110 protein-coding genes, 5 pseudogenes and 2 riboswitches (2 of these 117 only partly in view) are annotated in these 112,612 nt (G+C 61.0%); of the genes and pseudogenes, 75 read left to right on the top strand and 40 right to left on the bottom strand.

The genetic code is table 11. The features are described from left to right. The 6 genes from cysP to BG841_RS01870 form a co-directional block, all read left to right on the top strand. Window positions 1-368, top strand: partial view of a thiosulfate ABC transporter substrate-binding protein CysP gene (gene cysP, locus BG841_RS01895; RefSeq protein ID WP_070056112.1) — the end only. The gene continues 610 nt to the left of window position 1, outside the view; only the last 368 of its 978 coding nucleotides appear in the window; its start codon lies beyond the left edge, outside the window; its stop codon occupies window positions 366-368. 15 nt (window positions 369-383) lie between these two features. Beyond that, window positions 384-1,259, top strand: coding sequence for a sulfate ABC transporter permease subunit CysT (gene cysT, locus BG841_RS01890; protein ID WP_070056111.1), 876 nt, complete (start codon window positions 384-386; stop codon window positions 1,257-1,259). A gap of 2 nt (window positions 1,260-1,261) precedes the next feature. Next, window positions 1,262-2,092 carry a sulfate ABC transporter permease subunit CysW gene (gene cysW, locus BG841_RS01885; protein WP_070056110.1) on the top strand — a complete coding sequence of 277 codons (831 nt, stop codon included), beginning with the start codon at window positions 1,262-1,264 and terminating at the stop codon, window positions 2,090-2,092. Window positions 2,093-2,121: 29 nt separating this feature from the next. Further along, window positions 2,122-3,261 (top strand): sulfate/molybdate ABC transporter ATP-binding protein, encoded by a 1,140-nt coding sequence (locus tag BG841_RS01880; RefSeq protein ID WP_070056109.1) that lies wholly within the window; start codon window positions 2,122-2,124, stop codon window positions 3,259-3,261. Window positions 3,262-3,368: 107 nt separating this feature from the next. After that, the gene (gene mtgA, locus BG841_RS01875; protein ID WP_070056108.1) at window positions 3,369-4,076 is read left to right on the top strand and encodes a monofunctional biosynthetic peptidoglycan transglycosylase; all 708 of its coding nucleotides are present in this window, start codon (window positions 3,369-3,371) and stop codon (window positions 4,074-4,076) included. Window positions 4,077-4,104: 28 nt separating this feature from the next. Continuing rightward, the gene (locus tag BG841_RS01870; RefSeq protein ID WP_070056107.1) at window positions 4,105-4,650 is read left to right on the top strand and encodes a DUF1415 domain-containing protein; all 546 of its coding nucleotides are present in this window, start codon (window positions 4,105-4,107) and stop codon (window positions 4,648-4,650) included. Window positions 4,651-4,654: 4 nt separating this feature from the next. Here the strand turns inward: BG841_RS01870 and BG841_RS01865 are convergent, their stop codons facing one another. Next, a complete protein-coding gene (locus BG841_RS01865; RefSeq protein WP_070056106.1) occupies window positions 4,655-4,831 on the bottom strand; it encodes a DUF1328 domain-containing protein in 177 nt (58 codons plus the stop codon). 317 nt (window positions 4,832-5,148) lie between these two features. After that, a riboswitch (glycine riboswitch) is annotated at window positions 5,149-5,242 on the top strand. 117 nt (window positions 5,243-5,359) lie between these two features. Between BG841_RS01865 and BG841_RS01860 the strand changes: the two genes are divergently transcribed. Then, entirely contained in the window at window positions 5,360-5,980 is a 621-nt protein-coding gene (locus BG841_RS01860; protein ID WP_070056105.1) for a trimeric intracellular cation channel family protein, read from the top strand. Here BG841_RS01860 and BG841_RS01855 read toward each other — a convergent pair. The 6 genes and pseudogenes from BG841_RS01855 to BG841_RS01835 form a co-directional block, all read right to left on the bottom strand. Further along, entirely contained in the window at window positions 5,977-6,474 is a 498-nt protein-coding gene (locus tag BG841_RS01855) for a hypothetical protein (protein WP_070056104.1), read from the bottom strand. The two genes, BG841_RS01860 and BG841_RS01855, sit on opposite strands and share 4 nt — an antisense overlap. Further along, on the bottom strand, window positions 6,474-6,800 hold the full coding sequence (locus tag BG841_RS01850; RefSeq protein WP_198929147.1) for a DUF883 family protein: 327 nt from the start codon (window positions 6,798-6,800) through the stop codon (window positions 6,474-6,476). Before BG841_RS01850 ends, BG841_RS01855 begins: the two co-directional genes overlap by 1 nt. A gap of 202 nt (window positions 6,801-7,002) precedes the next feature. Further along, window positions 7,003-7,377: pseudogene (locus BG841_RS17255) on the bottom strand (outer membrane protein); the annotation flags it as partial. A gap of 12 nt (window positions 7,378-7,389) precedes the next feature. Continuing rightward, window positions 7,390-7,578, bottom strand: a complete 189-nt coding sequence (locus BG841_RS17250) for a hypothetical protein (RefSeq protein ID WP_228141566.1) — start codon at window positions 7,576-7,578, stop codon at window positions 7,390-7,392. Window positions 7,579-7,747: 169 nt separating this feature from the next. Next, window positions 7,748-9,334, bottom strand: a complete 1,587-nt coding sequence (locus tag BG841_RS01840; protein WP_070056102.1) for a phospholipase D family protein — start codon at window positions 9,332-9,334, stop codon at window positions 7,748-7,750. Window positions 9,335-9,350: 16 nt separating this feature from the next. Continuing rightward, the gene (locus BG841_RS01835; protein WP_070056101.1) at window positions 9,351-10,934 is read right to left on the bottom strand and encodes a L,D-transpeptidase family protein; all 1,584 of its coding nucleotides are present in this window, start codon (window positions 10,932-10,934) and stop codon (window positions 9,351-9,353) included. A gap of 77 nt (window positions 10,935-11,011) precedes the next feature. On the opposite strand from BG841_RS01835, the gene BG841_RS01830 reads away from it, so the two are divergent. After that, window positions 11,012-11,740 (top strand): murein L,D-transpeptidase catalytic domain family protein, encoded by a 729-nt coding sequence (locus BG841_RS01830; protein WP_070056100.1) that lies wholly within the window; start codon window positions 11,012-11,014, stop codon window positions 11,738-11,740. Between the two features lie 8 nt (window positions 11,741-11,748). Here the strand turns inward: BG841_RS01830 and BG841_RS01825 are convergent, their stop codons facing one another. After that, window positions 11,749-13,155 carry a sodium-dependent transporter gene (locus BG841_RS01825; RefSeq protein WP_070056099.1) on the bottom strand — a complete coding sequence of 469 codons (1,407 nt, stop codon included), beginning with the start codon at window positions 13,153-13,155 and terminating at the stop codon, window positions 11,749-11,751. An 81-nt stretch (window positions 13,156-13,236) separates the two neighbouring features. After that, on the bottom strand, window positions 13,237-14,337 hold the full coding sequence (locus BG841_RS01820; protein ID WP_070056098.1) for a Leu/Phe/Val dehydrogenase: 1,101 nt from the start codon (window positions 14,335-14,337) through the stop codon (window positions 13,237-13,239). 386 nt (window positions 14,338-14,723) lie between these two features. On the opposite strand from BG841_RS01820, the gene BG841_RS16795 reads away from it, so the two are divergent. From BG841_RS16795 to BG841_RS01795, 6 genes and pseudogenes are all read left to right on the top strand, one after another. Beyond that, window positions 14,724-15,029, top strand: a complete 306-nt coding sequence (locus tag BG841_RS16795; protein ID WP_141737046.1) for a hypothetical protein — start codon at window positions 14,724-14,726, stop codon at window positions 15,027-15,029. Continuing rightward, window positions 15,026-15,801 (top strand): annotated as a pseudogene (locus tag BG841_RS01815) (TSUP family transporter). The gene BG841_RS16795 and the pseudogene BG841_RS01815 overlap by 4 nt, the downstream one beginning before the upstream one ends. Before the next feature lie 24 nt (window positions 15,802-15,825). Further along, window positions 15,826-16,575: a ZIP family metal transporter gene (locus BG841_RS01810; protein ID WP_070056097.1), complete on the top strand. Its 750-nt coding sequence runs from the start codon at window positions 15,826-15,828 to the stop codon at window positions 16,573-16,575. 76 nt (window positions 16,576-16,651) lie between these two features. Beyond that, window positions 16,652-17,365, top strand: coding sequence for an AzlC family ABC transporter permease (locus BG841_RS01805; RefSeq protein WP_070056096.1), 714 nt, complete (start codon window positions 16,652-16,654; stop codon window positions 17,363-17,365). Beyond that, window positions 17,359-17,670 (top strand): AzlD family protein, encoded by a 312-nt coding sequence (locus BG841_RS01800; protein ID WP_070058639.1) that lies wholly within the window; start codon window positions 17,359-17,361, stop codon window positions 17,668-17,670. The genes BG841_RS01805 and BG841_RS01800 overlap by 7 nt, the downstream gene beginning before the upstream one ends. Before the next feature lie 64 nt (window positions 17,671-17,734). Further along, a complete protein-coding gene (locus BG841_RS01795) occupies window positions 17,735-17,950 on the top strand; it encodes a dodecin (RefSeq protein WP_070056095.1) in 216 nt (71 codons plus the stop codon). A gap of 13 nt (window positions 17,951-17,963) precedes the next feature. Here the strand turns inward: BG841_RS01795 and BG841_RS01790 are convergent, their stop codons facing one another. Continuing rightward, complete coding sequence (locus BG841_RS01790) at window positions 17,964-18,629, bottom strand: hypothetical protein (RefSeq protein WP_070056094.1); 666 nt, start codon at window positions 18,627-18,629, stop codon at window positions 17,964-17,966. 313 nt (window positions 18,630-18,942) lie between these two features. On the opposite strand from BG841_RS01790, the gene BG841_RS01785 reads away from it, so the two are divergent. The 6 genes from BG841_RS01785 to BG841_RS01760 all read left to right on the top strand — a co-directional run bounded on the left by BG841_RS01785 (window position 18,943) and on the right by BG841_RS01760 (window position 26,502). Next, entirely contained in the window at window positions 18,943-21,042 is a 2,100-nt protein-coding gene (locus tag BG841_RS01785; protein WP_070056093.1) for an acetate--CoA ligase family protein, read from the top strand. Next, window positions 21,042-21,824, top strand: a complete 783-nt coding sequence (locus BG841_RS01780) for an enoyl-CoA hydratase-related protein (RefSeq protein ID WP_070056092.1) — start codon at window positions 21,042-21,044, stop codon at window positions 21,822-21,824. The genes BG841_RS01785 and BG841_RS01780 overlap by 1 nt, the downstream gene beginning before the upstream one ends. A gap of 39 nt (window positions 21,825-21,863) precedes the next feature. Further along, on the top strand, window positions 21,864-22,646 hold the full coding sequence (locus tag BG841_RS01775; protein WP_070056091.1) for an enoyl-CoA hydratase-related protein: 783 nt from the start codon (window positions 21,864-21,866) through the stop codon (window positions 22,644-22,646). A gap of 24 nt (window positions 22,647-22,670) precedes the next feature. Further along, window positions 22,671-23,828: an acyl-CoA dehydrogenase family protein gene (locus BG841_RS01770; RefSeq protein WP_070056090.1), complete on the top strand. Its 1,158-nt coding sequence runs from the start codon at window positions 22,671-22,673 to the stop codon at window positions 23,826-23,828. A gap of 69 nt (window positions 23,829-23,897) precedes the next feature. Further along, window positions 23,898-25,532, top strand: coding sequence for a BCCT family transporter (locus tag BG841_RS01765; RefSeq protein ID WP_070056089.1), 1,635 nt, complete (start codon window positions 23,898-23,900; stop codon window positions 25,530-25,532). Next, window positions 25,525-26,502: an NAD(P)H-dependent flavin oxidoreductase gene (locus BG841_RS01760; RefSeq protein WP_070056088.1), complete on the top strand. Its 978-nt coding sequence runs from the start codon at window positions 25,525-25,527 to the stop codon at window positions 26,500-26,502. The genes BG841_RS01765 and BG841_RS01760 overlap by 8 nt, the downstream gene beginning before the upstream one ends. Window positions 26,503-26,562: 60 nt before the next feature. On the opposite strand, the gene BG841_RS01755 is transcribed toward BG841_RS01760, so the two are convergent. From BG841_RS01755 to BG841_RS01745, 3 genes are all read right to left on the bottom strand, one after another. After that, a complete protein-coding gene (locus BG841_RS01755) occupies window positions 26,563-27,543 on the bottom strand; it encodes a GlxA family transcriptional regulator (protein WP_070058638.1) in 981 nt (326 codons plus the stop codon). Between the two features lie 97 nt (window positions 27,544-27,640). Next, window positions 27,641-28,789, bottom strand: coding sequence for a GNAT family N-acetyltransferase (locus tag BG841_RS01750; protein WP_070056087.1), 1,149 nt, complete (start codon window positions 28,787-28,789; stop codon window positions 27,641-27,643). A 74-nt stretch (window positions 28,790-28,863) separates the two neighbouring features. Continuing rightward, entirely contained in the window at window positions 28,864-29,211 is a 348-nt protein-coding gene (locus BG841_RS01745) for a hypothetical protein (RefSeq protein WP_070056086.1), read from the bottom strand. Between the two features lie 162 nt (window positions 29,212-29,373). Here BG841_RS01745 and BG841_RS01740 point away from each other — a divergent pair, with 162 nt between their 5' ends. The 6 genes from BG841_RS01740 (at window position 29,374) to BG841_RS01715 (ending at window position 34,344) form a co-directional block, all read left to right on the top strand. Further along, window positions 29,374-30,060 (top strand): response regulator transcription factor, encoded by a 687-nt coding sequence (locus tag BG841_RS01740; protein ID WP_070056085.1) that lies wholly within the window; start codon window positions 29,374-29,376, stop codon window positions 30,058-30,060. Further along, window positions 30,057-31,397 carry a sensor histidine kinase gene (locus BG841_RS01735; protein ID WP_070056084.1) on the top strand — a complete coding sequence of 447 codons (1,341 nt, stop codon included), beginning with the start codon at window positions 30,057-30,059 and terminating at the stop codon, window positions 31,395-31,397. Before BG841_RS01740 ends, BG841_RS01735 begins: the two co-directional genes overlap by 4 nt. Beyond that, window positions 31,394-32,014, top strand: coding sequence for a YigZ family protein (locus tag BG841_RS01730; RefSeq protein ID WP_070056083.1), 621 nt, complete (start codon window positions 31,394-31,396; stop codon window positions 32,012-32,014). Before BG841_RS01735 ends, BG841_RS01730 begins: the two co-directional genes overlap by 4 nt. Window positions 32,015-32,076: 62 nt before the next feature. After that, window positions 32,077-32,601: a DUF4136 domain-containing protein gene (locus tag BG841_RS01725; RefSeq protein WP_070056082.1), complete on the top strand. Its 525-nt coding sequence runs from the start codon at window positions 32,077-32,079 to the stop codon at window positions 32,599-32,601. Between the two features lie 45 nt (window positions 32,602-32,646). After that, a complete protein-coding gene (locus BG841_RS01720) occupies window positions 32,647-33,003 on the top strand; it encodes a translation initiation factor Sui1 (protein ID WP_070056081.1) in 357 nt (118 codons plus the stop codon). A gap of 75 nt (window positions 33,004-33,078) precedes the next feature. Next, window positions 33,079-34,344: a D-amino acid dehydrogenase gene (locus BG841_RS01715; RefSeq protein WP_070056080.1), complete on the top strand. Its 1,266-nt coding sequence runs from the start codon at window positions 33,079-33,081 to the stop codon at window positions 34,342-34,344. On the opposite strand, the gene BG841_RS01710 is transcribed toward BG841_RS01715, so the two are convergent. Beyond that, window positions 34,319-34,798, bottom strand: coding sequence for a DUF4442 domain-containing protein (locus BG841_RS01710; protein ID WP_070056079.1), 480 nt, complete (start codon window positions 34,796-34,798; stop codon window positions 34,319-34,321). The genes BG841_RS01715 and BG841_RS01710 overlap by 26 nt on opposite strands. 66 nt (window positions 34,799-34,864) lie before the next feature. Continuing rightward, on the bottom strand, window positions 34,865-36,508 hold the full coding sequence (locus tag BG841_RS01705) for a fatty acid--CoA ligase (RefSeq protein WP_070056078.1): 1,644 nt from the start codon (window positions 36,506-36,508) through the stop codon (window positions 34,865-34,867). Between the two features lie 288 nt (window positions 36,509-36,796). Between BG841_RS01705 and BG841_RS01700 the strand changes: the two genes are divergently transcribed. Further along, window positions 36,797-37,297, top strand: coding sequence for a DUF4112 domain-containing protein (locus BG841_RS01700; protein WP_070056077.1), 501 nt, complete (start codon window positions 36,797-36,799; stop codon window positions 37,295-37,297). Between the two features lie 7 nt (window positions 37,298-37,304). On the opposite strand, the gene BG841_RS01695 is transcribed toward BG841_RS01700, so the two are convergent. The 6 genes from BG841_RS01695 to BG841_RS01670 are packed head-to-tail and all read right to left on the bottom strand — an operon-like array spanning window position 37,305 to window position 43,092. Beyond that, window positions 37,305-37,637, bottom strand: a complete 333-nt coding sequence (locus tag BG841_RS01695) for a Na+/H+ antiporter subunit G (protein WP_070056076.1) — start codon at window positions 37,635-37,637, stop codon at window positions 37,305-37,307. 17 nt (window positions 37,638-37,654) lie between these two features. After that, window positions 37,655-37,924 carry a K+/H+ antiporter subunit F gene (locus tag BG841_RS01690; protein ID WP_070056075.1) on the bottom strand — a complete coding sequence of 90 codons (270 nt, stop codon included), beginning with the start codon at window positions 37,922-37,924 and terminating at the stop codon, window positions 37,655-37,657. Then, window positions 37,921-38,409: a Na+/H+ antiporter subunit E gene (locus BG841_RS01685; protein WP_070056074.1), complete on the bottom strand. Its 489-nt coding sequence runs from the start codon at window positions 38,407-38,409 to the stop codon at window positions 37,921-37,923. Before BG841_RS01685 ends, BG841_RS01690 begins: the two co-directional genes overlap by 4 nt. Further along, window positions 38,406-39,926 (bottom strand): monovalent cation/H+ antiporter subunit D, encoded by a 1,521-nt coding sequence (locus tag BG841_RS01680; RefSeq protein ID WP_070056073.1) that lies wholly within the window; start codon window positions 39,924-39,926, stop codon window positions 38,406-38,408. Before BG841_RS01680 ends, BG841_RS01685 begins: the two co-directional genes overlap by 4 nt. Beyond that, a complete protein-coding gene (locus BG841_RS01675; RefSeq protein ID WP_070056072.1) occupies window positions 39,923-40,288 on the bottom strand; it encodes a Na+/H+ antiporter subunit C in 366 nt (121 codons plus the stop codon). The genes BG841_RS01680 and BG841_RS01675 overlap by 4 nt, the downstream gene beginning before the upstream one ends. Next, window positions 40,279-43,092 carry a monovalent cation/H+ antiporter subunit A gene (locus BG841_RS01670; RefSeq protein WP_070056071.1) on the bottom strand — a complete coding sequence of 938 codons (2,814 nt, stop codon included), beginning with the start codon at window positions 43,090-43,092 and terminating at the stop codon, window positions 40,279-40,281. The genes BG841_RS01675 and BG841_RS01670 overlap by 10 nt, the downstream gene beginning before the upstream one ends. Window positions 43,093-43,586: 494 nt before the next feature. Between BG841_RS01670 and BG841_RS01665 the strand changes: the two genes are divergently transcribed. Next, a complete protein-coding gene (locus BG841_RS01665) occupies window positions 43,587-43,946 on the top strand; it encodes an EF-hand domain-containing protein (RefSeq protein WP_070056070.1) in 360 nt (119 codons plus the stop codon). 72 nt (window positions 43,947-44,018) lie between these two features. Here the strand turns inward: BG841_RS01665 and BG841_RS17125 are convergent, their stop codons facing one another. Next, window positions 44,019-44,183, bottom strand: coding sequence for a hypothetical protein (locus BG841_RS17125; protein ID WP_198929146.1), 165 nt, complete (start codon window positions 44,181-44,183; stop codon window positions 44,019-44,021). Between the two features lie 138 nt (window positions 44,184-44,321). Between BG841_RS17125 and BG841_RS01660 the strand changes: the two genes are divergently transcribed. The 3 genes from BG841_RS01660 (at window position 44,322) to BG841_RS01650 (ending at window position 46,972) form a co-directional block, all read left to right on the top strand. Beyond that, window positions 44,322-46,124, top strand: a complete 1,803-nt coding sequence (locus BG841_RS01660) for an acyl-CoA dehydrogenase (RefSeq protein ID WP_070056069.1) — start codon at window positions 44,322-44,324, stop codon at window positions 46,122-46,124. 163 nt (window positions 46,125-46,287) lie between these two features. Next, window positions 46,288-46,533, top strand: a complete 246-nt coding sequence (locus tag BG841_RS01655; protein WP_070056068.1) for a hypothetical protein — start codon at window positions 46,288-46,290, stop codon at window positions 46,531-46,533. Window positions 46,534-46,675: 142 nt separating this feature from the next. Further along, window positions 46,676-46,972, top strand: coding sequence for a hypothetical protein (locus BG841_RS01650; protein WP_070056067.1), 297 nt, complete (start codon window positions 46,676-46,678; stop codon window positions 46,970-46,972). Window positions 46,973-46,979: 7 nt separating this feature from the next. Here BG841_RS01650 and BG841_RS01645 read toward each other — a convergent pair whose 3' ends face one another. After that, window positions 46,980-47,876, bottom strand: a complete 897-nt coding sequence (locus tag BG841_RS01645) for a LysR family transcriptional regulator ArgP (protein ID WP_070056066.1) — start codon at window positions 47,874-47,876, stop codon at window positions 46,980-46,982. 87 nt (window positions 47,877-47,963) lie between these two features. Between BG841_RS01645 and BG841_RS01640 the strand changes: the two genes are divergently transcribed. Continuing rightward, window positions 47,964-48,584 carry a LysE/ArgO family amino acid transporter gene (locus BG841_RS01640; RefSeq protein WP_070056065.1) on the top strand — a complete coding sequence of 207 codons (621 nt, stop codon included), beginning with the start codon at window positions 47,964-47,966 and terminating at the stop codon, window positions 48,582-48,584. A gap of 21 nt (window positions 48,585-48,605) precedes the next feature. Here BG841_RS01640 and BG841_RS01635 read toward each other — a convergent pair whose 3' ends face one another. Further along, window positions 48,606-49,913 carry an MFS transporter gene (locus BG841_RS01635; protein ID WP_070056064.1) on the bottom strand — a complete coding sequence of 436 codons (1,308 nt, stop codon included), beginning with the start codon at window positions 49,911-49,913 and terminating at the stop codon, window positions 48,606-48,608. Between the two features lie 141 nt (window positions 49,914-50,054). Between BG841_RS01635 and BG841_RS01630 the strand changes: the two genes are divergently transcribed. The 4 genes from BG841_RS01630 to BG841_RS01615 all read left to right on the top strand — a co-directional run bounded on the left by BG841_RS01630 (window position 50,055) and on the right by BG841_RS01615 (window position 53,614). Then, a complete protein-coding gene (locus BG841_RS01630; RefSeq protein WP_070056063.1) occupies window positions 50,055-50,423 on the top strand; it encodes a DUF4870 family protein in 369 nt (122 codons plus the stop codon). Between the two features lie 124 nt (window positions 50,424-50,547). Continuing rightward, on the top strand, window positions 50,548-51,387 hold the full coding sequence (locus tag BG841_RS01625; protein ID WP_070056062.1) for a 23S rRNA (adenine(2030)-N(6))-methyltransferase RlmJ: 840 nt from the start codon (window positions 50,548-50,550) through the stop codon (window positions 51,385-51,387). Window positions 51,388-51,459: 72 nt separating this feature from the next. After that, window positions 51,460-52,701 carry a hypothetical protein gene (locus tag BG841_RS01620; protein ID WP_141737045.1) on the top strand — a complete coding sequence of 414 codons (1,242 nt, stop codon included), beginning with the start codon at window positions 51,460-51,462 and terminating at the stop codon, window positions 52,699-52,701. A gap of 73 nt (window positions 52,702-52,774) precedes the next feature. Next, window positions 52,775-53,614 carry a mechanosensitive ion channel family protein gene (locus BG841_RS01615; protein ID WP_070056061.1) on the top strand — a complete coding sequence of 280 codons (840 nt, stop codon included), beginning with the start codon at window positions 52,775-52,777 and terminating at the stop codon, window positions 53,612-53,614. A gap of 44 nt (window positions 53,615-53,658) precedes the next feature. Here the strand turns inward: BG841_RS01615 and dctP are convergent, their stop codons facing one another. Next, complete coding sequence (gene dctP / locus BG841_RS01610; protein ID WP_070056060.1) at window positions 53,659-54,777, bottom strand: TRAP transporter substrate-binding protein DctP; 1,119 nt, start codon at window positions 54,775-54,777, stop codon at window positions 53,659-53,661. A gap of 145 nt (window positions 54,778-54,922) precedes the next feature. Here dctP and BG841_RS01605 point away from each other — a divergent pair, with 145 nt between their 5' ends. From BG841_RS01605 to BG841_RS01580, 6 genes are all read left to right on the top strand, one after another. Continuing rightward, the gene (locus tag BG841_RS01605) at window positions 54,923-55,585 is read left to right on the top strand and encodes a TRAP transporter small permease (RefSeq protein WP_070056059.1); all 663 of its coding nucleotides are present in this window, start codon (window positions 54,923-54,925) and stop codon (window positions 55,583-55,585) included. 43 nt (window positions 55,586-55,628) lie between these two features. Further along, entirely contained in the window at window positions 55,629-56,909 is a 1,281-nt protein-coding gene (locus BG841_RS01600; protein WP_070058636.1) for a TRAP transporter large permease, read from the top strand. A gap of 34 nt (window positions 56,910-56,943) precedes the next feature. Continuing rightward, window positions 56,944-57,849 (top strand): DMT family transporter, encoded by a 906-nt coding sequence (locus BG841_RS01595; protein ID WP_070058635.1) that lies wholly within the window; start codon window positions 56,944-56,946, stop codon window positions 57,847-57,849. Continuing rightward, complete coding sequence (locus BG841_RS01590; protein ID WP_070056058.1) at window positions 57,846-58,121, top strand: GIY-YIG nuclease family protein; 276 nt, start codon at window positions 57,846-57,848, stop codon at window positions 58,119-58,121. The genes BG841_RS01595 and BG841_RS01590 overlap by 4 nt, the downstream gene beginning before the upstream one ends. A gap of 81 nt (window positions 58,122-58,202) precedes the next feature. After that, complete coding sequence (locus BG841_RS01585; protein ID WP_070056057.1) at window positions 58,203-59,222, top strand: alpha/beta hydrolase; 1,020 nt, start codon at window positions 58,203-58,205, stop codon at window positions 59,220-59,222. Window positions 59,223-59,259: 37 nt separating this feature from the next. Beyond that, complete coding sequence (locus BG841_RS01580; RefSeq protein ID WP_070056056.1) at window positions 59,260-59,916, top strand: OmpA family protein; 657 nt, start codon at window positions 59,260-59,262, stop codon at window positions 59,914-59,916. Window positions 59,917-60,011: 95 nt separating this feature from the next. Here the strand turns inward: BG841_RS01580 and serA are convergent, their stop codons facing one another. Next, a complete protein-coding gene (serA, locus tag BG841_RS01575; RefSeq protein ID WP_070056055.1) occupies window positions 60,012-61,241 on the bottom strand; it encodes a phosphoglycerate dehydrogenase in 1,230 nt (409 codons plus the stop codon). 203 nt (window positions 61,242-61,444) lie between these two features. On the opposite strand from serA, the gene BG841_RS01570 reads away from it, so the two are divergent. Beyond that, window positions 61,445-62,836 carry an FAD-binding oxidoreductase gene (locus BG841_RS01570; protein WP_070056054.1) on the top strand — a complete coding sequence of 464 codons (1,392 nt, stop codon included), beginning with the start codon at window positions 61,445-61,447 and terminating at the stop codon, window positions 62,834-62,836. Next, window positions 62,836-63,513 (top strand): SIR2 family NAD-dependent protein deacylase, encoded by a 678-nt coding sequence (locus tag BG841_RS01565; protein WP_070056053.1) that lies wholly within the window; start codon window positions 62,836-62,838, stop codon window positions 63,511-63,513. Before BG841_RS01570 ends, BG841_RS01565 begins: the two co-directional genes overlap by 1 nt. 30 nt (window positions 63,514-63,543) lie before the next feature. Here the strand turns inward: BG841_RS01565 and BG841_RS01560 are convergent, their stop codons facing one another. The 5 genes from BG841_RS01560 to BG841_RS01540 all read right to left on the bottom strand — a co-directional run bounded on the left by BG841_RS01560 (window position 63,544) and on the right by BG841_RS01540 (window position 68,019). Next, entirely contained in the window at window positions 63,544-63,975 is a 432-nt protein-coding gene (locus tag BG841_RS01560) for a MaoC family dehydratase (RefSeq protein ID WP_070056052.1), read from the bottom strand. Between the two features lie 187 nt (window positions 63,976-64,162). Then, window positions 64,163-65,467 (bottom strand): ABC1 kinase family protein, encoded by a 1,305-nt coding sequence (locus BG841_RS01555; RefSeq protein ID WP_070056051.1) that lies wholly within the window; start codon window positions 65,465-65,467, stop codon window positions 64,163-64,165. 9 nt (window positions 65,468-65,476) lie between these two features. Continuing rightward, complete coding sequence (locus tag BG841_RS01550; protein ID WP_070056050.1) at window positions 65,477-66,139, bottom strand: fumarylacetoacetate hydrolase family protein; 663 nt, start codon at window positions 66,137-66,139, stop codon at window positions 65,477-65,479. 36 nt (window positions 66,140-66,175) lie between these two features. Next, on the bottom strand, window positions 66,176-66,718 hold the full coding sequence (locus BG841_RS01545) for an adenine phosphoribosyltransferase (RefSeq protein WP_070056049.1): 543 nt from the start codon (window positions 66,716-66,718) through the stop codon (window positions 66,176-66,178). Then, complete coding sequence (locus BG841_RS01540; RefSeq protein WP_070056048.1) at window positions 66,715-68,019, bottom strand: NCS2 family permease; 1,305 nt, start codon at window positions 68,017-68,019, stop codon at window positions 66,715-66,717. Before BG841_RS01540 ends, BG841_RS01545 begins: the two co-directional genes overlap by 4 nt. Window positions 68,020-68,276: 257 nt before the next feature. Between BG841_RS01540 and BG841_RS01535 the strand changes: the two genes are divergently transcribed. The 13 genes and pseudogenes from BG841_RS01535 (at window position 68,277) to BG841_RS01475 (ending at window position 81,464) form a co-directional block, all read left to right on the top strand. Continuing rightward, window positions 68,277-68,891 carry a TetR/AcrR family transcriptional regulator gene (locus tag BG841_RS01535; protein WP_070056047.1) on the top strand — a complete coding sequence of 205 codons (615 nt, stop codon included), beginning with the start codon at window positions 68,277-68,279 and terminating at the stop codon, window positions 68,889-68,891. A gap of 80 nt (window positions 68,892-68,971) precedes the next feature. After that, the gene (locus BG841_RS01530) at window positions 68,972-71,629 is read left to right on the top strand and encodes a S8 family serine peptidase (RefSeq protein WP_158007586.1); all 2,658 of its coding nucleotides are present in this window, start codon (window positions 68,972-68,974) and stop codon (window positions 71,627-71,629) included. Between the two features lie 14 nt (window positions 71,630-71,643). Next, window positions 71,644-72,126, top strand: a complete 483-nt coding sequence (locus BG841_RS01525) for a protease complex subunit PrcB family protein (RefSeq protein WP_070056045.1) — start codon at window positions 71,644-71,646, stop codon at window positions 72,124-72,126. A 39-nt stretch (window positions 72,127-72,165) separates the two neighbouring features. Further along, window positions 72,166-74,061 (top strand): DNA topoisomerase IV subunit B, encoded by a 1,896-nt coding sequence (gene parE / locus BG841_RS01520; protein WP_070056044.1) that lies wholly within the window; start codon window positions 72,166-72,168, stop codon window positions 74,059-74,061. A 50-nt stretch (window positions 74,062-74,111) separates the two neighbouring features. Beyond that, a riboswitch (cyclic di-GMP riboswitch) is annotated at window positions 74,112-74,199 on the top strand. 191 nt (window positions 74,200-74,390) lie between these two features. Then, window positions 74,391-74,942 carry a DUF4402 domain-containing protein gene (locus BG841_RS01515; protein WP_070056043.1) on the top strand — a complete coding sequence of 184 codons (552 nt, stop codon included), beginning with the start codon at window positions 74,391-74,393 and terminating at the stop codon, window positions 74,940-74,942. Between the two features lie 40 nt (window positions 74,943-74,982). Continuing rightward, window positions 74,983-75,345 (top strand): hypothetical protein, encoded by a 363-nt coding sequence (locus tag BG841_RS01510; RefSeq protein WP_141737043.1) that lies wholly within the window; start codon window positions 74,983-74,985, stop codon window positions 75,343-75,345. A 23-nt stretch (window positions 75,346-75,368) separates the two neighbouring features. After that, window positions 75,369-75,875 (top strand): DUF4402 domain-containing protein, encoded by a 507-nt coding sequence (locus tag BG841_RS01505; RefSeq protein WP_083260144.1) that lies wholly within the window; start codon window positions 75,369-75,371, stop codon window positions 75,873-75,875. Between the two features lie 52 nt (window positions 75,876-75,927). Beyond that, the gene (locus BG841_RS01500) at window positions 75,928-76,812 is read left to right on the top strand and encodes a molecular chaperone (RefSeq protein ID WP_070056040.1); all 885 of its coding nucleotides are present in this window, start codon (window positions 75,928-75,930) and stop codon (window positions 76,810-76,812) included. Window positions 76,813-76,824: 12 nt separating this feature from the next. Continuing rightward, the gene (locus BG841_RS01495; protein ID WP_070056039.1) at window positions 76,825-79,452 is read left to right on the top strand and encodes a carboxypeptidase-like regulatory domain-containing protein; all 2,628 of its coding nucleotides are present in this window, start codon (window positions 76,825-76,827) and stop codon (window positions 79,450-79,452) included. 69 nt (window positions 79,453-79,521) lie between these two features. Further along, window positions 79,522-79,788 carry a DksA/TraR family C4-type zinc finger protein gene (locus BG841_RS01490; protein ID WP_070056038.1) on the top strand — a complete coding sequence of 89 codons (267 nt, stop codon included), beginning with the start codon at window positions 79,522-79,524 and terminating at the stop codon, window positions 79,786-79,788. Window positions 79,789-79,837: 49 nt separating this feature from the next. Then, a complete protein-coding gene (locus tag BG841_RS01485) occupies window positions 79,838-80,029 on the top strand; it encodes a hypothetical protein (RefSeq protein WP_070056037.1) in 192 nt (63 codons plus the stop codon). A gap of 221 nt (window positions 80,030-80,250) precedes the next feature. Further along, window positions 80,251-80,810 (top strand): annotated as a pseudogene (locus tag BG841_RS01480) (cytochrome b). A gap of 69 nt (window positions 80,811-80,879) precedes the next feature. Then, window positions 80,880-81,464, top strand: a complete 585-nt coding sequence (locus tag BG841_RS01475) for a YceI family protein (protein WP_070058634.1) — start codon at window positions 80,880-80,882, stop codon at window positions 81,462-81,464. Window positions 81,465-81,484: 20 nt separating this feature from the next. Here the strand turns inward: BG841_RS01475 and BG841_RS01470 are convergent, their stop codons facing one another. Continuing rightward, window positions 81,485-81,715 carry a hypothetical protein gene (locus BG841_RS01470; RefSeq protein WP_070056036.1) on the bottom strand — a complete coding sequence of 77 codons (231 nt, stop codon included), beginning with the start codon at window positions 81,713-81,715 and terminating at the stop codon, window positions 81,485-81,487. A 332-nt stretch (window positions 81,716-82,047) separates the two neighbouring features. On the opposite strand from BG841_RS01470, the gene parC reads away from it, so the two are divergent. Both parC and serB read left to right on the top strand, forming a co-directional pair. Further along, complete coding sequence (gene parC / locus BG841_RS01465) at window positions 82,048-84,333, top strand: DNA topoisomerase IV subunit A (RefSeq protein WP_070056035.1); 2,286 nt, start codon at window positions 82,048-82,050, stop codon at window positions 84,331-84,333. After that, window positions 84,326-85,534: a phosphoserine phosphatase SerB gene (gene serB / locus BG841_RS01460; protein ID WP_070056034.1), complete on the top strand. Its 1,209-nt coding sequence runs from the start codon at window positions 84,326-84,328 to the stop codon at window positions 85,532-85,534. The genes parC and serB overlap by 8 nt, the downstream gene beginning before the upstream one ends. Before the next feature lie 77 nt (window positions 85,535-85,611). Here the strand turns inward: serB and BG841_RS01455 are convergent, their stop codons facing one another. The 3 genes from BG841_RS01455 to epmB all read right to left on the bottom strand — a co-directional run bounded on the left by BG841_RS01455 (window position 85,612) and on the right by epmB (window position 90,884). After that, window positions 85,612-87,696, bottom strand: coding sequence for an EAL domain-containing protein (locus BG841_RS01455; RefSeq protein WP_070056033.1), 2,085 nt, complete (start codon window positions 87,694-87,696; stop codon window positions 85,612-85,614). Between the two features lie 147 nt (window positions 87,697-87,843). After that, window positions 87,844-89,652, bottom strand: a complete 1,809-nt coding sequence (locus BG841_RS01450; protein ID WP_070056032.1) for a GTPase — start codon at window positions 89,650-89,652, stop codon at window positions 87,844-87,846. A 176-nt stretch (window positions 89,653-89,828) separates the two neighbouring features. Further along, window positions 89,829-90,884, bottom strand: a complete 1,056-nt coding sequence (gene epmB / locus BG841_RS01445; protein ID WP_070056031.1) for an EF-P beta-lysylation protein EpmB — start codon at window positions 90,882-90,884, stop codon at window positions 89,829-89,831. A gap of 45 nt (window positions 90,885-90,929) precedes the next feature. Between epmB and efp the strand changes: the two genes are divergently transcribed. Both efp and epmA read left to right on the top strand, forming a co-directional pair. Then, window positions 90,930-91,505: an elongation factor P gene (efp, locus tag BG841_RS01440; RefSeq protein WP_070056030.1), complete on the top strand. Its 576-nt coding sequence runs from the start codon at window positions 90,930-90,932 to the stop codon at window positions 91,503-91,505. A 1-nt stretch (window position 91,506) separates the two neighbouring features. After that, complete coding sequence (gene epmA, locus BG841_RS01435; RefSeq protein ID WP_070056029.1) at window positions 91,507-92,514, top strand: EF-P lysine aminoacylase EpmA; 1,008 nt, start codon at window positions 91,507-91,509, stop codon at window positions 92,512-92,514. Between the two features lie 24 nt (window positions 92,515-92,538). Here epmA and asd read toward each other — a convergent pair whose 3' ends face one another. Beyond that, complete coding sequence (gene asd, locus BG841_RS01430) at window positions 92,539-93,396, bottom strand: archaetidylserine decarboxylase (protein WP_070056028.1); 858 nt, start codon at window positions 93,394-93,396, stop codon at window positions 92,539-92,541. 234 nt (window positions 93,397-93,630) lie between these two features. On the opposite strand from asd, the gene motA reads away from it, so the two are divergent. Both motA and motB read left to right on the top strand, forming a co-directional pair. Beyond that, window positions 93,631-94,482, top strand: coding sequence for a flagellar motor stator protein MotA (gene motA, locus BG841_RS01425; RefSeq protein ID WP_070058633.1), 852 nt, complete (start codon window positions 93,631-93,633; stop codon window positions 94,480-94,482). A 36-nt stretch (window positions 94,483-94,518) separates the two neighbouring features. After that, window positions 94,519-95,340 (top strand): flagellar motor protein MotB, encoded by an 822-nt coding sequence (gene motB, locus BG841_RS01420; protein ID WP_228141565.1) that lies wholly within the window; start codon window positions 94,519-94,521, stop codon window positions 95,338-95,340. Between the two features lie 171 nt (window positions 95,341-95,511). On the opposite strand, the gene rsgA is transcribed toward motB, so the two are convergent. Further along, window positions 95,512-96,570 carry a small ribosomal subunit biogenesis GTPase RsgA gene (gene rsgA, locus BG841_RS01415; RefSeq protein ID WP_070056027.1) on the bottom strand — a complete coding sequence of 353 codons (1,059 nt, stop codon included), beginning with the start codon at window positions 96,568-96,570 and terminating at the stop codon, window positions 95,512-95,514. Window positions 96,571-96,699: 129 nt separating this feature from the next. On the opposite strand from rsgA, the gene orn reads away from it, so the two are divergent. Next, entirely contained in the window at window positions 96,700-97,245 is a 546-nt protein-coding gene (gene orn, locus BG841_RS01410; RefSeq protein ID WP_070056026.1) for an oligoribonuclease, read from the top strand. Here orn and queG read toward each other — a convergent pair. Continuing rightward, window positions 97,232-98,293, bottom strand: a complete 1,062-nt coding sequence (gene queG / locus BG841_RS01405; RefSeq protein WP_070056025.1) for a tRNA epoxyqueuosine(34) reductase QueG — start codon at window positions 98,291-98,293, stop codon at window positions 97,232-97,234. The genes orn and queG overlap by 14 nt on opposite strands. A gap of 128 nt (window positions 98,294-98,421) precedes the next feature. Between queG and BG841_RS17680 the strand changes: the two are divergent. From BG841_RS17680 to BG841_RS01350, 11 genes and pseudogenes are all read left to right on the top strand, one after another. Further along, window positions 98,422-100,006, top strand: a pseudogene (locus BG841_RS17680) (NAD(P)H-hydrate dehydratase). Continuing rightward, the gene (gene tsaE / locus BG841_RS01395) at window positions 99,990-100,478 is read left to right on the top strand and encodes a tRNA (adenosine(37)-N6)-threonylcarbamoyltransferase complex ATPase subunit type 1 TsaE (protein ID WP_228141564.1); all 489 of its coding nucleotides are present in this window, start codon (window positions 99,990-99,992) and stop codon (window positions 100,476-100,478) included. Before BG841_RS17680 ends, tsaE begins: the two are co-directional and overlap by 17 nt. A gap of 1 nt (window position 100,479) precedes the next feature. Further along, complete coding sequence (locus BG841_RS01390; protein ID WP_228141563.1) at window positions 100,480-101,856, top strand: N-acetylmuramoyl-L-alanine amidase; 1,377 nt, start codon at window positions 100,480-100,482, stop codon at window positions 101,854-101,856. A gap of 70 nt (window positions 101,857-101,926) precedes the next feature. Beyond that, window positions 101,927-103,830 (top strand): annotated as a pseudogene (gene mutL, locus BG841_RS01385) (DNA mismatch repair endonuclease MutL). Then, window positions 103,827-104,849 (top strand): tRNA (adenosine(37)-N6)-dimethylallyltransferase MiaA, encoded by a 1,023-nt coding sequence (gene miaA, locus BG841_RS01380; protein ID WP_228141698.1) that lies wholly within the window; start codon window positions 103,827-103,829, stop codon window positions 104,847-104,849. The pseudogene mutL and the gene miaA overlap by 4 nt, the downstream one beginning before the upstream one ends. A 60-nt stretch (window positions 104,850-104,909) precedes the next feature. Next, on the top strand, window positions 104,910-105,158 hold the full coding sequence (gene hfq, locus BG841_RS01375) for an RNA chaperone Hfq (RefSeq protein WP_070056023.1): 249 nt from the start codon (window positions 104,910-104,912) through the stop codon (window positions 105,156-105,158). 131 nt (window positions 105,159-105,289) lie between these two features. Continuing rightward, window positions 105,290-106,600: a ribosome rescue GTPase HflX gene (gene hflX, locus BG841_RS01370; RefSeq protein WP_070056022.1), complete on the top strand. Its 1,311-nt coding sequence runs from the start codon at window positions 105,290-105,292 to the stop codon at window positions 106,598-106,600. A 79-nt stretch (window positions 106,601-106,679) separates the two neighbouring features. Continuing rightward, entirely contained in the window at window positions 106,680-107,870 is a 1,191-nt protein-coding gene (hflK, locus tag BG841_RS01365) for an FtsH protease activity modulator HflK (RefSeq protein ID WP_070056021.1), read from the top strand. A gap of 2 nt (window positions 107,871-107,872) precedes the next feature. Further along, on the top strand, window positions 107,873-108,748 hold the full coding sequence (gene hflC, locus BG841_RS01360) for a protease modulator HflC (RefSeq protein WP_070056020.1): 876 nt from the start codon (window positions 107,873-107,875) through the stop codon (window positions 108,746-108,748). 126 nt (window positions 108,749-108,874) lie between these two features. After that, window positions 108,875-110,056 carry an ATP phosphoribosyltransferase regulatory subunit gene (locus BG841_RS01355; RefSeq protein WP_070058630.1) on the top strand — a complete coding sequence of 394 codons (1,182 nt, stop codon included), beginning with the start codon at window positions 108,875-108,877 and terminating at the stop codon, window positions 110,054-110,056. 57 nt (window positions 110,057-110,113) lie between these two features. After that, window positions 110,114-111,415: an adenylosuccinate synthase gene (locus BG841_RS01350; protein ID WP_070056019.1), complete on the top strand. Its 1,302-nt coding sequence runs from the start codon at window positions 110,114-110,116 to the stop codon at window positions 111,413-111,415. Window positions 111,416-111,496: 81 nt separating this feature from the next. Here BG841_RS01350 and cmoB read toward each other — a convergent pair whose 3' ends face one another. Both cmoB and cmoA read right to left on the bottom strand, forming a co-directional pair. Continuing rightward, the gene (gene cmoB, locus BG841_RS01345; protein ID WP_228141697.1) at window positions 111,497-112,450 is read right to left on the bottom strand and encodes a tRNA 5-methoxyuridine(34)/uridine 5-oxyacetic acid(34) synthase CmoB; all 954 of its coding nucleotides are present in this window, start codon (window positions 112,448-112,450) and stop codon (window positions 111,497-111,499) included. 52 nt (window positions 112,451-112,502) lie between these two features. After that, window positions 112,503-112,612 carry the end of a carboxy-S-adenosyl-L-methionine synthase CmoA gene (gene cmoA, locus BG841_RS01340; protein ID WP_070056017.1) on the bottom strand. Its footprint extends 643 nt past the window's final position, so the window shows 110 of its 753 coding nt (coding positions 644-753); its start codon lies beyond the right edge, outside the window; the stop codon is at window positions 112,503-112,505.

Below are 112,612 nucleotides of genomic sequence, written 5' to 3'. Positions count from 1 at the left end.
TGCTGACCTTTGAGTCGGAAGTCAATAACATCCCCGAGCTGAACCCGGACAAAGGCCTGCAGGTGGTGGTACCCAAAGTCAGCTTTCTGGCGGAGTTTCCGGTCACCTGGATTGACGCCAACGTGAAACGCAACGGCACCGAAGAGTTGGCCAAAGCCTATCTCGAGCACCTGTATTCGGAAGAGGGCCAACGCTTGCTGGCCAGTTTCAACTACCGGGTGCACAACGAGGTGGTCAAGGCCGAGACCAGTGAGCGTTTTCCCGAGCTGAAACTGCTGCCGATCGAAGACATCGTGGGCGACTGGGAGACCGCTAACAAAGAACATTTCGCCAGTGGCGCCAAGCTTGATCAGCTGCAGCGCCGGTAAGCTACGGGTCAACCTATGACGCAAACCCTCGCGGCCGGCTCACTGCCGCGTAAAAAAGTGAGATCGGTCACTGCACGTGTTTTACCGGGGTTCGGACTGAGCCTCGGTATTTCCCTGTTTTTCATCAGCCTGGTGTTGTTGCTGCCGATGACCGGACTGGTGATGCACACCGCCGGTATGGGGTGGGACAACTTCTGGTTTGTGGTGACCGACCCCCGTGTTGTTGCTTCTTATAAAGTAACCCTGTGGACCGCGCTGGCGGCGTCGGTCTTCAATTGCTTTTTCGGTTTGTTGCTGGCGTGGGTACTGGTGCGCTACGACTTTGTCGGCAAGCGTTTGCTCGACGCCATAATGGACTTGCCTTTTGCCTTGCCCACGGCGGTGGCGGGCATCACTTTGGCGACCCTGTTTGCCGACAATGGCTTGTACGGACAGATGCTGACCGCCATCGGCGTCAAGGTGGCCTATACCCCCCTTGGTATCGTAGTCGCCATGGCGTTCACCAGTGTGCCCTTTGTGGTGCGCACGGTGCAGCCGGTACTGGAAGAGCTGTCACCGGAAGACGAAGAGGCCGCCGTGAGTATGGGGGCTTCGGATTTCACGGTGTTTCGCCGTATTTTGTTTCCGGCGCTCTGGCCCGCCATCGTGACCGGTGGCGCCTTGTCGTTTACCCGCAGCCTGGGCGAGTTCGGCGCCATAATCTTCATCGCCGGTAACATGCCTTATGTCAGTGAGGTGACCAGCCTGATGATCTTCATCCGCCTGCAGGAGTACGACTTCCCGGCGGCCAGTGCCATCGCGGCCGTGGTGATGGCGGTGTCGCTGTTGTTGTTGTTGCTGATCAACGTCTGGCAGGGCCGCTATCTGAAACGCCTGCACGGGGGAGCTTGACCATGAATGCAGCCCATTACCGTCGGGTGGGGGATACCGCGCTGGTGCGCCGCTGGCTGATTGGCACCGCCGTGGTGCTCACCGTGGCGCTGCTGGCCATGCCGTTGCTGATGATCTTTGTGCAGGCGTTCAGCCAGGGCTGGAGCACCTATGTGGCCAATGTGCTGGATGAGTTTACCCTGTCCGCCATCGGTCTGACCCTGCTGGTGGCCGTGTTAACCGTGCCCCTGAATCTGGTGTTCGGGGTGTTCTTTGCCTGGGCGGTTACCCGGTTTACGTTTCCGGGACGCAAGTTACTGACCACCCTGATTGACATTCCCTTTGCGGTGTCCCCGGTGGTGGCCGGTCTGTTGTATCTGCTGCTGTACGGCAACAACGGCTGGGTGGGACAGTGGCTGGGTGAATACGACGTGCAATTGATGTTCTCCTGGCCCGGCATTGTCATGGTCACCCTGTTTGTGACCTGTCCGTTTGTGGCGCGGGAACTGATTCCGCTGATGCAGCAACAAGGCCGCGAGGAAGAAGAGGCGGCGGTGGTGCTGGGGGCTTCCGGCTGGCAGTTGTTCCGCCGGGTGACCTTGCCGAACATTCGTTGGGCATTGATTTACGGCATTATTCTGACCAATGCCCGGGCCGTCGGTGAATTCGGCGCGGTTTCGGTCGTGTCGGGCAACATCCGCGGCGAGACCAACACCCTGTCCCTGCATGTGGAGTTGTTGTACCAGGATTACAACGTGGTCGGCGCATTTGCGGCAGCGTCTTTATTGGCGGCGCTGGCATTGCTGACGCTGATCGCGAAATCATTTGTGGAATGGCGACAGTCCAAGGACTGATCGTTCGGGCCTGTCAGGAGGCGCCTGTTATGGGCATAGATATTAACGGCATCAACAAATTTTTCGGGTCCTTCCAGGCTCTGCACGACATCAACCTGTCGCTGCCCGACGGGCAGATTACCGGCCTGCTGGGGCCTTCCGGGTCGGGGAAAACCACCCTGTTGCGCATCATCGCCGGGCTGGAGACAGCGGAGCAGGGCAGCATCTGGTTTCAGGGCCGCGACGTCACCCGGTTGCACGTGCGCGATCGGCGGGTGGGTTTTGTGTTCCAGCATTATGCACTGTTCCGCCACATGACCGTGGCCCGCAACATTGCATTCGGGTTGGAGGTGCTGCCGCGCAAGCAGCGGCCCGGCAAGGCCGAGATCAAACAACGGGTGGGGAATCTGCTGGAAATGGTGCAGTTGAGTCATCTGGCCGACCGTTATCCGTCCCAGTTGTCCGGTGGCCAGAAACAGCGCATTGCGTTGGCGCGGGCCATGGCCATGGAACCGGAAATCCTGTTGCTGGATGAACCTTTTGGTGCGCTGGATGCCCAGGTACGCAAAGACCTGCGTCGCTGGTTGCGCAATTTGCACGACGAACTGAACTTCACCAGCGTGTTTGTGACCCACGATCAGGAAGAAGCGCTGGAACTGTCCGACCAGGTGGTGGTAATGAGTCATGGCCGGGTGGAACAGGTCAACTCGCCGCTGGATCTGTACGCCAGCCCGGACAGTCGATTTGTGTTTGATTTCCTCGGTCAGGTGAATGTGCTCAGTGGCACCATCAGCAATAACCGGCTGCGCCAGGGTAAGGCCCACCTGACCTTGCCGGAGGCGGTGGCCAACGGTAACGGGCAGATTTACTTGCGACCCCATGAGGTACGTCTGGCTCAGGCACCCACCGCCGACGCCCACCTGCCGGTGTGTATTGAGTCCATCAGCGTGATCGGTGCCGAGGTGCGCATCGAGCTCAAGCCGCAAGGCTGGCTGGCGGATGAAGTCTGGGAGGTGGGCATCAGTCACGGCGAGTTCAACGCCTGGCAACCCCAGCGCGGCGATGTCTGCTACGCCGTCCCGGATGTAGGGCACTTTTTCCTCGGTGACGAGGATTCTCCGCGTACCTTGTCCTGGCTCAACCGGATGCCACCCACCGGTGTCGACAGCCCCCGTGCCAGCGGTATGTAAGTGGGCCAGGTGACATAAAAATAAGAAGGCAGCCGGCGGGTTTTTTGCTACCGTGCGTTGGGAAATAGCAAGCAACGGCGTGAGCAACAAGGGCAGCAGTGTAATCGGTGACTAAGAAAATTCTTTTGGCGCGCCTGCGGCGCGGCGCGCTCTGGCTGCTGGGCAGTCTGACGTTGGGCGTGGTGCTCGTCATTGGACTGCTGCGGTTTGTTGACCCGCCAACGTCCGCGTTCATGGTGCGGGATCATTGGCAAAACCCGGATCGTGAGATCCTGCACCAATGGGTGGATTTCGAGCAGATATCGCCCTGGATGCCATTGGCGGTGATCGCCAGTGAAGAGCAGCGTTTCATGACCCACCGGGGTGTGGATACCGATGCCATGGCCGAGGCGATCGCCCGGTACCGGCAGGGATACGGGCTGCGGGGGGCCAGCACCATTACCCAGCAAACCGCCAAGAACCTGTTCTTGTGGAGCGGCCGTCACTTCACCCGCAAAGCTCTGGAGGCCGGTTTGGCCCTGGGCCTGGAAGCACTCTGGCCCAAGCGCCGGATCATGGAGGTGTACCTCAACGTGACCGAGTTCGGTGAAGGCATTTTCGGCGTGGAAATGGCCAGCCGCCATTTTTTTAATCGTTCCGCCCGGGAGCTCACCGCCACCCAGGCGGCACGGCTGGCAGCGGTGTTGCCCAGTCCCAAACGCTTCAGCGTCCGGCACCCCTCCGACTACCTCTGGCAACGGGTTGACTGGATACGCAACCAGATGGTCCAGCTGGGTGGCCGGGCCCACATCCGCCCTCTTATCGAGTCGCGCTGACCGCGACCCCATCCATGTGGAGCAGCTATTGAATCAGGCGACAATTGTGCAAGCGGTAAAAAACTGGCTGGAAACGGTGGTGGTCGGACTGAATTTGTGTCCGTTTGCCAAACGGGAACTGGTGAAAGACCGGATTCGGTTTGTGGTGTCCACGGCCACCACCGAAGCAGGCTTATTGGCGGACCTGCATGAAGAGCTGGAACGTCTGAATGCGGATGCGGGTATCGAGACGACGCTGCTGATCCACCCGAGGGTGTTGCAGAAGTTCGGGGCCTACGTCGAGTTTCTGGCGGAGGCGGATGGGTTGATCGAGCATTTTGATTTAGACGGTGTTTACCAGATTGCCAGCTTCCACCCTGAGTATCAGTTTGCCGGAACCAGGGCCGGGGATGTGGAAAACATGACCAATCGCTCGCCCTACCCACTGTTGCACCTGTTGCGGGAACACAGTCTGGACAAAGCGATTGCCGACTACCCGGACGTGGAGCGTATCCCGGAGCGCAACATCGCGCGAATGGAGCAAATGGGGACGGTAACGATGCAAGCCTTGTTGCAGGCTTGCATCGTTAAGTGACCGGCTAAATTTTGGGACCACGGCCTTTCATAAAATTAACGACAAGGGAAATAACCAACAAGATCAGAAAGATGAAAAACAGCACCTTGGCAAAGCCGGCGGCGGTTCCAGCAATGCCACCGAATCCCAGCACACCCGCGACTATAGCGATAACGAGACAGACTAGAGCCCAATAAAGCATAAGTTCGTCCTCCGTAAACACGTTGAAGGCGGTGTTCGACGGGCTGACCAACGAACACCGGCCCGTGACCGGAAAAAACCGCTAATCCATGAGGTTAGTGTTCCCATAAATCGCTTCCCGTGTGTTTTTAAAGTGGCACAAGGTTTGGGGAACAACAAGTGAGGGGCGGGCATCGACCATGTGACGGGGCTGTTTTTTTCTCTATTGCTCTGAAAGGAAACATCTTTTTGTACATGAGCAAAACTTTAAATATTCCGGGTGTCGGTGCGCGCTTCATTCACGGGTTTTTTACAACCGCAGAAAAATTCGTATAATGCGCCCCTCCTGCAGGAGAGTGGAAGTTTTCCGAAAACTTCCCACCGAAGGCGCAACCTCCCATAAACGCTCAGGTTCATGTACTGCGGAAGTATTTTCAGCCAACTGGAGAGAGGTTGCCCGGAGCAGCCCACCGAAGGAGCAAGCAGCCCGGCTGCATAAACTCTCAGGTAAGCAGGACAGGGGGAGAGGCACTACCAAAAGGGGTTCTGCTTGCTCACCTATATCTTCATGATTGCCATCACTGCCGAAGCGATGTCGGGCGCACTGGCCGCCGGACGGCGCAATATGGACATGTTCGGGGTGGCTCTGATCGCATTTATCACCGCGTTGGGTGGTGGCACGGTGCGGGACGTTGTGCTCGGCAACTTCCCCGTGACCTGGACCCAACACCCCTCGTATATCTACCTTACCATTGGCGCCGGATTGGCGACCATGCTGGTGGCGCGGTTCATGAAACATCTGCACCAGTTGTTTCTGATCGTTGACGGCATGGGATTGATCGCGTTTACCATCATTGGCTGTAATGTGGCCCTGAACCTCGATTACGACACGCCGGTGGTGGTCATGGCGGGCATTACCACTGGAATCTTTGGGGGGATATTGCGGGATCTTATGTGCAACCGCACCCCGCAGGTGCTGCGCCACGAACTTTATGCCAGTATTTCCTTGTTGGTAGCGCTGCTGTATTTGTGCTTGCTGGAGCGTGGCGTCGACCACGATATCAATTTGCTGGCGTCATTCAGCGTGGGGGTGGGGCTGCGTATGGTCGCGATTCGCTGGCACCTGTCACTGCCCGTCTTTACTTATGCGCTGGGGAGTTGGGACGATTAGCCGTCAGCGCCTGGCGGGGTGCTGCTGGCCGGCTCGCTGGCGTGCTCGCCGGCGGCACCGTCGGACTGCCGCATCAGTACCATGCCGCCTTGTAATAACAGCGACCGCAACCGGGTGTCGCCATGTTCGACAAAACCTATGGCAAAAGCGGCCAGTACCGCCTCCCAGGGGTGTGTCCGGATGAGTCGTCGCAACCTCGCCACCGGGGAGTTGTGCTCACCCTCCCCATCGCCGGCGTCGGTGTTGCCGGGTGCTGTTGCCGGACGGGTCAGGCGGTAGAAAAACAGCGCCAGCAGCACAAAGCAGCCGAGGCCGGTAATACCCAATGCACCGGCTTCGCCTACCCAGGGCGACAGCGCCAGGGTGGCCGCTTGCACCAGCAAAACAAAACCGGCAATCAGCAGGGCGGTCAGCAGTACCAGCGCCAGCATCAGCCCAATGATGGCGGCTGCCACCTTGCGGAGGACACCCTTGATAACGGAAGAATCAATCATTATTGCCGGTCAAGCAATTTGCCCACGATTACACCTGCCAGGAACATAATGAGAATGCTCAGGAAGGGCCGCTCTCCAATGGTATCCTCCATATCGTGAATGGCCTTGTCCCCCTTGTCTTTGGCTTTATGAAGGGCTTCTTCACCGCGCTTGCGGGCCTTGGTCAGCGCCTCCTGAGTTTCCCTGCGGATTTCTTCACGAATACTGCTGATGTTGTTTTTGTGGCCCTCGGCAACCGTTTTGGTCAGCGCGCTCAAATCCTCCTTCAGCAGTTGCAGATCTTCTTTTACCCGGCGGTAATCGTCTTGCGTTGTTTTTGCTTCCATCATGAGCCTCCTGTTGCAGAAAAACTCCCGTGTGGACGGCCGAAGATTTCGACTCGGACCACTTCAATGTAGCACAGCTCTCAGGGCTGTGAAGTTGATCGCTTTTTAAACTCCAATCGGTGGCTAGCGTCAAACGGCGAGGATAATGCAGAGGGAGCGGCAGTGGACGCTGCCGCTCCTGCGGGTCGGATCACCGCCTGGTTCAGAACAGGTAACTCAAGCCTACCCGTGCGGTATCGAAGTCGGGCCCGTCGTTGGTGATCTGGTTGTTGAAGTCGCGCTCATCAATGTCGACGTTGAACCGGTTGTATTCGGCAAAAGCGGTCAGACTCTCGGTGACCCGAAAATCGACCCCGGCCCCGACAAACGGGCTGACCTTGTCGTAAGTTTCGCTTTCGTCGAACGCATCGACATCGAAGGAGTACACAAAAGCGCCTGCTTTGCCGTAAACGCCGAAGCTTCCGGTGACGGGAAGTCGCCCCCGGGCCGCCAGTGAAAAGGCTTTCAGCTCACTGCTTACGTTGTCATCCTTGCCGAACTTGTCGAAATCCAGGTATTCGGATTCCAACGCAAAGAAGTCGTTGAACTGCTAGCCCAGACGTGCCGCCAGCAGATCGTTGTCGTCATCGAACTCACCACCGTGAGCCTTGAAACCACCGTAGCTTGCCCCGATGTAGACGCCCGCACTGTCGCGGGCGTCCTGGGCCGTGGCGGCGGGGGCCACAACTGTAGTAGCGGAAAATAGCGTTGCACAGATCAAACTGGTTCTGAGATTCATTCTTAAACCTCCTGACTGTGTTAGGCGTAAGGTTTCGTTGAGCCCATGGGCTCAATCGTCACGTTGCCAACCATACACCAGCGGAAACGCCTTTCCGCGTTAACATCCCGCTACGTTTTGTTAACGATCAATGGCGCAAATCCGTCGAGCCCACCTCGATTGCAGGGGGTCAGAGCAACCCTTCGATCGGCAGAAGGCCAAACAGCCACATCTGGAAACGGCTCCAGGCACTGGCTTCCGGCTCCGAATCCTTGCTGACCGGGGTGGCTGGCCAGGTCGACTCGTCAAGCCAGACCAGGGCGTCTGCCTGGCCCCACCAGCGGTGCGAGGTTTCGATGTCCAGACGCCAGGCGTGGCGCGGCAACTCCGCCATGAACACGTCACTGGCATGGGTGGCCAGGCCTTCATGGAATATAAGTACACCGATTTCAGTATTGAGATTAATCGATCGGGGGTCCAGATTCATGGAACCGACGAAAAGCACGGACCGGTCAAACACCATGGTTTTGGCGTGCAGACTGGCACGGGAAGAGCCCGCCAGGTCACTGGGCCGCTTGCGACCGCCGGCCCGGCGGATCGAGGGGTCGGGCTGGGGGCGGAGTTCCCACAGCTGGACCCCGGCCCGGATCAGTGGCTTGCGATAGGCTGCGTAACCTGCGTGCACCATGGGGACATCGTTTGCCGCCAATGAATTGGTCAGCACCACGACGCGGGCGCCCGCATTTACCCAGTCTGAAAAGGTGATGACCCCGGTATTGCCCGGAATGAAATATGGAGAGATGATCAGCGCTTCGCTGTGCCGGGCGGCCAGCAGCGCCTTGAGAGCAGGTTCCAGGTGACCGCTGTTATCGGCCACCGCGTTGATGATCTTGTCGGGCTGGTCATAAATCAGCACGGACTCGGCCCAGGAGAACTCCAGCTGGCCTTCCAGCAATTCTTCCAGCAACCCCAAAGATTGCAGCCGTGCCAGATAATTGCGACTGCGTTCGCCGGTGCGCGCGGCGTCCAGTTGGGTGCGCACCGCGGTGAGGCCATCCGCATCCGCCTCGGGGGCCAGGTAGCGGATCGGTACCGCCAAGCGGTGATTCCAGTATAAATCGAAGGCCTCGGAGACCTCGCTCGCAAAGCCACCGATGCCCAGCACATCAAGATCGGAGAAATTGGTGTAAATATCGGCGGAAAAGTAGGTGTCACCGATGTTGCGCCCACCGATGATGGCTGCCTGATTGTCAGCAATGAAGGATTTGTTGTGCATGCGTCGGTGGGCCACCGAAAACCGGGTCACAAAGTCGAGATACGGCAGCACCCGGTTCGAGAAGGGGTTGAACAACCTGACGGCGATGTTCGGATGCTCAGCGAGGGCACTGAGCATCGCCTCCTGCCCGCCGTGACCGAAGTCGTCCAGCAGCAGCCGTACCCGCACCCCCCGATCTGCCGCACGCAGCAAATAATGGGTAAACAGGCGGGCGGTGGTGTCATCGTGGTAGAGGTAATACTGGACGTCCAGCGAAACCTCGGCGGCCTCCATCAGCAGCAGACGGGTGGCGAAGGCGTCGAGCCCGTTCCCCAGTAACCGAAACCCCGAGGGTGCGTCGTGTTTGTGGGTTTCGGCGGTAATTCCCCGTCCCAGCCGGGTGTCCCGGGTATCGGCGATGGCGTAACTGGGCTCCGATTGCACCGCAGAGAAGCTGGCACAGCCCGAGAGCGTGCCGGAGATCAGTGCGAATACGACGACAACAACGGACAGGTATCCCATATCCCTGATTCTGCTCTTAGGGGGCGAAATGACTCAACAAGCCCAATACGCGCTTATCATCCTGATAGGTATCAGGATGATAATAGACCGTCCCGTCGCTGTCCGCATCCGCCGTCCAGTAGGACATTACCAGGGGGACGCCCCGGGCCAGATGGACATTCAGCGATTCCCCCGACGCCAGTGCCTGTTCGAAGATCTGCTGGCGGCGGGGCGCGTTGGTCTCCAACAGGATGCGGGTCAGCGTCAGGGCGTCTTCGACCCGCACGCAGCCGGAGCTGTAAAAACGACTCGGGGTGTTGAACAGCGATGCGCTCGGCGTGTCGTGCAGGTAGACCGCGAACGGGTTGGCAAACCGCAGGACCACCTTACCCAGCGCGTTGCCCGGCCCGGGATCCTGTTTCAGTGAGACCCGCCACGGCTGGCTCCAGTCCACGTCGGCGGTGTTCTGTTCCTGTCCCTGCCGGTCGAACACCCGGATGTTGTGCTGTTGCAGGTAGGCAGGGTTTTTCAAGATGTGGGGCAGTTGGTCTTTAATAAAGATGGACGTGGGGACGGTCCAGGACGGATTGACGGTGACGTGGGTGATGATGGATTTCAGTTGCGGGGTCGCCCGCTCGGGCTGGCCCACCTGGGCGCGGCCGGACCAGACCCGCTCACCGTTGGTGTAATAGGCGATGGTCGCAGCGGCGATGTTGACCAGCAGGAGGTGCTGGTGAGTGTCGGCAGGGAGCCAGCGCAGGCGCTCCAGGTTGCTGCGGATCTGGGCCAGCCGTTCCGCGGGCGTTACATTGAGCTCGTGCAGGGTGGCGGGCCCGGCCCTGCCGTCAATCTGCAGACCGTGGCGGCGCTGAAAGTGCTTGAGCGCAACGGTCAGCTGTTCATTAAACCCAGGATCACTCAAGTCTTCCGGCCCGGTGCCGGAATAATAGCCCTCGCTCGCCAGTCGCAGCTTGAGGATGGCGACTCGGGCGTCCCGGTCCCCTTGGGACAAAGTGGGGCCCGCCGGCATGTAGGGCCAGGTCGCGGGCAGGGTGTGCAAGGCTTTCTGGTAGGCAAGACGCAGCTTGCGATAGTGCATCAGTTCGGGGCGCGCCTGTGCAAACGCGTCGGCAATACCGGTCTCGCCGACGGCGGCCAGTTTGAGCAGTTCAGCAGGTTCCGCCTGGGGGCGCAGACGGGCGGCGTACCACACCGGGTCGACCCCCAGCGTGCGCGCGCGGCCGAATCGTAAATCGGCGAGTGCCAGCAGGTAGGCGTGGCTGGCAATCTGAGCATCACAGTCGAGAATGATGCCCCAGGTCGCGAGGTACTTCGCACTTTGTTTTATGGAATCAAGGTGGTAGTCAGCCGGGTTCAGGCCGTCAAACTGCAGGGCTTGCAGTTCCGCCGCCAAGGTGCCGAGACGGCCGGCTTGCAGCCAGTACGACCGGCCGTAGGTTTCGGTAAACGCCTGCCGGGCCTGGGTGTGGAGACTGGAAACATTGGCAAGCGGGGGACAGTGGGCGAGGGCGGCCGGGCTTATGGCGGCCGTCAGCAGAATCAGCCCGCTCAGTAACGGGGACTGCCAGGCAACAGTTAATTTTGTGTGAATTTTGTACATTTCGCCGCCTTTCGTCGAGAAGCCTGCTAAAATGCCGCCCACTTTTTCAGATTAGCTTATGAACTCGAGGCCTTACCATGATTCAGTGGTATCACCGGCGAGCGCGGGCAGTATTGCTGAGCGTGCTTGTGTGTACTCCTTTGTCCGTTGCCAGTGCTGCTGGCTTTGACAGGGGGTTGCAGCAAAAGTTGTTCCAGTCCGCCCCGGGACTCGATGCGGAGGTATTAATCAGTGCGCTCGACGCCTCCCGGTGTGCCATCCGCAATGGTCTGAACCGGCCGGAGCGGTTGGCAGTCATCGATTTTTCACTGCCGTCGAGTGCCAAACGATTGTGGATCTTTGACCTCAACAGCGGTGAACTCCTCCTCAATGATCTGGTCGCCCATGGCAAAAAGTCCGGTGCCGATAACGCCACGGCTTTTTCCAACCGTAACGGCAGCCATCAATCCAGTATCGGTCTGTTTCAGGCCAATGAAACCTACCACGGCAAGCACGGATATTCATTGCGGCTCGATGGACTGGAACCGGGTATCAACGACCGGGCCCGGGAGCGCGCCATCGTGATTCACGGGGCGGATTATGTGGATCCCTCCTGGGTTGCAACCTACGGTCGCATCGGGCGCAGTTTGGGGTGTCCGGCGGTCAGCCAGCAAGTGATCACCGAGGTCGTCGATAATCTGAAAGGCGGTCAGTTTGTATTCAGCTATTACCCCGACCGGGACTGGCTGGGATCGTCCAGCTATCTGAATTGTGAGGTTTCGCAGGTTGCCGGCTCCAAGGTGCAAGCCGGCAACGAGCGAATCTGAAGGCAGGGTCAGATCAGGTTGTAGACAAACACAATCATTACCGCAACCGGAGCCAGGTAGCGCAGCGTGGCGTACCAGATGTTGAAGCCCGTTGCGGACATCGACAGTTCGCTCTGCAGGGCATCCTTGGCCATAAACCAGCCGGTGAACACCGCAACCAGCAAGCCTCCCAGGGGCAACAGAATGTTGGAGGTCAGGTAGTCGAGCAGGTCAAACACGGTTTTGCCTTCGAACATGGCGAACATGCCCAGCGGTGCCACGTCCGACCACAGATTCAGTGACAGTATAGAGGCAATGCCCAGCAACCAGCAGGCGATACCGGCACCCAGGGTGCTGCGCACCCGGTTCATGCCTTTTTGCTCTTCCAGCCACTCAACCAATGGCTCCAGCAGGGAGATTCCTGAAGTCCAGGCGGCAAAGATCAGCAGGATGAAAAACAGGCTGCCAAACAGACTGCCCATGGGCATGTGACCAAAGGCGAGGGGCAGCGTCTGGAAGATCAGGCCAGGTCCGGCGCCGGCTTCGAGACCGTTGGCAAACACGATCGGGAAGATGGCCAGACCGGCCAGCAGCGCAACCACCGTGTCCATCAACGAAACCGTGATGGAGGTTTTGGCGATGGATATGTCTTTGGGCAGGTAGGAACCGTAGGCCATCATGATGGCCATGCCCAGACTCAGCGTGAAGAACGCGTGCCCGAGCGCCACCAGCACGCCCGAGGTGGACAACTGGGAGAAGTCGGGCTTGAACAGGAAGCTGACCCCCGCGCCAAAGTGTCCGGTGGTCATGGCGTAGCCGACGACGGTCAGCAACAGCACGAACAGGGCGGGCATCAGAATGCTGACCGCCCGCTCCAGTCCGGCGCGCACGCCCTTGACCACCACCGCCATGACCAGCGCCATGAAGACCGTGTGCCATAACAGCAAGGTGCCCGGATCCGCAAGCAGGTTGGAGAACAGGGCGCCAATGGCTTCCGCGGATTGCCCGGTGAGCTGGCCGCTGGCGGTGGTGCCCACATAGGATACGGCCCAGCCCCCGATCACGGAGTAGAAGGACAGAATCAGAAACGCCGCCAGCACCCCGATGATGCCGACAATGCTCCAGCGGGAGGATAAAACGTCCCGCTGGGTGATATGCCGTATGCTGTTGACCGGACTGCGACCACCGCGCCGGCCGATCACCACCTCTGCCATCATGATCGGCAGGCCGACGGCGGCGATACACAGCATATACACCAGAACAAAGGCACCACCGCCATTTTCGCCGGTGATGTAGGGGAATTTCCAGACGTTGCCCAGGCCAACGGCGGAACCGGTGGCGGCCAGAATAAAGGCCATGCGCGAGGACCAGAGACCACGCTTCTCGTTGGCGCCGTCCAGCGCGCCCGTCGCGGTGGTGGGTGAACTTGCAGACATAACTGTCTCCTGCTTACTGTTGTTGTTGTCGAGGAACAGAGGTCAGTGGCACCTGACCTCCTGGATCATCCAAGCCGCCGCTCAGCCGACGCTTGCGACTTTGTTGGCCGTGGCAGTGCTCCGGCGGGGAGCGCGGCGGAACCGTTCTTCCGCCAGCTCGTCGGCAATTTCGCCGGTTGGCCGCTGGTCCCGCTGGGAGCGGGTGAATATTTCGCCCAGAGTGTCGGCAATGGCGTCGACATGGGCACGCACCTTGGTTGGGTCCTGATCGGTGCGTTCGTGGGCAACATCGATGATGCCGCCGGCGTTGAGGACAAAATCCGGGGCGTACAGAATGCCCCGTTGTTGCAGGGCACGGTCGTGGCGGGCTTCAGCCAGCTGGTTGTTGGCGGCGCCGGCAATCACCCGGGCCTGCAGTTTGGGGATGGATTCATCGTTGAGAATCGCCCCCATGGCGCAGGGAGCGACCACGTCGACCGGCAGCAGCAAAATTTCTTCTGCGGTAGCCGGGGTGGCGCCGAGTTCGGCCACTGCCCGGTCCATCTGCTCCTGATGAATATCGTACACCCACAATTCTGCACCGGCGTCTTTCAGATGGCGGGCGAGGCGGTAACCCACGTTGCCAATGCCCTGAATGGCCACTTTCAGACCGGTGAGATCGGTGCGCCCCAACCCATGCTGAACCGCTGCCTTCAGGCCCACAAAGACGCCGTATGCGGTAACCGGTGAGGGGTCGCCGTCGCTGGGGGCGCCATCGAAGCCCGGCCGGCTGGTGATCCCGGCGACGTGGCGGGTGTGCCGTGCCATGACTTGCAGGTCGGCGACGCTGGTGCCGGAGTCTTCGGCGGCAATGTAATGGCCGCCCAGCTTTTCCAGGCAGCGGCCCATGGCTTCCAGCATGGCTTCGGTTTTGTGCTGGCGCGGGTCGCCGATGATGACCGACTTGCCACCACCCAGGTCCAGATTGGCGAGGGCGGATTTGTAGGTCATGCCCCGTGACAGGCGCAGCACATCGCGCAGGGCTTCCTCATCGCTGGCGTAGGGAAACATGCGGCAGCCGCCCAGGGCAGGCCCGCGGGAGGTGTTGTGAATGGCAATGATGGCACGAAGTCCGGTTTCGGGGTCACTGACGAACGACACCTGTTCGTGATTGTCAAATTCGGGATGGCTGAAAACGTTCATGTTCTTTCACCTGTATCATACTTGCCGCCACGTTCCTTGCCGGAACATGGAGTTCTGTTTAATCGTTAGACCGGGGCAGGGGCGATTGGTTGGCTTTGCGTTGCCTCCGTGCTGGCTCGGCGCCGCATCCGGAGTGGTCAGAAGGTGCAAGTGTAACCAAATCAATCGCGCAGTGTCCCGAAGAAAGCCTGGCTGACAATCAGCACCGGCTCAGGGCGCGGAATTAACGACCGGCTCGACCCAGGGGAGTGCATCTCCGGACAAGGTGCGGGCTGGTGTCCGCGAATTCCTCAGGGGCGGAACAGCATGCAGGTTTGCAAAGGGGAAACAGGGGGCGGGTATTGCAAGGGGTGCTCATGCGGGATAACGGCCCTGTCAGGGGCGCTATGGCAAATAACATGTTGAAATCCTCTTCCATCTGGCCGGATCGCGGCAGCAGTGGTTGTTTTGTTGTTGTAACTCTGGCTTATGGCCAGTCGATCGATTTCAGGCGTTCGCACCCTTGTGGGGGCAGAACTGGAAAACAAGCTAATGGGTTCGGCGCACTTCGTCAACGGTTATTATTGGGCTGCCGCGCTGATTTTTTCGCAGCATCACTGAAATACGGTTATGAAACGGAGGCTTACGCCGTTACACTCAAAGCACAGTTTTATCCTGTGAATTGCCTTGCCGAGTTGAATGGAACGCCATGACCGATCTTCCGCTGTATCAGTACGCCCTTATTGGCCTCGTGTTTGTCTGGAGCGGGTTTGTGCGCTCGGGGCTCGGCTTTGGCGGCGCGGTCCTGTCGTTACCGTTTCTGCTGCTGATCCACGAAGACCCGCTGGTGTTTTTGCCGATCATTTCCATCCACCTGCTGTTTTTTCGTCACTGACCATTGCGCTGAACAACCGTCGGAGTCAGGCTGCGAACAAGCCGGAAGGCGGTACCGTCGACTGGGTGTACCTGCGCCGCATTCTGGCCATTATGATCATCCCCAAACTGATTGGGGTGTTTGGTCTGCTGACTCTGCCGCCCCAGGTCATGAGCGTCATCATTTTCACCATTGTGGCGCTCTATTCGGTGTCCTACATTCTCGATCGGCCGTTCCGCAGTAACAGCAAAATTGTTGATGCCATATTTCTGATGCTGGGCGCCTACATCAGTGGCACCTCGTTGATCGGTGCACCCCTGGTCATTGCCGTGGTGGCGCAGCATTTGCCGAAAGAGCGGCTGCGGGACACCCTGTTTGCGCTCTGGTTCATTCTGGTGACCATCAAACTGGGAGCGTTTATCTATGCCGGGGTGGATCTGCAGCTGATTCATCACCTCTGGTTGCTTCCCAGCGCCGCCATTGGGCATGTTATCGGTCTATGGTTTCACGACCGGATGCTCAAAACGGAAGGGTCGGTGTTTTTCCGTTTGCTCGGCTGGATCCTGTTGGTGGTCAGTTGCGTGGGGTTGTGGAAGGGAATTGCCAGTTAGTTACGGACCAAGGGAGCGGGCGACATGGGTGAGTTGATGACCATGCTGGTGCTGGCGTCACTGGCGGGACTGGCCATACCTGCGGGGGCGCTGTTGGCGCGGGTGCCCCTGCTGGGGCCGCAATGGTTACAAACCGAGTTTCGCCACAGTGTGATTGCATTTGGGGGCGGGGCCTTGCTGGCGGCGGTGGCGTTGGTGCTGGTCCCGGAAGGCAGCAAAGGCCTGTCGATCCCCCTGACGGTTGCCACCATGCTGGGCGGCGGGGTGTTCTTCTGCATTCTCGATGCGCTCCTGGCACGCACCAAGGGGGCCGTGTCCCAGTTGGTTGCGATGCTGGCGGACTTTGTGCCCGAGGCACTGGCGTTGGGGGCGATGTTTGCCGCAGGGGCCAGTGGCGCGGTGCTATTGGCGCTGCTGATCGCCCTGCAGAATCTGCCGGAAGGATTCAACGCCTATCGGGAAATGACCGGGGTGGATCAGCCCAGGCATGAACACCGGCGGCGCTCCGCTCAGGGTTTGCCCGGCGCCCGAGTGCTGGTCTTGTTTGCCTTGTTGGTGCCTCTGGGACCACTGGCGGGAGTCGTCGGGCACCTCTGGCTGGCCGACGTGCCGGCGGTGTTGGCGGGCATCATGCTGTTTGCGGCCGGCGGCATCCTTTACCTTGTGTTTCAGGATATTGCGCCCCAGGCCCGGCTGGACAAACACTGGGTGCCGACCCTGGGGGCCGTACTGGGATTCCTGCTGGGGCTGGTGGGGCACATGCTGGTGCATTGAGGCGTTGCGCCAGGGCGGGTAAGGCTTGTGGTATCTACCTATACGCAGGCTGGCAAGAAATACGTAGCTTGCGCTGATGACCACCCCCGACACCCCCTATCAACTCCAGCCGGCAAAGATTCGTGCGGAAGTTTTCCACCTGTTGCCCATTTCCCTGTTCGTTGTGGCCTTCGGTGCTGCCTTCGGTCTGGCGGCGGTGCAGGCCGGGTTGACGCCCTTTGAAGCGGCCTTGATGAGCGCCGCGGTCTTTGCCGGAGCATCCCAGTTTGCCGCCATTGATATGTGGGGGCCGGAGGTGGCGGTGCTCCCCATGATGCTGGTGGTGTTTGCCATAAATGCACGGCATCTGTTGATGGGGGCCTCGCTGTACCCCCTGTTCAATCGTCTGCCCGCGAAACAGAGGTACGGGGTTTTGCTTGTGCTCACCGACGCCAACTGGGCGGTGGCCGCCCAGGATTACCAGAACGGCCGTCATAATCTGGAGGTCATTCTCGGTGGTGGTCTGGTGTTGTGGCTGGCGTGGATCATCGGCACCTTGCTGGGCGCCTATTTCGGTGGGTTGATAGCGGATCCGAAACATCTGGGTATGGATATGGTGCTGGGTTGTTTTTTGTTCGCCATGGCACTGGGCGGCAAGAAGACTCCGCGCACCCTGGTGGCCTGGGTCGTCGGCGGGAGTGCCGCGATGATGGCCTATTGGTGGCTGCCGCCCCATTCCCACGTGGTGGTCGGTGCGTTGGCGGGGGGCTGTGTGGGTTATTGTTGGCTGGAAAAGCCGGCTTCATCATGATCGACACCACGGCGGGGGGCATTGCGGCTCTCATTGCGATTATGGCTCTGGTCACTCTGGCAACCCGGTTTGGCGGGGTGTTCCTGATGTCCTTCGTACGCATCAGTCCCAGGGTGGAAGGGTTCATCAATGCGATGGCCAGTACGGTACTGATCGCCATCGTCGTGCCTTTGGCCTTCGACGGCGACCTGGCCGCCCGCATGGCGCTGCTGGTCACCGCCGGAGTCATGCTGACCACCCAAAAACCATTGCCGGCCATTGCCTCCGGCGTGCTGGTTACTGCGCTGATACGCTATATTCTTTGACAGTTTTCCGGAACCGAGTCTAGGCTCAAGTAAATCCAATACCTATTGGTAAACGGAGGTTCCAGTGTCTGATCATCACGTCTACAAAAAAGTTGAGGTGGTTGGGTCGTCAAAGACCAGTATCGAAGATGCGATTGAAGTCGCGTTGGACGAATGCAGCAAAACCCTGCGCAATATTGAATGGTTTGAGGTCAAGGAAACCCGCGGCCACGTGGTGGATGGCAAGGTGGGCCATTATCAGGTGGTGCTGGCGCTGGGTTTTCGGATTGAAAACAGCTGACCAACCGGTCGAATCAGTCCAGCGGGTGACGCACCATCCGCCGGCGTATGGTATCCACCAACTGGTTCAGCAACTCTCTGGCGTCCACATCGTAGAGCATGCGGAATTTCTGCCGCAGTTGATCGGGCTCGTCGAGGTTGCCCGAACTTGAGCCCTCCTTGGCCAGATCCAGGTACTGGCACCCCGTCAGGTGCGCCTTGATGTCGGTGTCAATCAACTGCGTGGCCAGGGCGTCTACCCGGGAATGGCAGAACGGGCGTACCCGGTTCAGGGTATGGCGGGCATCCAGCGCCGCATTGCGTGCAGCCACGCGACTCTCGGCGGCAGTGTCCCCCGATTCCACCGCTCGTAAAAAACTGCCCAGCTTTTCATGCAGACTCCAGACCTGCGGCCACAAGGCCTCATAGGCTGTCTTTTCGGTCGCCTGTTGAGCAGCAACCAGCTTGCTTTCAATCCCGCCGCCCGGTGCCGCGTCGTTAAACTGCTCCACCAGGTGTTCGTCCATTTCCTTCCTCAACACCTCGACCCGTGCCTGTAAGGCTGCGTGGGCCGATTGGTTGTGCTGCCAGTGCTTACGTTGGGCAAGCGCCAGCACGAGCACCAGCAGCAAAATAACCCCACCCAGCAGCACCGGTAGAAAGGGAACGGAGACAAGCTTGAGGAGTGTGTCGGTAGGCATCAGCGGTTCCGGAAACGTCCATGACTCTGTGTATGCAGTGTAGCCTACCTGCGCAGGCATTCCCCACCAATTACCCGATCGTCAGTGGTCCTCCATGGCCGCGCATGGCGAATCCCCCCCAAGGAACGGTCAACATGGCGTATTGTCGCCATATCCTGTCGGTTTTTGGGAATTGGGCGGGCTGGATTGTGGGCGACACTAAGTCCCATGCCGGATCAGCCTGTCAGGAAGGAGACGCTCTTCACAGGAGGCAAACGGCAGCCAGGCGAAACAGAGAAAAAAACAATAGTCCAAAGCCGGAGTGACCTTATCCATGTTATCTGCACGATTCCTGCACCCCAAGTCGATTGCTGTCTTTGGCGGGCGCGAAGCCAGAAAGGTAATTGAGCAATGTGAAGCCGTCGGCTTTACCGGTGAAATCTGGCCGGTTCATCCCAGGCACGCCCGGATTGCCGGTCGCCAAGCCTATCGGTCGGTGGCTGAGCTGCCGGGCAGCCCGGATGCCGCTTACATTGCTGTGAACCGTGATCTGAGCATTCAGATTGTTGCGGAGCTGGCGGCCCGGGACGCAGGTGGGGCGGTGTGTTACGCCACCGGGTTTTCGGAAGCGGGTGAGGAAGGGAAGGCCCTCGAACAGGCCTTGTTGCGGGCCGCCGGCGATATGTCGGTGTTGGGGCCCAATTGTTACGGTTTTCTGAACTACATCCAGGGCGCGATGATGTGGCCCGACCAGCAAGGCGGCCGGCGGGTAGAGCGGGGGGTGGCGTTGGTGACCATGTCCAGCAACATCGCCTTCAACCTCACCATGCAGCGCCGCGGTCTGCCCGTATCCTATGTGGTGTCTCTGGGGAACCGCCTCAAGTTTGATCTTCACGATGCCATCGCCACCTTTGCGCAACAGGATGAAGTGTCGGCGATCGGACTCTACGTCGAGGGCATTACCGATCCGCGGGCGTTTCAGCAGGCCGCCGAGATCGCCCGCCAGTATGGCAAGCCGATTGTGGCGCTCAAGTCCGGTCATTCCGAAATTGCCAGTCAGGTGGTGATGTCCCACACCGCAGCCTTGAGTGGCTCCGACAGCCTCATCGACGCTTTGTTCGAGCGCTCCGGGGTGGCCCGGGTGAACTCCCTGGAAACCCTGATTGAAGCCCTGAAGCTGCTGCATGTACACGGCCCCCTCGGCGGCGTTCGAGTCGGCGCCATGAGCACCTCCGGCGGCGACATGTCCGTGCTGGCCGACGCCATCAGCGAAACGTCACTGATGCTGCCCCCCCTGTCGGACAGCGGGGTGATGGCACTGAAACGGGTGGTGCATGAACGCATGGTGGTCGCCAACCCGCTGGATTACCAGTTGTTCGATTGGGGCAGCCGGGAGGGCTTGAGGCGCACCTACGAAACCTACATGAACGAGGGTTTCGATCTGACCATCAGCATGCTGGATTTGCCCCGGGAAGATCGCTGTGACAGTGCCGATTGGGACAGCGCCGAGCAGGCCCTGGTGGACGCCTCCGAAACTCTCAATTACCCGACCGCGGTGATGTCCACCCTGTCGGACAATCTGCCGGAAGCATTGGCGCTAAGGCTGCTGGAGCGCGGTATAGCGCCACTGAGTGGCGTGCAGGCAGCGGTTCCCGCGGTCGAGGCGGCGGCCCGCATCGGCCAGCTGTGGGCACGACCGGGGCCCAGCCAGCCGATTCTGTCCGGTCCCCGGGTCGACATGGTCGGTGAGCACATCATTGACGAAGCCAGTGCCAAAAAAGCCCTGGCGGCCTTCGGTTTGAGTGTGCCCCGCTCGCGGGTGGTGGCGTCTGCCGCCGCCGGGGTGGCTGCAGCCGAAGAGTTGGGCTACCCGGTGGTGGTGAAAGCCCTGGGGGTGGCCCATAAAACCGATGTGGGTGGCGTCCGCCTGAATCTGACGCGACCCGCCGACGTCGAAGCGGCGGTGGCGCATATGCTGACCCTGGGCCGCGACGTGCTGATCGAGACTATGGTGGCCGGCAGTGTCGCCGAATTGATTGTCGGGGTCAGTCGGGACGAGCAGTTTGGCCTGCATCTGGTGGTGGGCGCGGGCGGCATCCTGGTGGAGCTGCTCAAGGACAGCCGGCCGTTACTGTTACCAACCAACCGCACCGAGGTGGAACAGGCGCTGCGCTCATTGCAGACCGCCAGTCTGCTGTTCGGTTTCCGGGGGCGCCCGGAGGCGGATCTGGAGGCGGTAATCGATGCGGTGATGGCCATCGCAGACTACGCCGAACGCCATCAGGACTCGTTGATTGAACTTGACGTGAACCCCTTGCTGGTGTTGCCGGAAGGGCAGGGGGTGGTGGCTGCAGACGCGCTGATCCGGTTCGCCCCCGGGCACCACGGGACCACTCGGTCCGACAGTCTGGCGACTGAGCAGGAGCCGGCGTAATGAGCGAGTTTCTGTTGATAGAACGCCGTGGGGCGGTACTGGAAATAACCCTCGACCGCCCTAAGGCCAACACCATTGATATTCCCCTGAGCCGGGAACTGGGGCGGGTGTTTGTCCAATTCCGTGACGACCCGGAATTGCGGGTCGCCATTATGACCGGCGCCGGCGATCGGTTTTATTCTGCCGGCTGGGATCTGAACGCGGTGGCCGACGGCGAAGAATACATTGGAGAATTTGGCGAAGGTGGTTTCGCCGGCTTCCCCGAGTTGCAAGACCTCAACAAGCCCGTGATTTGCGCAGTGAATGGCATGGCCGTCGGCGCCGGATTCGAAATGTTGATGCGCGCCGACTTCGTCGTCGCCTCTGAACACGCCGAGTTTTTGCTGCCGGAAGTGCGCATCGGCATTGCCCCGGACATTGGCACCTTCATGTTGCCCAGGCTGCTGACGCGTCAGCGGGCAATGGAGGTGCTCATGACCGGTCGCCGGTTCTCGGCGCAGCGCATGGCGGATTGGGGACTGGTGAATCAGGTTGTGCCGCAAACCGAATTGATGGCCACGGCCCGGGCACTGGCCGACACGCTGCTCAAGGCCGCCCCCCTGTCACTGGCCGCGATCAAGGAAGCGGTCAACGCCACCGAAACCAGCACCTTCGCGGAATGCTATGAGCGTCTGCGCACCGACACCTGGCCGGCGTTCAAAACCATGCTGGAGAGCGACGATTCGATGGAAGGGGCGAAAGCATTTGGTGAAGGACGTGCCCCCCAGTGGGTCGGTACATAATTCACGTTTTTTCAAGACACAACAAAAAGGAATATTTCAATGTCCGAGTATCTGCACGCAGTTCGTAACGGTGATATCTTCGAAATCACCCTGGATAAACCCAAAGGCAATGCCGTCAGTGCCGCCCTGAGCCGTGAAATGGGCAAGCTGTTTGCGGAGTTCCGTGACGACTCATCGTTGCGGGTGGCCATCCTGACCGGCGCCGGGGAGAAGTTTTTTTGCGGCGGCTGGGACCTCAATGCGGTGGCCGACGGGGAGGAGTTCACCGGTGATTTCGGTGAAGGTGGTTTCGGGGGCTTTATCGAATTACCGGATCTGTACAAACCGGTGATCTGCGCGGTTAATGGTTATGCCATAGGCGCAGGCTTCGAAATGCTGCTGCGCGCCGATTTTGTCATTGCCGCTGAAAACGCCCAGTTCTGGCTGCCCGAGGCGCAACTGGGGGTGGCTCCGGATGTGGCCACTTTCCTGCTGCCCAAACTGTTACCGCGGCAAATAGCGTTTGAGATTCTGATGACCGGGCGCCGCTTGACGGGACAGGAGCTGATGGATTTCGGGCTGGTGAACGCCGTGGTCGGCGAGGGCCAGGCCATGGCCGCCGCCAGGGATCTGGCGCAAGAACTGATCAAGGCAGCCCCGCTGTCGCTGGCCGCCATCAAAGAGGCGGCGGAGCTTACCGAAGGGCTGACCTTCGCAGAAAGCTACGCAGCGCTGCGCTCAAAAGAATGGCCTGCCTTCATGGCCATGCTTGAAAGCAGCGACGCTCAAGAAGGTGCCAAAGCTTTTCTCGAAGGCCGTCTGCCTGAGTGGACCGGACAATAACAACATTCTGATTGGGAGAACACCATGGATTTTCAGTTGAGCGAAGAACAAAACATGCTGGTGCGTACCGCTGCTGCCTTTGTCGAAAAGGAGCTGCTGCCCCATGAAGACGCCGTCGAGGCCAGCGGCGAGGTCAGCCCGGAGCTGGCTGACACCATCAGACAGAAGGCGCTGGACGCCGGTCTGTACGCCTTCAATATGCCTGAGTCGGTGGGCGGGTTGGGGATTGACCACGTCTCCCAGGCGCTGATTGAGCGGGAACTGGCCAAAGTGTCCTGGGCGTTGCAGGTGTTTGTGGCGCGCCCCAGTAATATCCTGATGGCCTGCCGGGACGATCAGATCAATGACTATCTGCTGCCGTGTGTGCGGGGCGAAAAGACCGACTGCTTTGCCCTGACCGAGCCCGGCGCCGGGTCCGATGCCTCGGGCATCACCACCCGGGCGCGCCAGGACGGCGACAGCTTTGTGATCAACGGCGGAAAGCACTTTATCAGTCACGCCGGTGAGGCCGATTTTGCGATAGTGTTTGCGGTGACCGGCGTCGACGAGTCCTCCGGACGTCCCCGCAATCAGGTGACCGCGTTTCTGGTGGACAAGGGTACCCCGGGCTTTACCGTGCGCCGGGGGCCCATCTGCGTCAGTAACCGCGGTTACCACCAGTATGAAATGTTCTTTGACGACTGCCGGGTGCACGCGTCCAAGGTGTTGGGGGAAGTGGGCAAGGGCTGGGATGTGGCCAACGCCTGGTTAACCGCGGGCCGGGTGATGGTGGCGGCTCACTGCGTAGGGCAGGCACAGCGTGCGCAGGCACTGGCCACCCAGTGGGCCGCCGAACGAAAGCAGTTTGGCAAACCCATCGGCGCCAATCAGGGGGTGTCCTTCAAACTGGCGGACATGGTCACCGAAATTCACGCGGCCGAACTGATGACCCTGCACGCCGCCTGGAAAATGGACCAGGGCACCATGACCGACGGCGACGCGGGTATGGCCAAACTGTTTGCCAGCGAAGTGCTGGGACGGGTGACCGACGAGGCGGTGCAGATCTTTGGCGGGATGGGGTTGATGAACGAAACGGTGGTTGAGCGCCTGTGGCGGAATGCGCGCATCGAGCGGATCTGGGAAGGCACCTCGGAAATCCAGCGCCACATTATCTCCAAGGAATTGTTGCGGGCTCAGGGGTAGCCGCAGGCGTTACCCCACTAAGGTTCTGGATCGTCCAATAACAACTAGATCGTATGCAGGAATCGGGACATGAGACAAACAATAACAACGGGCGTGAACAAGCCGGAAGCCCAGGTAGACAAGCACATCTTCTGGCCGGCTTGCATCATCGTGACCGCCGTCATTATCGTCATGATAGTGTTCGAAAGTCAGACTCTCGCGGCTATCAAGGTTGCGTTTGAGTTTGTTACCAACCAGCTCGGTTTTGCCTACATATGGGCAGGTGCATTTTTTTTCGGCGCAGTACTGTGGCTGTCTCTGGGTCGTTACAGTCAGGTCCGGCTCGGAGGGCCGGACGCCCGGCCGGAATTCTCCAGACTTAGCTGGGTTACGATGTTCTTTTGCTCCGGCATTGGTACGTCGCTGATATTCTGGTCGTCCATCGAGTGGACCTACTATTTCACTGCGCCACCGTTTGGCCTGGAACCGAAAAGTGACCGGGCGGCCGACTACGCAGCGATGTATGGGATGTTCCACTGGGGGCCATTAGCCTGGGCATTTTATTGCCTGACGGCATTTCCCATCGGCTATGCCTTTTATAATCGCAAGCAAAAGCAGTTGCGGTTGAGCATTGCCTGCGCGGGGTTGATCGGTGAAAAGCACGCCAATGGCCATATCGGCAAGGTGATTGATGTGTTGATGGTGTTCGGCCTGGTGGGCGGGGTGGGTACCGCTCTGGCTTCCGGGACACCGATGCTGGCCGAAGCCATCAGCCGGCTGTTGGGCATAGAGCACACCTTCAACGTTGATATTGTGGTGGTGTTGATCTGGAGTGTCATTTTTGTCACCTCGGTCGTGCTGGGCTTGAAGCGCGGCATTCAGCGCCTGAGCCAGTTCAATCTCTACGCACTGAGTGTGCTCTGCGTCATCATTTTCATCGGTGGACCTACCTTTTTCATGCTGAACAGCTTTACCAACAGCATGGGTCTGATGATCACCGAGTTTGCCCACATGGCCTTCTACACCGACCCGGTGGCCAACAGCATGTTCCCACAGTGGTGGACGATTTTTTACTGGGCCTGGTGGGTGGCTATGGGACCCTATATGGGTATTTTCATTGCCCGCATTTCCCGTGGCCGCACCTTTCGCGACATGGGGTTGACGGTGCTGGGCGCGGGCAGCGCGGGTTGCATTCTGTTCTTCATCCTGTTTGGCAGCACCTCCATGCATGCTGAGCTGAGTGGCACTTTCCCGGTGCTGGAGACCATGGCCAACGAGAGCCCGTCGGCTGCCATTCTGGGCACTCTGGAGCAGTTACCCCTCTACAGCGTAATTCTGGTGCTGTTTATCGTGGTGGGCTTTGTCTACTCCGGTACAACCGTGGATTCGTCCGCGTACGTATTGGCATCGGTGACGTCGCGCAATCTTGGGGAGGGTGTTGAACCCCACGTTGCCAACCGGTTTTTTTGGGCTGTGGCGCTGGGCGCTGCGGGGCTGGTGCTGATGAACGCCGGTGGACTGGAACCGCTGAAAACCGCCAGTCTGGTGGTTGGCGTCCCCTTATTGGTGGTGATGTGTCTATCGTTTTTCTCGTTGCTGCGGTGGTTGCGAGCAGATTTTCCGGAGCGGCAACGGTCGTCGGCTGACGTCGGCACGGCAGAAGCAACCGCATCAGCAACACCCAGTACGAACGAATCTATAACAGGAGTGCAAGGATATGTTTAACACGCGGATTACCGAATTGTTCGGAGTGGAGCACCCGGTGTTGCAAGGCGGCATGCAGCGGGTGTCCACCGCAGAGTTGGTCTCGGCCGTGGCCAATGCGGGGGCCATGGGGTTTCTGACCGCGCTGACCCAGCCGACCCCCGACGCGCTGGCGCGGGAGATTGCCCGGACCCAGGGCATGACGGACAAGCCCTTCGGCGTCAACCTGACGATCTTGCCCACGCTGACCCCGCCTCCCTATGCGGAATACGCCCAGGTGATCATCGATTCGGGGGTCAAATTCGTCGAAACCGCCGGGCGCAGCCCCGAGCCGTTTATGGCGGCGTTCAAGGCCGCCGGCATCAAAGTGGTGCACAAGTGCACCTCGGTGCGCCACGCCCTGAAGGCGCAAGCGGTGGGGTGCGATGCGGTGATCATCGACGGGTTTGAAGCCGCGGGTCATCCCGGGGAAGATGACATCCCGTCGCTGGTGCTGGTGCCCAGGGCGGTGGATGCACTGGACATCCCGGTGGTCGCCTGTGGCGGTTTCAGCGACGCCCGTGGTCTGGTCGCGGCCCTGAGTATGGGCGCCGAGGGCATGAGCATGGGTACCCGTTTCCTGTGCACGGTGGAAGCCCCGGTGCATCAGAACCTGAAGAACCAGCTGGTAGCCAGCAGCGAGCTGGATACCCAGCTGATCTTCCGCAAGTTCCGTAATACTGCGCGGGTACACCGCAACTCGGTGGCCAAAGAAGTGGCCAGTATCGAACAACGGGAAGGCAGCGAGTTCGCCGATGTGGCGGAGCTGGTGTCCGGCAAGCGCGGGGCGACGGTGCTGGAAACCGGCGATCTGGAGCATGGGATCTGGTGGGCGGGCATGTCCCAGGGGCTGATCCACGACATTCCCACTGTGGACGCACTGGTGCAACGGATTGTCACCGAAGCCACTGAGATTGTGCGTGGCCGCCTGGCCGGGTTGACGGTTGCCTGACCCCGGGTAAGCGTTGTTGGGTTGTTGTGCCATGATCCTGGCCCCTTCGGGGGCCTTTTTTTATGGATCTTCGACGGGGGATCTGCGCAATCTGTGCAGCTTGCGATCGGCCGATGGTGTGCAGTGATACGTGGCCCGGTAATTGCGGATCAGCGCAGCCGACGAATTGAAGCCGCTGCGTACCGCCACCTGGGTAATGCTGAAATTGGTTTCCCGGATCAGGCGGCGGGCGGCGGCGACCCTCAGCAAGACGTAGTAGCGTCCCGGAGTGGCGTCCAGCACCTCGCGAAACTCCCGCTCCAGCTGTCGCTGGGAGGTTCCGACCTGTTGCGCCAGATCCGAGATGGCCAGGGGCGTTTCGATGTTGGCTTCCATGAGCTTGACGGCTTTCGCCAGACGCGGGGCGCGCACGCTGAGGCGGGCGGAAGCGAATTCCCGTTGCTGGCTGCTGCCGGGGCGCTCGATATCGAATATCAGAAATTCGGCCACCGCGATTGCCAGTTGCTCGCCATGGTGCTGGCGAATCACCTCCAGAATCAGATCCATGGAGGTGCTGGCCCCCCCGGTGGTGATCCGGTCCCGGTCGATCACGTAGCGGTCGGCACACACCTTGATGTCGGGGAAGGTTTCCTGGAACACGTCCAGCTCGGCCCAGTGAATGGTGGCACGGTAGCCACTCAGCAGACCGGCTCTGGCCAGCGCAAACGGGCCGGCATCCAGACCGGCAATCTGTTTGGCATAGGGTTTCAGTCTGCGCAGCTGCTGAACCAGCGGTGGGGTGATGTACGACTCGTAATTGTAACTGGCCATCACAAAGAGAATATCCAGCGGCGCGGTATCGGGAATGTCGGCCACGCTCTTGTGCACCGGAAAGGTCAGCCCGCTGGTGCTGGACACACTTTTGCCATCGACCGAAAACAGATGCCACTTGGCGACCGGTTGATCGGACAAGTCGTTGGCCGCCCGCAATGGCTCGATCAGGTTGGAAAAGCACAGGTTGCTGAATTCCGGTAACAACAGAATGCCGTAGTTTTTGATCATGACGCTGTCGGCCTGCCCCATGTCGTTGCTGGAGTGGTGTGGTGACGTGCCCCCAGTTTACGCCATTGCATGGATAAACTCAGATCTGACCATGGTCTTACGCCGTGTCCTGCCGGTAGGGCAGCACCGTGAGCGCATCCGCTTGATACGCGCGTACCTGCTCGGCTTCATCGGCGGTGTAGTGGGTCAGGGCGTGGTGAAACCCCGGGTGCGCAACCCAGTGCCAGGAATGGGTGAGCACCGGTTCAAAGCCGCGAATCAGTTTGTGCTCGCCCTGGGCACCGGCATCGAAGCGGTTCAGTTTGCGGGCAATGGCCAGCTCAATGCCCTGGTAATAGCAGGTTTCAAAGTGCAGATGGTCGTATTCGGCCAGGCAACCCCAGTAGCGACCGTACAGGGTGTCGTCGCCGAGCAAAAACAGGGCACCGGCAATCAGCTCACCCGCCTTTTCGGCCATCACCAGATGCAGATGCTCCGGTTGCCGGGTACGCAGCTCCCGGAAAAACTCCAGGTTCAGGTAAGGGCGTTGCCCGCGCTTCAGGTAAGTGGCCTGATAAAAGGTGTAAAACGCCGCCAGTACGGCATCGGGGGTCTGGGCCCCCCGGTAATGGGTGAAACCAATGCCCTGTTCGCTCACCTGACGGCGCTCCCGGCGAATGGATTTGCGCCTGCGGGAGGTGAGGGTCGCGAGGAAATCCTCAAAGCTGGCGTAGCCCCGATTGTGCCAGTGAAACTGACAGCCGATCCGGTGCAGGCGATCCGGGTGGTGCAGCAGGCGCTGGTCATCCCGGTTGGGGAACAGCAGGTGCCACGAGTGCGCCCCCAGACGGGTGGTGCACCGATCCAGTGCCCGGTGGACGGTGTCGGCGCCAAGCTGCGCACGAAGCTCCGGAGCGAGCAACAGGCGGCCACCTACGGACGGCGTAAATGGCACGGCGATCAACAGCTTGGGATAATACGCAAGATCATGGCGCCGATAGGCATCGGCCCAGGCCCAGTCAAACACATACTCGCCCATGGAGTGGGATTTCAAATACGCCGGGGCGACGCCGACCAGCCGGTTGCGGCGGTAAAACAGCAGGTGGCTGGGTTGCCAGCCGGTGGCGCGGGTGGTGCAACCGGTGGTTTCCAGGGCGGCCAAAAAGCGGTGACACAGAAACGGGTTGCCGGAACCGCTGAAACGGTCCCAGCTATCCGCATCGATGTCGTGGATGGACCTCAGGGTGCGAATTTCAATGTCGGTCATGGGGTTCTGCTATGGCTCAACGTGATAGAGGGCGTCGTCATACCTGCCACCATACGCCAGAACCCCGGTCAGAATCACTCGTCCATTTTACCGTTGCAACGTTTTTCCATCCTTTCCTGCATTTGCTGCATGCGCTTTTCCCATGCGGCCTGGCGTTCCTGATGGATCTCGTCCCAGATGTTACGTTGCTCGCTGGTCAGGCTGAGGCGCTCGGCTATTTCATTGTGGCGGGCTTCCATTTTTGCACGCATTGCATCGCGATCAAACTTGCCTTTACCCTCTTTCATGTGTGCACAGACGTCACCGTGGTGGCGTTTGCCTTTGTAGCCACCATGATGATCCGCCAGAGCGAGAGAGCTGGAGAGCAAGGCCGCAGTCACTAAAGAAGGTAACAGCCAGCGAGACAGGGTTGATGTCGTCATGTTGATTCTCCTGTTGGGTGTGAGTCATGCACGGCAACCAGAATACCCCGGGAACTGTCAGCCATCGTCAGTGGGGTGTAAAGGTTGTGTAAACCGCTGAAGTGGAGAAAGTGTGTTACCACCGCATGTTAACATAGCTCCATAACCAGACAGAGGTGGCTGATGTCAGAGCGGGTATTGTTGATTGAGGACGATGATGAATTGCGCAGCCTGCTGGCCCGCTATCTGACCGGGCAGGGGTTTGTTATCCGGGAAGCTGCCAATGGCACCGATGGCCTCGCCCTGGCGGTGGAGCATCATTGTGACATTGTGGTCCTGGATCTCATGCTGCCGGATATCAATGGCCTTGAAGTGTTGCGTAAAATCCGTGCGCGAACCCATTTGCCGGTTATGCTGCTCACCGCCCGGGGTGACGAAACCGACCGCATTGTCGGCTTCGAAGTGGGTGCCGACGACTATATTCCCAAACCCTGTAACCCACGGGAGCTGGTGGCACGCTTGCAGGCGTTGTTGCGCCGTATTGCCTGGGATCAGCAGGCCGAAACCGGGGACGCGCGTATCGTTGGCGACCTGACCCTGGAGCCGGCCCAGCGGCGTATTCTGCAAGATGGCACACCGTTAGATCTGACCGCGACCGAGTACGAGGTCCTGCAGGTGTTGCTTGCCCATGCGGGCAGTGTGGTGCGCAAAACCGATCTGATGATGTGGGCGCTGGGCCGCCGCCTCGCCGTCTATGACCGCACTCTGGACATGCACATCAGCAACCTCCGCCGCAAACTGGGGGGCGAAGCAACGTACCGCATCGAAACCGTACGCGGCCTGGGCTACAGCTATCGGGTAACACCATGAACCAGCGTTTTGCGGTACCTCTGTTCTGGCGCATTTTTGTGCTGATCTGGCTCGCGATGGCGGCCACCGTGATCATCAGCAATGCTGCCACCCGTCAACTGCAGGAGCGGGAACGCACCGGTATTGAACGTCAGATAGGTCTGCGGAATATAGGTATGGACGCCATACGTATTCAGCAACAGCAAGGGCGAGCGGTGGCCTGGCGTTATCTTAAGCAGCAGGGGCGCGAGCTGGAGTTGCGGCTGGTGCTGCTGGATGCCCGGCAGCGCGAGGCAGGCAGTGACAGCCACCTGCCGCGATCCGTGAGGGAACGTTTGGGGGCAGGCTGGTACCGCCACCGTCCGGCCGTTATTGCGTTGACTCCTGATTACTCACTGGTGGCGTGGCCGCAGGCAAACGGCGCGGGGTGGCTGGATTTCCGGGTGACCCGGTGGCTGGAAATGCTGGTGGGGTTTGTGCTGATCAGCCTGGCCTGCTGGTGGATCGCCCGCTGGCTGTCCCGTCCGTTGCAACATGTCGAACACACCGCCCGGGCCATCGCCGACGGGACTACCTCGTTGCGGGTGAGTCCCCGGATTGCAGCGCGCCGGGATGAAATTGGTGCGCTGGCCCGTGCGTTTAATGATATGACCGATCAGCTGTGCCAGTTGCTGGCGCGGCAAAAACACCTGTTGCGGGATATTTCCCACGATCTGCGCACCCCCCTCACGCGCCAGCGGATCGCCATTGAATTGCTGAGCGAGTCCGGCAGTGATGCGGAGTTGACCGACAGCGTCCTGCGCCAGAATGAGCGACTGGAGACGATGACCGCGCAGATCCTGACCCTCTACCGGGTCACCGAGCAGGGCCAGAGCCTGCCCCGGGAACCGGTGCGGCCGGTTGACGTATTGCAGCGGGTGCTGGAGGATGCAGCCGGTTATGCCGCCCATCAGAATGTGGCCTGTCGGCTGACCTTCAGTCCGGCCAGCCACGGAATGACGGTGCTGGGGAACGACGGCTTGTTGCAGCGGGCGTTTGAAAACGTCCTGCAGAATGCGATCGATTACACGCCGCCAGGTCAGGACGTGGAAGTAACCGTGACCGACCGGGAGCAGCAGCTGTATTGTGAAATCCGCGACCATGGGCCCGGGCTTCCCGAGACCGCCCTTGAGCAGGTGTTTGAACCCTTTTATCGCGGTGATCAGTCCCGGTCCGGGAAGGGCTGGGGGTTAGGACTCGCCATCGCCAAAGACATTGCCCGGTTGCACGACGGGGACATCACCGCCCGCAATGGCGCGGGCGGTGGTCTGGTGGTGGCGTTGATACTGCCTGTGTTTACCAGTGTGGAACCATCATGAGCAAAGACTACCCCGTACCTGCAGGTTCGCTCGAATGCGAGACCGAAATCAAAAAGAGCCGCTTTATTGCCCGGGTGGCCCCGGTGGCCTCACGGGAAGACGTGCGGGCGGTGGTGGAGCAGGCCCACCGGGACCACCCCGACGCCCGCCATGTCTGCTGGGCTTACCAGATCGGTCGTCCGGGTGCGGCGGCGGAAGCCGCCATGAACGATGATGGCGAGCCGTCGGGCACCGCCGGCAAACCCATTCTCAATGTGATCCAGCACAAAGACATGGGGGATGTGCTGGTGGTGGTAATCCGCTATTTTGGCGGCATCAAGCTGGGTGCCGGTGGCCTGGTGAGGGCTTATGCCAGTGCGGCCGAAAGCGTGTTGTCGCAGGTGGAGCGAGTGGTGCAGCCGGTCATGACCCGGGTGGATATTGAATTGCCCTTTGCCAGCGAGCAGCCGGTGCGTCACTGGTGCGAACACAACGGCGCGGAGATTGGCGCGGTCCATTACGGCGCCGGTCTGGACGGCGCGGGTCTGACCATGGCGGTGCAGGTGAGTGACACCCGGCTGGCGGACTTCCTCGGTTTTTGTGCGGCCGAGAAAATTGATTGCCGAACGGACAGCTGAGTGCCTGGTTGCGGGTTTCAATCGTATACTGAAGGAAATACTGCACGGGGAGTACATCAGCTATGCGTATCCTAATGGCGGTTTTGGTTGCCTTGAGTTTGACGGGCTGTGCCGGCAAGGTAGTGACGGACTACGACTCGACCATCGAATTCACCCGCTACACCAGCTGGGCATTTGCCCCGGAGAACGCCAATCCGGACTTTCTGTCGCTCGACGGCGCCCGGGTTCAGGCAGCCGTGGAACGCGAAATGAGACAGGAGGGGTTGCAGCAAACCGCTGACACCGAAGCCGATTTGCTGGTGACCTGGCGAGTGGCGGAAGAGGAGCGGCTGGACAGCAGGGGGTTCAGTTACGGCCTGGGTCTGGGGCACAATCGCTTTGGTTTTGGGCTTGCCACCGTACCCCCGGTGCAGCAAGTGAAAGAAGGCAAACTGGTGCTCGAATTCGTTGATACCGACACCAAACGGGTGGTCTGGCGGGCGGCCAGTCGCCGCTACCTGAACGAAAGCCAGTCGCCGGCCACCCGGGAAAAACTGATCGACGAAGTGGTCACCGAAATGTTTAAACAGTACCCACCCGCGCGTTGACAGCAGTTGCTACTGCCGTCAGCCGCGGGTGTGCAAGGAGTAGTAATGAGCAAGAACCGAACAGGCGGACTGGTGTTTTCTACGGAACAGGGGCGCATGTGCCCGGGCTGTCGCGAGCCGGTCAGTGAGTGCCGCTGTGCCGCAGTCGCCCGGTCTGCCGGCGACGGGGTGGTTCGCTTGAGGCGCGAAACCAAGGGGCGCAAGGGCCGGGGCGTCACCCTGATTACCGGCGTGCCGCTGGACGACAAAGAGCTGGCGGCACTGGCCAAAACGCTGAAAGCGCGGTGTGGTACCGGCGGCACGGTCAGGGACGGGGTGATTGAAATCCAGGGTGACCAGCGCGATCTGCTCATGCCCCTGCTGCAAGCAAAAGGCTGGACCGTCAAGCGCGCCGGTGGCTGATGGTCTAACCCGCAAATCGTGCGTTCGGGCGTTACAATAGCCAGACAGCGAATCCACACGGTACGGAGCGGGTGAATGCACATTACGGTAATGGGGGCCGGGGTTGTCGGAGTCACCACAGCGTGGTTTCTGCGCCAGGCAGGCCATGAGGTAAGGGTCATCGAGCGTCAGAGTCAGGCGGCGCTGGAAACCAGTTTTGCCAACGGCGGTCAGATCTCGGTCTCCCACGCCCAGCCCTGGGCTAACCCCACTGCCCCCTGGAAGGTGCTCAAGTGGCTGTTGCAGGCCGACGCGCCCCTATTGTTCCGGCCGCGTCTGGACCCGGCGCAGTGGCGCTGGGCCTTGGGTTTTTTGCGCGAGTGCGGGCCGGCCCGGGCCGCCCACAACATTCGCCAGATTGTAAATCTGGGCACCTACAGCCGTCAGGCCCTGCAAACCCTGCGACAAGAGCTGGAGTTGGAGTACGACCAGGAGACCAAAGGCATCCTGCACTTTTACACCAACCCCCGGGAGTTTGAGGCGGCCCGCACACCGGCCCGGTTGATGCGCGAGTTGGGCTGCGACCGGCAGGTCATCAGCGCCGATCGGGCGGTGGAATTGGAACCGGCCCTGGCCCCGGCCCGCAGTCGTATTGCGGGCGCCACCTACACCGCCGAAGACGAATCCGGTGACGCCCGCAAGTTCACCCAGCAGCTCGCGGCGCACGCGGCCGCCGCGGGGGTCGAGTTTCTTTACAACACCGAGATCCTCGGACTGGAATACAGCCGTGAGCAGATACTGGGCGTCCATACCCTGGCGGAGGGGCGGCATCGCACCCTGCGGGCGGACGCGTATGTATTGAGTCTCGGCTGCGAAAGTGCGGTGCTGGCGCGGCAACTGGGCCTGCGGCTGAATATATACCCGGCGAAAGGTTACTCGATCACGGTGCCGGTCAACAGGGAAGCCGCAGCCTACCATGTGAGTCTGACGGATGATGAGTACAAGCTGGTGTATTCCCGCCTGGGGAGCCGGCTGCGCGTTGCCGGTACCGCCGAAATCAACGGCCGCAACCGGGTTCTCAATCGCCGGCGCTGCCGGGCCATCGTGCGTCGGGCGGCGGCGGTGATGCCGGAGGCCGGCCGCTGGGAGCAGGCAGAGTTCTGGACCGGTCTGCGCCCGTCGACGCCGTCCAATGTACCCTACATCGGCCGGAGCCACTTCCGTAATCTGTACCTCAACACCGGCCACGGCACCCTGGGGTGGACCCATAGCTGCGGCTCGGCCACGGCCTTGGCGGATATTATTGACGGCCGGCAGCCGGCGGTCGATTTCGCATTTACCGGTATTCAGGCTTTTTCCTGACGTACAGTACCTTATTGACCCGCGCCACCAGCTCGTCTTGTTGGTCAACGATATCCACATCCCACTGGGGCAGCATTTTGTCGCCGTTGGCGGTGGCGGTGCGGATTTCGTCAAGTTTGTTATCGGTCAGTTCGAAATGGGCCGACACCCGACCGGTGCCGGGGCGGATAAAATCGATGCAGGCGGATTTGTCCCACACGATGTATTCCTTGCCCAGCCGATTCATCAGCAACAACATGTACATGGGGTCGACCATGCTGTATAGCGAACCTCCAAAGTGGGTACCCACGTAATTGGTGTTGTACCAGCGCAGATTCATCTCCACCGTCGCCGCGCTGTAGTCAGGGGCAATGTGGGTCACTTTGACGCCCGCGCCCACATAAGGTCCGTAAATGTTGATTATTTTGCGTACACCGCTCGGGCTGCTGATCCAGCTCCGGAATTTGGACATCATGGCAAAGGCTCCACCGCTAACCCGCAGGCCCAACCGGCGGGTTAACGGAGTAATGGCTGGGTTGGCTTACACGAGTTGATCGCGGATCAGCTTCTTGTTGATTTTGCCCACACTGGTTTTCGGAATATCGTCCACGAAATCAATGCGTTCGGGGATGGCCCATTGATTGATTTCGCCGGCCTCAACAAATTGTTGCAGGTGGTGCTGCAAACCGGCTTTGTCCAGCGCCTGACCGGCGGCCAGCACCACCAGGGCATGGGGGCGCTCGCCCCACTCGTCATCGGGCACCCCCACAACGGCGGTCGCCGCCACCGCGGGGTGCTGACTGATCAGATTTTCGAGCGCGAGTGACGATAACCACTCCCCCCCGGTTTTAATGACGTCTTTGATACGGTCTTTGATGACCAGGGTGTGATCGGGCTCAAGGCAGCCCACATCGCCGGTATGCAGCCAGCCATGTTGCCACAGCTCACGACCTTTGTCGGGCTCTTTGAAGTAGTCCTGGGTGAGCCAGGGGGCCCGGGTAACCACTTCGCCCTGGGTGACGCCGTCGTGGGGCAGGGGATTGCCCTCGGTGTCAACAATGCGCACCTCCACCAGGGGCACGGCAATACCGGTTTTGATGCGTTTGCCAACCTGCTGCTCCAGGGGCAACTCCAGGTCCTCCGGGGTCAGGTGGGTGGCGGTCAATAACGGACAGGTTTCCGACATGCCGTAACCGGTATACATACGGACTCCCAGCCTGGAGGCGGCCTGGCACAGGCCTTCGGTCATGGCACTGCCACCGATGAGTACGTGCCAGTGGCTGAGGTCGGCGGTCTTGATGGACTCGGTGGCCAGCATCATTTGCATGATGGTGGGAACGCAGTGGGAAAAGGTCACCTGGTGCTTTTTGAGCAAGTCGACCAGTAGCTCCGGTTCGTAGCGTCCCGGGTATACCTGTTTGATGCCCATCATGGTGGCAGCGTAGGGCACCCCCCAGGCGTGAACGTGAAACATGGGGGTGATCGGCATGTACACCGATGACGAGCGCAACAGGGGCAGTTCATCGTAAGCCGACAGGGAACCGACCATGCCCAGGGTGTGCAACACCAGTTGCCGGTGGCTGAAGAACACCCCTTTGGGGTTACCGGTGGTGCCGGTGGTGTAAAACATGGTGGCGACGCTGTTTTCGTCGAAGTCCGGGAACTCAAATTGTTCCTCGGCCGCCGCCAGCAGGGCTTCATACTCGCCGATGGTTTCCAGTGAGGTGGGTTGCGGCTGCTCATTGTCACTGAGTTGAATGTAGCCTTTCACTGTGTGGATATCGTCCCGCAGCCCCTCCAGAATCGGGAGGAAATCGTCGTGCACCAACACCAGATCGTCTTCGGCGTGGTTCATGGTGTAGACGATCTGTTCCGGAGACAAGCGCACATTGACCGTATGCAGCACGGCGCCGATCATTGGAATGGCGAAGAAGCACTCCAGGTAGCGGGGCGTGTCCCAGTCGAGGACGGCCACCGTATCCCCGGGTTTGACCCCGGCGTCGGTCAACGCATTGGCGAGACGGTGGATGCGTGCAATCAGATCCCTGTAGGTGTAGCTGCTGCGGTTGGCGTATACAATTTCCTGATGCGGAGAGTAACGGTCGGCAGAAAGCAGCAATTGTTTGATAAGTAGCGGGTATTGATGGGCATTGTCAGCCGCGGGAAGAATCTTTGTGGCCACCATGAGTGGGCTCCTTGGCTCTCGGTTGTTGATGTTGTAACGAGATGTGCAGCTAATCTGACACAGTTGGGCGCAAACCGGAAGCGTTCGAAAGGATGAAAACGAGTCCCGCATTCAGTGGCTAACAAGCTGATTTCTTGAGTTATTTGTGAGTTTGGTCACGTCTTGTGCCCTGGTTGACGGAGGCTTGCCCGGTCTTCACCCTGTTAGTTAATGTACCCTGCAGGGTGTTGCACACCCCGCAAGGGCGCATACTATGGCGAACAATCCGCTGGAGAGCACACCAACCTTATGACCGCTACCAAACGCAACTCAGTCGCTGCGGGGGCAGGGGAGCAGGCCAGATACGCGCAGGCTCTGGCGAGGCTGGAGCAGCGTGCCCGGCTTTTGGACAGCCAGTTCCGCATTCCCTTTACCCGGATACGCTTCGGGCTGGATCCGCTGATCGGGCTGCTGCCGGGTATCGGCGATCTGGCGGGGTTGCTGTTGTCCCTGCATCTGGTGGTGGAGGCGGTTCGCCTCGGCGCCGGGACGGGCACGGTGATGCGCATGCTGGCGAATGTGCTGCTGGAAAGTGTGGTGGGCCTGATCCCGGTGGCCGGAGATGCGTTTGATGTCTACTGGAAGGCGAACAGCCGCAACGCGGCCCTGCTGCGCACTTATCTGCACCAGCAACTAACGCCCGCACCGCCCCGGCGGCGCTGGCTGACCCGGGGCTTGCTGGTGGTGCTGGCGGGGCTGGTTGTGGTGTTGCTCGGGCTGGCGGGCTATTCGCTGTGGGGGCAAGGTTAACCCCCTGTCATTGCTCCCAGGGGTTGCCTTTGGTTCCCGCCACCGGCTTCTCGTCCAGGTGCATGGCCGCTTTGGCAATAATATTGGCGCTTACCGGGGCGGTCAGCAACAGGAATACGGTAATCAGTATCTCGGACGCACCCGGCCCCGCGCCGGTGGAACTGAAATAGCCTACGGACGCCAGCATGATGGCTCCCACACCAAGGGTGGTGGCTTTGGTAGGCGCGTGCAGCCGGGTGTAAAAATCCGGCAGCCGCACCAGCCCGATCGCGCCCACCAGGGTGAAGAAACCGCCAATCAGCAGCAAGGCAGAGAGGGCGTACTCGGTCACAACACTCATCAGTCTATCCTCGTTGATTATTCAATCACACTGCCGCGTTTCAGATACTTCGACATGGCCACGGTGCCCACAAACCCCATCACGGCGATGAGCAGACCGGCCTCCATATACAGGTGCGTACCCAGAGCTATGCCGAACAGAATAATCAGGGCAATGGCGTTGATGTACAGGGTATCGAGGGCCAGCACCCGGTCAGCCGCGTCCGGGCCCCTGAACAACCGGTAAGTGTTCAGCGCCACCGCCAGAGTAACCATGCCGATGGTGATGTAGAGGGCTGCGGTAATCATTTGAACATCTCCAGCAGGGGGGCTTCATAGCGTCGCCGGATATCCGCAATCACCTGGTCCGGATCCTGGGTATCCAGGGCGTGGATCAGCAAGACCTGATAATCATCGCTGATGTCGGCGCTGACGGTTCCCGGTGTCAGCGATACCGTACTGGCCAGAATGGTGATCGCCAGGGGGTTCTCCAGCGTAACCGGATAGTTGATAAACGCCGGCTCCGGCTGGCGCGGATTGAGCACCAGGCGGGCTACCGAGATGCTCGCCATGACGATGTCCACCAGCACCCGCAGCACGTAAACGGGCATCAGCCACAGCTTCCTGGTTGCCGGCCGCTCCGGCCAGAAGCCGCGGGTGAGTTGCGGCAACAGCCAGGCCAGCACCAGGCCGACGATGATGCTGGCGCCCGACACGCCGTCACCGAGCAGCTGCCAGACGCAAAACAGAATGACGCTGAGAAAAGGTTGCGGAAAACCCAGACGTGTACTCATGGTGTGTCACTCCCGATGGTCGGTGTGTGCAGAATCTCAAGGTACTGGCCGGTGTCAAACAGTTGCCGGGCGGTGGCTTCGGCGTAGGCACTGAACGGGCCCGCCAGCACGACGATGGCGGCACTCATGGCAATCAGCACCCCGGTGCTGACGGTGACCGGAACCGTGAGGCGCTCGATTTGGGCCACATGGCCTTCACTGTTACGCCAGAACACGATGGAGCCGGCGCGACTGTAGGCGATCAGTGTAAAGAATCCACCGATCAACAGTACGGCCCACAGCCAGACCATCTGCGGGCCGGGCGTGGCTGCTTTCAAAATCAGCAGCTTGCCGAAAAAACCGCTGAGAGGCGGCAGCCCGACCGCAGCGACCGCACCCAGCAGAAACAGGACGCTGAGCAGGGTTCGGTTGTGCATCCGCGGGGCGGTGACAATCTTGTCACCCACGCAACCGCGTTGCCCGGCAACCAGATCGCACACCAGAAACAGGCCGGCGGTTACCCAGGTGGTGTTGACCATATAGAACAAGGCACCGGAAACCCCTGCAACGTTCCCCAGACCAATAGCCGCAAACAGGGTGCCCACCGAAATCAGCACCTGCCAGGTGACCAGGGTCTTGAGGTTGTTGGCTCCGAGGGCGCCGATCACCCCCATCACCAGCGTGGCCAGCGCCAGCGGGAACAGCCAGTCCAGTCCCAGGTTGGCGAGGGCGCCGGCCTCGGCGCCGAAGATCAGGATATAAACCCGCAGGATGGCATAGACACCCACCTTGGTCATCACCACGAAAATGGCGGAGACGGGGGCCGTGGCACTGGCGTAGGCCTTTGGCAGCCAGAAACACAGCGGCAAGATGGCGGATTTCAAGGCGAATACCACCAGCAGCAACATGCCCCCGGCCTGCAGAATGGGGACGTCGGCCGGGTTGACCCGGGCCACCTTGATGGCAAGGTCAGCCATGTTGAGGGTGCCGGTGACGCTGTAGATCATGCCGACGCTGATCAGAAACAGCGCCGAACCGGCCAGATTCAGGACCACGTAATGCAATCCGGGCACAGTCCGCTGTGTGCCTTTGCCGTGCATGAGCAGGCCGTAGGAAGCGATCAGCAGGACTTCAAACGCCACGAACAGATTGAACAGATCCCCGGTCAGAAACGCGATGTTCAGTCCCATCAGCAAAAACAGATACAAGGAGTGAAACTGGCGGCTGGTTTCATCCACCCGGTTGATCGCATACAAATGTGAACAGAACGCGAGCACTGCGGTCATCACCAGCATCAGTGCCGCCAGCCGGTCGAGCACCAGGACGATGCCAAACGGCGGTGCCCAGTTGCCCAGCGTATAGGCGCGGTAACTGCCGTCGTTGGCCAGGGCCAGCAGCGCTATGGCGGAGGCCAGCAGAATGGCCGTAGTGGCCAGCGCCAGGGTGCGCCGCAAGGGGAGCGGCGCGTAGCCGACAAACACCTGCAGGATACCACCCAGCAACGGAATCAGGATGGGAGCGGTCAACCAATGATTCATCGGCTCTGCTCCTGGCTTACCGTCGAATTCTGGTGGCCGTTATGGTTGGCACCGTCGACATGGTCGTCCTGGTGATCGGCCTGGCTGCGCAACGCCAGCACCACCACAAAGGCGGTCATGGCAAAGCCGATGACGATGGCGGTGAGCACCAGCGCTTGTGGCAGTGGGTCCGAGTAGGTCTCGGTGCTGCCCAGAATCGGTTGCCCACCGGTCATCAGGCGACCGGTGGCAAACAGGAACAGATTGACGCCATAGGACAACAGGGTCAGACCGAGCACCACCGGGAAGGTGCGGGCACGCAGCAGCAGATACACACCGGACGCCGTCAGTGCGCCGATAACCAGAGCAACGGTCAGTTCCATCGTGAACCCCTTGTTTTCAGACTTTTGGTTGCGGAGTGAGGTGACAGGCGTCCGATGCTGACCAATGCCAGCAAGGTCGCCCCGACGACCGCCAGGTACACCCCCAGATCGAACACGAGCGCGGAGGCCACTTCAAACTTGCCCACCACCGGCCAGGTGATATAGCCAAAGGCGGAGGTGAGGAACGGGTAGCCGTAGGCGTAACTGCCCGCGCCGGCCACGGTCGCGAACAGCAGACCGAGGGCGATCACATTGTGGTAGCGGAATGGTATGCGCTCCTGGGTCCAGACGATGCCACTGGCGACGTATTGCAGAATCAACGCCACCGAGGTGATCAGCCCCGCCACAAAACCGCCTCCGGGCATGTTGTGACCGCGCAGGAACACGTAAGCGGAGATCATCAGAGCCAGGGGCAGCATGGGCCGGGCGATCTGGCGCAACATCACCGGATGGTTGTCGCGGGCCCAAGGGTGTCCGAAGCCGTCCCCGGGGGGGACCGGCAGGGTCGTGCCTTTCAGCACGGCGTAGATCCCCAGAGCCGCGATCGCCAGTACGGTGATTTCGCCCAGGGTATCGAAGCCGCGGAAATCCACCAGGATGACATTGACCACGTTGGTGCCACCGCCGCCGACCTTGCTGTTGGCCAGGAAGAAACTGGAGATGGAGTCAAACGGCTGGGTCAGCATGGCCAGGGTGACCAGGGTCATGCCGGCACCGGCGGTGAGGGCCAGCGCCCCATCGCGAAGCCGGCGCGACAGAGGCGTTTCCACGGGCGTCCAGGAGGGCATGTAATACAGGGCCAGCATGAGCAGCACAATCGTGACCACCTCCACAGAGAGCTGGGTCATGGCCAGGTCGGGCGATGAGAACCGTACGAATCCGAGGGACACCATCAAGCCCACGACACTGAGCAGGATCAGCGCGAAAAAGCGGCTGCGGTGCATGTACACGGTGCCAAACGCGCACACCACCAGAATCAGTGCGCCCAGGGCTGTCGGCCAGTCCAGCGGGGTCAGGCCATTGGCACCAATGGAAATGCCCAGCTCGCTCAGGGGCATGACGGCGACCACAATGGCGCTGACCACCAAGAGCGTGGCATAGCGTTGCAGCGAGCCATTCTCAATGCGCGCCGTAAATTGATGGGCGCGATCCACCAGACGTGCGACCAGCGCTTCGAACACGGCCTTTTCATCGATTTCCTTGAAACGGGCGTGGAAATCGAACAGGCGCTGGCGCTGGGTGTACAGCAGCAAACCGCCGAAGAAAGCCAGAAAGCTCATTAATAACGGCAGGTTGAATCCGTGCAGCACCGCCAGTTCGTAGTCGGGCACCGGGCCGCCAAGGGTGGCCGCGGCCGCCGCATACAGCAGCGGGCCGACCGAAATGGCCGGAAACATGCCCACCATGATGCAAGCAAACACCAGAATTTCCACCGGGATCTTCATGTATCGCGGGGGTTCCTGGGGCGGGTAAATGGGCAGATTCAGCGGTTTGCCGTTGAAAAAGACATCGTGAATAAACCGTGCCGAGTAGGCCACCCCGAAGATACCCGCCAGAGTGGCAATGACCGGCGGCAGATACACCCAGATGCCGGGAAGGTTGATCTGCAGTGCCTCGGCAAAAAACATCTCTTTGCTGATGAACCCGTTCAGCAGGGGCACCCCGGCCATGGACGCGGCGGAGACCATCGCCAGCGTGGCGGTGTGGGGCATGAACCGCCACAGCCCGTTGATGTGGCGCATGTCGCGGGTGCCGGTCTCATGGTCGATAATGCCGGCGGCCATAAACAGCGACGCCTTGAAGGTGGCGTGGTTGACCACATGGAACAGTCCCGCGACGGCTGCCAGCGGCGTCCCCATGCCAAACAGCAGGGTGATCAGACCCAGATGGCTGACGGTGGAATACGCCAGCAAGCCTTTGAGGTCATGCTTGAATAACGCCACATAGGCGCCGATCAGCAGGGTGAGCATGCCGGTAAAACTGACCATGAAGAACCACTGCTCGGTGCCCGCCAGCGCCGGGTACAAACGTGCCAGCAGGAACACGCCCGCTTTGACCATGGTGGCCGAATGCAGGTAAGCGGACACTGGCGTGGGCGCCTGCATGGCGTGGGGCAGCCAGAAATGAAACGGGAACTGGGCGGATTTGGTAAACGCGCCGAGTAACACCAGCGCCAGTGCAAACGGGTACAGCGGGTGGGCCTTGATCAGCGCTCCGGCGGCCAGTACCTGATCCAGCTCGAAGCTGCCCACGATGTGGCCCAGCAGCAGAATGCCGGCGAGCAACGCCAGACCGCCGCCACCGGTGATCGCCAGTGCCATGCGGGCGCCCCGGCGGGCGTCTTTTTTGTGACTCCAGTAACCGATCAGCAGGAACGACACCACGCTGGTCAATTCCCAGAAAATCAGCATCAGCAACAGGTTGCTGGACAAGACAATGCCCAGCATGGCACCCATGAAGCACAGCAGAAGCGCGTAAAACTTGCCAATGTTCTCCTGTGGTTTCAAATAGTAGCGGGCGTAAACAATCACCAGCAGACCAATCACCAGGATCAGCAGGGCGAACAGCATCGACAGCCCGTCCAGGCGGAAGCTGAGCGAGACACCCAGCGATGGCAACCACTGGTAGGTTTCCAGAAACACGTTGCCTGAGGCCAGGGTTTTCCAGTGAGGAAACAGGATGCTCAGGGCCACCACCGCCGGAACCGACGATGCAATGGCGATGGCCGTGCGTCCGGCTTGAGCAAACAGTGGTGCGGCAATGGCGCCCAGAAAAGGCAGTAATACGACCAGCGATAGGGTCATGCCAACCTCATAATTGAATCCGGACTAGGGCATCCGGGTCATTGTATTGACAAAGTGGATTTCGAAGAAGTTAGCAAAGTCTAGACGCCGGTACAGGCATCTGCACGGATTGGACGCCTGACCCGCTATTGCAATCAGCAGTGGCAGGGCGGATCGGGCAGGTAAGGAAGTCTTCCCCGGCGCATGCGAGAGAGGAGATCTCTTTGGTCGTTACTGGATGAAGGCTGAACAGCCATGAATACTCCGCAGTTAAATCTTGAAGGCAGATAATACGTGCCAAGTGCGGCAGGTCAAGCAAATCACCCTGATTCAGATAGCATAGCGACATAATCGGGGCCCCCAACCAGGCGCCTGAGCGCCGGGATTAAGGAAGTTTCACTGGAAATACGGCGGCTTTGGGTTCTAACTGAATGGGTCGGGTGGCCCCACGAAACGTGTCGGCAACCCGATGGTCAACGACAGATCCAAAAGGGCACCTATACAGGAGACACCTTATGAAGATCAAAATGATGACCCTTGTTACCGCCGTTTCTCTGGCCATGATGTCGCCGCTGACGATGGCGGCCAGCCACGGCGATCACGCGTCTGATGCGATGGATTCCGGCAAAGACCATGGCAAAATGATGGATTCCACCGCCAGTCACATGGGCGCAGCCCGATTTGACGAACTCGACACCGACGGCGACGGCATGCTCAGTGAAGAAGAGTTGAACGTGCACGGCAGTACCGCCGCCGGTCAGGCAGGTGAAAGCAATGCGGAACGCCGGAATTTGCGCATGGACGAACTGGACAAAGATGGCGACGGTGCAGTCGGCCGTGAGGAGTACGAAGAGTACCAAATGAACATGGAGTAACTTGTTACTCCCCGCTTGATACGTGCCCCAGGCCGCAAGACCTGGGGTTTTTTGTATCTGCCCGGCGCGCGATCAGGGTGACGCTTTCAACGCGTCACTGATGGCCCGGGCTTCGGCCACGAGCACACGATACTGCAGGCTGTCGGTGTGCTGACTGGCCTGACGCAACTGTTTTTGCTTCAGGGCATACAGCCGGGTCAGGCGGTCATGCGTGCTGGCATTGATGGGTGTGTTCATGGTAATACCTCCCCACGCGTTACACCTGTCGAAATTATTTACGTTCTTGGCGGCCAACCGGCCTGTCACTCAAATAGATGCATAAGCCGCGCCATGGCGGGGGCATACGGCCGCGCCCGGTTACCAGCAGGAGAAGTTATGACGGACACACTGATAGATCGTCAGGATCTGGCCTTTCAGCTCTACGAGGTGCTCGACACCGCAAGCCTGGTCACCCGGGAGCGGTTCAAGGAACACAGTCGTGAGAGCTACGATGGGGTTCTTGACACGGCAGAGTGTCTCGCGCGGGACAAGTTCGCCAATCACAACCGCGCGGCCGACAGAGACGAACCCACACTCATTGACAACGAGATCAGCCTGCTGCCCGAGGTGAAGGAAGCGGTAGATGCTTACGCACAGGCGGGCTTTCTGGCGGGCGGTTTCGATTATCAGCTGGGCGGGATGCAATTGCCCGAGTCCGTCATGGCCGCCTGTAACGGACTGTTTACTGCGGCCAACCCGGCGACGGCCGGCTACCCGCTGCTGACCGCTGCGGCGGCCAACCTGATCCGGGCGTTTGGTAACGCCCAGCAACGGGAGGTCTATCTGCCCCACCTGCTGTCGGGCCGCTTCGCAGGCACCATGGCGATGACCGAACCCCATGCCGGCTCCTCGTTGGCGGATATCCGCACTTCCGCCACGCCGGCAGACGACGGCAGCTATCTGATCAAGGGGGCGAAGATTTACATTTCCGGTGGCGAACAGTCGTTGACGGACAATATCATCCACCTGGTCCTGGCCCGAATCAAGGGCGCGCCCGCCGGGGTCAAGGGTCTCAGCTTGTTCATCGTGCCGAAGTTTCTGGTGACCCCACAGGGTGAACCGCAGACCCGCAATGGGGTTGCCCTGGCAGGATTGATTCGCAAACTGGGGTACCGCGGCACCACCTCCACCGCCCTCAGCTTTGGCGACCAGCAGCCCTGTCTGGGGTTCCTTGTCGGCGAGCCCCAGCAAGGGCTCAGCTATATGTTCCAGATGATGAATGAAGCGCGCCTTGGCGTGGGTTTGGGGGCGGCCGCGATCGGCTATCGGGGCTATATGCACAGCCTGGACTATGCCCGGGGCCGGGTGCAGGGGCGCACAGCGGCGAACCGGGACCCCGCATCCCCACAGATTCCGATCATTGAACACACCGATGTCCGGCGCATGCTGCTGGCGCAGAAGGCCTACTCGGAAGGGGCCCTGGCGTTATGCCTGTACGGTGCCCGACTGATGGACGATCAGCGCACCCACCCTGACTCCGGACAGCGTCAGGAAGCCGGCCGGTTGCTGGACCTGTTAACCCCCATCATCAAGGCCTGGCCCTCGCAATACGGTCCCAAGGCCAACGATCTGGCCATTCAGGTGTATGGGGGCGCAGGTTACACCCGGGAGTACCCGGTCGAGCAGTGTTGGCGGGATAACCGCCTGAATGCGATTCATGAAGGCACCAACGGTATTCAGGCCCTGGATTTGCTGGGCCGGAAAATCTGGCAGGATCAGAGTCACGGTCTGCAGTTGCTGATGCAGGCCATGCAGAACGATCTCGAGGCGGCCCGGCCCGGGCGCTGCCAGCAATGGGCACTGTCCCTGAGTGAAACCCTGCAGCAGGCGGTCAAAGTGACCCAGACCCTGGGGCAGACTCTGGCGCGGGGGGACTCGGAAGCCGCTCTGGCCAACGCCTCCTGCTACCTGCATATGTTCGGTCACATAGTGGTGGCCTGGATGTGGCTGCGCCAGGCCAATGCGGCGGTTCGGGGCCTGGCGGCGCTCAGTGCCGGGCAAGAGCGCAACTTCTACCAGGGCAAACTGCAGGCCGCGCAATACTTCTTCCACTGGGAGTTGCCCCGGGTGGCGCAGGATCTGGTGTTGCTGCGCAATCAGGACGATACCTGCCTGAACATGGCGCCTGACTGGTTCTGATGACGTCCGGGCAGCGCTGCGCGCACCTAACTTTTTTTAACCATCCGTCCGGGTGTTAACCGCGGTTGGCGCCCGCCTGGGTACTGGGCCACACTGTTCGGGTACCCAGGCAGATCTGGCTGTCCTGTACTGGCAATCGCAGACAATAAAAAGGCTGCCTTCAATGCGAAACCATGCCTATCGGCCGGTTAGCGGTCGTGTACATACGCTCCTGACCCGATTACGCGCCAGCGGTGCGATCACTGAAGTGGTGTACCGTGACAGCACCAACCGGATCCAGTCGGTCCATGACTGTGTCAAAGATCTGTTTCACCGGGCCGGGGAAGATTTTGTGTTGCTGGGGCGGGGGGAGTTGGTGCGACTTGATCAGGTGATGATGGTGGACGGGTTGGTGGTGTCACCCGGCTGAGAGCTTACCGGAAGTTAAGGAGCAGGCGGCGCCTGTGGCGGTGAACTGTGGATAAAGTGTAACGGCGCCGTGGTTGTGCCCGGGTTTTGGACACGACTAAACTTTGTAGCGAACCCACCGCATACCAACGAAAGGAACGGACATGAACAAGTTAACGCTGAGTGCATTGGCACTGATGATGGCTCTTGGTCTGGCAGCCTGTGGTCAGGAAGACTCAAATCAGGGTATGGATCTGGAGCGCGCCGCGGACAACGCTGGCGATATTGCCGAAGATGCTGTGGATAATACCGGCGATGCCATTCAGGATGCCACGGGCGAAACCGACAGCGCCTGGGAAAAAACCAAAGACACCGCTGAAGAAGTCGGTGAGGACCTCAGTGATGCGGCCAAAGATGCCGGTGATGCAGTCGAAGACGGCTACAGGGACATGACCGAATAAGCCGGGGCTACCGGCCACTCTGCACCGGACCCAGATATTGCGTGGCCATGCGGCTTAGGGTATCGGTGAGTCGCTCCATAAAGCCGCCACTGTGGCGCCAGTAATGCCAATACAGGTTTACGTTGAGGGCGTGGTGCGGGGCCAGATCCCGCAACACACCGCTGTCTGTCAACGGCCGCCCCTGCTGGTCCGGGATCATGCCGTATCCCATCCCCGTCCGGGCCAGCTGCACGAATCCTTGCGACGACGGGCACAGGTGATACGGAAAACGCCCGTGGTAGTCGTAGCGGGCCAGAAACCGATGCTGCAGTTGATCGTGCGGGCCATAGACAATTGCCGGCGCAGTGCGAAAAGCATCGCTGTGCAAGCCGCTCGCAAAGTGGCGTTCGATGTAGGCGGGCGTGGCCAGCGCCCGATAGGTCATGGTACCCAGTTGCACACAACGGCCCCCGGCAATGGCCTGAGCGCTGCTGCACAGACAGGCCGCCACATCGCCTTCCCGCATCCGCCGCAAGGCAACATCCTGATCTTCCACCACCAGATCCAGCAGCAACCCCTCCCGCTGGCAAAAGTCGCCAATGGCGGCCGCCCACCAGGTGGACAGGCTGTCCGCATTCAGGGCAATGCGCAACCGGGTGTGATCCGCGGTCAGCGCCGGCAGGGTGCGCCGCAACCCCCGCTCCAGCAGTTGCACCTGCTGGACGTGGTTGAGCAGACTCTGGCCGACCGGAGTAGCCTGCAGGGCCGGGCTGCGGATCAGCACCGGTTGCCCAAGGCGTGCCTCCAGCAGCTTGATGCGTTGCGAGACCGCGGACTGTGACAGCCCCAGTTCCGCACCGGCCCGTTCAAAGCCGCCACACTCGATCACCGCGGCCAGCGCCTCCAGCAGTTTGTAATCCAGCATAAGCAAAACTGATGCAATATTATCAATATGAATTTTTAGTATAGCTATGGTGAGGTATGCTTGTCCCGTATTCAGACGGAGGCGGGCGTGTTGGAAAGTTATTTGACCGGGTTGGTTGTGTGCGGCGGCCTGATCGTGGCCATTGGGGCCCAGAATGCCTATGTGCTGGGGCAGGCGATTCGGCGCGAGCATCATTGGTGGGCGGCGTGTTTGTGCATGAGCACCGACGCGATGTTATTTACCGCCGGTATGTTCGGGGTCAGCGCAGCCTTGCTGGCCTACCCCGAGGCCTTGCAGGTGTTACGCTGGCTCGGGGTGGTGTTTTTGGGCTGGCTGGCAGCACAGGCCTTCTGGCGCTCGTGGAAGGGGCGGGCGGCGCTCAACAGCGGTACCGCCACCGACCGCAGCCTCAAAGCCGTGGTGTTGACCACCCTGGCGGTGACCCTGCTTAACCCCCAGGTTTATCTGGACACCTTGTTGCTGATACCGGCCATCGGTGCGCAACAAACCGCTCCGCTGCCGTTTCTGGCCGGCGCCAGCAGCGCGTCAGTGTTGTGGTTCGGTGTGCTGGCCTGGGGCGGGGCGACCCTGGCGCCGGTGCTGGCGCGGCCCGCTGCCTGGCGGGTCATCGACGGCCTGATTGCGCTGATGATGGCCGCCATTGCCATTCAGATTGCCGGCAGCGGGCTGAGCGTGCCGGCGGTGTGAACCACCCGGCGTGGTGCCGGCTTACTCCAGCTCACGCAGGCGCAGGCCGCTCACGGTACCAGCGGCGCCCATCAGTCCCAGCATGATGATCACCGCACCGGGTGAAATCAGGGATGCCAGCGCACTCAGCCCGCCGGTCACCAGCAGCAGTACACCGATGACCGTGTTGCTGACCGAGGTGTAATCGGTGCGCTTGTTGCCGCCGGCCATATCCACCAAATAGGTTTTTCGCCCCAGACGGACCCCGGCGTGGGCGATGCTGAGGATAAAAAAGGCCAGCGGGTAAAACCAGGGGGAGGTGAGCGCGGCACCGGCCCCTACATTCAGGCCGCCGACCAGCAAGCAAACGGCGCTGGCGATGGCGGCCCCCAAAATGATCACCTGGCGGCTGGAGCGGTCGGCCATCCACCCCCAGACCGTGGCACTCACCGAACTGGCCAGACTGCTGGCCAACAGAAAGCTGCCCAGCAACCAGCCGGTGCTGTCGTTTTGCTGCGCGAGCACTACCAGATAAGGGGACGCCAGCGCAGAGCACAACAGCAGCGCCCGGGTGACCACAAAATGGCGGAAGTGGGCGTCGGTTTTCAGCAGCGCCAGATTCTCCACGGCGGTGGCCAGGGCGTTACCACCCCCTCCGGTTTCACCCGGCAACTCTTCAATACCGGAAAACAGCACCCCGGCCACCACCCATAAGCCCGCGGCCAGCAACAGCAGGATGCCGTAGAACAGCATGGTGGGGTCGTCCTGCCCCTGAAACAGCACGATCGCCAGTACGGCAGTAACCGCACCCCCCAGGGTCGTGGCCAGACCGGACAGACGCCCGCGCCGGGTTCTGGGAATGCATTTGCCCTGCACATCTTTCATGGCCACGGAACAAAACCCCCGGGCCAGAGAAAACGTCACCAGCGCGGCCAGCACCCCGAGCCCGGCCGGCGTGCCTTCGAGAAACCACACGCTGGCCGCCATACCGGCCACGCTGACCGCCTGGCCGAAACTGCCGCCCACCCAGAACCATTTGCGCACCGGTTTTCGGCGCACCCAGGCACCAATGATCATTTGCGGGATCAGCGAGCCCGCTTCCCGGATGGGCACCAGCCAGGCCACCAGATGGGACGCGCCCACCGCACCGAGCAGCCAGGCGAGTACCGTTTTCGGGCTGATGAGCAGATCGCCCAGCTTGGTCAGGAACAGGCTGCCCAGGATCAGAAAAAAATTACGGGGAACTTCGTGACACGCGTCTTCCGCAATATCGGTGCAGACACGGGCGTCTTCTTCATTGGCGATCAGTCGGTAGAGATCGTCGGCCGTGGATTTTGCCGGGTGCGTCACATTCGCCTCCAGAACAGCGCTTGAATCGTCCGAGCCGGCGTGCCGTTCCGGGCGGCACCGGTCCTCAACATCCTATCACCCTACCAGCGAACGGAAACAGCTGTGTTATGCTCACACGGTCATCAATCAAGGAGTGCCCAGGTGTCTGAGCAAGAGTACATTCCCGCTGATCCTGACGGTCCGGATCGCAATTCCGGTTCCGGTCGCAACCTGGCGGTGGTGGTTTATATTTTACAGGCCCTGTCGTTTTTTGTCGGCGGCATCAGCGGGCTGGCTGGCGTCATTGTGAATTACGTCAAACTGGAAGACGTGGCCAATACCTGGATTGAACCGCATTTTCGCTGGCAAATCCGTACCTTCTGGATCGGCTTGCTGTGGACGGTGATCGGGGTGGTGACGGTGCCCCTGCTGATCGGCTGGTTTATTCTGCTGGGGGTGTCCATCTGGGTGATTTACCGCATCGTCAAAGGCGCGCTGGCGCTCAACGATGGCCGCCCGCCGGAAGCCTGATGGGTTAAGTGCCATGCACCACCACACCGTTGGCAATGAACTTTGCGGGCTTTGTTGCCGGTTGGGTATTGATAGGGCCTAATGTGGCCCTGTCACCCCTGATCCATTCTGCGCAGAGATTGATATGCTCAGTTATCTACACGCCTTTCATGCCGGTAATTTTGCCGATGTGCAAAAACACGCCGCGTTAACCTTAATCCTGCAGATGCTGCACGCTAAAAACAGCGCCATTGCCTGCTTTGACACCCATGCAGGCAGTGCGATATACGACCTGGCCTCTGAGCGGGCGCGTAAAACCGCGGAGGCCGATGGCGGTATCCAGCGGATCTGGGCCAAGCGCAACCAACTCAGCTCCGCCGACTGGTCGGCCATGCTGGGTTACCTTGAGCGCAAGAATACTGGTCGCCAATTGCTGGCCCGTTATCCCGGGTCGCCCGCCTGGCTGGCCGAACTGGCCCGTCCTCAGGATTCGGTTACCGCTTACGAGTTGCACCCCTCGGAAGGCAATCTGCTGGCGCAGTGGGGCCGTCGTCAGGGCGTGACTGTCCGTTGTGAAGACGGTCTGAAAGGGCTGCTGAAAGCCTTGCCGCCGAAGGCGCCGCGCTTGCTGGCGCTGATCGACCCATCCTATGAAGTAAAGTCCGAGTATCAGCAAGTTGCGCAAACTCTGGTAAACGCCTGGCGCAAATGCCGTCATGGCACGTTTCTGATCTGGTACCCCATCTTGCCCGCCGCTCAGCACGAGGCCCTGTTCGACGGACTGCGGGCCAGTCCGGTGCGCAAAGTGCTGCGCCATGAACTGCGGCTGCAGCAGGCGCCGGAGCGTGGCATGCAGGGGTCCGGCGTGCTGGTGGTGAATCCGCCGTGGGGCTTTGCCGAGCGGTTCGAGCACATGCTGGCCGAAGTGGTGGCTCCGGATTGTCTCGATGCTCGCACCAGCGGCGACTGGTTGATCCCCGAATAACGGGTCACACCCCCGACGCGGCTGAGCTATGATTAGTGCAGCCGTGGTGGCGAATAATTGGGGGGCTGGCCGTTGGCGGAGCCGAGCAAGGGTAAAGAGTCAGAGGGTGCGGTGGCACTGCCGGGTGGACTGATCCCCTGTGGCGAGTGGAAGCCGCCGGCCGGATCGGTCCAGCGGACCCTGAAAGAAGCCGCCCGTAACGGCTGGCGATTCCTGCAAAAGGGGTTCCGGCCGGATGAACAACCGCTGGAAAAACCTAAAGATACCGCCTCACTGTCGGAGCGTCAGCGGGCCCGTTACGCCCCTCTGCCGGATTGGACGCAGCGCGGTCGGGAACTTGGTGCAGCACTGGATGAGCTTGAGGACGATGGGGCGATCAAGGTCATCGTCGCGCCGCCTTTTGCGGGATTGGGTACGCCGCTGGAACTGCTGGCAAAGATCCGTGGCTGGCGCATCATCGAACCTCCCGAAGATTTGTTCATGAGCCCGCAGGACGCCGCCAGCTGGTGGCGTGAGCGGAGCACAGAAAGCCCCTGGCTGGTACCGGATCTTGCCCAATTCTGGTTGCGCCACCGCTCGGGGCTGGCGTTGATACGCGAGTTTCTCATCCGGGTCGCCCGCGACGAGCAGGGCCAGGGTGTTGTCGGTTGCAGTAGCTGGTGCTGGGAGTTCTGGGCTCATTACATGCCCGAGGTGCCGATTTACCCATACACGCTGGCCCCTCTGGATGGCGCAGGGCTTGCTGACTGGTTTACCGCCTTGGCGCGGAACCCGCACGGGCGCGCGTTGCGGGTGCGTATGGCCAACAACGATCGATGGGCGCTGTTGCCCGACGGTGCCTGTGACGATGCGGACAAACGCAGCACCTTTTTACAGGATCTGGCCGCTAAGGCGCGGGGCAATTCCGGGGTTGCCCTGGCCATCTGGCGTCAGGCATTACAGACTGAGCCCGAGGGTGACGAGGACGACGAAGATGACCCCGCCCCCGACCCGGCCGAGACGCCCGAGACCTCGAAACCCTGTGATTGCTGGGTGTTACCGCTGGATCGTATCACCCTGCCGGGGATGCCCGGCAACTCCTCCCGGAAACTGACGCACCTCCTGCACGCCATGTTGCTGCACTCCGGGTTAAGCGAGGAGCGGCTGGCGCTGACGACCGGCTTGAACGACCAGGAGGTGAGCGTCAGTCTGGCCGCCCTCCGGCGGGCCGAGCTGGTGGTGCAGGAAGGCGGCGGCTGGCGGGTGACCGTGCTGGGATACCCGGCGGTGCGCCGGCGTTTGCAAAGCGACGGCTACCCGCTGGACCGGTTCTGATGGCCCGACGGGTGCATGGCTTGGGACAGACCATGGACTTACCCATTAACCGGTGGGAACACCAGGAGGCACCATGGGCAATCTGGGATTGAAAGACGCCTTGGCGTCGCTGTCATCCGAAGCGGTGTTGCACGCTATACTGCTGGTGGTGGTGGCCTCACTGTTTGTGATGCTGGCGCAAAGTCTGCTGGCAAAGCTGGCGGCGCGAATCGGCGGCAAAACCCGGTTCTACATCCTCGCATCGGTGCCGCTGCTGCGCTTGATGGTCATCATTACGGTGGTCATTCTGATCGTACCCATTCTGGTGAAACCCACCTTCGAGAACATGTTTGCGGTGTTCGGAGCGCTCGCGCTCGCGTTGGGTTTTGCATTTAAGGATTACGCCAACAGCCTGATCGCCGGAATTGTAACCCTGTATGAAATGCCCTATCGGCCGGGGGACTGGATCGAGATCGACGGCCGCTACGGCGAAGTGCGCAGCATAGGAACACGCGCCGCCAAACTGGTGACCCCGGACGATACGGTGATTGTGGTTCCCCATGGCAAACTCTGGGACTCGCTCATTGCCAATGGCAACGACGGCACCAATTGCCTGATGTGTGTGACCGAATTCCATCTCCAGCCCGGTCACGACGTCAGCAGCATTATGGCGGTGTTGCGGGATGTGGCGTTCACCAGTCCGCTGGTAAAAACCTGGCTGCCGGTGGTGGTGACAGTGGTTAATGAGCCCTACGGCATGCGTTATAACCTGAAAGCCTACCCGGTGGACCCCCATGACCAGTTCGCCTTTCGCAGTGAACTGACGGCGCGGGGGACCGAGGCTCTGGTGGACGAAGGGGTGCGCTTTGTGGCGGTGCCCCCGGCGGCGGAATGGGGCCGCAGTGCCAGTAATACGGAAAAAGGCACGGGCTGAATGCCCGTGCCTTCCCGGTCACCAGACCGCGCTGAAACCGCTGCTCAGTTGGCGGACTCGGCTTCTTGTACCATCCCGGTGATCGTGTCCAGAATCTCCTTGCCCCGTTCGCCGGCGGCCTCCAGGTAGATATCCCGTACCCCCATGCTGGCTTCACGGAAGGCAGCACGTTCTTCATCGGTCAGGGTGACCACTTCGATGTCGCTGCTGTTCTTGATTTTCTCCAGGCGTTCCTGGTTGAACTCGGCTTGCTTCTGGTAAATATAGTCCACCAGCTGGGCGCGGGTATCATCGAGCCAGCCACGCTGGTCTTCAGGCAAGGCTTCATACCACTCCTTGTTGGCAATCACCGTGGCGATGAACTGGGCGTGATTGGCAAGCGTCATGGCCTCCTGCACTTCGTAGAAACTCATTTCCTCAATGGCGAATATCGGGTTGACCTGGCCGTCGATCTGTTTCAGCTGCAGGCCGCTGTAGACCTCGGAGTACGGCAGAGGTGACGGGTTGGCCCCGTAGGCTTTGTAGGATTCCGTCAGAATCGGTGAGGTCATGGTGCGGATCTTGAATTCCTCAAAATCCGCCAGGGAGCGCAGCGGCTTGTCGCCGGTCCACACCATCCAGCCTTCCGGAACTATGCCCAGCAACACCATGTTCTGGGACGCATAAGGTTCTTCAAACAGCTGATGAACCTCGTCGCTGGACAGCACCTGTTTGTTGATGTCGTTGTCATCGGAGAGCACAAAGTGCAGGGTAAATACCCCCACTTCCGGGATCACCGAGGCCAGATGCCCCGGGGACGCAAACGCCAGCTGGATGGACCCGTCCTGAACCAGTTCGGTTAATTGTGACGAGGTGCCCAGCGCCCCGTAAGGGTAGATTTCGATGGATATCTGACCATCCGACATGGCTTCAATCTGAGTCTTGAATTCCTGGGCGTAAGCATCCTGAACACTGCCTTCAATCTCTTCCAGAGCGAAACGCCAGGTGACCGGATCGGCGTTGGCCGGTGGCGCGGCATCGGATGCCGATTCAGCGGTTGTGCCGGTGGTGGCACTTTGCTCAGACATGCTGGAGCCGGCTTCGTCGCTGCTGTCCGAACAGCCGGCCAGAGCCAGCGATAACGCAATAATGAGACTGCCCAGCAACCGGGTGAGTGTTGCCATTGTGTGAACTCCTTGTGTGGCACCTTCGTGTACCAGCGCTTAATGTGTTTTAGGTAACACACTATTAGATAGACACATTTGTTGATGTTTGCCACCTTTTAGCCCCTATACTGTGTTAACGGTAATTGGAAACGGAGCTCTGATCATGACCCAGCCGACCGCTAAACCCTCGATCAAGGGGGTCGGTAGCCTCGTCAATAAACCCTTCCGATGGTTGGATTTAGTGCTGAATTTCGTCGAAAAGGCGATCTTGATCGTTGGTATCCTGGCGATGGCCGCGGTCAGTGTGGTCAATGTATTTGCGCGTAATTTGGGGGCCAGCCTGTCGTTCGCCGATGAGGTGGCCCAGCTGCTGGTAGTGGTGGTGACGTTTGTCGGTGTCGGACACGGGGTCCGCAATGCCCGCCATATCCGGGTGTCGGCGCTGCATGATTTATTGCCGCCCGTGGGCCAGAAAATCCTGTTGATGATCGTCAGCTTCGCCTCCTGTGCCTTGTTGGCATTGTTGACCGTATACGCCTGGGAGTACGTGATGAAGCTGCAGGAAACCGGTCGCCGCATGCCGTCGTTGGGGCTGCCGCTGTGGACCATTTATATGATCGCCCCGATCGGTCTGGCGGTGGGTTCGGCCCAGTTCCTGCTCGCCGGGGTGCGCAACGTGATCAGCCCCGGCGCCTGGCTGTCCTGGCACCACGCGGATGAATACGAAGAAGGACTGGAAGAGATGACCCCCGAGGTCGATCTTCACGAAGCCACTCACCCGGAAACAGCCGGATCGGGCAGCGACAAGGAGCGTCACGGTGGATAAATTGGTCGATTTGCTGGGCCTGGGCGGGCTGAGTACGCCGGATATGGCCATAGTGACAGCGGTGTTGATGATCATTCTGTTGCTGATGGGGTTCCCGATGATGGTTCCGCTGCTGGTGGGGGCCATGTTGTTGTTGTTCACCCAGTTTCCGTTTATGGACGGCCCGGTGATGATCCAGCAGATGATCGGCGGCATCTCCCAGAGTGTGTTGGTGGCGGTGCCCATGTTCATTCTGGCGGCGGACATCATGATCAAGGGCCACACCGCCGACCGTCTGCTGGACCTGGTGTCCAAGTTCGTCGGTCACCTGCGGGGTGGCCTGCCCATGACCACCGCCGTCTCCTGCACCCTCTTCGGGGCGGTGTCCGGGTCGACCCAGGCCACGGTGGTGGCCATGGGGCAGCCGTTGCGCCCCAAACTGATCGAAGCGGGCTATTCCGACAAGTTCACCATGGCGCTCATCATCAACGCCAGTGATATTGCCTTGCTGATACCGCCCTCCATCGGCATGATCATTTACGGCGTGGTGTCGGGCACCTCGGTGGGCGATTTGTTTATCGCCGGCATCGGGCCGGGTTTGATGATCCTGCTGCTGTTCTCGGTGTACTGTTATTTCAAATCCATCAAGCTGAAAATTCCTCGCAGGGCGAAAGCGTCCCGGGAAGAGCGCCTGACGGCGCTGAAGCGGGCGATGTTGCCCATGGGGTTCCCGGTGATCATCATTGGCGGCATCTATTCAGGGCTGTTCAGCCCGACCGAAGCCGCGTCTGTGTCGGTGGCCTACGCGCTGGTGCTGGAAATGTTCATTTTCCGCCAGGTGCGCCTCGGCGACCTGCCCGCCATAGCCTTGTCCACGGGCCTGATTACCGCGGTGGTATTCATCCTGGTCGCTGCCGGTACCGCGTTTTCCTGGGTAATCTCCTTTGCGCGTCTGCCCGAACTGATGCTGGGCGGGGTGATTGAAAATGCAGCGGGCAACCCTTACATGGTGCTGGGGCTCATCGCGGTGGCGTACTTTATCGGCTGCATGTTTGTCGACCCGATTGTGGTTATTTTGATTCTGACGCCCATTTTTGCGCCGGTGGTAACGGTCGCGGGGATTGATCCGGTGCTGGTGGGCACCCTGGTCACCCTGCAGGCGGCCATAGGGTCAGCCACACCACCTTTCGGGTGTGATATCTTTACCGCGGTGGCGATATTCCGACGACCGTATCTGGATGTGATCGCTGGCACCCCACCGTTCATCTTGTTGCTGTTGCTGTCGACGGTGTTGCTCATTGTGTTTCCACAGATCGCGCTGTTCCTGCCGGGGCTGATGGATTAGTAACAACGGCGGATTATTGGTGGAAAGCGGTGCCATGAAAAATCAACAACAGGCCATGCTGTTCGGTTTGGGGGCCGTGTTGCTCTGGTCGACCGTGGCGACGGCGTTCAAGCTGGCGCTGCGCCAGCTGTCGCCGGTGCAGATGCTGTTCATCGCTTGCAGCGCCTCGGTGCTGGTGCTGGCGGCTATTCTGGTCGTGCAGCGCCGCTGGCATCTGGTGACCTCATTGAGTCGCCGGCAGTACCTGCAGTCGGTGGCCATGGGGCTGATCAATCCCTGTCTGTATTATTTTCTGTTGTTTGGTGCCTTCGACCGGTTGCCGGCCCAGGAGGCCCAGCCGCTCAACTACACGTGGGCGCTGGTGCTGGCCTACTTGTCGGTGCCCTTCCTGGGGCAGCGGCTGCGGACGCTGGACATAGCCGCGGGTCTGGTGTGTTACAGCGGCGTGGTGGTGATCGCCACCCGCGGTGATGTGCTGGGATTACGTTTTTCGGACCCCGTGGGGGTGGCGCTGGCGCTGGGTAGTACGCTGGTGTGGGCATCCTACTGGATTCTGGCCACCCGTGACCGCCGCGATCCGGTGGTTGGCCTGTTTCTGAATTTCCTGTGCGGCCTGCCGGTCATCGCCACGGCGGTCGCGCTGACCGACGGATTCGCCTTTGCGGCATCGGTGGGTGTGGCCAGTGCGGTCTATGTGGGTGTGTTTGAAATGGGGGTGGCCTTCGTGCTCTGGTCGCACGCCTTGAAACGGGCCGAGCATACCGCCCGAGTGAGCAATCTGATTTTTATATCGCCTTTTTTGTCGCTGGTGTTGATCGCGGTAATTCTTGGCGAAGTGATCCGGCAGTCAACCTATGTGGGGCTGGGGTTGATCATCGCCGGTCTGTGGTTGCAGCAGTTGCGGCAGCGGCGGGTGCGACAGAAGGCGGGGGTGCTGTGAGCGACTGGCATTTGTATCTGGTGAGAACCGCCCGGGGTACCTTGTACACGGGTATTACCACCGATGTGGCGCGGCGTTTTGCCGAACATCAGGCGGGCGCGCCCAAAGGCGCGCGCAGCTTGCGTGGCAAAGGCCCCTTGACCCTGGAGTATTATACCCGGGTTGCCAACCGGCGGGTGGCCGCGCAAGTCGAATGGCGCATCAAACAGTGGCCCCGGGCACGCAAGGAAGCGCTGATCCGCGGCGAGCAGCCCTTGCCCTCCACCGACTGACACGCCGGGGGTCCTCCGGTCGCGCTGGTATGCTAATCTGCTGGTTCGTTGTTAATCACCATGACAGGCGTGTAACTCTACGTGTACTGGAAAACCGATACCATAGACATTCCCCAGTGGGACCGTGAGTCACTGCTGGCCCGGATCAGTGCGTTTGATCCGCAGGGTCAGCCCGGACTGGAGGCCGAGTCGGAGGAATATTGTCGTTACTACGGGCTGGATTTGTGGGTAGAGCACCCCGAGGTGGCTTACCACCAGGGGTATGTCGATGCCAGTGGACACCGGATTGTTGTGCATTATTATCGCTTGCCTGCGCACCAGAAGCCCAAGGGTACCGTCTTCATCCTGCACGGTTATTTTGATCACGTAGGTCTGTACAGCCAGTTGATTGACTGGTGTCTGGGGGCGGGGTACGACGTACTCGCCTACGACCAGCCCGGGCATGGCCTGTCCAGTGGCACCCCGGCGGCGATCAGCAGTTTCATCGAGTACCAGACGGTATTGGCGGATGTGATGGCCCAGGTGGCCCAGGGCATACGCCAGCCCTGGTACGCGGTCGGGCAGAGTACCGGTGGCGCCATATTGATGGACTATCTGCTCTCGAATCACCACGATACGGACAGTTCTGCGTTCCGCAAAGTGGTGCTGCTGGCACCCCTGATCCGGCCCGCGGGCTGGGTCGGCGCACGGATGCTGCACAGCATGCTGCGGTTGTTTATCAAACGCTGGCGGCGTCTTTTTTCCCAGAACAGTGGCAACATGCGTTTTTTGCGGTTTCTGAAAGAACGGGACCCGCTGCAGGCGCGGGCGATTCATGTGGACTGGGTCTCAGCATTGCGGCAATGGGTGCCGCATATTGAAGGCGCCCGGCCGGTGAGTTTTCCGGTCACCGTGGTTCAGGGGGAAAAAGATCTCACCGTGGACTGGCAACACAACCTGCGGATTATCCGCAATAAATTTTCGGCTGTGGATGAGTTGAAACTGCCCGACGGGCGTCACCATCTGGTGAACGAAGCCCCGGGCTTGCAACGGGTGGTGTTCAGCACCATCACGGACACATTTGACCGTGATCACGATGCGGCGCCCGAAAGGCGCAGCTGAAGGGGTCACGCACTTCAACATGTATTAGGGGTATGCAGTGAAAAAGACAGTTCTGGCTTTTGCGGTAGCGGCTACAGCGTTGAGTGGGTGCATGACCTACGACCCATACAGCGGCGAGCAGAAAACCTCCCACGCCACCAAAGGCAGCATCATTGGGGCAATCGGCGGTGCCGCCGTGGGTGCCGCAACCTCCAGCAGAAGCGATCGTGGCAAGGGTGCACTGATCGGTGCCGCCGGCGGCGCGGCCGTCGGTGGCGGCATAGGTTATTACATGGATCGCCAGGAAGCCGAGTTGCGCCATAAGCTGGAGGGCACCGGGGTGCGGGTGGTGCGTAACGGCGACCAGATCGATCTGGTCATGCCCGGCAACATCACCTTCGATGTTAACCAGTCGTCTATCCGGCCCTCGTTTACCGGGGTGTTGGAGTCGGTCGCGCTGGTGTTGGCCAAATTCGATAAGACCACCATCCAGATTGAAGGTCACACCGACAGCACGGGCGCCCAGAGCTACAATCAGCTGCTGAGCGAGCGTCGTGCCGGTTCCGTACGGGATTTCCTGCTCAATCAGGGCGTTGCTCCGCAGCGTACCCGGGCAGTGGGTTACGGGCCACGCTATCCGATTGCCTCCAACGACAGCGCGGCTGGTCGGGAGCAGAACCGTCGGGTTGAGCTGAGCCTGATCCCAACCCGGTAAGGGCGGGGCTTTCAGCCAGGCATAAAAAAAGACCTCCGCGGAGGTCTTTTTTTGTCCGCTGATAACAGCGGGTCATACCCAGCCGGGGACAGGGCTCAGAACAGTACGCGGCAGCGGATAGTCCCTTTGACCGATTTGAGTTTGGCCAGCGCCAGCTCGCCGTATTCCTTGTCGACGTCAATCACCACATAACCGATGTCTTCCTTGGTTTGCAGGTACTGACCGCAAATGTTGATGCCACTGTCTGAAAACACCTGGTTGATCTCTGACAGCACCCCGGGCACGTTTTCGTGGATGTGCAGCAGACGATGCTGGTTCGGGTGAGACGGCAGCGCCACTTCCGGGAAATTGACCGACGACACGGAGGTGCCGTTGTCACTGTACATGGCCAGTTTTTCGGCCACTTCACGGCCGATGTTTTCCTGCGCCTCGATGGTGGACCCGCCCACGTGGGGCGTGAGGATGACGTTGTCGAATTCACGCAGGGGCGAGACGAACTCTTCGTCGTTGGATTTGGGCTCCACCGGGAATACGTCAATGGCGGCACCCAGCAGCTTACCGCTGCGGAGCGTGTCCGCGAGGGCATCGATATCCACCACGGTACCGCGGGAAGCGTTGATCAGAATGCTGCCCGGCTTCATCTGGGCAAACTGCTCGGCACCCATCATGTCCTTGGTGGCCGGCGTTTCCGGCACGTGCAGACTGACCACATCGGCAATGTTCAGCAGCTCCTGCAAGGTGCCCACCTGAGTGGCGTTTCCGATGCTCAGTTTGGAAACCACGTCGTAGAAGTACACGTCCATGCCCAGGGATTCGGCCAGCACGCTGAATTGGGTACCGATGTTGCCGTAGCCAATGATGCCCAGCTTTTTGCCGCGAATTTCGTAACTGTCCTTGGCGGACTTGTACCAGTCACCCCGGTGCGCCCGGGCGCTTTTCTCGGGGACGCCGCGCAGCAGCAAAATGGCCTGCGCCAGCACCAGCTCGGCAACGCTGCGGGTGTTGGAGAAAGGCGCATTGAATACCGCGATGCCGCGGCGGGTAGCGGCCTGGAGGTCTACCTGGTTGGTCCCGATACAGAAGCAGCCGACCGCCACCAGCTTCCTGGCCGCGGCAAAGATTTCCTCGGTCAGCTGGGTTCTCGAGCGGATTCCCACGAAGTGAGCGTCGGAGATCTTCTCGATCAGCTCGTCTTCAGCCAATGAATGGGTGAGGTACTCGATGTTGGTGTAACCAGCGGCATTCAGGGTATCAATTGCGGATTGATGCACACCCTCAAGCAGCAGAATGCGGATTTTGCTCTTTTCGAGAGACGTATTTGACATGGGCTTGCTTCCAGACCTTTCGTCGCGTCGTATGACTGTGAGGAGACCCCTGCAAGGCAGCTGCGCCAGCCGACAGGGCGGGCAGGCTCGCAGAACAGGAGCGATATGATACCATAATCCGAAACTTTCGCAGTGTGTCATATCACCTGAATCAACTGTTTGGCCTGATTGAGCCCCACAATTACGATGAGACCTGAAAATTCATGAATGATGAACAGATCATAGCCACACTGAAAACCCTGGTAGACGAGGGCAAGGTACTGACCGACCCGTCTGATCTGGATACCTACGGCAAGGACTGGACCAAAATCTATGCGCCCAGGCCCCTGGCCATCGTCTTTCCAAAAACCACGGAGCAGGTCCAGGCGCTGGTCAGATTTGCCAATGAGCATCAGGTGGCGCTGGTACCTTCCGGCGGGCGCACCGGGCTGAGCGCCGGCGCTGTGGCGGCCAACGGCGAGGTGGTGGTGGCGTTCGATTACATGAACCAGATCCTCGATTTCAATGCCAGCGACCGTCTGGTCCGCTGTCAGGCGGGGGTGGTAACCGAGCAGCTGCAGACCTTCGCCGACGACAACGGCCTGTATTACCCGGTCGATTTTGCCTCAGCCGGGTCCAGTCAGCTGGGTGGCAACCTGTCCACCAACGCCGGCGGTATCAAGGTGATCCGCTATGGCATGAGCCGTGACTGGGTGGCGGGGCTGAAAGTGGTGACCGGTAACGGCGACATCCTGGAGCTGAACAAGGATCTGGCCAAAAACAACACCGGCTACGATCTGCGGCATTTGTTTATCGGTGCCGAGGGAACCCTGGGCTTTATTACCGAAGCCACCATGAGGCTGACCCGCAAACCCGACAATCTGACCGTGCTGGTGCTGGGCCTCAATGACCTGACCAACACCATGGACGTGTTGCAGAGTTTCCAGCAGCAGCTGGATCTGACCGCCTATGAGTTTTTCTCCCATGCGGCCATGCAGTACGTACTCGACCACGGCCAGGTGCAGGAGCCGTTTGCAACCGAAGCGCCTTATTACGCCCTGCTGGAATTTGAAGCCGTGTCCGACGAGGTGATGGACAGCGCCATGGCAACGTTTGAGCGGTGTGTGGACAACGGCTGGGTGCTGGACGGGGTGATCAGCCAGAGTGAAACCCAGGCCTACAACCTGTGGCAGTTGCGTGAACGCATCTCCGAATCCATCGCCCCGCGGACCCCCTACAAGAACGATATTTCGGTGGTGGTGTCCAAGGTGCCGGCGTTTTTGCGGGAAATCGACGCTCTGGTGGCGGAGCAGTATCCGGACTTTGAGATCATCTGGTTCGGCCACATCGGTGATGGCAACCTGCATCTGAATATCCTCAAACCCGAGGACATGGCCAACGAGGACTTCTTCGAGAAGTGCCAGCAGGTCAACACGTGGGTGTTCGAAATCGTGGCGCGCTATAACGGCAGCGTGTCGGCGGAACACGGTGTGGGCATGACCAAAAAAGATTACCTGCAATACACCCGCAGTCCGGCAGAGATTGCCTACCTGCGCGGCATCAAGCAGGTGTTCGACCCCAACGGCATCATCAACCCCGGCAAGATATTCGACTGATGAAAGAGCATATTGTTGTCCTTACCGGGGCCGGCGTCAGTGCCGAGAGCGGCCTGTCGACGTTTCGCGACAACGGCGGACTGTGGGAGGAGCACAGCGTTTACGAGGTGGCTACGCCGGAAGCCTTCGCCCGCGACAAAGAGCTGGTGCTGAGGTTTTATAACGCCCGGCGGCGCCAGCTGGCAACGGCCCGGCCCAACGCTGCCCACCGTCTGCTGGCTGAACTGGAGGACCGTTACCGGGTCAGCATCGTCACCCAGAATGTGGACGATCTGCACGAGCGTGCCGGCTCCACGCGGGTGCTGCACCTGCATGGCGAGCTGACCAAAGCCCGCAGTACCGGCTACCCGGATCTGGTTTACGACATTGGTTTTGAAGACATCCAGCCGGACGACACCTGCGAGCAGGGCACCGCCTTGCGACCGCATATTGTCTGGTTCGGGGAAGACGTGCCGATGATAGAGGTGGCCGCCGAGGTGGTGGCGTCCGCCGATCACCTGCTGATCGTGGGAACCTCATTGCAGGTGTATCCGGCGGCCGGGCTGGTGCATCTGGTGGGGGACGGGGTGCCGGTCACCGTGGTTGATCCCGGCGAGCCAGCCTCGGTGTCCAGGGCCCGGGTGATCCGTAAAACGGCCAGCGAAGGGGTGGCCGAATGGGTGAACGAGTACCTCTGAACCCATCCGGACACGCCCACCGGCGCGGGGTCAGGCCGGGCGGCGGTCCACCATGTTGGTGGCCACGCCTTTGGCCACCACCTTGCCGTCAACGCTGCAAATGGTCTCGAGGGTGACGCGGCGGCGCTTGTCGTCGATTTCGGTAACGGTGACGCTGGCGTCCACCGTATCACCGATAAACACCGGTGCCCGGAAGCTGAGGTGCTGGTCCAGATAGATGGCCCCGGGGCCGGGCAGGCGGGTCCCCAGTACCGCCGAAATCAGCGCCGCGCTCAGCATGCCGTGGGCAATGCGCTGTTTGAACATGGTGCCGGCGGCGTATTCGGCGTCCAGATGGACCGGGTTGGTGTCGCCTGACACCTCGGCAAACTTGACAATATCGGCCTCGGTGACCGTCTTGGCGAGGCTGGCGGTCATGCCGACGCTCAGGTCCTCCAGGTAATAGCCGTGCAAATCTTCCATAACTGCATCTCCAGAAGTCAGAAACAAGCGGATAATATAGTGGTATTGACCCTGCAAACCAAGCGCTCATATGGGGAGAGCACATGGTTGCGGTGACACGGCTGACCCCGCATTCCCCATTAAGTGCTCCGGCCGGGCCGCCGGGCCGGTGTCGTCTCCTGCCGTGCATCCGCCGCCGCGGCAGCGCTCAGGGGTGTAAGTAGGCGGCCAGCGCGTCGCGAAAGTTGGCTTCCACCCCCAGGCGTTTCAGCATCCAGTAGTGGCCGGCGATCATGCGATCGATGAAGATACTTTCCACCGGCGGCTGGAACGACTCGAGGTGCTGAAATACGGTGCTGGTTTTGGCGGCCACCGCCTTGTGGAGGGTGGAGTCTGCGAACCGGTAGGGGGTGGCCGATTCGAACGGCTGGATCAGAATGTCCCGCCACATGGCGTAATAGGCTTCATCAACGGCGGGCTGGCCTTCAATCCGGGCCCCCAGATCGATCAGGTGACGGTCCAATGCCTGGTAGTCTTCTTCCAGAGCCGCAATCAGGGCATTGCGATAGGCCGCCACAATTTCCGGTCTGAGCTTTTTTACACAGCCGAAATCGTACATGACGATGGTCCCATCCGGCCGATAGGCGAAGTTGCCGGCGTGGGGGTCGCCGTGGATGCACTGAAACCGGAACAGCTGATCCGCCATGGTGGTGAAGATGCGGTGGCCGATGGTGTTGATGGTTTCCTGGCCGTAGCGCGCGGGGGTGACTGCATTGACGTGGTCGCCTTCTTCCAGTACCAGGGTGAGCACCCGGCGGGTGGAGTGGCTGGCGATCACTGCGGGGATCACCACCCAGCTGTCGTTGCGGTGAAATTCGCGGAACAGTTCCAGATTGCGGGCCTCGTTCTCGTAATCCAGCTCCTCCTTGAGGCGCACGCGGATTTCTGCAAACAGCTGGTCAACGCTGTCCCTGGGCATTTTCAGCAGACCGCCCAGCTTGAGCGCCAGCCGCAGTTGCTGCAGATCCGAGTCGCAGGACTCGTCCACCCCGGGGTATTGCACCTTGACGATCACGTCGGTGCCATCGTGCAGGCGGGCCCGGTGCACCTGGCCAATGGAGGCGGCGGCGTAGGGGGCTTCCTGCAGGTACTCGAACAACTCGCCCACCGGTTGGCCCAGCTCGGCTTCGATTTGCGCGAGAATCACCTCAAAGGGCATGGGGGGCGCTTCTTTTTGCAGCTTTTGCAGCGCCTCCGAAAACTCGGGTGGCAAAAAGTCCTGGGTCTGGGAGGCAATCTGACCCACTTTCATGACCGCGCCTTTGAGCTCGCCCAACGTATCGGTAATCTGCTCCGCCATTTTGGTGTAATGGTCCCGGCGCTGCTGGTCGCTGTCCGGCTGACCCAGCAGGCGGCGGGCGCGCTGGCCGGCGTACTGACCGGCGACGGATGCGGTCATGCCCGCCAGCTTGAGAAAGCGCCCGCGGCGGGAGGTCACCGGTTTCTTTGGCATAAGACTGGCCTAGGCCACCGTGGTTTCCACAAACAGCTGGTCTTCCAGTTCCAGGGACAGCGTTTGCCCCCGGGCAAGCGGACCAACCCCCGCGGGTGTGCCGGTGAGCACCACGTCGCCGGGCTGCAACGAAAACTGGGTGCTGATGTGGGCGATCAACGGCATCACCGGGGTCAGCATATCGTCCGTGTTGCCGGTCTGCTGACGTTTGCCATCGATATCCAGGGTGAAGGTGATGGGGGTGTGAGGCAGCCGGTCAGCGGCAATAAACGGGGACAAGGGGCAGGCTCCGTCAAACGCTTTGGCCCGTTCCCAGGGGTGCCCCTTTTCTTTGAGTTCGCTCTGCAGGTCGCGCAGGGTCAGATCCAGCGCCAGCCCGTATCCCAGAATCGCCTGGGCCGCCTCGCTGGCAGTGGCGTTGGTGAGCGGACGGCTGATCAGGACCGCCAGTTCGGCTTCAAAATGCACCGGGCCGCGGCCTTCGGGCAGCAGCAACGGGCGGGTGAGGTGCACCGCCGCCGACGCGGGTTTGATGAATAACAGCGGGGTATCCGGCACCGGGTTGTTCAGTTCGCGGGCGTGTTCGGCGTAGTTGCGGCCCACGCAGACGATCTTGCCCAGTGGCAAATGCACCGGGGTTCCATCCTTCCAATGATGCGCATAGTCTGGCATTCGATCGCTCCTGTAGCGCTGGTTTTGATACGGCGATTATTCGTCCTCAAACGCACACACAGTGTAAACGGCCAAACCTTCGGCACGCAGTTTGGCGGAGCCGCCCAGATCCGGCAGGTCGATCATTGCGGCCACCTCCACAATATCGGCCCCGATGCGCCGAATCAACCGGGCAGCGGCCAGCATGGTCCCCCCTGTGGCAATCAGGTCGTCCACCAGCACCACCTTGTCGCCGGGACGGAAAGCGTCTTTGTGCAGTTCCACCGACGCCGTGCCGTATTCCAGCTGATAGTCTTCCACCAGCGTATCAAACGGCAGTTTGCCCTTTTTGCGCACCAGCACCAGACTGGCGTTGAGTTCGTACGCCAGTGCAGAACCGATGATAAACCCCCGGGCGTCGACCGCCGCCACCGCGTCGATCTGCTGCCCGTGATAGCGGTGGACAAAGGCGTCAATCAGTTTGCGGAACGCGGTGCGGTCTTGCAGGACCGTGGTGATGTCGCGAAACGCCACGCCCGGCTTGGGCCAGTCAGGCACAGTGCGGATGGCTTGTTTGATGCTTTCGGAAAAATAGCTCATAACCCGGGCACGTATAGAAAGGTAAATTTAAGAATAAACACCAGCGCAATAATTGCCACACTGACACTGAGTTGATTCCAGCGACCGCTGAGCATTTTCAACAGTGCATAGGTGATAAAGCCCAGCGCGATCCCGTTGGCAATCGAAAACGTCAGCGGCATCATCAGTGCGGTGACCACCGCCGGTGCGGCTTCGGTCACGTCTTCCCAGTCAATCAGCTTCAGGCCGCTGGTCATCAGCACGGCGACATACAGCAGGGCCGGAGCCGTGGCATAGGGAGGAATAATGCTGGCGATGGGCGAGAGCAGCAGGCAGGCCAGAAACAGCAGTGCCACCACCACCGCGGTGAGCCCGGTGCGGCCGCCGGCGGCAATGCCGGCAGTGGATTCGATGTAGCTGGTGGTGGTGGAGGTGCCCAGCGCTGCGCCGGACATGGTCGCCACCGAATCACTCATCAGCGCCCGGCCCAGCCGCGGCAGGCGGCCATCCTTGTCCAGCAGCCCGCCGCGTTGGGCCGCGCCGATCAGGGTGCCCGAGGTGTCGAACAGGTCGACGAACAGAAAGGCAAACACCACACTGATCATGGTCACATTCAGCGCCCCGGCCAGATCCAGCTGCATAAAAGTCGGGGCCAGGCTGGGGGGCGCCGACACAAACCCCTTGTATTGCACCAGGCCCAGCACCATGGCGACCAGGGTAACCGCAATGATGCCGATCATGACGGCGCCGGTGACCCCCCGGTAAGCCAGCGCGCAGGTCAGCAGGAAGCCGCCGAAGAACAGCAGGGACTCGGCGGATTTGATGTCACCCAGACCCACCAGGGTGGCGGGGTTATCAATCACGACGCCGGCGTTTTTAAAGGCAATCAGCGCCAGGAAAAAACCGATCCCGGCGGAGATGCCGAACCGCAGCGACAGGGGGATGCTGTTGATGATCCACTCCCGGACGCGGAACAGACTCAAAATAAAGAACAGGAACCCGGAAATGAACACCGCCCCCAGGGCGATTTGCCAGCTGTACCCCATGCTCCCGACCACGGTGAACGAGAAAAACGCATTCAGACCCATGCCGGGGGCGAGGGCAATGGGGTAGTTGGCCCACAGCCCCATGATCAGTGTGCCAATGGTGGCAGCCAGGCAGGTGGCCACAAATATGGCACCGAAATCCATGCCGGTGCCGGACAGGATGCTCGGGTTGACCACAATGACGTACGCCATGGTGAGGAAGGTGGTAAAACCGGCAACCACTTCTTTGCGGACATTGGTGCCGTGTGCTTTGAGTTGAAACAGTCGTTCGAGCATGGAATCAGTCAGAACCTTGTCGAAAATAGGGGATACGAGGGCGCAGATCGGCCGATGGGTTTTGTGAAGAAGGCGTAATGTTACCGGCTGGACGCAGCCGCGCCAAGTGACCCGTTCTACAAACCGTGCGCCTCACCACCAAAGGTGGTGCCCGCTGTGCACAGATACGCAGGCCGGGACGCCGCAGCGCACCCGCTTGTGGGCCGCCAGATTCCGGATAGAATGACTGTTGATGCACTCACTCGTCAGGATACCCCGTGAACCAGGATGCCATTGTTGCCGCATTGATCGCCGATAAGCTTGTCTCAGACCCGGCCGGGGCGCGGGGACGGCTGCTGCGCGAAGCAGCGCGGTTGTTCCGGCAGAAGGGCTATGAGCGCACCACGGTGCGTGATCTGGCCACCTCGGTGGGCTTGCACTCCGGCAGCGTGTTTCATCATTTCCGCACCAAGGAGGACATCCTGAAGGCGGTTATGGTCGAAACCATCCGTCGCAATACCGCGTTACTGCAGGCCGCGGTGGACGCAGCCGGCAGTGACCGGGCGCGTTTGCGGGCGCTGGTCAAGGCGGAGCTGGAGTTTATCAATGGCCAGTCCGGCGAAGCCATGGCGGTGCTGGTGTTTGAGTGGCGTAGCCTGTCTGCGGCGGCCCGGGCCGAGGTGCTGGTGCTGCAGGACGGTTATGAGCAGCTGTGGCTGACCACCTTGCGCGCGCTGCACGTGGCCGGCGTGATCCGCGTCGAGCCGCGCCTGGCGCGCCGGCTGTTAACCGGCGCCTTGAGCTGGACGGTTACCTGGTATCGTCCTGAAGGCGCGGTCACGCTCGACGGGTTAACGGACCAGGTGCTGGCGCTGGTGGCGCCCCCGGTCTGAAATTGTGCGGCGGTGCCGGTCTGTTCCGGGGTATGCTATGCGCCTGGATAACCGGTGCCCGAGCGGCTTGGATGGCCTTGATGATGTGGCGACGATCACTCTGCGTTTTTCTTCTGCCGTGGCTGCTGGCAGCCTGCGGCGGCGGCTCGGAAACACCGCGCAGCGGCCCCGATATCTCCGGAACCATCATCATTGAAAGCCATACCCGGGTGGATGGCGACACCGCAGATGACACCCGGCTGAGCCGGGCCCGCAGCAACGATTCCCCGGGCGAGGCGCAGCCGCTGCCGCCCACCGGCGTGGTGGGCGGTTTTCTCAGCGCCACCGCCGGTGGCCACCCGTCAGCGGCCGGTGCCAGCCTCGCGTATCCGCGCGATGCGGTCGATTATTACCGGGTGCGGCTGGCCGCCGGCGACCAGGTGGTGCTGCACGTGTTTCCGTCCGCTGACGCTCCCGGCAACCTTCCTCCGGTGGTCGATATCCGTATCATCGGCGCCGACGGCGTGGATGTTTGCGGTGCCCACTGCACCGGTACGCCGCCGTTGATGCACGTGGTTGACGGCGCCGCCGGCAGCTTCGGGTTCTATCACCTTGCCGTCCATGCCCGCGCGGGCGGTCCGTTCCGCTACGTGGTGCGGGTGTCCTCCCCGGGCGTGGCCAACGCTGGCAGCGCCGGTTATGTTCTTCCGCAACTGGTGGTGGACGAGGCCATTGTAATCATGCAGCCGGATCCGGGCAGGGCACCGCGCAGTGCGGCCGCCGCGGGGGGCAGGCATGGAATCTTGCATGCCATGGGCGCCGGGCAAGCCCGTCCGTTGGGTCAGGCCATGTGGCAGCTGCGGCGGCAACCGCCGGTCAGGGCCCGGGGGCTTGGCTCCGCTCCCGCCCGGTCCCCGCAGGCCGATACCCTGGCGTGGATTGAGGGGCTGAACCAGCGACCCGAGGTGCAGTGGGCGGAACCGAATTATCTTTTCCGCAGCCAGCAGATCACTGCAGAGGATGAAGACCTGTATCAGCGGCAGTGGCACCTCCCGCTGATCAGCCTGCCGCTGGCCTGGCAGGCGGCACCGCAGGGTGGTCAGGGGGTCGGGGTCGCGGTGATGGATACCGGACTGTTCAATATTGACGCCACCCGCTATGGCGACTGGCACCCGGATCTGGCCGCGAACGTACCTGCCCGGAGCGGCGCTATCCTCGACTACGTATCGGCGGGACTGGATCTGGATCATGAACCCGGTCGCGACCAGAACCCCGCCGATCCCGGCGATGGCAAACCCCAGAGCAGCAGTTTTCATGGAACCCATGTGGCGGGCATTGTTGCGGCCGCAGACAACGGATTTGGGGTTATCGGCGTGGCTCCCCGGGCTACTCTGTTCCCGCTCCGCGTGTTGGGGCAGGGTGGCGTGGGCAGCGCCGCCGATCTGATCGCGGCCTTGCAGTGGGCGGCGACCCAGCACGCCATTGACGTCATTAATCTGAGTCTGGGCGGGCTGGGTCCCAGTGAGGCATTGCGACAGGCGATTGATCTGGCATACCACAACGGCAAGCTGGTGGTGGCCGCCGCCGGCAATGAAGGCTCCGATGAACCCACCTACCCGGCCGCTTTTGCCAATGTGGTGGGCGTTGGCGCCGTCGATGCGGGCCGGGTGCGGGCAGGCTACTCCAATACCGGTGCCTCGGTTGATCTGGTCGCCCCGGGCGGTGATGCCAGCCGCGATGCCAATCTGGACGGCGACGCCGACCTGATCGCCAGCAGCTGGGGCGACGATCGGGGGGGTGTGCGCCAGCCGGGCTATGCCGCCCTGCATGGCACCTCCATGGCCGCGCCCCAGGTTACGGGGGTGTACGCGCTGATGAAAGCCGCCGCGCGGTCGGCGGGCACCGAGCTTGGTCCCTCCGAGTTTTTTGCGCTGTTGCACAGTGGTGCGCTGACCGATGCGCTGGCCAATCCACGGGAGTACGGGCAGGGTCTGATCAATGGGTTAAAGGCCATAGATGCGGCGCTGGCGGGTACCATACCGACGGTGGTGGGGGTCTCGCCTGCGGCAGTGCAGCTGTCGGGGCAGCACCCGGTGCAGACAGTGACGCTCATGGTGTACCCTGAGGGCGAAACCGCGACCCTGGTTTCTCTGGATCCGCTACCGCCGTGGTTGTCCATCGCGCCCGCGCTCGTCCCCGGCGACGCACTGCCTGATACCCTGACGGTGACCGCCCGTGGCGAGCAGCTGCGTGTGAACCCCGGGCAACTGTTTCGGGCCAGCATCAGGCTGCACTATACTGCCGGAGCCGGTCAGGCTGCCCCCCAGCGGTCACTCGAATTTGCGGTGCACGCACAGTATGGCGACCCGCCAGACCAGCGGAATGCCGGCTGGCACTACGTCATCCTGACCCCCGCCGAGGGCGGTCAGCATGCTGTGGCCCAGGCCGAAGTAGCGGCGGAGCAGGGCGAGTACCGGTTCTCCTTTGCGGGTGTGGCTCCGGGGCGCTATTTTGTGGTGGCCGGCACCGACATGGACAACAATGGTATCATCTGCGAAAACGGTGAGGCCTGCGCCGAGTACCCGGTGAACGGGTTTCCCGAACCGGTGAGCATCGCCGCGGGTTCCACCGCGCGCATCCGCATGACCACCAGTTTCCGGCGGCCAGCCGTTGCGCCTCTGGCGCCGCCGCGGTACGGCTTCACCGGGTACCGGCTGTTGTCATCCGGCAGCCCGGCGGTAAAAAGTGTGCGCCGCTAACCTCCAGGAATGTAATGAAAAAACTATTTATCGCGGCCCTTGCGACGCTGACGGTGATCGCCGGTTGCGCCACCAGCCGCACCGAAACCCGCAGCGGGGCGCCTTTGGCACGACAGTTAACGGCCTCGAACCATTGTGGCCTGACCGCGCCGGGTCTGGTATACCTGAGCACCCCCGCCGGGGTGCGCCACCTGGCGGACCTGTCCGGTCAGACGCTGGCATTGGGCCCTCTGGAACAACTCGATTTCAGTCGCGAGCATCTGGTGCTGGTGGCCCTGGGGCAAAAGCCCACCGGCGGTTACGGTGTGACCCTCGCCCAGGCGGTCATAGAGTCCGGGGAGCTGCGGCTGACCGTGTCGGTGCACCAGCCGGAACCGGGTACAATGGTGACCCAGGCGCTGACCACGCCCTGCGCCGTGGTGGCGGTAACCGCCGACGACTGGCGCAAACTGGTGGTGTCGGGGCCGGAGTTCGGGCCACTGACCCACGCACGCTAAGTTTAAATTCCACATCCATTCGGGAGCTTGTTTCCATCTATGAGCCAGCAACACTACAACGCCGACGCCATTGAAGTTCTCAGCGGTCTCGATCCCGTGCGCAAGCGTCCGGGGATGTACACCGACACGAGTCGGCCCAATCATCTGGCTCAGGAAGTCATCGACAACAGTGTGGACGAAGCACTGGCCGGCCACGCCCGGCGCATTGACGTGGTGCTCCATGCCGACGGCTCCCTCAGCGTTGAAGACGATGGCCGGGGTATGCCGGTGGACGTCCACAAGGAAGAGGGCGTGCCCGGGGTGGAACTGATCCTCACCCGCCTGCACGCCGGCGGCAAATTCACCGAGGGCAATTACAGCTTTTCCGGGGGCCTGCACGGCGTGGGTGTGTCCGTGGTGAACGCCCTCTCAACCAGGCTTGAAGTCACCATCAAACGCGACGGCCAGATGCACCAAATGGCCTTTGCCGGTGGTGAAAAAACCTCGGAGCTGACGGTGGTCGATACCGTCGGCCGGCGCAATACCGGCACCAAGCTGCATTTTTACCCGGACGCCAGTTATTTTGACAGCCCGAAGTTTTCGGTCAGCCGGCTGCGCCATAACCTGCGTGCCAAAGCGGTGCTGTGCCCGGGGTTGACAGTCACCTTTGTGCAGGAACAGAGCAAAGAAAAAGACGAATGGTTCTACGAAGACGGGCTGGAGGATTATCTGCGCGGTGCGCTGGCCGGCTTTGAGCTGGTCCCGCCGGAGCCCTACACCGGCACCTTCTCGGGGAACAAGGAACACGTCGAATGGGCGCTGCAGTGGCTGCCGGAGGGCGGCGAAGCGGTGACCGAGAGTTACGTCAACCTGATCCCCACGGCTCAGGGGGGCACCCATGTGAACGGCCTGCGCACTGGCTTGCTGGAAGCCATGCGGGAGTTCTGTGAGTTCCGCAACCTGTTGCCCCGGGGGGTCAAACTGTCGCCGGAAGACATCTGGGAGCGCTGCAGCTACGTGCTGTCGTACAAGATGCAGGATCCGCAGTTTTCCGGGCAGACCAAGGAGCGGCTGTCGTCCCGGGAGGCCGCAGCGTTTGTCTCCGGCGTGGTTAAAGACGCGTTCAGCCTGTGGCTGAACCAGCACACCGACATTGCCGAAGTGCTGGCGGAACAGTTTATCGGCAACGCCCAGCGCCGTCTGCGCGCCAGTAAAAAAGTCGCCCGTAAAAAGATCACCTCGGGACCGGCTTTGCCCGGCAAGCTGGCGGACTGCGCCGGTGCGGACGCCAGCCGGGCGGAACTGTTTCTGGTGGAAGGGGATTCCGCCGGCGGCTCGGCCAAACAGGCCCGCGACCGGGAATTTCAGGCGGTGATGCCGCTGCGCGGCAAGATTCTCAACACCTGGGAGGTGGATTCCGGCCAGATTCTGGCGTCCCAGGAGGTGCATGACATTACGGTCGCCATCGGCGTCGACCCCGGCTCCGATGACCTGAGTGGCCTGCGCTACAGCAAAGTGTGCATTCTGGCGGATGCGGATTCCGACGGTCTGCACATTGCCACCTTGCTGTGTGCGTTGTTTGTCAAGCACTTCCGGCCTCTGGTCGCCGCCGGCCATGTGTTTGTGGCCATGCCCCCGCTGTACCGGGTCGATCTGGGCAAAGAAACCTACTACGCCCTCGACGAGCACGAAAAAACCGGCATTCTCGACCGTCTGGAAGCGGAAAAGCGCCGCGGCAAAATCTCGGTCACCCGCTTCAAGGGTCTGGGTGAGATGAACCCCCTGCAGCTGCGGGAGACCACCATGGCCCCGGATACCCGCCGGCTGGTGATGCTGACCCTGGAAGAGGGCGACGACACCGATGAAAGCATGGACATGCTGCTCGGCAAGCGCCGCGCCTCCGACCGGCGGGCCTGGCTGGAGAGCTATGGCAACCTGGCGGAAGTTGGCAGTTAAAGTGAGACTTTCGTCACATTTACGATAATTTAACCTTCGGTATATTTGGCGGGTTGAAAAGGCAAATCTGCCTAAAGGCAGAGACGCAAAGTCACCGGTCTAACGGGGTACACCCTCCAAGACAGCGGGACCGTCAACACGCTATGAGATTCTCTGGGCACGACTCCTTCGTGTTCCTGACTTCGCCAGCACACTTCGAGGCTCCCCGGCTTTAAGTTCGTCGTGTAGCTGGCCCCATGGTCGCGTTATCGGCTCCCCCTCCTGACCGGTTTAATGATCAGCGCGCGTCAAGGCCACAAGCCCCGGCGCGGCTTACCGGAGTACATTTCATGAATGCATCAAATTTTTTCCGTCACACCCATTTCCGCCGTGCGGCGCTGGCGTCGGCCGTTGTGGTGGGGGCCTTGGGGGCGGCCAGCAGTTTTGCCGCCGACGCAACCAGCAACAGCACAGCGACGGTTCTTACGCCCATCACAATTGAAACGGCGCAGCACCTGACGTTCGGTAGTTTTGCCGCCAGTGGCACCCCGGGCACGGTAACGGTTGCCACTAATGGTGACCGGTCCTTTACCGGCGGGGCTCTCAACTCCACCGTCAACGGTGCATCAACCGCCGCCCATTTCACTGTGACCGGTGAGGGTGAGTCCAATTACAGCATTAGCTGGAGTGAAAACAATACGCTGACCAGTGGTGAGAACTCCATGGCTCTCACATTGATCAGCGCTCTGACCCCCTCTGCGGCAACATCCGGGGAAGTGACCAGCGGTACCCTGTCCGCGGGCACTCAAACCATCTACCTGGGGGGTACGCTAACCGTAAGCGCTTCACAGGCGGCGGGCAGCTATGCCGGTGATGTCACGGCAACCGTCGAGTACAACTAACGACTAGTCCGCCAGTAGCCGTTAGGGAGTCAGTGACATCATGAGGTCATCTTCCTTGGCGATGGCGGTCCGGCGACTGCTGCTGGCGCTGCTGGTCGTGACCAGCAGCGCTGTCTGCGGGGCCAGTGCCGACAGCCCGGTCAGCGCCACCGTTATAGCGCCTGCCTATGCCGGCACCCGTGCGGAAACCGTCACTGATGAGCCGAGCCAGTCGGTCGCCAGCCGTTTGGTGGAGCTGGACGCTGCTTGCGTGCGCACCGTCGCTAATCCGAGTGACTGTCTTGGCCCCATGGCCGTTAGCGGCCCGCTGCGGGGTGACCCGGTGAGCGATATCCAGCTGGAACTTCTCAGCCGCGGCTCTAAGGCTGGGCAGCGAGTAAGTGTCACGATCAGCTATAACTAGTACCTCCATTTCGCGGGTTGTTAATGCATCGATATTCCACAGGAAAATTGCTGATCAAGCACAAGGCGGTCTCGCTTGCCGCGGGCATTGCTCTGCACGCCTATGTGGGTGCAGCCTACGCGGCCGATATCACCATCGAGAACACCGTGGCCCTGTCCTTCGGCAGCTTTGCAGCGGGCAGCGGCGGCACGGTGACCGTCAGTCCTGAAGACGTGCGCTCTGCCAGCGGAGGGGTTGTGTTGTTCCCCTCCGCTACGGTGATTGCGGCCGAGTTTGTCGTGCGTGGTGATCGCAATGCATCCTATACCCTTGAATTGCCGGCTAACAACAGTGTGAAACTGACTGCTCCGGGCGCGCACATGGAGCTCAAAGATTTCAGCAGCGACATTATCCGTACCAGTGGGCCTCTGACGGGATTTCTTGTCGGCGGCAGTCAGACCCACTCCATAGGCGCAACCCTGGTGGTGGGCAACGGGCAGCCCCCGGGGGACTACTCGGGCAGCTTCACGGTCACCGTGAATTACAACTGACCCTGTGCTCAACAACCCCCATTTCCTGCAAACGATGTAAAAGGCTTCTTCGATGAGTGTTAACCACCTGGCCAGACCCTCCAACACTACCGGAATATCCACAGTTACGCGGTTATGGCTTCGCTGCGCCCTGGTGATCACGCTGCTGCTGCCGGTGAGCCCGGCCCTGGCGGACCTGATGCTCTACCCGACCCGGCTGGTACTGGAAGGTAACCAGCGTACGACCCAGATCGAGCTGATCAACAATGGCAGCCAGCCGGCCACCTACCGGATTTCGCTGGTGAACAAGCGGATGGGCGAAGCCGGGGGATTTACCAACATTGATACCCCTCTGCCCGGTGAGCAGTTTGCCGACACATTGCTGCGCTATTCCCCCCGCCAGGTCACGCTGGCACCCGGAACCGGGCAGACGGTGCGCATCATGGTGCGCAAGCCGGCCAATCTGGCCGCCGGTGAGTACCGCTCGCATCTGTTGTTCAGCAAACAGCCCGACGCGGAAGGCCAGAGCAACATCGAAACCCTGGACCATGCCGACGACAGCATCGGGGTCAAAATAACCATGCTGGTGGGCGCCTCGGTGCCGGTCATCGTTCGCCATGGCAACACCCAGGCGCAAGTGACACTGACCCAGTTGGCGCTGGAGCCGGGCCGAGGCGACACCCCACCGGTGCTGGCATTCCAGCTGGAACGCAGCGGCAACCAGTCCGTTTATGGCGATCTGGCGGTGAGTTTTACCCCGCAGGGCGGTATTGAGCAGGTGATTGCCCGCGCCAACGGGGTGGCGGTGTATACACCCAACCCGCTGCGCCGGGCCAGCCTGGAGCTAAACCCGGCCGCCGGCGTGCCCTTGCGCGCCGGTGTGTTGCGGGTCACCTACCGGGAGCAAGCCAAGGACGGCGGCAAGTTAATGGCGGAGGCGTCACTGCCGTTGCCCTGATTCCACCCCGCCATGTTGGTCCTGTTCACCTTCACTGCGGCGCTGCGCCGGTGCGGACTGGTGTTGCTGGTGCTGGTGCTGGCACTGAGCGCCGGTCCTCGCTTGCTGTTGGCCCACACCGCAGAGCCGGAGCTGCTGTTGCTGGAGGTGCGCCTGGATCAGTCGGTGCTGTCCGGGGCCATTCCCGCCTACGACACCGGTGCGCATACCCTGCTGCCGCTGGGGGAGCTGGCCCGGTTGCTGACCCTCGCCATCCAGACCCGGCCCGAGGAAGGTACTGCCAGTGGTTTCGTGCTGCAGGAAGAACAGGGTTTCAGCCTCAATCTGAGTGAAGCCCGGGTCACCCGCGCGGGTGTCACCGAGGCGTTTGATCCGGCGGAGGTGCTGGCCGAGCCGGACGATTTGTACGTCGCCCGGGCATTGCTGGAGCGCTGGCTGCCGCTGGAGCTGGAGATTAACCGCAGCAGCCAGACCCTGCGGGTGCATGCCCACGAAGAGCTGCCCTTGCAAGCCCGCCTGCGACGGGAGCGCCAGGCCGAGCGGCTGGGCCGTCGGGGCGGCTATCAGGACCCGGGTTACCCCCATTACCATTCCCCTTATCGCTTGCTCAGCCTGCCATTTGTCGACCTGACCCTCGCCTCGGAGTTGCGGGGCAGTCCACAAACCGCCACGACCGACGGCCGCTATACGGCCTTTCTAGCCGGTGATTTGCTGGCCATGGAAGCGTCGGTGTATGTTAACGGCAGCAAGCAGCAGCCCACGCCCGACGTTCGCGCTACCCTGGGGCGCAACGACCCGGATGGTGGCCTGCTGGGGCCGTTGAAGGCCCGTTCCTACCGCTTTGGCAACCTGTCCGCGCCCAGTGTCAGCAACGTTTCCCGCGGCGCCGCCGGTGATGGCGTAACCGTGACTAACCGCCCCCTGAGCCAGGCCAGTCAATTTGACCGGCAAACCTTCGAGGGCGATTTGCTGCCCGGCTGGGATGTGGAGCTGTATTACAACGGGGCGCTGGTGGGATTCCAGCAGGCCGGGGAGGACGGTCGCTACCGCTTCGCCGATCAGCCATTGAGTTACGGCCGCAACGAGTTCAAGCTGGTGTTCAGTGGCCCGCTGGGGCAGAGCCGGGTGGAGCCCTACAGCTTCACCCTGGCCCAGTCGATGGTGCCACCGGGGGAGTTCCGCTACAGCTTCGCGGAGCACCGGGATGAAGATAATCAGGCCCGATCCGTGGCCCAGTTTGATCTGGGCCTGGCCCGCCATTTGTCCGCCAATGCCGGTTTTGTCCGGGCGCCGGTGGCAGGCGTCGAGCAACACTACGCCACCCTGGGGTTGCGCACCTTCTGGCAAGCCCTGAGTGTCAGCGGCGACTTTGTCCACGCCGAGGATGGCGGCTCCCTCGCCGAGCTGGGGCTGCAAACCCGGGTGGCCGGCCTGGCGATTGATGCCAGCCGCGCTCATCTGCAGGATTTTATCAGCGAAGTGTTTACCGCCAACGGTGACCTGCTGACCACCCGGGACGAGTTGCGGCTCTCTGGCGCTGTTCCCCTGGGGGCGCGCACCCGCCTGCCCATGGCGGTGACGGCAAGCCGGGATGAGCGGGCCTCGGGCGCCGCCAGCACCCGGGTCAGCCAGCGAACGTCCGCCTATGTGTGGCGCACCGCCGTCACCAACACCCTCGACTGGCAGTCATCCGGCGCCTCGGAGACGGCCTCTGGCAGTTTGAGTGTCAGCCGCCGGGTGCAGGATTTCAGTCTGCGCAGCCAGCTGGGCTATACCCTCAGCCCGGACAGCGAGCTGACCTCGCTGAGCCTGACCGCCGATAAATCCCTGGGGCAGGGTTACCGGCTGAATCTGGGGGTGGCGCACAGCTATGGGTCGGCGCTGACCAGCTACACGGTCGGTTTCAGCAAGAGCCATGGCCAGTTTGGGTTGAATCTCAATGCCCGCTACGACAGCAACGACAACTATACCGTCGGTGCCCGAGTGTCGTTGGGCCTGGGGCGCGAACCGCGCCGCTCACACTGGTTGTTCGATGCCCGCTCGGTCGCCAACTCGGGCGCGGTCTCGGCGCAGGTGTTTCTGGACGAAAACAACAACGGTGTGATGGACCCGGGGGAGCAGCCGATCGCTGACGCCGGCTTTACGGTCAACGGTGGCCGCCGCGAGGTGCGCACCAACGCCGAAGGCATCGCCCTGCTGGGCCGCTTGCCGGCTAAGCAGTATGCCGACGTCGGCCTGGACCTGGCGACCCTGGACGATCCGCAGTGGCAGCCGCAGCGCCCGGGGGCACGCCTGCTGCCCCGCCCCGGCCACGTTGCACAGCTGGAGTTTCCGGTGCGCATGACCAGCGAAATTGACGGCACCGTGTACCTGCTGAGTGGCGCAGAGGAGCGCGGTGTGGGTGGGGTTCAGCTGGAGTTACTGGATGAGCGGATGGACGTTATCGCGCAAACCACCACCGCCTGGGACGGCTTTTACATTGTCCCGGCTGTGCCCCCGGGGGACTATTGGCTGCGCGTCTCGCCCGAACAACTGCGGCGCCTGAATATGGAGGACACCGGATTCCGGGTGGTGACGGTGCCGGCGAACGGCGACTTTGTCAGCGGTATGGATCTGTGGGTGGTCTCGCCGGAGATTTGACAAACAATCTGGGGTTGTCATTATTTCTGGGGCAGTGGTATTCACTCTGAGCAAGGTTAAGGAGGGTGTATGGCTGGTGGTTGGACCCGCGATGGGGCCGTTCAGGATCAGATCGACGCCAGTGTGGAGGACGCAGTGAGTCTGGCCCGCAGTCGTCTGGGGGTGGGCGAAAGTCTGGCGCATTGCGAAGAGTGCGATGCGGTGATTCCGGAGGCGCGCCGTAATGCGTTGCCGGGAATACGCCTGTGTGTGCGGTGTCAGTCCGAACTGGAAAGTCAGCAGGCCGATCACTCCGGGATCAACCGCCGGGCCAGTAAGGACAGCCAGTTAAGGTGAGTGCTGGCACGCCAGGTGCGGGCACGATTCACTGGAAGGCCGGGAACCTATGAAGGCGTTAGTGATCATACTGGGCGTGCTTTTTATCGTTCTGCTGGTGGGTATTCCACTGCTGGAACGCTATTCCAGCAAGAGTTCCGAGGCGGGTGCAGGCAAGGATTACGGCAGTCTCAGCCGGTTTGTGCTGCCATTGGTGGCTTTGCTGATTATTGTGCAGATGATCCGTTACTGGTTCGGGTAGCGGAGAGAAAGGCGAAGTGGTTGGCTCAACCACTTCGCCAGGGAATTAGTTGTTGCTGGGGATGGCTACGGTCTCGTCAAATTCAACTTCCATGCTGACCTCAATCTGGTTGGTGAATAAATTGGGTAGACCTAGCCTAGCAACTCTGGTAGGAGTTCCAATCCGTAAAACCCACATGCGACTATAGTCACAACCCAGCAACAGGCAAAAGGCCGTCGTTTATGCGCGTTCGTAACACCCCCACACGTTATGGTAGTGTCCATATCTTCTTCCACTGGCTCATGGCGCTGGCCGTATTCGGACTGTTCGCCCTGGGTTATTACATGGTGGACCTGTCCTATTATCATCAGTGGTACACCCGCGCGCCCGCCTGGCACAAAAGCGCAGGCGTGCTGTTGCTGTTGGCGCTGTTGCTGCGCCTGGGGTGGCGCCTGGTCGACCCGCTGCCGGCACCGCTGCCCGGGCACACGCGTTGGGAGCAGGTGGCGGCCCGTGTGGCCCATCAGCTGCTGTATATACTGATGCTGGTTGCCCTGATCAGTGGGTATCTGATTACCACCGCCGATGGTTCCGCCATCGACGTGTTCGGCTGGTTCAGCGTTCCGTCGCTGACCGGGCAGGTCAAGCGGCTGGAAGATACCGCAGGGCTGGTGCATTACTGGTCCACCTGGGCGCTGGTGGTGCTGGCGATTGTGCACGGTCTGGCCGCCATCAAGCATCATTTTTTGATAAAGATGAAACCTTGCGCAGAATGTTGGGTCTGTCCCCCCGCGGGCGGTGATTCCGCTCGCACACCAGGGCTACACAAAAATGGACCACGCCGGACACGGCGTCAATCGGGATGGTGAGTATGAAAAAACAAATGGTTGCAGCTGCGGTTGCACTGGCGGTCACTGCGGGCGCCTACGCCGCCGACGAGAACGGTACCTATAAATTTGATCAGGAAGGGGCGCACCAGTTTATTACCTTCAAGATTTCCCACCTGGGTTACAGTTGGCTGTATGGGCGCTTCAACGAGTTTGATGGCCAGTTTACCTACGACGCGGGCAACCCGCAGAACGGTTCGGTCACGGTCACCGTCGACACCGGCAGCGTGGACACCAACCACGCCGAGCGGGACAAGCATTTGCGCAGCGCTGACTTTCTGCAGGTGGACAAGTTTCCTCAGGCCACCTTCAAGAGCAAACGCATTGTATTGGACGATGACACCGGCGAGGGCGAGATAGTCGGCGATCTGACCCTCCGTGGGGTGACCCGGGAGGTTACGCTGGATGTCGACATGATCGGCCACGGTGAGGACCCCTGGGGCGGCTACCGGATGGGCTTCGAGGCAAACACCGAGCTTAAACTGGCGGACTTTGGTATCCCGATGGACCTCGGGCCGGCGTCTGAAACCGTGGAGATGATTATTTCGGTAGAAGGGGTTCGTCAGTAACCGGGAACCGCCTGGTTCGGTCAGTCGGACACTTCACGCTGGCTGTTGCGTCGACAGATGTGCAGCCGGCGCCAGAACTGGCCGATAAAGATAACCAGCCACACCAGCAGCCCTGCCCACAGGTAGGGCGCTGTCACCTGTATCGTGCCACTGATGGCAAACTCGGCCACCAGCATCAGCAAAAACGCCAGGGCGCCATTGGTCAGCGCGGTCAGCATGGCCTGCGCACAGGCTTTCAGGGTCGGGTTCATAGCATCTGCTCTGTGAACTCTTCATAACGAGGACGACCAGCTGTTAAACCGGACGAGTTGTCTGAGCTGTGAGTTGAATACGGAATCAGCATACGGGCATTGGCCGGCGCCGCTCTATTCGGGAATTCCGCTATTGGGAAGCAGGTTTTCTGGCTAAGTGTCTGGCAAATATAGAGTTAATTTTAATTTCTGCCCTCTCGCGCTAAAACGCAGACCGGGATGACGGAGACTATCGGGTTGGTGTATAAGGTGACCGCTCCATATAATAAGCGTCCCGAAACACACCGCCCGCAGCGGTGCATGGAATTCACTTCAATCAGCAAGAGGCGTCGATGCCAGAGTTTCAGACAACGGATGAGGGTTTTGAACGGGTGCCCCTGCGGGAGTACACCGAAAAAGCCTACCTCGATTACTCCATGTACGTCATCCTTGACCGGGCGTTACCCCATGTGGGTGATGGCCTGAAGCCTGTTCAGCGACGCATTGTGTACGCCATGTCGGAGCTGGGGCTCAGATCCACGGCCAAGTACAAAAAGTCAGCGCGCACCGTCGGTGACGTACTGGGCAAGTTTCATCCCCACGGCGACAGCGCCTGCTACGAAGCCATGGTGCTGATGGCGCAGCCGTTTTCTTACCGCTACCCGTTGGTCGACGGGCAGGGCAACTGGGGCTCGTCAGACGACCCGAAATCCTTTGCCGCTATGCGGTACACAGAATCACGGTTGACCCGGTTTGCCGACCTGCTGCTGTCCGAGCTCGGGCAGGGTACCGTGGACTGGATACCGAATTTTGATGGCACCATGGACGAACCCGCCACCTTGCCGGCGCGGCTGCCCCACGTGCTGCTGAACGGCACCACCGGGATTGCCGTGGGCATGGCCACCGACATACCGCCCCATAACCTGCGTGAAGTCACCGCCGCCTGTGTGCGTTTGCTCGACGACCCCGACACCAGCATTGCCGGCCTGTGCAAACACATCAAGGGCCCGGATTTCCCCACCCGTGCCGAAATCATCACCCCCGCCAAAGACCTGCGGCAGATGTACGAGACCGGTCGGGGGTCACTGCGCATGCGGGCCCGCTGGGTGAACGAAGACGGCGACATTGTGGTTACCGATCTGCCCCACCAGGTGTCGGGCAACCGGGTACTGGAGCAGATTGCCGCCCAGATGCAGGCCAAAAAACTGCCCATGGTGGCCGATTTGCGGGACGAATCGGATCACGAAAACCCGACCCGTCTGGTGATCGTGCCCCGCTCCAGCCGCATTGACCAGCAAGGGTTAATGGCGCACTTGTTCGCCAGTACCGATCTGGAAAAAACCTACCGGGTGAACATCAATGTGATCGGCAACGACGGTCGCCCCGGGGTCAAAAATCTGCACACCCTGCTGACCGAGTGGCTGGATTATCGCAAAGCAACCGTGCGCCGCCGCCTGCAACACCGCCTGGACAAGGTGCTGGCGCGTCTGCACTTGCTGGACGGGTTGCTGATCGCTTATCTCAACATTGATGAAGTGATCGAGATTATCCGCACCGAAGACAAACCCAAACAGGAGTTGATGACGCGCTTCGGCCTGTCGGCGGATCAGGCCGAAGCCGTGCTTGAGCTCAAACTGCGTCATCTGGCCCGGCTGGAAGAGATGAAAATCCGCGCGGAGCAGGATGAGCTGGCAGCCGAGCGGGACGAATTGCAGGCCATTCTGGGCTCGGCAGAGCGCATGCGCGAATTGATCAAGGCCGAACTGCAGGCCGACGCCGACACCTACGGCGACGAGCGTCGCTCCCCCATCGTGGCGCGGGAAGAGGCGCGGGCGTTCTGTGAAACCGATCTGGTGTCCAATGACCCGATCACCGTGGTGTTGTCCGAGCGAGGCTGGGTGCGCGCGGCCCGCGGGCACGACATCGATCCGGCCGGGCTCAGCTACCGGTCCGGGGACCGGTTTGCCCTGGCGGCCCGGGGGCGTAACAGCCAGCAGGTGGTGTTTCTGGATTCCACCGGTCGCGCCTATGCGTTGCCGGCCCACACCCTGCCGTCTGCCCGGGGGCAGGGCGAACCCTTGACCGGACGCATCAACCCGCCATCCGGCGCCGAATTCGCCGGGGTGCTGATGGATGACCCCAGCCGGAAAGTCGTCCTGGTGACGGACGGCGGCTACGGGTTTGTGACCACGCTCAACGACATGCTCAGCAAAAACCGCAACGGCAAGTCGGTGGTCACGGTGCCCAAAGGCGCACGGGTCATGCAGCCGGTCCCCGTACCGGACACCTCCGAGCCGCTGTATCTGGCGGTGGTGTCCAACGAAGGGCGGATGCTGGTGTTTTCGCTGGAAGAACTGCCCAAGCTGGCTCGGGGTAAGGGTAATAAAATCATCAGCATACCAACGGCGCGGGCGCAGTCCCGGGAAGAATACGTGGTCGCCGTGGCGGTGTTCAGCGCCGCGGATGAGCTGGAAATACAAGCGGGCAAACGCAAGATGGGTCTGCAGTTTAAAGATCTCGACCATTATCTGGGTGAACGTGGCCGCCGGGGGCATAAGCTGCCGCGGGGCTTGCAGCGGGTGGATGGTGTTGAGGTGATCGCAGCAACAGTTGAAGGGGAGCAACCAGATAGTGAGTGAGTTGGTATTGATAAATGTGTCCGGCCGTGACAAACCCGGCCTGACCTCGGAAATTACCGGCATCATGGGGCGTTACGATGTGCGCATCCTGGATATCGGGCAGGCGGTTATCCATGACCACCTCACCTGGGGCATTCTGGCGGAAATCCCCGATGCCACCCAGACCTCCCCGGTCATCCGCGATCTGCTGTTCTGTCTGCATGCGCTGGATCTGCAGGTGCGGTTTGCACCGATCACGGTGGAGGAATACCAGCAGTGGGCGGCGGGTCGCAACCGCGCCTGCTACATCGTCACCCTGATGTCGCGGGACATCCAGGCGGAACAGATTGCCCGGGTATCCGCGATCACCGCCCGCCACGGCCTCAACATTGACAACATTTCCCGTCTGTCGGCGCGGCCTTCGCTGAACAGGGCCGAGAACCGCATCGCCTGCGTCGAGTTTTCAGTGCGCGGCAAGCCCTCGGACCTGGAATTGTTGCGTGCGGATTTTTTGAAAATTGCCAATGAAATGGACGTGGACATTGCCTTCCAGGAAGATTCGATCTTCCGGCGCAACCGGCGGCTGGTGGTGTTTGATATGGATTCCACGCTGATTGAGGCCGAGGTGATCGATGAGCTGGCCCACAAGGCCGGGGTGGGGGATCAGGTGGCGGCCATCACCGAGCGGGCCATGCAGGGCGAGCTGGATTTCAGCCAGAGTTTCGCCGAGCGGCTGAGTTTGCTGAAAGGCCTGGATGAGGCGGTGCTTGCAGAGGTCGCCCAGAGTCTGCAGCTGACCGAAGGCGCGGAGCTGCTGATCAGTACCTTGAAGGCTTTGGGGTACCGCACCGCCATCCTGTCCGGGGGCTTCACCTATTTCGCGCGCCATCTGCAGCGCAAACTGGGCATTGATTATGTGTACGCCAACGAACTGGACATCGACCAGGGCAAGGTCACCGGCAAGGTGTCGGGAACCATTGTGGATGGTCAGCGCAAGGCGGAATTGTTGCTCGAACTGGCCGAGCGCGAGCATATTTCCCGGGAGCAGGTCATCGCCGTGGGCGATGGGGCCAACGATTTGCCCATGCTGAGTCAGGCGGGGCTGGGTGTGGCGTTCCGGGCCAAACCGCTGGTGAAAAAGTCTGCCCGGCACGCCATTTCAACGCTGGGGCTGGACGCGGTGCTGTATCTGATCGGCTTCCGGGAGAGTGAAAACCGCTAGGCCCGGCGGCATAGCTCAGACCTTCCCCTGGCAACGCCGCACGGCGCGGGTGGGGCAGGGGAAGGGGGCAGCTGGTCTTACTGGGCGCTGAAATCGTAATTCATTTCCGGCCCCGGCGCCTGCAGATAATAACCCTGCACGTAGTTGGCGCCGACCTGCCACAAGGTCGCCAGCACCGAGGCGTTTTCCACCTGCGGAATGATGGTCAGTTTGCCCGTGTTTTGCAGGCTCTGAATCATTTCTTTGAGGTGATCCCGGGTTTCTTCATTACCCTGAATCTCTTCGGTAAACGAACCGTCAAACTTCACGTAATCGACGTCGACGTGTCTGAGGATGTTGAACGGATTCAGGGCACCGCCGAACTGACTGATGGCCAGCTTGCAGTGCAATTCTTGCAGGGACGCCCCCAGCTCTTTGGTTTGTTTCAGGTAAGTGCTGGCATCCCCCTCATGCACCTGCAGCACCAGCGCTTCGCCGGGCAGGCGCGCCGCCTTGAGGGCGACGCTGAGCCACTGGCTGAAGGTTCGGTCCTGGAGGGTTTCTGCCGTGAGCGTCACGAACAGACGGGTTTCCTTGCCCTTGGCCCGGAGTGCCGCCAGTTGCCGGATGGCCTGCAACAGCACCCAGCGATCAATCTTGATGGCAATGTCCGATGCGCGGGTGGGTGGCAGAAAATCATCGGGCGTCAGCTCGACATTGTTGGCGTTGAGCATGCGCACGCTGACTTCATACAGTTCGTCGTCTTCCCCCCGCAGGTTGATGACCGGTTGGAAGTACAGCCGGAAACGGTCGTCGTCGAGGGCCCGCTGAATGGCTTCGGCGGTATGGCCGTCCGCGGCGGTCTCAAAATCGGCCGGGTTGTAGGTCACCACGCCATTGCCGTGTTCGTGGCCTTCCAGCTTGCGCACCTCCGCGGAGGCCAGGTGCGCGCGCGCCATCAATTCCGACGCCTTGGGGGCGTTTTCGGTGATGGCGGCAACGCCGATGCTCACGGTGACCTGGATGGTGCGCTCATTGATCTGGAACAGGTGATCTTCGACCTTTTGGCACAGCATCTGGCAATGCTCGGCCATGGCGCTCTCGCTCATCCGCTGGGCCAGCAGTCCAAACGCATCGTCCCCCAGACGCGCCAGCAGCACATCGTCGCCGGTCAGGTCCTTGAACAGGGTGGCCAGATCCCCGATCAGCAAGTCCGAGCCGGCAATGCCGATCTTGCTTTTCAAAGGAATGAAGTTGTCGAGGGCGATGTAGGCCAGGGCACCGGTTTCGTGGGTCTCACCGGATTGCAGGATGGCCGCACCCAGTTCATCCATCATGTGCTGACGGTTGTAAAGTCCCGTGAGCAGATCCTGGCTGCTGATCTGACGCAGTTTCTCTTCCAGTTCGGCGTCGTTCTGCTCTGGCTGGATAATCACCTGGATGCAGGGCTCGCCATCGTAGGTCGCGGCTGACGCCGACATGATCACATTGATCTGCTGGTTGTCGCTGCGTTTGGCGACGCAGGCAAAGCGGGCACCGTCTTCGGGCTTGTCGATGAACGCTCTGATGAAGTTTCGATAGGCGGTCTGGCTCTCCGGGCACAGTGTGTCCAGAACCGGGACACTCATGAGATCGACAATGTCGTCATAGCCCAGAAAGTCCAGATACGACTGGTTGGCGTAAATATGCATGCCGTCGTCGATGTAGGCAATGGCGTCTTTCGAACTTTCCAGCAGCAGCTGGCATCGCTGATCAGCTTCCCTGAGTTGTGCTTCGAGCGTCCGCTGTTTGCGGCGGGCCTCCAGGGCGGCCAGCTCACGCTTCACCGTCAGCACCAATAAGTCGGTATGGTCGGCGTGCACCAGATCCTGAGCGCCGGCACGCATGAACTGCACGGCGCGCTCCCGGCTGTCGTTGTCGCTCAGCAGAATAAACGGGATGTCTTTGTCCAGCCGCCGGATGATCGCTAATGCGTCCTCAGGGCTGAGTTCCTGGGCCACATCCCGGGCGAGCATCAGATCCCAGCTGCGGGTGTCGATGGCCTCTTCCAGAGCCTCTTCGGAGGTGATCCGGTGGGCTCGGGTTGCCCGGCCGGAGTTGCGCAGCAGGCTGACCAGCGCTTCGGCGTCGTTTTGCGAGGGGTCCAGGATTAACAGGTGTACCGTGGGGTTCTTATTCTGCATTCTACAAGCGTCTCATAAAACATCGGTGGCGGAGCCGGACAATCTTGGTCGCGGGTAGAAACTGCGTGCTATGCCATTGTCCGGCTTTGACTTACCTGAATCATGCAGGGGATCAGACGCGATGACAAGCCTCGACCCGCCGGCCAGTCACAGGGATGGCCAGAGCGAGTCAAACTCGTCTTCGTTAGGGCTGTTGACCGCTTGAGCAGGCGAGCGGGGGGCAGGCTCCATTCGGTGGCTGGCCGACTGCAGGGTCAGCTCAAACTGGCTGATGCTGCCGGTCGCCAGTACCTTTCTGGTCAGCTGCCCATCGTCTTCCCGCTCATCGTGCATCAGGCTGATGCGGCTGCCCGCCTGAAATGGCAGGCGTGGCGTGATCAGGGTGGCCTGCTGGCTGCCGGCGGTGGTCACCGGGAGCAGCAAGCCGCGCAGATATTCGCTGCCATTCCCCGTGATCTGGATCAGGCGCACCGCTGCGGGGGCTGCACTGGGTGCCAGCAACTCGATGCCCACCTGGGTGCCTTGGCCACGGATCTGCCGTAACCAGCGCACCACGGCCACGCTCCAGGGGTGCGTCGAGGATTCGCGGACGCCGACCACTTCCCCCGCTTGCAGTGCGGCCGGGGTGTTGCCTTCCCAGGCCAGGCCGTAACCGCCCGGACTGGAGTTGCTCAGGCTGGCGCGGTAAGCCTTAGGCGTGTGCTTGTCCCCCGGGGAGGCGAGTGCGCCGCCATGACGGTTGCGGAAGGTGATCGGGGTGTTGGCCGAATAAAGCCGGTCTTCGCGCTGGTCGGTGTCGTGGGCGCCGGCCCAGACGTCGGCATTGTGACGGGACGCGGTGATGAATATATTTTCCTCATCATCCTGCTCTTCGTTGCCGGCAACGAACTGACTGAAGGTTCGTTCGTCCGCAATAAAGTAATGCACGGCGGTCAGACCCACGCATATTTCCAGCGTGCCCTGGCTGTCGGTGCGATTGAAATTGCGCTCTGCCAGAGGCCCCAGGGCCTGACTCAGGTGCGCCAGCAATACGTCGCTGACGCCGGAGGGTATGGCAAGGTCCTCGTCCTGTCGGGTCCGGCGCCCCTTGGCGGGGGCGCGGCTGGCGATCTTGTCGGCGAGCTGTTGCGTGTCGAGGCTGAAATGATTCGCGCCGAGTTGCTGGGCCGCCACCAGACTGCGGTAGATGGGTGGGCCGTCACGCTCGGTGTCGATCACAAACAGGGAAGATGTGCGGACGTCGCCCTCGCACTGCAGGTGCTGGCTCCAGGAATCCAGCAGATCGTAGACCAGGGCCAGCTCATCTTGCCGGAGCTGGTTGGGGCGCACGCAGCCAAGCAGCGCCACCCGTTTGTAACACTCGCCTACCTGACTGGCCTTGCGGGCCGGCAAGGCGGTGTCCTCTACGGCATAATGCGCGAGCCTGTTGCCTTGAGCGAACCGGTACAGACGGTGACATTCCAGCCAGCTGTGAGCGGGGCTGGGGCAATACAGCTGATAGGACCTGACGATGGTGGCCCCCAGTTCGGAGATCGCCCGATGGCAACTGGTGGCAAGCGCCTTGCGATTCCGGTGGAGGCCGCCCTTGTCGATGAAGCCCAGCACGCACAATTTGTAACCGTTGGCCAGGTGCAGCTGCAGCGCCTGGGACAGGTTGGCAATTTTTCTCGGCTTTTCCGGCAGACTGACGGAATGGCCAAAGTAATGACGTGACAACTCACTGCACACAAAATGTATTTTGGGGCGCAGCAGATCCAGAAACTGCAGGCGCAGCTGGGGGGCAATGATCAGCTGGTTCAGTTCGATGACCGCATGGTATAGCTGGCGGGAGGCCTCGCCAATGTTGGCGATCGGCAGACTCTGCACCCACCCCTTGAACGCTTTTGGGGAGGTGTCGCAATAGGACAGGCTGGCTGTTCTTTGCTCAGGAACGGTCAGGTCAGGTTTCAGAATCATACGCTACAAGCGTCCACGAGGTCTTCGGATGGTCATGCTGGCCGTACTCGGATTGGGTGTGTGATCGTCATGCATGCCGGGCATTTTAAAATAATAAAGAGTACACAGAAAGCGGGACCTTGCCTAGCGGGCAGGATTTGGCGTGGTATTGCGCCTGTTGCCCAGTGTGGACCCGGTCAGAAATTGAGGTCCAGTGGGGTTTTCCCTGACTTCCCGGGAATTTCCCGCACCAGTCGGGGGACCAGAAAGCCCGGCAGCAAAGCGTTGAGTTCGCGCACCAGCTGGCGGGCCCGGTCGTCGTCGACATTGAAATGATGAGCCCCCGCTACCGGGTCAAAGGTGTGCAGGTAATAGGGGAGTACCCCGGCGTCGAATAAAGTCTCGCTCAACTGGTAGAGCGTGTCTGTCCGGTCGTTGACGCCGTGCAGGATGACGCTTTGATTGAGCAGGGTAACCCCCGCCCCGGTCAGGCGTTGCAACGCAGCCCGGGTGGGCGCGTCCAGTTCGGCCGGGTGATTGATGTGCAGCACCATCACAAACTGCAGGCCCGGGTGACTGAGCCACTGCAGCAGGTCGTCGGTCACCCGCTGCGGGATGACCACCGGCAGCCGGGTGTGGATGCGAATACGCTTGATGTGGGGGATGGCCGCCAGATTGTCCACCCACCGTGCCAGCAACCGGTCATTGACTGCCAGGGGGTCGCCGCCACTGAAAATCACTTCATTGATTTCCGGCGCCTGCTGCAGCTGGTGCAGCGCCGCAGTGCGATCCTGGGGCGACAACCGGTGCTGATCGTAGGGGAAGTGGCGGCGGAAACAATAACGGCAGTTGATCGCGCACTGCCCGGTGATCATCAACAGGGCGCGGCTGCGGTACTTGCGGATCAAGCCAGTGCCTGCGGTGGCGCCGGCTTCTTCCAACGGATCCCGCACAAACCCGTCAACCACACGCGCTTCGTCCGCGAGCGGCATCACCTGCCGCAGCAGCGGATCTTCGGGGTCGCCCGGGCGGATGCGTGCCAGATAGGGGGCGGGTACCCGTACCGGAAACAGTTTGTGGCCGGCGCGGGCGCCCTGCAGCCAGCTCGCCGGGTCCAGACCCAGCTGGGCAAGCAAGGATTCCGGACAGGTGATAGAATCAGCCAGAATCTGCTGCCACGTTGGGGTATCGTCATCGGGACACTGGTTATCCAGCAACTGGGCTTCTATACGAACGGGAGTTCGCTGTATCATGGCGACCTTTCAGATATTAAATGTGTAATTTCAGGTGAACATTTCATGGCTTCCTATTCTACCAACGAATTCCGTAGCGGTCTTAAAGTTTTACTCGAAGGCGATCCGTGCATCATTCTGGAAAACGAGTTTGTTAAGCCGGGGAAAGGGCAGGCGTTTAACCGGGTTAAACTGCGCAATCTCATGAACAACCGGGTGTGGGAGCGCACGTTCAAGTCCGGCGAATCGCTGGAAGCTGCCGACGTGGTCGATCAGGATATGGAGTACCTCTACACGGACGGCGAATTCTGGCACTTCATGGCCACAGACGGGTCGTTCGAGCAGCACGCGGCGGATGCCAAGGCCGTCAGCGATGCCCTGAAATGGCTGAAGGAACAGGATGTGTACACGGTCACCCTGTACAACGGTGCGCCTTTGACGGTGACACCGCCCAACTTCGTGGAGCTGGAAGTGGTGGAAACCGACCCGGGTATGAAAGGCGATACGGCCCAGGGCGGCTCCAAGCCGGCAACCCTGAGCACCGGCGCGGTGGTCAGTGTCCCGCTGTTCATCACCATCGGCGAGGTGCTGAAAGTCGACACCCGTACCGGCGAATACGTGAACCGGGTAAAAAGTTCCTGAGTTGACCAGCGTAACCGGGGCGGGAAATCCCGCCACCACAGACACCGACTGGCAGCCAACCGCGTCGCTGGGGGCGTTGCGTGAGCGCGCCCGCCAGCTTGCGTATGTGCGCGATTTTTTTGCCCGCCGCGGGGTATTGGAAGTCGAAACGCCCGTGCTCAGCCATTGTGGCGTGACCGATGTCAACATCGACAGTGTTGCGGCGACCGTGTTGCCGGTGCCGGGCCATGACGGGCGCGCCGGCTGGCTGCAACCCTCCCCGGAATACCACATGAAACGGCTGCTGGCTGCCGGCTCCGGGTCCATCTATCAGGTGTACCGCGCGTTTCGCGACGGCGAGCGCGGCCGCCGACACAACCCTGAATTCTCCCTGCTGGAGTGGTACCGCACCGGCATCACCGATACCGAACTGATGGCGGAAGTGGCGGATCTGGTGTGTGGCTGGCTCGACTGCCCGCGCCCCGGCGTACTCAGCTATGGCGAGGCCATGCACAAGTACGTGGGCATTGACCCGTTCACGATCAGTGACACCGCGCTGATCGAACGCTGTGGCCCCTGGGTGGATGCCGCGCTGGCGGCCGAGTTGGGGCGGGACGGCTGTCTGGACCTGTTGCTCAGCCACGAGCTGGAGCCGGCACTCAGAGAGCAGCCGCCGGTGTTCATCTGTCACTACCCGGCCTCTCAGGCCGCGCTGGCGAAAATCTCAGTGGTGAACGGGGTTGAAGTGGCGCACCGCTTTGAACTTTATGTGGCCGGCATTGAGCTGTGTAACGGCTACTGGGAACTGACCGATGCCGGTGAACAGCGGCAGCGCTTCACGCTGGATAACCAGCAGCGCAGCCGCCTGGGCAAACCGGTGATGCCGGTGGATGAACTGCTGGTGCAGGCACTGGAGGCGGGCCTGCCCGAGTGTTCGGGCGTGGCCCTCGGGCTCGACCGGCTGCTGATGCTCAAGCTCGGCGCAGACTCGATTGCCGACGTTCTGGCGTTTCCGTTCGAGCGGGCCTGAACCGGCGGCCGCCGCGCCGCTTGCTCAGGCCTTCGTGCCAAAGGCTTGTCCCATCTTCACGGTATGACCGGCGGCCAGCTCCTGGTTCCAGCGAACCGCGTCTTTGGGCATGACCAGCACCACCGTAGACCCCAACCGAAACCGGCCCATTTCCTGTCCCTTGTCGAAGGTGATGGGCGCGCTGTCCGCTGCGGGGCGGGTGCTGGTCACCTTGCCAGAGCCGGGAGCGACAATGCCCGCCCAGGTGGTTTCCACACTGCCGACAATCATTGCACCCACCAGCACCAGGGCCATGGGACCGAACTCGGTGTCGAAGATGGCCGCGACCCGCTCGTTGCGGGCAAACAGATTGGGGACATGGGCGGCGGTAACCGGATTGACCGAAAACAACTTGCCGGGCACGTAGACGGTTTCCCGCAGGGTGCCCGCCAGCGGCATGTGAATGCGGTGGTAATCCTTGGGGGCCAGGTAAATGGTCGCGAACTCGCCGGCGGTAAATTCGTCGGCGAGCGCCTGATCGCCACCCAGCAGTTCGGTCAGGCTGAAACTTTGCCCCTTGGCCTGGAAAACCCGGTCGTCACTGATCTGGCCGAGCTGGCTGATGGCGCCGTCTACCGGGCTCACCAGTACGTCGGCAGCCGGGTCCACCGGACGCAGACCCGGTTTCAGGGGGCGGGTGAAGAACTCGTTGAAACTGCGGTACGCGTTGGGGTCGGATTCAAGAGCTTCGCTCATGTTGACGCCGTAGCGGCCGATAAACCATTTGATTACCCGGTTTTTCAGCGCCGGGGCACGGTCATTATCTGCCAGCTTGCCGGCAAGTCTGGAAAGGGCCAGCTGCGGAATCAGGTACTGGCTCAATACAAACAATTTGTCGAACATTGAAGATACTCTTGTGCAAAGACGTGGAAGCGCCGGATTCTATCAAACTCTGCGCGCGGGGGCGTAACTGTTTGCTGACCACCCGAACTGGCCTGCGGTCACAATTTCACGGCCGGCTTGCTACCATTGCGCGGCACAACCCCCGCAGCGGACGTTGCCGGGGGGTGGGGGTCTTTGCCGGCCAGCTTGGTCAAATGTTCTCCGGGATTTTACGAAAAGGGTAAGCATTTCGATATGGCGTTGATTATTGGAGCAATCATTGTTGTTGCCAGCGTATTGGGTGGCTATGTACTGCACGGCGGTAATCTGCTGGTGTTGTGGCAGCCAACCGAGGTGCTGATCATTGGTGGGGCTGCGTTGGGGTCGTTCATCATTGCTAACCCGGGCTACATCATCAAACAGGTGTTTCGCGGCACCTTGCAGTTGCTGGTGGGGTCACCGTTCAACAAGGCCTACTACGTGGATTTGTTAAGCCTGCTTTACGATATTTTTGACAAATCGCGCAAACAGGGGGTGATGTCCATCGAAGAGGATATCGACAACCCGGAAGCCAGTGAGATCTTTTTGCGTTACCCGGCGGTGATGAAATCGAAAGAGTTGCTGGTGTTTATTACCGATTATCTGCGCATCATCAGCACCGGCAACATGGCGCCCCACGAAATCGAGGGCATGATGGACAATGAAATCGAAAGTCGCAGTCACGAGCTGGACGAGCCGGCGCACGCCGTGAATAAGGTGGCGGACGCCCTCCCGGGGCTGGGAATCATAGCAGCGGTGCTGGGCATCGTGATCACCATGAGCTTCCTCAGTGAGGGACCGGAACGGATTGGTCTGGCCGTGGCCGCTGCCCTGGTGGGCACCTTTCTGGGTATCTGGATGGGGTACGGCTTTGTGGGCCCGACCTCCACCGCGCTTGAGCATCACGCCAAGTACGAGTTGAAAGCCTATGAGTGTGCCAAATCGGCCATTGTGGCGATGGTGTCCGGGCAGGCGCCGCAGATGGCAATTGAATTTGGACGCAAGGCCCTGCCCACCAACAAGCGACCGGCGTTTCAGGAACTGAACGATCACGTCCGCGCCAAGTAATCAGCGCAATCAACAATCGCAGCAGCAGGTGAGCGTGTGGAACAGCGACCCATCATTGTCAAACGGGTAAGAAAGGTGGTGAAGGCCCGCCATGGCGGGGCGTGGAAGGTTGCCTTTGCAGACTTTGCCACCGCCATGATGGCGTTTTTTCTGGTGCTGTGGCTGACAGCAACGGCCTCCCCGGAGCAGATCAATGCGGTGGAGGGGTATTTCAAAGACCCGATCGGTTTTACCGACGGCGGTTCAGCCAATCCGATTGATCTGGGCGGAAGCGTGTCGGTGGTGGATTCACCGTTGATTGAGGCCGGCGATCACAAGGTGCGGCTGGAGGACGAGCGCATTGAAGCACTGGCGGAATCCCTCGAACAGCGCCAGATGGAGGAACTGTTGCAGCGTCTGCAGGAGCAGATCGAGCAAAGCCCCACCCTGCACGAGTTCAAGGATCAGCTGCTGATTGATATAACCGACGAAGGGTTACGTATCCAGATTGTCGACCGCTCCAAACGGCCCATGTTCGCGAGCGGCCGGGCCCAGCTCAAGTATTATTCACAAGACATCCTGTTCGAGCTGGCCAAGCCGCTCAGTGCAGTGCCCAATAAGCTCAGCATTACCGGCCACACCGACAGCACCCCGTTCCGCGGGCGGCCGGGCTACACCAACTGGGAACTGTCGGCCGACCGGGCCAACACGGCCCGCCGCGCCCTGGTAGCCGGTGGCGTTGCCCAGGGGCAGGTGGCGCGGGTGGTGGGGCTGAGTGATTCGGTGCTGTTCGACAGGAACAATCCGGAGGCGCCGGTGAACCGGCGCATTGCGATCATCGTGCTGAACGAAAAAAACCGCCCGCAACATTCACAGTAACGCCAGTCGCAGGGACGCCGCGGACATTCCGGTGATTGATCTGACCGCGCCTGCGGCTGACGTGCAGCAGGAGGCGCGCCGCCAGTTGGAGAGTGGGGACTGGTTAGAACCCCGTCCGCAGCCCGATACCGCCAATCCGGATGATTAGCCGGGTCGGGGCGAACCGGCTGCTCAGTCGAGGGACAGGCCGCGGGCCTGCTGTTCTGCCATGGCCAGCAGAATCCGGTGAAAGCTGTGCAGACGCTCGGCGCTGATCGTCCCGTCTGCTGCGGCCTGGTTGAGGGCGCAGCCGGGGTCGTTCTTGTGCTGGCAGTTGCGAAACTTGCAGCTGCCGATCAGATCGCGAATTTCCCGGAAACCGTATTCAATTTCCTGTGGGGTCATGTGCCACAAGCCGAACTCGCGGATTCCCGGAGAGTCAATCAGGTCGCCGCCGCAGGCCAGGTGGAACAGCTTGGCCGTGGTGGTGGTGTGGGTGCCCTTGCCGGTGCTTTCTGACAGCGCGCCCACCCGCAGGGATTCGTCCGGCAGCAGGGTCTGGATGATCGACGACTTGCCCACCCCCGACTGCCCCACAAACACACTGGTGCGGCCTTCCACCAGCGCCTGGACCGGCGGGGCGGGCGTCTTGTCCGCGGTCAGCGCGGAGGTTTGTACCACCGTGTAACCCAGGGTTTCATAACGGGCCAGCAAGGTGTCGATGTGCGGCCGGTTGGCGTTGCTCAGCAGGTCGGCCTTGTTGAGCAGAATAACCGCCGGGATGCCGGTGTTTTCCGCCGCCACCAGATAGCGGTCGATCAGGTTGTCGTGGGGCTCGGGTTCGGGGGCAATAACCAGAATAATGTGATCGATATTGGCAGCGACCGGTTTGAGGTTGCCGAAATTGTCGGGGCGCTGCAGCAGGGTGGAGCGTTCTTCCCGGGCCACCACCACCCCGGTCTGGCCGTCGGCACCGGCCCGCCAGACCACCCGGTCACCGGTCACCAGGCTGCCAATGTTGGCGCGGACAAAACAACGGTAAAGTTCACCGGCGTTTTTACCGTCACGGGCTTCAATATCCAGCTGCTGGCCGTAATGGGCAATCACCAGACCGGGCTGTTCGGCGCCAAGTGCGCCCGCCGCCAGTTGCAGGTCGATTTCCTGTTCCCTGCGTTTCGAGCGTGCGGTCCGCTCCGCCTGAATTTTTTCGATGCGCCACTGTTGCTGCTTATTGAGTCGCCGTTTCGCCATGAATCTCCTGCTTTGCTGTTGGTATCGTAAAATGGACGGTTGTGACATCATACGCCAAATATTCACATTGAGTCTGCCCCGCGGTCTTCGGTTCGCGGTGCACCGACGCCGTGCACGGAGAGTTTTCTGATGGCAACAACTGATCGTCTGGTCTGGATCGATCTGGAAATGACCGGGCTTGACCCGGAGCAGGAACGGATCATCGAAATCGCCACCATCGTCACCGACGCCAACCTGCAGATCATTGCCGAAGGGCCGGTGCTTGCCGTGAAACAGCCCGACAGCCTGCTCGACGCCATGGACGAATGGTGCACCCGCACCCACGGTGAAAACGGCCTCACCCAGCGGGTACGTGACAGCCATATCTCGGAAGCAGAGGCGGAGCAGCAGACCCTGGCGTTTCTCAGCCAGCACCTTGAACCCGGGCAGTCACCCCTGTGCGGCAACAGCGTCGGTCAGGACCGCCGTTTTCTGGTCAAATACATGCCCCGGCTGGAAGCGTTTTTTCATTACCGCAACCTGGATGTGAGCACGGTGAAAGAGCTGGCGCGGCGCTGGCGTCCGGACGTGTTGCAAGGGGTCAGCAAAAAGGGCACCCACCTGGCGCTGGACGATATCCGTGACTCCATCGCCGAGTTGCAGCACTACCGCGAGCACTTTTTTAATCTGCAGTGAGGCCGTGCCGGGCCAGTGCCCAGTGCACGTGTTCGCGCACCAGGGGGGAGGGATGCCCGGCCCTGGACCGGAGCGCCTCGATGATCGGGATGGTTGACGGGGCGTTGCCCAGTCCCACCGCCAGATTGCGCAGCCAGCCCTCGTAACCGGTCCGCCGGATGGCCGAGCCTTCGGTGCGGCGGAGAAACTCTTCCTCGGACCACCGAAACAGCGCCGCCAGGTCGGCGTTGTCGAAATTGTGACGGGGCCGGAAATCCTCTTCCTGCGAGGGTTTGCTGAATTTGTTCCAGGGGCACACCAGCTGGCAGTCGTCGCAGCCAAACACCCGGTTGCCCATCAACGGGCGCAGCTCTTCCGGAATGGCGCCTTTCAGTTCAATGGTCAGGTAACTGATGCAGCGCCGGGCGTCGAGCTTGTGGGGTCCTAAAAAGGCGTTGGTCGGACACAGGTCCAGGCAGGCGCTGCAGCTGCCGCAATGATCACCTTCGTAGGGCGCATCCAGTGGCAGGGGCGCACTGGTGAAGATTTCCCCCAGAAAGAAAAATGACCCCGCCTGGCGATTCAGCAGCATGGTGTTTTTGCCAAACCAGCCCAGACCGGCCCGCTGTGCGAGGGCGCGCTCCAGGACCGGTGCGCTGTCTACAAAGGCGCGGTAGTTGTAACCGGACAGGGCTTCATCCACACGTTTGGCCAGGGTGGTCAGGCGCTTGCGTATCAGTTTGTGGTAGTCGCGCCCCAGGGTGTAGCGGGAAATGTAGGCTTTCTCCCGGTCGTTGAGCACCGCCGCGGGATTGTCCGGAGTGGTCAGGTAATTCATGCGCACCGAAATGATCCGCTGGGTGCCGGGAATCAGGGACTCAGGTGTGTAGCGTTTGTCACCATGGTCAGCCATGTACGCCATTTCGCCATGCAGTCCCTCCTGCAGCCACGCCTGCAAGCGCTGGCCGTGATCGCCGGTATCCGCCCGGGTGATGCCCACTTCGGCGAAGCCAAGCTCTTCAGCCCAAAGGCGAATCTGGTCGGGCAGGGTGTCGAGTGTGTGCTGCATGATCGGTCGTTACTTGGGTTTCATGTAAAATACGTTGATTACGTTATGACCTTTTTTGTATTTTGCTATTCTTTACAAAAGTCTGGCCTTAACACTTAAACTGTATTCTTTGCTGGGTTTGTCGCTTTATGGCACGGGTTCATCTGCACAGCTTACCAGAAACCTTGTACGCCGCCGACGCCGTTCGTGCCATGGATCGCTCTCTTATCGACGAGCAGGGGACGGCCGGTTTTGAACTCATGAGCCGGGCGGCCCGCTCCGTGTTTCGCCAGCTGCTGCGGCGCTGGCCGGCGCCGTCCGCGATCACGGTGCTGTGCGGGGCGGGCAACAACGGCGGGGACGGCTACCTGGTAGCGGCCGCAGCGCACCGTCATGGGGTGCCGGTGCATTGCGTGGCGGTGGCCGATCCGGCCCGTCTCACCGGCGACGCCCGTCTGGCCTGGGAAGAGTACAAGGCCGTCGGGGGGCGACCGGTGTCTTGGGCCGGGCTCGATGACCGCGGACGGCAGGCGGTGTTTGCGGTGGCGGTTATCGTGGACGCGCTGCTGGGCACAGGCATCAGTGGCGTGCCCCGGCAACCCTATGCCGAGGTGATTGCGCGATGCAATGAATCCGCCGCCGCAGTGGTTGCCGTGGATGTGCCTTCGGGATTGGATGGCACCACCGGAGCGGCTCCCGGGCCGGCGGTCAGGGCCGCGTTGACGGTCACGTTTATCGCTTTGAAGGCGGGACTGTTTACCGGCCGAGGGCCGGACTGCGCCGGTACCGTGGTGTTTGACGCCCTTGATGAGGGCGCTGCACAGGCGGCTGCCCTGCAGCCCCCCCTTGGCCAGACGGGTGCGCTGGCCGCAGGTGGCCCCCCGGTTGCCGGTGCGTGCGGCCACGGCGCACAAGGGCCGGTTTGGGCATGTGCTGGTGGTGGCGGGCGACCGGGGCTATGGCGGTGCGGGCCTGCTCGCAGCAGAAGCCGCAGTGCGGTGCGGGGCCGGCCTGGTCAGTCTGGCCACCCGGCCGGAGCACGTGACCGCCATGCTGGCTCGCTGCCCGGCGGTGATGGTGCAGGGGGTTACCCACGGGTCCCAGCTGACCCCTCTGCTGGAGGCGGCTACGGTGATCGTGTGTGGTCCGGGGTTAGGGCGCGGTGCCTGGGGGCAGCAAATGCTGCAACAGGTCATCAGCACCGCCAAGCCCCGGGTGCTGGATGCGGATGCGCTCAATTTGCTGGCGCAGCGGGCTCCGGTGCATGCCGCCTGTCAGGTGCTGACCCCGCATCCGGGAGAGGCCGCGCGATTGCTGGGGCAGTCGGTCAGTGAGGTGGAAGCGAACCGCGTGCAGGCGGTGCAGGCGTTGCAACACCGGTACGGTGGCACCGTGCTGCTGAAAGGCGCGGGTACTCTGGTGGCAAGCGCCGCGGAGGTGCCGGCTATGGTGACCGGCAGCAACCCCGGGTTGGCCAGCGGGGGCATGGGGGACGTGTTGTCCGGCATGGTCGGTGCTTTGCTGGCACAGGTGCGCGAGCCGGGTGCGGCCACCGAAATCGCGGCCGCCTTGCATCTGGCCTGCGCCGGCCGGGCGGCTGCAAAACGGGGGTTTATGGGCCTGATAGCGACCGATATTATTGACACTCTGCCGCAGCTGCTGGGCGAGGCGGAAGGCGTGGTCGTCAACCACGAGACCGGATTCGAGGAGTATGGCAATGATGACCACCACTGACGGGCAGGCCAGCGAGGAGGTCCTGCTGGCCGATGAGGCCGCCACCGAAAGCTTCGGGCGGGAGCTGGCCGCACGGATCCGGGCCAGTGGCAGCGGCCTGCTGGTGTTTCTCGAGGGCAATCTGGGGATGGGGAAGACCACGCTGAGTCGCGGGCTGATCCGCGGGTTGGGCCATCAGGGCGCGGTGAAAAGTCCGACCTACACCCTGGTCGAGCCCTACGAGCATGTCACGCCTGCCACCTACCATTTCGATTTGTATCGGCTGGGTGATCCGGAGGAGCTGGAATACATGGGCATCCGGGATTATTTTTTGGCGGACCGGGTGTGTCTGGTTGAATGGGCCGAACGCGGTCAGGGGGTGCTGCCCGGTGCCGATTTGACCGTGCTTCTGGAGCGGCGGGGGGACGGCCGGGCGGCCCGACTGAAGCCCGGAACCCGGCGTGGGCGGGAATTGATAGGCGCAGGTTTCTGATATGAACACACTCACCACTCTGCCGTGGATGACCGCCTGGCGGCTGATACCGGCCTTGCTGTTGCTGCTGACCTGGGCAGCGGATGCTGCCGCTGGCAACGCCATCCAGGGCGCGCGCATCTGGCCTGCGCCGGATCACACCCGAGTGGTGTTTGAAATGCAGGGCGATGTGCAGCACAACGTGTTCGCCCTGGGCAGTCCGGCCCGGATGGTTATCGATATCAGCAACACCTCTTTGCAGGGCGATCTCGCCCGGCTGGATCTGACTGGCAGTCCGATCCAGCGGATACGCAGTGCCCGGCGGAACGGCAATGATCTGCGCGTGGTGCTGGATCTGAACAGCGAGATGAAGGCGCGCAGCTTTCAACTGAAACCCAACGAGCAGTACGGCCACCGGCTGGTGGTGGATCTGATTGATGAGCGAGGTGCGGCCAAAGCAGCCAGCCCCACGCCGACCGTGAGTGCGGCCGGTGTCGGCAAGCGGGATATCGTGGTGGTGATCGATCCGGGCCACGGCGGCGAAGACCCGGGGGCGATTGGCCCCGGTGGTACGTTCGAAAAGGACATTGTCCTGAGCCTGTCTAAGAAGCTGGCAGACCTGATCAACAGCAAGCCGGGCTACGCGGCGAAACTGACCCGCACCGGTGATTACTACATCGGATTGCGGGAGCGCACCCGACTGGCCCGCCAGCACAACGCCGATCTGTTTATTTCCGTGCATGCGGACGCGTTTCGGACCCCGAAACCCCGGGGAGCGTCGGTGTTTGCGCTGTCCCAGCGCGGTGCGACCAGTGAGACCGCGCGCTGGCTGGCGAGTACCGAAAACAGTGCCGACCTGATCGGCGGCGTCGGCGGGGTGTCCTTGAACGGCAAGGACGACACCCTCGCCGGGGTGCTGCTGGATTTGTCCATGACGGCCAGTATCAACGCCAGTGTCGGGGTCGGCAGCCATGTGCTGCGCCAGTTGGGAGGCATCACCCGGCTGCACAAACCCGGGGTGGAGCAGGCCGCCTTTGTGGTGCTCAAGTCGCCGGATATACCTTCCATCCTGGTGGAGGCCGGGTTCATCTCCAACCCCCGCGAGGAGCGTATGCTGAAGTCGGGTCAGCATCGGGACAAGCTGGCGCGGGCCGTATTCAGTGGCATCCAGAGTTATTTTGAGGCCACGCCTCCGCCGGGCACCCTGCTGGCGTGGAACAAGCAGCAGGGCAGCACGGCGGGTGGCCGTCAAGCGAGCCAGTATCAAATCCGTCGGGGCGATACCCTGTCGGCAGTGGCCCGCCGAAACCGTATCACGGTCAACGAGTTAATGCGTTATAACGGCTTGAATGACGATCGGGTGGTGATCGGACAGACGTTGCGGATTCCGGCTTCCTAGCCGCATTCTGGTATGCTTGGGGCCTTGAGTGCCTGATTCATTCCGCAGCAACGAGAGGCTTATCTGCTCTATGTCGTCGATCAAACTTCTGTCCCCCCGTCTTGCCAACCAGATCGCCGCTGGAGAGGTGGTGGAGCGTCCGGCTTCGGTACTCAAGGAGCTACTGGAAAATGCCCTGGATGCCGGGGCCACCCATGTGGACATTGAAGTGGAGCAAGGGGGCACCAAGCTGATCCGGGTGCGGGATGACGGTCGCGGTATTGAGAAAGACGACCTGCCGCTGGCGCTCAGCCGCCACGCCACCAGTAAAATATCCAGTCTGGACGATCTGGAGGCCGTGGCTTCTTTGGGGTTCCGGGGTGAGGCGCTGGCCAGTATCAGTTCCGTGTCGCGATTGTCACTGACCTCCAAGGCGGCCGGGCAGGAGGCCGCCTCCCGGGTCGAAGTGGAAGGTCGGGACATGGATGCGATCATCTCACCGGCGGCACATCCGGTGGGCACCACCGTCGAAATGCGCGACCTGTTCTTCAATACCCCCGCCCGCCGCAAATTTCTGCGTACCGAAAAAACCGAATTCAACCATCTGGAGGAGTGTCTCCGTCGGCAAGCGCTGAGCCGCTTTGATACCGGGTTCTCCCTGCGCCACAACCAGAAAGTGGTTCACAACCTGCGGCCGGCCGGCACGGTAACGGACCGGGAACGTCGTATTGCCGCACTCTGTGGTCAGACCTTTATTGACAACGCGGTGGTGATCGATACCGAGGCCACCGGGTTACGCTTGTGGGGGTGGGTGGCCTTGCCCACTTTTTCCCGCAGTCAGGCCGACCTGCAGTACTTTTTTGTCAACGGCCGGGTGATCCGCGACCGGTTGGTGGCCCATGCGGTGCGCCAGGCGTACCGCGACGTACTTTACAACAACCGCCATCCGGCGTTCGTGCTGTATCTGGAGGTGGATCCCGCGACTGTCGACGTGAATGTGCACCCCACCAAACACGAGGTCCGCTTCCGTGACGGCCGGCTGGTGCATGACTTTGTGTTTCGTTCGCTGCACCGGGCGCTCGCCGATGTGCGCCCGGACGACCAGTTGCGGGGCGCGGTCGCCCAGTCGTTGGGGCGCGACGTGGTCAGTGTCAGACCGGACACCGCCAGTCCGGTGAGCCAGGCGGCGATGACGCTGCCGCAACATACTCCGGTGGGTGGCGGACCGGCTTACCCGACTTCGGGTGGGGGCGGTTTCCGGCCCCCGGGCAGCCGCCTGCCCCGGATTGGGGGGCCAGCGATCAGGCCGCGCTTTATCAGTCTCTGGGCGTCGCCGGAGATGAGGCGGCCCGGCGGCCCGCCGCCGGCTTGGTGGAAGGGCAGCCCACTCCTCCGGTTGCCGGCGGGGATGAACCGACTCTGGGGTACGCCATCGCCCAGCTGCACGGCATCTACATCCTGGCGCAGACGGCCCAGGGGATGATCATTGTCGATATGCACGCCGCCCATGAGCGCATCACCTACGAGCGCATGAAGCGGGCCCTCGACGCCGAGGATCTGGTCAGCCAGCCGTTGCTGGTGCCGCTGTCGCTGGCGGTCAGCGAGGCCGAGGCCGAAGTGGCGGAAACCCACGGCGAGGACTTGCAGCAGCTCGGTTTGACGGTTGAGCGGATCGCTCCGGAAACCATCGCGGTGCGCCAGATACCCGCGTTGTTGCGGGATGCCGACACCGAACAGCTGGTGCGGGATGTATTGGCGGACCTGATCGAGCATGGCCAGAGCGACCGGGTCGAGGCCATGACCCATGAGTTGCTGGGCACCATGGCCTGCCACGGCTCGGTCCGGGCCAACCGGCAGCTGACCATCCCGGAAATGAACGCCCTGTTGCGGGACATGGAGGCGACCGAGCGCAGCGGGCAGTGCAACCACGGGCGTCCCACCTGGACCCTGGTGACCCTGCCGGAACTCGACAAACTCTTCCTGAGGGGGCGCTGATGGCATTGCCCCCGGCAATATTTTTGATGGGGCCGACCGCATCGGGTAAAACCGATCTGGCCATCCGGTTGTGCCAGCAACTGCCCTGCGAGATCATCAGTGTGGATTCGGCGATGATCTACCGTGGCATGGACATTGGCACCGCCAAGCCGAGCGCGGCGGAGTTGGCGCTCGCTCCGCACCGGCTGATTGATATCTGTGAGCCGGCGGAAACCTACTCGGTGGCGGATTTCCGGCGTGATGCGCTGCAGGCGATGGCTGACATCACCGCGGCGGGGAAAATCCCGTTGCTGGTGGGGGGCACCATGATGTACTTCAAGGGGTTGCTGCACGGGCTGTCCGATTTGCCCTCCGCTGACCCACAATTGCGGGCCCGGTTGGAGCAGCTGGCCCGCACCCGGGGGTGGGGCGTTCTGCATCAGGAACTGGCCGCGCGTGATCCGGTGGCGGCCAACATCATCCATCCGAACAACCGGCAGCGATTGCTGCGTGCGGTCGAAGTGATCCGCTTGACCGGGCGGCCGATTTCAGAGGCCTGGCAGGCGTCGCAGCGGGACCCCGGTGGCCGTGCATCCCGTATCGAGGATTACCCTTATTTCACCCAGTGGCAGGCAGACGAAGGCCAGCCACTGCCGTATACTCTCACCCAGCTTGCGATTGCGCCCGCGCAACGGGGGACTCTGCACGATCGGATCCAGCAACGTTTCCTTGCCATGCTGGCGGCGGGGTTCGAAAACGAAGTGCGCGATTTGAAGGCGCGAGACGACCTGAGCCCGGACTTGCCTTCGATGCGGTGTGTTGGTTACCGGCAGATGTGGTCCTATCTCGCTGGCGAGTATGACCATGCCGCGATGACTGACAAAAGCCTCGCCGCAACCCGTCAGCTGGCCAAGCGACAACTGACCTGGTTGCGCAAGTGGACCGATGTGAGCTGGCTTGAATCCGACTTGAGCGCTGACCCCTCATTAAATGTTGAAACAGCCTTGAAAATTATCAGGCGCAACACCACATTTAATTGAAAGGCCGGTGAGTTGCTTCAATTTTTTTAACTCATTATTGTACGTAACAGGAGAATAAACATGTCAAAGGGGCACACTCTACAAGACCCTTATCTGAATGCCCTTCGCAAGGAGCGCATCCCCGTTTCCATTTTTCTCGTGAACGGCATCAAGCTACAGGGCCAGATCGAGTCGTTTGACCAGTTTGTTATCCTGCTGAAAAACACCGTAAGCCAGATGGTTTACAAGCATGCGATTTCCACGGTTGTGCCTGCCCGCAATGTTCGCCTCCCTCAGCCGGGAGCGGCCGGAGAAGAGTCCGAGGAGTAATCCCCGGAGCTCCATGAGCATTGAGGTTAACAAGAACCCGCGTATTTCCGGTGCCCCAGGGCGGTCGCCGGGAAACGCGGGTATTTGTGTTTCTGAATTTCCCCTGTCGTTGACGCTGGAGTTATTGCCCATTGTTTGATCGTCCTGATGTTGGTGAGCGCGCGGTTCTGGTTCATATGGAGCTTTCTTCCCATAGCGATACCGAAGATCTTGGCGAGTTTCGCGAGTTGGTAACCTCGGCCGGTGTGGAGGCGGTCGATACGGTGACCGGCTCCCGCAAGCAACCCAGCTCCCGTTTATTCATCGGCGAGGGCAAACTGGAAGAGGTGCGACAGGCGGTTGAGTTTGCCGGGGCGGATGTGGTGCTGTTCAACCACGCGCTGAGCCCGAGTCAGGAACGCAACCTGGAGAGAGAGCTCAAGTGTCGGGTGCTCGACCGGACCGGGGTTATCCTGGATATTTTTGCGCAACGGGCCCGTACTCACGAGGGTAAGCTGCAGGTGGAGCTGGCGCAGCTTGAACATATGTCCACCCGGCTGGTTCGCGGCTGGACGCACCTCGAGCGCCAGGCCGGTGGTATCGGCCTGCGCGGTCCCGGTGAAACCCAGCTTGAGACCGACCGCCGGTTGCTGCGGGCGCGTATTAAAGCCATCCACCGTCGGCTGGAAAAGGTCCGGCGGCAGCGGGATCAGGGGCGGCGGGCGCGGCTGCGGGCGGACATTCCCACGGTGTCGCTGGTGGGGTACACCAACGCCGGCAAATCCACCCTGTTCAATCATTTGACTGCGGCGGAGGTCTATACCGCGGATCAGTTGTTCGCCACCCTTGACCCGACCCTGAGGCGGCTGGAGTTGCCCGATGTGGGGGCCATTGTACTGGCCGATACGGTGGGCTTCATCCGCCATCTGCCCCACAAGCTGGTTGAGGCGTTTCGTGCCACCCTGGAAGAAACCGTAGAAGCCACTTTGCTGTTGCACGTGGTCGATTGTGTGGACGAACGCCGGGATGACAACATGGAAGAGGTTGAAAACGTGTTGTTGGAGATAGGTGCCGATGAGGTGCCTGTGTTGCAGGTGTTCAATAAAATTGATCTGCTGGACGAGTTCAGCCCGCGTATTGACCGCAACGAGGACGGTGTGCCGGTGCGGGTGTGGGTGTCGGCAGTCACGGGAGTGGGGCTTGAGTTGCTGTTTGATGCCCTGACCGAGCGCCTGGGCCAGAACGTGCTGCACCGGTTTGTGTGCGTGGGGCCCAGGGACGGCAGACTGCGGGCCCTGATGCACGACGCCGGTGCGGTGCTCAGCGAAACGCACCGGGAAAATGGTGATGTCGTAGTAGAAATCAGACTGCAGGAACGGGATTGGTTTCAGCTGCTGGTCAAGGCCGGAGTGCGGCCGGAAGACCTGCGGTTTGATCCGGAGTTGGACCGCGATCGGGCTTGATAGCGCAATCGCTATTGCCGGAACGGTTATAAATCCCTAGTATTTGCAGCCATTCGATTGCTTTGGAACGGAGATTACTATGGCCTGGAATGAACCGGGTGGGAATCGCAACGATAATGACCCTTGGGGTACCGGTGGTGGTCGTGGCGGCAGGGATCAAGGACCGCCAGACCTGGACGAGGCCCTGAAAAAGGGGTTGGAGCGCCTGAACAAGCTGATGGGCGGCAAAGGCAAGAAGTCCGGTTCGGGCGGCGGTGGCAGCAATGCAGCCGGTTTCGGTGCGGTGTTGGCACTGGCGGCCATAGTGTTCGTCGGCTACGTCATCTTCCAGTCTTTCTATACCATTGACGAACAGGAGCGGGGCGTAGTGTTGCGCTTCGGGGAGTACAGCAAAACGGAAAATCCCGGTCTGCGCTTCAAAGTGCCCCTGATCGATGATGTCACCAAGGTGCGGGTGACCAGTGTCCGGAATGCCGAGTCCCGCGGGCAGATGCTCACTCAGGATGAAAACCTGGTCAGTGTTGATCTGCAGGTGCAGTACCGGGTGTCCAGTGCCCGGGATTACGTGCTTAACGTTCGTGACTCCAACCAGGCGCTGGCGTTTGCGACCGACAGTGCGTTGCGCCATGAGGTGGGCAGTTCGCTGCTCGATGAGGTGCTGACCGAAGGCCGGGCGGAACTCGCCGTGCGGGTCGAGCAGCGTCTGCAGCTGTTCCTGGATGAGTACGGTACCGGTCTGGAAGTGGTGCGGGTCAACGTTGAAAGTACCCAGCCCCCCGAGTCGGTGCAGGAAGCCTTCCGTGAAGTGCAGCGAGCCCGTGAGGACGAGCAGCGCCTGAAGGAAGAAGCCGAAACCTATCGCAACAAGGTGGTTCCGGAAGCCCGTGGTCGCGCCCAGCGGATGCTGGAAGAAGCCATGGCCTACAAGCAGCAGGTCATTGAGCGTGCCAACGGTGAAACCTCCCGGTTCCTGGCCATGCTGGAGGTGTACAAGCGTGCCCCGGCGGTCACCCGCGAGCGCATGTATCTGCAAGCGATGGAAACCGTGCTGTCGGCCACCAACAAGATTCTGGTCGATACCAAAGGCGGTAACAACATGATGTATCTGCCGCTGGATCAGTTGGTCAACAGAAGTGGCGGAGCGCTTTCCGGCTCATCTCCGAGCGGTGGCAGCGGGCTTCAGGATGACAGCGATATCCAGACGCTGGCCGATCGCGTGATCCGGGAGATCCAGAGCAGACAAGGCAGCAACGTGCGGAGAGGGAGATAATCATGGGACCTAAAGGTGTAGTGGGTCTTGCAGGAACCCTTATAGTTGTCCTGCTGGTGCTGTCGAGCGTTTATATCATTCCGGAAACCCATCGCGGCGTGTTGCTGCGTTTTGGGGAACTGGTGGAGACCGACATCAAGGCCGGTCTGCATTTCAAGGTGCCGGTGATCGATCAGGTGCGTCAGTTCGACGTGCGGGTCCTGACCACGGAAATCCCGTCCCGGCAGTACCTGACCGTGGAAAAGAAACCCCTGCAAGTGGATTCTTACATCGCCTGGCAGATCCGCAACGTGGACGAGTTTTACCGGGCCACCGGTGGCGACGAGTTCCGTGCGCGGTCGCTGCTGTCCTCGCGGGTAGACAATGGCCTGCGGGACGAATTCGGGGTGCGCACCATGCACGAAGTGGTGTCTGGTCAGCGTGATGAGCTGATGCACACCCTCCGTGACCGGGTCAACGAAACCTCGGTGGACGAGTTCGGCATTGTGGTGCTGGATGTGCGGGTGAAGGCGATTGAACTGCCCAGTCAGGTCAGTGACAGCGTCTACCGCCGGATGGCCACCGAGCGCCAGAAGCTGGCTCAGGAGTTCCGTTCACGGGGCCGTGAGCTGGCCGAGGGGATTCGCGCCGATGCCGACCGCCAGCGGATTGTGGTGGAAGCAGAAGCCTTTGCAAAAGCCGAGCAGCTGCGCGGTGAGGGTGACGGTCAGGCGGCCAGGATTTACGCCGATGCCTACAGCTCCAACGAAGACTTTTACAGTCTGTACCGCAGCCTGGAGGCCTATCAGAAAACCTTTACCGGCCGGAATGACCTGATGGTCATCGATGCGGACAGTGATTTCCTGAGATACCTCAAGGATCCTCTGGGCGGCAAATAATCTGATTGCCGCTTCCGGAAACCGGAATATTTGGGCCTGCCCAGGTATTCCGGTTTTTTTGTGGCCGCTAACAGTGTAAAATCCGGTCGTTTTGGGTCCGTTTTTCTCTATGGGTTGACGCTATACATGACTGCATCTGATCGCTGGTTGCTGCCGGACGGGGTAGAAGACATTCTGCCGCCTCTGGCAGGACGGATTGAATCCCTGCGCCGGGACATAATGGACACTTGCCAGCGCTGGGGCTATCAGCTGGTGATTCCACCGCTGATTGAGTACCTGGATTCGCTGTTTACCGGCACCGGCCACGACCTCGAATTGCAGACCTTCAAGCTGACCGATCAGCTCAACGGCCGCATGATGGGTGTGCGCGCCGATATGACGCCCCAGGCGGCGCGCATAGACGCACACACCTTACGGCAGGATGGGGTGACCCGGTTGTGTTACGCCGGCCACGTGCTGCACACCCGTCCCCGCCATATGCTGACCGGGCGCACCCCCATACAGGCGGGCTGCGAGCTGTTTGGCAGCGCCTCCGAAGCCGCAGATCTGGAAGTGATCAGTCTGATGCTGGAGTCCTTGCAGGTTGCCGGGCTGTCCCAGATCCATCTGGACGTGGCCCATGTGGCGATCTATCAATCCCTGATCGCCGAAGCGGCCTTTACCGCCGACACCGAAGCCGCGATTTTCGATGCCATGCGGCGCAAGTCGTTGCCGGAGCTGAACGCCTTGCTCGGTCAGCATGAAACAGGTACCCCCGGTGCCCTGCTCAGGGAGTTGGCGGCCATCAGTGGCGGGCGTGAAGCACTGGAGCAAGCGCGGCAGGTGCTGCGCAACGCCTCGGGTCCGGTCAACAACGCGCTGGCTCAGCTTGAGCGTCTGGTGGCGCAGCTGGCGCAGGTGTTTCCGGACGTCAGTATCGGCTTCGATTTTTGCGAGTTGCGGGGCTATAACTACCATACCGGTTTGGTGTTCGGAGCCTATGTCCCGGGCCACGGTGAAGCCGTTGCCAAAGGGGGGCGGTACGATTCCATCGGCAGCGATTTCGGCCGCGCCCGCCCGGCCACGGGGTTCAGCCTGGATGTGCGTGCGCTGGTGGCACTGGGCGAGCGGGTTATGGAAACCCGGGGGGCCATCTGGGCACCCCTGGACGAGGATGCCGGGCTCGCCCGCAAGGTGGCGGAGTTGCGAAGGACCAACGTGGTCGTTCAGGCGCTCCCGGAAGAGAAACAAGCCGATCCCGCGGCACGGGGATGTGACCGGGTTCTGGTCAGGCGCAATGATCAATGGGTTGTCGAGTCAATCAAGTAAACTCCGACATACGTTACTGCGGTCGCGGCAGACGCTGCGGCACACTGAGAGAGAGTCATGGGCAAAAATGTTGTAGTGCTGGGCACCCAGTGGGGTGATGAAGGCAAGGGTAAAATCGTCGACCTGCTGACGGAAGAGGTTAAGGCGGTGGTGCGTTTTCAGGGCGGGCACAACGCCGGCCACACCCTGGTCATTGACGGCCAGAAGACGGCGCTCCATCTGATCCCGTCAGGAATTCTGCGGGAGTCGGTCATCTGCCTGATCGGCAACGGCGTGGTCCTGTCCCCGGAGGCGCTGTTGACGGAGGTACACGCCCTGGAAGCCCGTGGGGTGTCGGTGCGTGACCGGCTGAAAATCAGCCTGGCGTGCCCCCTGATTCTGCCCACCCACGTGCGCATCGATCAGGCTCGCGAATTGGCCCGTGGTGAGGACAAAATTGGCACCACCGGCCGGGGAATCGGTCCTGCCTATGAGGACAAGGTGTCCCGTCGTGGCTTGCGCGTCGGTGATCTTATGAACAAGGTCACTCTGGAAGAGAAACTGCGCGAAATCATGACCTACCACAACTTCGCGCTGACCGAATTTTACAAGACCGAGCCGGTCGATATCGATCAGACCCTGGCGGATCTCAATGCCATGGGTGAGGAAATCCTGCCCATGGCGGCGGACGTGACCGACATGCTGCACGACTTCCGCAAGCGCGGTGAACACATTCTGTTTGAAGGCGCTCAGGGGTCCTTGCTGGACATTGATCTGGGCACCTACCCCTATGTGACCTCGTCCAACACCACCGCCGGAGGCACCGCCACCGGCTCGGGCTTTGGCCCCCTGTTCCTGGATTACGTCCTGGGTATCACCAAGGCCTACACCACCCGGGTGGGCTCAGGCCCCTTCCCGACGGAACTGTTCGATGACGTGGGTGAGCGGCTGGCAGTGAAGGGCAACGAAGTAGGCACCACCACCGGCCGGTCCCGTCGCTGTGGCTGGTTTGATGCCGTCGCCCTGCGCCACGCCATCCAGATCAACAGTGTCTCCGGGATTTGTCTGACCAAGCTGGACGTGCTGGACGGGCTGGACACGGTCAAGGTGTGCGTCGACTACAAGACCAAAGACGGGGGGGAGTTACACCGCCCGCCCATCAACTGTGACGATTACAGCAGCATCGAGCCGGTGTACGTCGAGTTGCCCGGCTGGCAGGAAAGCACCTTCGGATTGACCCGCCTGGAAGACCTGCCCGAGAACGCCAAGGCGTACATCCGTTTTCTGGAGGAGCAGATCGAAGCACCGATCGACATAGTGTCAACCGGACCGGATCGGGTGGAAACCATCACCCTGCGACACCCGTTCGCGGAACACTGAGCCAGTCAGTGCAAGTCGTTGAAAAAAGGCCCGCATAGCGGGCCTTTTTTTTATGAGTCCGGGCTTCGCGCGTTTGCCGCGTCAGGGTTTTTCGGCAATGATCGTGGCCCGTTTGGGGCCCGGGTAACCTTCAACTGTGCGGGACGGGTCCTGGGGGTCAAGGAAGTCGCGCAACGATTGAAAGCGCATCCAGTCGGTGCTGCGTTGCTCCGCCGTGGTGGTGGTGGACACATCCACCACCCGGGCATGGCGGTAGCCGCACCGGTCCAGCCAGCGCAGCAGGGTGGCGCAGCTGGGCAGGAACCAGACGTTGCGCATTTGCGCGTAACGGTCTGCGGGCATCAGACTGTGACCTTCCGGGCCGTCCACCACCAGCGTCTCCAGCACCAGCTCACCGCCGGGACGCAGGGTGTCTTTCAGCTCCAGCAGGTGGTCCAGCGGCGAACGCCGGTGATAGAGCACGCCCATGGAAAAGGTGGTGTCGAAATAGCGCAGATTCGGGGGTAAATCTTCCATGCGGACCGGCAGCAGATCCACAGGCACAGCGCCGAGGTAGCGTTTCACCGCCAGAAACTGGAACAGAAACAGCAGCCCCGGATCGATGCCAATCACCTGGCGGGCACCTTCTGCGAACATGCGCCAGCAGTGATAGCCCGAACCGCAGCCGACGTCCAGAATCCGGCGGCCGTGCAGTTCTGCCAGGTGCGGGGCAACCCGGTCCCACTTCCAGTCCGAGCGCCATTCCGTATCAATGTGGGTGCCAAAAAAGTTGAACGGGCCTTTGCGCCACGGCATCAAGCCCCGCAGGGCCGGTTCGACCCGCGCCTGATCCGCCTCGCTGACCTGAGCCGCGTCCAGGGTGACCGTGGCGCGGTCCAGGTGGGCGGTGACCGCTGTAATGGCCGGCAGGGCGTTCAGCGCTCCCAGCCAGCGCTCAAGGTCACCGTGGGGCTGTTCGTCGAAGCGCCGCCGCAGCTGATGCGCCAGGGTGTTTTTCCAGGCGTCCTGACGGTCCGCCTCGAGTTGTGCAAACAGGTCGTGGTAGCAGGCTTGCCAGTCGAACGCGGGCACGGTCTTCTCCGGAGGGTTACTGGGGTTTGATGGCAAGCATGGACACAAAATTGAAGCACTGGTACCACAGCAACACCTCGGCAAAACCGGCATCCAGCAGGCGCTGACGGTTGACCTCCAGCGTTT

Origin of the sequence: Marinobacter sp. X15-166B (genome assembly GCF_001752365.1) — a bacterium.
Classification (GTDB): Bacteria; Pseudomonadota; Gammaproteobacteria; order Pseudomonadales; family Oleiphilaceae; genus Marinobacter.
This window is presented reverse-complemented; position numbering and strand designations above follow the sequence as displayed.

Excerpts from the sequence above, each read along its gene's own strand:
- cysT (WP_070056111.1), top strand. The coding sequence starts at position 384 with ATGACGCAAACCCTCGCGGCCGGCTCACTGCCGCGTAAAAAAGTGAGA.
- cysW (WP_070056110.1), top strand. The coding sequence starts at position 1,262 with ATGAATGCAGCCCATTACCGTCGGGTGGGGGATACCGCGCTGGTGCGC.
- BG841_RS01880 (WP_070056109.1), top strand. The coding sequence starts at position 2,122 with ATGGGCATAGATATTAACGGCATCAACAAATTTTTCGGGTCCTTCCAG.
- BG841_RS01865 (WP_070056106.1), bottom strand. The coding sequence starts at position 4,831 with ATGCTTTATTGGGCTCTAGTCTGTCTCGTTATCGCTATAGTCGCGGGT.
- BG841_RS01855 (WP_070056104.1), bottom strand. The coding sequence starts at position 6,474 with ATGATTGATTCTTCCGTTATCAAGGGTGTCCTCCGCAAGGTGGCAGCC.
- BG841_RS01850 (WP_198929147.1), bottom strand. The coding sequence starts at position 6,800 with ATGGAAGCAAAAACAACGCAAGACGATTACCGCCGGGTAAAAGAAGAT.
- BG841_RS17250 (WP_228141566.1), bottom strand. The coding sequence starts at position 7,578 with ATGAATCTCAGAACCAGTTTGATCTGTGCAACGCTATTTTCCGCTACT.
- BG841_RS01840 (WP_070056102.1), bottom strand. The coding sequence starts at position 9,334 with ATGGGATACCTGTCCGTTGTTGTCGTCGTATTCGCACTGATCTCCGGC.
- BG841_RS01835 (WP_070056101.1), bottom strand. The coding sequence starts at position 10,934 with ATGTACAAAATTCACACAAAATTAACTGTTGCCTGGCAGTCCCCGTTA.
- BG841_RS01830 (WP_070056100.1), top strand. The coding sequence starts at position 11,012 with ATGATTCAGTGGTATCACCGGCGAGCGCGGGCAGTATTGCTGAGCGTG.
- BG841_RS01825 (WP_070056099.1), bottom strand. The coding sequence starts at position 13,155 with ATGTCTGCAAGTTCACCCACCACCGCGACGGGCGCGCTGGACGGCGCC.
- BG841_RS01820 (WP_070056098.1), bottom strand. The coding sequence starts at position 14,337 with ATGAACGTTTTCAGCCATCCCGAATTTGACAATCACGAACAGGTGTCG.
- BG841_RS16795 (WP_141737046.1), top strand. The coding sequence starts at position 14,724 with ATGGCAAATAACATGTTGAAATCCTCTTCCATCTGGCCGGATCGCGGC.
- BG841_RS01810 (WP_070056097.1), top strand. The coding sequence starts at position 15,826 with ATGGGTGAGTTGATGACCATGCTGGTGCTGGCGTCACTGGCGGGACTG.
- BG841_RS01805 (WP_070056096.1), top strand. The coding sequence starts at position 16,652 with ATGACCACCCCCGACACCCCCTATCAACTCCAGCCGGCAAAGATTCGT.
- BG841_RS01790 (WP_070056094.1), bottom strand. The coding sequence starts at position 18,629 with ATGCCTACCGACACACTCCTCAAGCTTGTCTCCGTTCCCTTTCTACCG.
- BG841_RS01785 (WP_070056093.1), top strand. The coding sequence starts at position 18,943 with ATGTTATCTGCACGATTCCTGCACCCCAAGTCGATTGCTGTCTTTGGC.
- BG841_RS01780 (WP_070056092.1), top strand. The coding sequence starts at position 21,042 with ATGAGCGAGTTTCTGTTGATAGAACGCCGTGGGGCGGTACTGGAAATA.
- BG841_RS01775 (WP_070056091.1), top strand. The coding sequence starts at position 21,864 with ATGTCCGAGTATCTGCACGCAGTTCGTAACGGTGATATCTTCGAAATC.
- BG841_RS01770 (WP_070056090.1), top strand. The coding sequence starts at position 22,671 with ATGGATTTTCAGTTGAGCGAAGAACAAAACATGCTGGTGCGTACCGCT.
- BG841_RS01765 (WP_070056089.1), top strand. The coding sequence starts at position 23,898 with ATGAGACAAACAATAACAACGGGCGTGAACAAGCCGGAAGCCCAGGTA.
- BG841_RS01760 (WP_070056088.1), top strand. The coding sequence starts at position 25,525 with ATGTTTAACACGCGGATTACCGAATTGTTCGGAGTGGAGCACCCGGTG.
- BG841_RS01755 (WP_070058638.1), bottom strand. The coding sequence starts at position 27,543 with ATGATCAAAAACTACGGCATTCTGTTGTTACCGGAATTCAGCAACCTG.
- BG841_RS01750 (WP_070056087.1), bottom strand. The coding sequence starts at position 28,789 with ATGACCGACATTGAAATTCGCACCCTGAGGTCCATCCACGACATCGAT.
- BG841_RS01745 (WP_070056086.1), bottom strand. The coding sequence starts at position 29,211 with ATGACGACATCAACCCTGTCTCGCTGGCTGTTACCTTCTTTAGTGACT.
- BG841_RS01740 (WP_070056085.1), top strand. The coding sequence starts at position 29,374 with ATGTCAGAGCGGGTATTGTTGATTGAGGACGATGATGAATTGCGCAGC.
- BG841_RS01735 (WP_070056084.1), top strand. The coding sequence starts at position 30,057 with ATGAACCAGCGTTTTGCGGTACCTCTGTTCTGGCGCATTTTTGTGCTG.
- BG841_RS01730 (WP_070056083.1), top strand. The coding sequence starts at position 31,394 with ATGAGCAAAGACTACCCCGTACCTGCAGGTTCGCTCGAATGCGAGACC.
- BG841_RS01725 (WP_070056082.1), top strand. The coding sequence starts at position 32,077 with ATGCGTATCCTAATGGCGGTTTTGGTTGCCTTGAGTTTGACGGGCTGT.
- BG841_RS01720 (WP_070056081.1), top strand. The coding sequence starts at position 32,647 with ATGAGCAAGAACCGAACAGGCGGACTGGTGTTTTCTACGGAACAGGGG.
- BG841_RS01715 (WP_070056080.1), top strand. The coding sequence starts at position 33,079 with ATGCACATTACGGTAATGGGGGCCGGGGTTGTCGGAGTCACCACAGCG.
- BG841_RS01710 (WP_070056079.1), bottom strand. The coding sequence starts at position 34,798 with ATGATGTCCAAATTCCGGAGCTGGATCAGCAGCCCGAGCGGTGTACGC.
- BG841_RS01705 (WP_070056078.1), bottom strand. The coding sequence starts at position 36,508 with ATGGTGGCCACAAAGATTCTTCCCGCGGCTGACAATGCCCATCAATAC.
- BG841_RS01700 (WP_070056077.1), top strand. The coding sequence starts at position 36,797 with ATGACCGCTACCAAACGCAACTCAGTCGCTGCGGGGGCAGGGGAGCAG.
- BG841_RS01695 (WP_070056076.1), bottom strand. The coding sequence starts at position 37,637 with ATGAGTGTTGTGACCGAGTACGCCCTCTCTGCCTTGCTGCTGATTGGC.
- BG841_RS01690 (WP_070056075.1), bottom strand. The coding sequence starts at position 37,924 with ATGATTACCGCAGCCCTCTACATCACCATCGGCATGGTTACTCTGGCG.
- BG841_RS01685 (WP_070056074.1), bottom strand. The coding sequence starts at position 38,409 with ATGAGTACACGTCTGGGTTTTCCGCAACCTTTTCTCAGCGTCATTCTG.
- BG841_RS01680 (WP_070056073.1), bottom strand. The coding sequence starts at position 39,926 with ATGAATCATTGGTTGACCGCTCCCATCCTGATTCCGTTGCTGGGTGGT.
- BG841_RS01675 (WP_070056072.1), bottom strand. The coding sequence starts at position 40,288 with ATGGAACTGACCGTTGCTCTGGTTATCGGCGCACTGACGGCGTCCGGT.
- BG841_RS01670 (WP_070056071.1), bottom strand. The coding sequence starts at position 43,092 with ATGACCCTATCGCTGGTCGTATTACTGCCTTTTCTGGGCGCCATTGCC.
- BG841_RS01665 (WP_070056070.1), top strand. The coding sequence starts at position 43,587 with ATGAAGATCAAAATGATGACCCTTGTTACCGCCGTTTCTCTGGCCATG.
- BG841_RS17125 (WP_198929146.1), bottom strand. The coding sequence starts at position 44,183 with ATGAACACACCCATCAATGCCAGCACGCATGACCGCCTGACCCGGCTG.
- BG841_RS01660 (WP_070056069.1), top strand. The coding sequence starts at position 44,322 with ATGACGGACACACTGATAGATCGTCAGGATCTGGCCTTTCAGCTCTAC.
- BG841_RS01655 (WP_070056068.1), top strand. The coding sequence starts at position 46,288 with ATGCGAAACCATGCCTATCGGCCGGTTAGCGGTCGTGTACATACGCTC.
- BG841_RS01650 (WP_070056067.1), top strand. The coding sequence starts at position 46,676 with ATGAACAAGTTAACGCTGAGTGCATTGGCACTGATGATGGCTCTTGGT.
- BG841_RS01645 (WP_070056066.1), bottom strand. The coding sequence starts at position 47,876 with ATGCTGGATTACAAACTGCTGGAGGCGCTGGCCGCGGTGATCGAGTGT.
- BG841_RS01625 (WP_070056062.1), top strand. The coding sequence starts at position 50,548 with ATGCTCAGTTATCTACACGCCTTTCATGCCGGTAATTTTGCCGATGTG.
- BG841_RS01615 (WP_070056061.1), top strand. The coding sequence starts at position 52,775 with ATGGGCAATCTGGGATTGAAAGACGCCTTGGCGTCGCTGTCATCCGAA.
- dctP (WP_070056060.1), bottom strand. The coding sequence starts at position 54,777 with ATGGCAACACTCACCCGGTTGCTGGGCAGTCTCATTATTGCGTTATCG.
- BG841_RS01605 (WP_070056059.1), top strand. The coding sequence starts at position 54,923 with ATGACCCAGCCGACCGCTAAACCCTCGATCAAGGGGGTCGGTAGCCTC.
- BG841_RS01600 (WP_070058636.1), top strand. The coding sequence starts at position 55,629 with ATGGCCATAGTGACAGCGGTGTTGATGATCATTCTGTTGCTGATGGGG.
- BG841_RS01595 (WP_070058635.1), top strand. The coding sequence starts at position 56,944 with ATGAAAAATCAACAACAGGCCATGCTGTTCGGTTTGGGGGCCGTGTTG.
- serA (WP_070056055.1), bottom strand. The coding sequence starts at position 61,241 with ATGTCAAATACGTCTCTCGAAAAGAGCAAAATCCGCATTCTGCTGCTT.
- BG841_RS01570 (WP_070056054.1), top strand. The coding sequence starts at position 61,445 with ATGAATGATGAACAGATCATAGCCACACTGAAAACCCTGGTAGACGAG.
- BG841_RS01565 (WP_070056053.1), top strand. The coding sequence starts at position 62,836 with ATGAAAGAGCATATTGTTGTCCTTACCGGGGCCGGCGTCAGTGCCGAG.
- BG841_RS01560 (WP_070056052.1), bottom strand. The coding sequence starts at position 63,975 with ATGGAAGATTTGCACGGCTATTACCTGGAGGACCTGAGCGTCGGCATG.
- BG841_RS01555 (WP_070056051.1), bottom strand. The coding sequence starts at position 65,467 with ATGCCAAAGAAACCGGTGACCTCCCGCCGCGGGCGCTTTCTCAAGCTG.
- BG841_RS01550 (WP_070056050.1), bottom strand. The coding sequence starts at position 66,139 with ATGCCAGACTATGCGCATCATTGGAAGGATGGAACCCCGGTGCATTTG.
- BG841_RS01545 (WP_070056049.1), bottom strand. The coding sequence starts at position 66,718 with ATGAGCTATTTTTCCGAAAGCATCAAACAAGCCATCCGCACTGTGCCT.
- BG841_RS01540 (WP_070056048.1), bottom strand. The coding sequence starts at position 68,019 with ATGCTCGAACGACTGTTTCAACTCAAAGCACACGGCACCAATGTCCGC.
- BG841_RS01530 (WP_158007586.1), top strand. The coding sequence starts at position 68,972 with ATGATGTGGCGACGATCACTCTGCGTTTTTCTTCTGCCGTGGCTGCTG.
- BG841_RS01525 (WP_070056045.1), top strand. The coding sequence starts at position 71,644 with ATGAAAAAACTATTTATCGCGGCCCTTGCGACGCTGACGGTGATCGCC.
- parE (WP_070056044.1), top strand. The coding sequence starts at position 72,166 with ATGAGCCAGCAACACTACAACGCCGACGCCATTGAAGTTCTCAGCGGT.
- BG841_RS01515 (WP_070056043.1), top strand. The coding sequence starts at position 74,391 with ATGAATGCATCAAATTTTTTCCGTCACACCCATTTCCGCCGTGCGGCG.
- BG841_RS01510 (WP_141737043.1), top strand. The coding sequence starts at position 74,983 with ATGAGGTCATCTTCCTTGGCGATGGCGGTCCGGCGACTGCTGCTGGCG.
- BG841_RS01505 (WP_083260144.1), top strand. The coding sequence starts at position 75,369 with ATGCATCGATATTCCACAGGAAAATTGCTGATCAAGCACAAGGCGGTC.
- BG841_RS01500 (WP_070056040.1), top strand. The coding sequence starts at position 75,928 with ATGAGTGTTAACCACCTGGCCAGACCCTCCAACACTACCGGAATATCC.
- BG841_RS01495 (WP_070056039.1), top strand. The coding sequence starts at position 76,825 with ATGTTGGTCCTGTTCACCTTCACTGCGGCGCTGCGCCGGTGCGGACTG.
- BG841_RS01490 (WP_070056038.1), top strand. The coding sequence starts at position 79,522 with ATGGCTGGTGGTTGGACCCGCGATGGGGCCGTTCAGGATCAGATCGAC.
- BG841_RS01485 (WP_070056037.1), top strand. The coding sequence starts at position 79,838 with ATGAAGGCGTTAGTGATCATACTGGGCGTGCTTTTTATCGTTCTGCTG.
- BG841_RS01475 (WP_070058634.1), top strand. The coding sequence starts at position 80,880 with ATGAAAAAACAAATGGTTGCAGCTGCGGTTGCACTGGCGGTCACTGCG.
- BG841_RS01470 (WP_070056036.1), bottom strand. The coding sequence starts at position 81,715 with ATGAACCCGACCCTGAAAGCCTGTGCGCAGGCCATGCTGACCGCGCTG.
- parC (WP_070056035.1), top strand. The coding sequence starts at position 82,048 with ATGCCAGAGTTTCAGACAACGGATGAGGGTTTTGAACGGGTGCCCCTG.
- BG841_RS01455 (WP_070056033.1), bottom strand. The coding sequence starts at position 87,696 with ATGCAGAATAAGAACCCCACGGTACACCTGTTAATCCTGGACCCCTCG.
- BG841_RS01450 (WP_070056032.1), bottom strand. The coding sequence starts at position 89,652 with ATGATTCTGAAACCTGACCTGACCGTTCCTGAGCAAAGAACAGCCAGC.
- epmB (WP_070056031.1), bottom strand. The coding sequence starts at position 90,884 with ATGATACAGCGAACTCCCGTTCGTATAGAAGCCCAGTTGCTGGATAAC.
- efp (WP_070056030.1), top strand. The coding sequence starts at position 90,930 with ATGGCTTCCTATTCTACCAACGAATTCCGTAGCGGTCTTAAAGTTTTA.
- asd (WP_070056028.1), bottom strand. The coding sequence starts at position 93,396 with ATGTTCGACAAATTGTTTGTATTGAGCCAGTACCTGATTCCGCAGCTG.
- motA (WP_070058633.1), top strand. The coding sequence starts at position 93,631 with ATGGCGTTGATTATTGGAGCAATCATTGTTGTTGCCAGCGTATTGGGT.
- rsgA (WP_070056027.1), bottom strand. The coding sequence starts at position 96,570 with ATGGCGAAACGGCGACTCAATAAGCAGCAACAGTGGCGCATCGAAAAA.
- orn (WP_070056026.1), top strand. The coding sequence starts at position 96,700 with ATGGCAACAACTGATCGTCTGGTCTGGATCGATCTGGAAATGACCGGG.
- queG (WP_070056025.1), bottom strand. The coding sequence starts at position 98,293 with ATGCAGCACACACTCGACACCCTGCCCGACCAGATTCGCCTTTGGGCT.
- tsaE (WP_228141564.1), top strand. The coding sequence starts at position 99,990 with ATGATGACCACCACTGACGGGCAGGCCAGCGAGGAGGTCCTGCTGGCC.
- BG841_RS01390 (WP_228141563.1), top strand. The coding sequence starts at position 100,480 with ATGAACACACTCACCACTCTGCCGTGGATGACCGCCTGGCGGCTGATA.
- hfq (WP_070056023.1), top strand. The coding sequence starts at position 104,910 with ATGTCAAAGGGGCACACTCTACAAGACCCTTATCTGAATGCCCTTCGC.
- hflK (WP_070056021.1), top strand. The coding sequence starts at position 106,680 with ATGGCCTGGAATGAACCGGGTGGGAATCGCAACGATAATGACCCTTGG.
- hflC (WP_070056020.1), top strand. The coding sequence starts at position 107,873 with ATGGGACCTAAAGGTGTAGTGGGTCTTGCAGGAACCCTTATAGTTGTC.
- BG841_RS01355 (WP_070058630.1), top strand. The coding sequence starts at position 108,875 with ATGACTGCATCTGATCGCTGGTTGCTGCCGGACGGGGTAGAAGACATT.
- BG841_RS01350 (WP_070056019.1), top strand. The coding sequence starts at position 110,114 with ATGGGCAAAAATGTTGTAGTGCTGGGCACCCAGTGGGGTGATGAAGGC.